This is a genomic window from Piscirickettsia litoralis (assembly GCF_001720395.1).
In the GTDB taxonomy this organism is placed as follows: Bacteria; Pseudomonadota; Gammaproteobacteria; order Piscirickettsiales; family Piscirickettsiaceae; genus Piscirickettsia; species Piscirickettsia litoralis.
In genome coordinates, this window is sequence record NZ_MDTU01000001.1 from 1433166 (window position 1) to 1525216 (window position 92051).

The following is a 92051-nucleotide window of genomic DNA, read 5'->3' on the forward strand; positions in this document are numbered from 1 at the left end:
TAATATCAAACTGAAAAAACGTTAGCATCATGCCACACTTTCTCCACCTAAAAGAAGGTGAATCTTGTGCCTCACTCTTCAATAAACCATAAATATGACAAAGGCGGCCAACAACTAAGATCACCGCGATTAATGCACACAGCCATAATGGCCCTTTACATAACACCACCGCCCATAATAACAACAAGCTCAGCGGTACGTATTCAGAAAAATTCGCATGGGCGCGGTGTGCTCGGATCAGTTCAGGCTGTGTCGGAATATAGCCTTCCTTATATTTCTGGCGTAGCCGAATAGTGTTCAAACTTAAGAAAGTAAAGATAACCGCAAATAACGCCGTTACTAAAGATATCATATAAATATTATTCATCACTGACTCACTTACTATCCATTGTGTTTTTTATCACAGCTAACAAACTGCGACTCCCTCTTTTGGGCTTATATTTTCACAAATAATCCTAAACTTTTCAAAAGGCAACTTAAAAAACATTGGATTTTCTATACAAAACTTGCTTAAATGAATGAATATTTATTCAATCAAGGTCAAATTATAAGCATGCATTATCTACTTGGTGAGTTTCTCGGCAGCCTATTCCTTATTTTGTTTGGCGGTGGTGTCGTCGCCGGTGTCGTACTAAAAGGCTCGAAAAGCTACATGGCAGGCTGGATGGTCATCGCCACTGGCTGGGCCTTCGCGGTTATGATTGGTGTCTTTGTTGCCAGTTCCACAGGCTCAACGCAAGCTGATATCAACCCTGCGGTCACCTTAGCTAAACTCTTTTTAGGTATATATTACTCACCCGTCCAAGTCATCGAACGCATGGCGGTGCAGTTTCTTGGCTGCTTTACTGGCGCGGTACTCGTCTGGCTCGCTTACTTACCTCACTGGCGCATTACTGACGATAAAGAAGCCAAGCTCAATGTCTTTAGCACCACACCCGCAATCGATCACAAAATAGGTAACTTACTCACAGAGATCATCGGCACCTTCGCCCTCATCTTTGGCATCGGTGCCATTGTCAACTTTGCCCATGGTCATACCTATGAAAGCTTAGTGCCCTATTTTGTCGGCATGCTCGTCTGGGGTATTGGCTTATCTCTAGGCGGCCCGACCGGTTATGCGATTAACCCGGCGCGTGACCTAGGTCCACGTATCGCGCACGCCTTACTGCCCATTGCAGGCAAAGGCTCTTCACGCTGGCAATACGCCTGGATTCCCGTCATCGGCCCCTGCATCGGAGCAAGCATCGGTGCTGTGTTCTGTCATTTGTTACTCTAAGGAGTAGGCAATGGGTTAGGAGTAACATTACGATCCAGCCCTAACTGCTGCCGCTTCTTCTGTATTTCGTGCGAAAATGCGATTTGCCCTTCTAGCTCTTTCGTTGGCCGCCCATCAGCGACAGCACCAGCAAGTTGCTTTTCCAACATACTTTGATACGTTTCAAAAAGCTCTGTGGGCATATTCAATAAAACCTCTGCCCACTCTCTCTGATTTTTAAATGGTGTTGCTGTGCTATACACATTATTAGGTGAGCCTAAACTTGAAACTTGAGCCATCGCACTCCTCCTCACATTGAACTGAACTAAGATGTACCGTATTCTAAAGCTTGACAGACTAATTTTGTTTTTGCTACTGTAACTAAACTGTATATTCTTTATAAAGATTAAAGGTCCTGCAACTGTGCATTTAACCACCTCACTATTACACTCTATTGTCAACACTGTCGTGGTGGTCGTCGTCTTACCTTTAAGAAGGTGCAGGCGCTAACTTAGCATTCAGTTAACAAGCCCCGCACCTTACGGTCCGGGGCTTTTTTTTTAAGTATGGAAGGTGTTATGAATTCAAATACCAAGCAGCTCGACTATCGCAAACCTATTAAGGTGGGCCATTACGCAACATTTCTCATCGGTCTGTGCACCCTTTTCCTCTTTTATAAATATCTCTTACAAATCTCGCCTTCGGTGATGACCTCAGAGCTGATGGCAAGCTTTCAGCTTGAAGGCGCAGGTTTAGGCAACCTAGCTGCCACCTTCTTTTATAGCTATTTTATTATGCAAATTTTTGCTGGTCCCATGCTTGATCGCTTCAATATCCGCTACTTAGCCTCAGGGGCCATTGCCATCAGCGCCATCGGCACCATCCTCTTTGCCAATGCACATGCCTTGTGGTTCGCCGAAATCGGCCGCAGCTTGATGGGTGTCGGCGCAGCCTTTGCCACAGTCACTTACCTTAAGGTTACTGCCGATTATTTCCCACCAGAACGTTTTGCCTTTATCAGCGGTTTACTGCCTACTGGGGTAATGATTGGTGCTGCGATCGGTGGCGGGCCATTAGCAAAACTTGTTGAGCTCACAGGCTGGCGCGACAGCTTACTCGCTTGTGCACTTATCGGCTTTTTAATCTCATCCTTTTTCTTTATTTTTATGCGTAATGCCTCACCTGCCATGAGCCAAACCGCCAAGGTCAAAGCGACAACATTAAAACTTAAAGATTATCTTAGTGTATTAACACAACCCAGTAACTGGTTTTTAACCCTGTACAGTGGCTTTGCCTTTGCACCGCTTGCGGTATTTTCAGGACTTTGGGGCCAACCCTTCTTGCAAACGGCCTACCAGCTCAGTTCTACCCATGCCGCTTCCCTTGCCACACTCGGTTTTATCGGCTTTGGCTTCGGTGGCCCGGCCTTTGGTTACCTCGCTGATAGAACCACCCGCCCCGAGTTCTGCATGGTGTTAGGAGGTCTCATCAGTTTGATCAGCCTCATTGGCATTATTTATATCACCCCACCGATGCTGCTTCTTAGTGCATTCATCTTTATCTTTGGTTTTGGTGTCGGCGCCTTTATGCTCGGTTTCGCATTCGCTAAAAACCTAAACTCATTATTTTTAGTCGGTACTGTCACTGCAATGATCAACACCGGTGATGCGCTGTGTGGTGCACTTTCAGAGCCTTTTATCGGTCACCTACTCGATTTAGGCTGGGATGGGCACAAGCTTCATGATGCTCCCGTATTTTCAACACAAGATTACAAACACGCTTTTCTAATTCTACCTGCTTACATCGTCCTTTCTTTAATTTTTTTATGGCTAGCACAACGCTTACAGAAAAATAAAAAATAACGTTTTCTATTCAACCTATTTATCACTCTATAGATCACAGCTGAATAAAATTAGCTTTATTCAGCTTTTGCTTAAGCCCTATTTCAAAACCCAAAGTTTGCCTAGACAAAACATGCAATCTTTAATCTCACTCTATTTAAAACAACCTCCGAATAAAAACACCAAATAACAATTATGCTTACGATTAATTTCAGTATTTTTATGATTTGTGATAAGGCAATCCACAAAAATCTCGAGTTGTCGCTTGACCTGAATGCCTTAATTAAGCTTGAATTATAGTAATTTAAAACGACAAGACAATCAAAAACATATGAAACAATTTACTGGCAAACTCTCACTTGTAGCAGGGTTATTCCTGATGCTTTCTTCACTTAGCGCAGCCAAAACTATCATCGGCGCTGTCGAACACACAAAAATCCCATTTATTGATGAAGGGATACGCACTCGTATCGATTCCGGTGCTAAAGTCGGAGCGATCAGTGGTTTTGATTTAAAGTCATTTAGCAAAGAGGGTAAGGATTATATCTCTTTTACTTTCGAAAGCCCGAAGCGCCATATCAGCCATCGCTTCACCTTACCTGTTGCTCGCTATATTCATATTAAAGAGCGCCGCAAACAAGGCTCGGAAAAAGATAGTTTAGCCAGACGCCCGGTGATTATTTTACCTGTTTGTTTAGGCTCCGAGGTCGAGAGAGTAGAGCTTAGCATTCTGGATCGTCGCAACTTTATGTATCCCATTTTATTAGGCCGTGATGCAATTACCAAGTTTAATCGTTTAATCGATCCTGCTGAAAAATTTGCTACAAAGCCGCACTGCTCAAAAAGTGAGCTTACACTATGAGAATCAGCACCCACCTTCACTTTAAGCTTCTCGTTGCTATTTTATTTGTTATCGGTATCGCCCTGACCTTCTACCAAGTTAAAACACTCAACACGCCACTAACCCCCAGCGCGGAAACATCCGTGTGGACCGTCGAGGCCAAAGTACAGTTTCAACCCGAAAACAATAAACCCATTAAGGCGGAACTCACCCTGCCCAGTACCTATCAAGATAATATGAAAATTCTCAATGAAAAATTTATTTCGCGCAACTATGGCTACGCCTCCAGTAAAAAAGACGGGCAACGTACAGTAACCTGGTCAATTCGGCGTGCTAAAGGCTTACAAGCCCTTTATTATCACTTTGTTGTGCATCAACAAAACCAACCAGGCAAAATCACAGCGCCCACACAAGCCACAGAACCTTATCCTTTTATCAGCAGCCAAAAAGTCGCAGCAGATGCCTTACTTGCGCCGATACGGCAAAAATCCGCAGATATTGCAAGCTTTACCCATGAGGCAATTCGTTTATTAAACCAAAAAGGGGATCATAATGCCGAGCTACTTCTTAAAGGTGCAGATTCACCCTTAAAGCGTGCTGTGGTAATAACACGCTTACTCTCTTTGGCGAAAATTCCGACGAAAGTCGTTTATGGTATTTACCTACTGCCTGGCACAACTCAGCCCATCCCTTGGATTGCAAGTTTTAATGGAGAAAAATGGCTGTATTTTAACCCGGTAACCGCCTCACAAGGCTTACCCGACAACATGATGCTCTGGTCGCAAGGAGAACAGCCTTTATTACAAATATCTGGCGCCAAGCAAGCAAAAGTGACTTTCACCGTATCAGAAAGCCACTTAAACGCACTCACTTTCTTGCAACCCGACCATGCTGAAAAAGCCACAAACTTTATTAACTTCACTTTATTGAGTTTACCCTTACAAACTCAGGATGTTTATAAAATATTAATGACCGTTCCAATCGGTGTATTAGTGATTTTATTATTACGCAGTTTCATTGGTGTGACGACATTAGGGACCTTTATGCCAGTACTTATTGCATTGGCTTTTCGTGAGACCCATGTCCTTTGGGGGGTTATCTTATTTGTTTTAGTGACTTCTATCGGACTACTTGCCCGAAGTTACCTTAATCAACTTCATTTATTATTAGTCCCAAGGCTTGCAGTGATTTTAACCCTTGTCGTCCTGATGATGGCAATGATCAGCATCTTTAGCTATCGACTTGGCTTTGAGCGCGGCTTATCGATTGCACTCTTTCCGATGGTCATATTAACCATGACGATTGAACGTATCTCTATCCTTTGGGATGAACGCGGCCCACAAGAAGCTTTAATTGCCGCAACCGGCAGCTTAATTACGGCCGTACTCGCCTTTATCGTTATGACCAATAGTTTAATCACCTATTGGGCCTTTGCTTTTCCAGGATTAACTTTAATTATTATTGCCTTTATGCTATTGATTGGCCGTTATACAGGTTATCGACTCTCTGAACTATTGCGCTTTAAAGCCTTTGCGAGCAAGTCATGATTAACTTGTGGAAGACCTATAGCGCACTCGAAAAAAAAGGTATTTTGGGTATCAATCAGCGTAATGCTGATTTTATTATTCGCTACAACCAGCGTAAATACTACCCTTTAGTCGATGATAAAATTATCACCAAAGAGCTAGCAATAAAAGATGGCATTGCTGTCCCTGAGCTCTATGCAACCATTAAAACCGATCATGACACCCATAACCTCACTAGCATCTTAGAAAATAAAACAGACTTTGTGATTAAACCGGCACATGGTGCCGGCGGCGATGGTATTTTAGTCATTACCAATCGTCATGACGAACGCTTTCGCAAAGTCAGTGGTGCTTTATTACAACTCGAAGATATTCGTCATCATATTTCTAATATTTTAAGTGGTGTTTATAGCTTAGGCGGACAACGTGATCAAGCAATGATTGAATACCGTGTGCAATTTGATCCACTGTTCGAGAAAATCAGTTATCAGGGTGTACCCGATATCCGTGTCATCGTATTAAAAGGCTATCCGGTGATGGCAATGGTCCGTCTACCCACACGGCTCTCCGATGGCAAGGCAAATCTTCATCAAGGTGCTATCGGTGTTGGTGTCGACTTAGTGACTGGAATGACTCTAGATGGAGTATGGATGAATGACCCCATTCATGAACATCCTGATACGGGTCATGCCGTCCCAGGCTTACAAATTCCGCATTGGGATCAGTTTTTTAAGCCTTTCTGCACGTTGCTATGAACTGACCCAACTTGGTTATTTAGGCGTGGATATTATCCTTGATAAAGATAAAGGCCCTTTAATGCTCGAACTTAATGCCCGACCAGGCCTAAATATACAAATCGCTAATGATGTCGGCTTATTGCATCGCTTACGTTTAATAGAAGAGCAAACCGAACACAAAGCAGCAGATCAGCGCATTGACTTTATCAAAGAGCAATTTAAAAAATAAGCAAATCAACAGGATTTACTGCTCATTCATCACTTCTGACATTAACCTGTATAACTACAAAAAAGACCGCCCATAAATGGGCGGTCTGTGGTCATTTTACCTTGCTCTATTTCTAACATTAAACATTTAACCCTGATAATAAGGCACCACCAACTCAGCAGGTTCAACGGCTGGGTAATTAAACTCGATAGTATAATTTTCTGACGCCGGTGGTGTATACAATAAGTCGTGCGTTGCAAAGGCCAATGCTAATGCATGACCTTTAGCCAACTCATAGGCCGCAGAGCGCAACGGAATCACTACTTTTTGTGCTTGCGAAGTTGCAGCATGATACAACGTCACCGGCCCATGACTAATCAAGGTTCCCCAGCCTTTGCATAAACCCGTGGTGCATTCATCATATAAATAGGCAATAAGCTGCATTTTCTCTGAACTAGGTTTTACCCAAGCCGTCACTTCTGCGGTTCCTGCAATTAATTTATCCTCGGTCACCGGTGCTGAAATATACGTTATCGCCCCATTAGTACTGACCAAAGGGAAATAAGCAGGTGTGGAAACAAAGGGTTGTAATAGTGAAGATAAAATAGGTACACCCGATGAAATCCCAGTAATTTTATCCGCGTTGATCTGATTAGTTGCTAAAATTTCATTCGGCGCTACAGATTGAAGAGAACCATAGCGATGATAAGCACTGTCTTTAATAATTTTTGATTCTAAGTGACGCGGTAATAAATAATAGTGAGTTTCTTGAATATCATTGCTATTGACTGGATTAATATGAATATATTGCTTACTCTGGCGCACCTGCATATTAATCTTAGGCTGGCCGACAAACTCATTATTCACACCTTTAAGGTAATGATCAAACCAACCATGCACATGATTCCAAACATAATTAGACTTATCAGCCCCAGCAATATCCACTAAACCTGAAAGCTCAGCCGTCGCATGAATACCTTGGTTTAAATCCATGTATTTATCATTTGTTTTTAGCTGATTAAAGAAAGTGAGTAAATAATTCGGCTTAAATAAACGATCTTCAAAATTATTGCTTAAATAAATCGGTGTTTGATACTGGTTAAGGGTTGCTAAATTTTCAGCCAAATCCGGCGAACGCTCTTTAGCCCAAGCAATGGTCTCGGCCATGTTTCTATGCTCAGTGATATTGTCATAGTTTTGTTGAATCTCTTCTGGTAAATGCCCGAGAACTTTTCCTGTTTGCAATAATAATTCTCCCCAAACTCGTGCAGGAGAGCCGTTACCGTCCAAAGAATCATAAAGGTCAGCCCAACCGCTCATCGCAGCAACGACTTTAACTTGAGTCGGAAAATGAGCGGCAGCAAGCAATGATAACCCCCCGCCATAGGAAATACCGGCCATGCCAACTCTTGATGCATCCGTTGGTGTATTTTTGGGCAACCAGTCGAGGATTGCCTTAATATCTGCCATATCATTTGGCCCACCACCATCGACTTTACCTGTCGAACTGCCCCACCCCCGCGCACTATACGTCAGAGCAACATAGCCCTCTTCAGCAAAATCCTTCGCTTGGACAATATATTCAAATTTATTCATATCCCAGCTGTTAGGCATAACAATCGCTGGGAAAAGCACAGGACTTTTTACCTCAGGATAATAGACCCTTGCTGAAATTTGAACTCCATCAATAGGATCAGTGATATAGACATCTTTAAATGTAACCGGGTAAGAACTCGCGGTAAATGCCATTAAAGGAGTAAAGAGAGCTAGAGTAACACTCAAAAAAAGCAGTATTTTTTTAATCATCTTGCATCCTTGCAACATCGTTAATTTGTAAGAAACTTGTAACAATCCATACTAATCACCTTCAATTAAAAACTCAACTGAATTAAAGTAGGGTGATAATATGAATCATTGATGATTAAGCCAGTATTGGATCAATAAAATTAAATGCAGCATGCAAAGCCACGAAGCTAAATCATCTTCATGGCCTAAGCGTGAATAATTTAAGGTAACTTAATAATTAAAACGTATTACGGCGCTGCTGACCATAACTGTTCGAATGTGTTTTTTGGTAGCCTTGCTCACAAATCGTCGAAATTGCATGCTTGTAAATCATCATTGGGCTTTTACGTTGATCTTCAATGGTAATAACAAAACGATCCGTTTGAATAATTTTACCTGTCATACGCTGACCGCCAATCAAAAAGATATTCACCTCTTCGCCTTTCTCAATAAGCTGTTCAATGAACTTGTCTTGGCAACTTACACTTTGTTTTTCGTTATCTTTTTTACTCATAATAGGTTTGCCCTTAGCTCCATAATCGTGGCTTTTCTGCCTCACTCTCTATCAATATACAACAGTATGCCTTCTTTTAATAATGAAAATAAAGCTAATTAACGTAACCAAAGACAAAATACAAACACAACTGGCAAAATACAAGGCACTCATCGACCCTAAAGTGACCATTAAAGTCACAACAATCGAAGCACCACCAAAACGAATACAGCCAAGTAAAGCCGCAGCAGAGCCAGCAACATGCCCAAAAGGAGTCATTGCCCCTGCCACCGAAGGGGAGACGGTCCAAGCAATTCCCGCACTAATTATTAACATCGGCACCATCACCGCCGCCAAGCTTAAGCCTGAATAATACAGCCAGGCCGTCATCATCAAACCACCCACTAACATGCACAAGGACCCAAGCCCCATCCAAAAGCGAATACTTAAATACTTCACGCCAAAACCACCGATAAAGCTAGTGACCATTAACGCTAAGGCATTTAAACCAAACCAATAACCAAATTCTGTTTTGGCAATCCCCAAACGATCAATTAATAAATAAGGTGAAAAAGAAAAAAACAAAAACAACACGCTAAAACTGCAGAGCGTCACTAAACTATGAAAGAAAAATTGCCGATGCAAAAAATAACGCTCGATACACCCGCAAACAAGCTTTAATATTCAATAACTCCGTTTGGCGCTTATGGCAAGTCTCTTGCAAGCCAATCATCATCTGCACACACAGCAAGACCCCACAGATTGCTAACACCCAAAAAGTCATTTGCCACGATAAATAACTACCAATAAAGGGGGCAAACACCGGCGCTAATGCCACCGCACTAGAAATGTAACTGATCACATGAGCACCGCCCTCTCCCTCATAGACATCACGAACAATGGCATTGACAGCAACCATACAGCAACAAGCCCCCATGCCTTGGATAAAGCGCGCCGCCACCAACCACTCGGCATTAGGTGATAAAGCAGTGAGAACAGATGCACTGATGTACAAAAAAAAGCCGGTATACACGACCTTCAAACGCCCAAAGGCATCACTTAGTGGCCCGACAATAATCTGCCCCACCCCCAGCGCTAAAATAAAAATACTTAAGCTCCACTGGATCCAATGCACCTTATCAGGCCACAATGCCTGCAAATCTGGAATCGAGGGAATATACATATCCATGGCAATAGCAGACATAAAATTCAATGGAAACAACATAATAACGGTAAGAAACGTGCTTTTTCCCACCATATTCACCCTCTCCACTGAATTGCGCTTATAACCGTAAAGTATAGCAATCGAATAAAATAAACTTGAATTATAATCAACATTAAATATAATAAATAAAGTTTATTATATTTTGGACTTGAGATGACACATTCAGCAACTCTAAAGGGCATAGTACTCACCTTATTTAGCGCCTTAAGTTATGCGAGCCTGGCGGCAGTTATTAAAAACCACCCAGAAGTTCCATTGAGTCTCTTTGTTTTTGCTCAGAGCCTGATTTGCTTGATCTTGATATTGCCGATTATTGGCAAACAAAACCGAACATCGGTAAAGAATCAATTTAAAACCAATTACCTTCATTTTCATATCATCCGCGCTTTATTTAGCCTGGGCATCAGCTATTGCTTATTTTTTCGCCTTAAAAACGATCCCCCTTGTCAATGGAGTCTTGCTATCTAATACCGCAGCCTTATTTACGCCATTTTTAGCCTTGATATTTTTCAGACAGAAAATCAACCACAAACTTTGGCCGGTGATCATTATTGGCTTTATTGGCGTTGCAATTATCTTAAACCCTAGTCAAGCAGGCTTTTTACATGGGGGCGCTCTCTTCGCTCTTGCCGCCGGAGCCTGTGTATCCTCTTCTATGCTCTTTATCCGTAGAACCGCTGATCAGGACTCAGGCCTCACCAGTGCCTTTTATTACTTTTTTCTCTCCAGCATTATTTCGGGCATTTTCCTTCTCATCAATCAGCCTGATTTGTCTATTCACTTTATCCCGGTGATTCTGACCACCGGTCTATTATTCTTTTTTACCCAGTTCCCCCTCACACTTGCCTTGCAACTTATTGATGCACAAGTCGTTTCAACGCTGTATTACAGTAATATCGTCTTTGCCGTTCTCATTGCTGTTATTTTCTTGCATGCAGCCACAAGCTTACTTATGCTAGGCGGCATAGTTTTGGTCTGCCTCTCAGGCATCGGCTGCATTTATATTCAAAATCAACACAAAAAGAGCAAATCAGGAGCGCTAACCTCTCATGCAACAACTCGACGAACTTGAATTTCTTATCTGTGATGTCAGTAACTGGTGGCGGCGTATTTACTCCTCCAGCAGTCAGGGTCTTGGCATCGGTCCAACAGAACGCCGCGCGCTCTATGCCATCTACCAAAATCCAGGTCTCACTCAAGTTCAGCTCGCCGAATTTCTCGATATCGAGCCTCAAGGCTTGACGCGTATTCTCGATCATTTTGTTGACTTAAACTGGCTTAGAAAAGAAATCGCACCGAAGGATCGTCGCGCTCGTTGCCTTTATTTAACCTCCGCATCAAACCCGATTATCGAGAAGATCCGCGCCATCGGTGATGAGTTTCGTCCACAATCTCTAGAGAATATTAGCAATAACGAGCTTGAGAACTTTATTAACACCATTAAAAAAATGAAAGAGAATCTTGCGACCATCAAGCTGAAAAAATCATCCTGAACTCACAAGCCTCAGCGCAGTCTTACTCTACAGGTGAGTCTGTAACGCAAGGGGCCTAACATGCTAAGTAAACACCATAGTTTAAGCGAAGAATTTGCACCATATAAAGACACCTGTACGCAACTCAAACAAAACGACCAAGAATTTCACCACCTTTGGCACGAGTTTCATCATATTGATAAACAAATTAACAAGACCGAATCAGTGATGACGGCCTCCCACCTCAAGCGCCGACGCTTAAAAGTCCAAGACGAGATCTACGCACGCCTTAGGACCTGCGCTTGAATTCCAATTGACCTAATATATTCACTCACAAGATCACTCCCCATCAATTAATTTATTCTCATGGGGAGTTTTTTATTTCAACAAAAACAATTATTCGGTAATATACCAGACAAAATTAAAATGAATATATACAAGGAAAAACGAGAAAACAAGCCAACTTATTGAAAGTAATATAAAAATATAGCTTGCCCACTCGATACCATCATGGTCATTAAAAAAAACACCCTTATTTCAATTTCTCTAGCATCAGGCACACTGTTATTAAGCGCCTGCACCTCCCTAAACACAAACAGTACTAACTCACAAAAGCTGCCTTACACCCTCACCGCCTATAATGCTCAGTACGCACAAAGCTTTAACCTAAATATAAGCTCAGCCAGCCAGCTCCCTAAAGGGCTTGCCGCCATAGAACTAAGGCTTGCAGCGCTCACAAATCAGCAAGGGCAACGTTATTACCAGTGCACGAGCACCCTCTATTTAGATAAAGCGATTCAATTCTGGTGGCCTCTAAAACGCGAAAAATCACGCTCAATCCCCTATCAACATGCGAGTCTTAAAGCATTTATCAGTAATGGCAGTTTAACCACCAATAAACATAACCAACTCGTACCACTTAACTTTAAAAGCGCCACCATCCTTTCTTTCAATCAAAATTATACGCCAGACCTTACCCAACTCACCCTGCTCACTCCGTGCAGTGCCTATTCAACAGGAAAAAAAGCAGTTACTGAGATTTGGCTAGAAAAACAAGGGGGGCTTGACTTGCACCTTTCTAAAAGCCCAACCCCTAATTTAACGGACTTTTACCAGTTTAAATTACTTCAAGCCATTAACAATTATGCAAAAGTCATTCAACATTTTTCTGCATAACGCTTGAGGCTTATCTTGTGCTATTTACTCACTTCTACACTAAACATATCCATTCTCATGCAGATACATTTACTGTTAGGAATGCATTTTAGGGCTGACACCTAATTTTATCTTGCAAACGGCTGCTTTATGAATAAAACAGCCATATAGCCAAAAAAAATCAGACAAGTTAAGAAGTAATTTCTGGATCAATATCAACAATTTCAATATCAAAGGTCACATTATGGCCACAAAGAGGATGATTAAAGTCGATAACAACCTCTTCACCTTCAATGCTACGCACTTGACCCGGTAAACTGCCTTGCCCCATTTGTTCAAAGGCAATAATACTACCTACTTCTAGGGACATATCATCACCAAAGCGATGTTTATCAAAACGCTGGATATTTTCTTCTCGCGGCTGGCCAAAACTTTCTTCAGGTTTTAAAGTAAATTTTTTCTTATCGCCAATACTCATACCAAGTAGTTTTTCTTGCAAGGCCGGCGTTAGGCTGCCGTCATTCATAATCGAACACATCGGCTTACCATTAACACGCGTGCTGTCTGCCGCTGAACCATCTTCTAACAATAACGAAAGATGAAAAACAACCGCGCTATCTTCTTTAACTACTTTCATTTCTTACTACTTCTTTTCACTTTTGCGTAATTGCTGCCAAATCAATAATACGGCACCAACACAAATGGCCGAGTCCGCAATATTAAAAGCCGGCCAATGATAACCTGCCACATGCACATCAATAAAATCAATCACATATCCAAAACGTAAGCGATCAATCACGTTACCTAAAGCACCGGCCAAAATCAAACTTAAACCTGCGGCAAATAAATGCTGATGACGTGGCATTTTCGCAAGCAATCTCACCACAACAACACAGACAATTAGAGCAATCGCCGTAAATAACCAACGTTGCCAACCACCTTGACCACTCAAGAAGCTAAAGGCCGCCCCCTGGTTATACAATAAGGTCCAGTTTAAAAACGACAATACATGATTAGGTTCAGCATAATGCAAAGAAGACTGCGCCCACCACTTGGAGCCTAAATCCAGCAACAAAGCAATCAGGCTGAGCCACAGGTAACGCAATTGCCCCTGTGTTTTACCCGGGTTCGAACTAGGCATACACCCGTTCCTCACCGGCACCTTCAACGTTTTCAATACAACGGCCACAAAGTGTCGGATGATACGCATTTTCACCGACATCATCACGATGATGCCAACAACGCTCACACTTCGTCGCTTCTGAAGGCTGAACCATAACAATCAGACCATTTAATTCAGTATCAACTCCAGTAGGTGCTTCAGCTAAGGGTTGTAAAGTCACTTGTGAGGTCATAAAGACAAAGCGCAACTCATCACCCAAGCTATTTAATTGCGCAAATAAATCGTCATTAACATATAGAGTCACCGCCGCATCTAAGGCTGAGCCGATCACATGCTCCGCACGCTTTTTCTCCAACTCTTTGTTAACAGTATTGCGAATATTCATCATCTGAGTCCAGAAATCCTGACTGGCAACCTTCGTAGCAGAGACTTCATCAAAGTCATACCAAGTCGCTAAATGCACAGACTCTTCACGCTTTCCGGGCAAATATCCCCAAAGCTCATCGGCTGTAAAGCTTAAGATCGGCGCGAGCCAACGCACTAAGCCTTCTAAAATATGGAACATGGCTGTTTGTGCTGAACGACGCGCTTTTGCGCTTGCTTTCATGGTGTACTGACGATCTTTAATGACATCCAAATAAAAACCGCCTAAATCCACGGCACAAAAATGATGGACCTTTTGACAGGTCAAATGGAATTGATAGCTATTATAAGCCTCTATCACCTCTTCTTGTAATAACGCTGCTTTATCCATCACCCAACGATCAATAGCCACTAGATTATCACTAGCAACTTTATCTTTACTTGGCTCAAAATCATGTAAATTCGCTAATAAAAAGCGGGCTGTATTACGCAAGCGACGGTACATATCGCTCGTACGTTTTAAAATTTCATCGGACACAACCATCTCTGTACTGTAATCGGTCGCTGCCGTCCATAAGCGCAACACATCCACCCCAAGTTTTTTAGCGACATCAAGCGGTGAAATGACATTCCCCAAGGATTTAGACATCTTGCGCCCTTGGCCATCAACGGTAAAGCCATGCGTTAATACCTCACGATAAGGCACTTCACCGCGTTCAGCTAAGGCGATTTTCAGTGACGATTGGAACCAGCCGCGGTGCTGATCAGAACCTTCTAAATATAAATCTGCTGGCGCTTTTAATTCTTCACGACGGCCCAAAACGGTGGCATGCGTCGCTCCTGAATCAAACCAAACATCCAAAGTATCGGTCACTTTATCATAATGCTCAGCATCAGCGCCGAGTAACTCTTCTGCTTTTAGCTCAAACCAAGCATCTATACCGCCTTTCTCAACTAATAAAGCCACTTGTTCGATTAGCTCTTCGGTACGTGGGTGCAATTCACCGCTGCCTTTGTGCACAAAGAAAGTAATCGGTGTACCCCAGGTGCGTTGACGGGAAATACACCAGTCCGGCGAGCCTTCAATCATCCCCTCGATACGCGCCTGCCCCCAACCCGGCAACCAAGTCACCTCTTTAATGGCTGAGAGTGCCTGCTCACGTAAACCTTCTTTATCCATACTGACGAACCATTGTTGGGTCGCACGGAAGATAATCGGGCTTTTATGGCGCCAACAATGCGGATAGCTATGCTCTATCGTCGTCGAATCAAGTAACTTACCTGCCTCTGCCAACGCTTTTAGAATCTCTGGATCCACCTTGCGAACATGCAAGCCTTCAAATAATGACGTTCCTGCGATAAAGCAGCCATTACCTCCGACTGGGTTTTCTAAAGGCAAATCATATTTTAAGCCGACTTGATAATCTTCAGGGCCGTGCGCAGGTGCTGTATGCACTTGCCCGGTTCCAGATTCTGTTGTCACATGATCACCTAAGATTACCGGCACAATGCGATCCTTAAAGAGTGGGTGTTGCGCCTCTAAGCGCTCACAATCTGCCCCTTTAAAGTGAGCAATGATAGTAGCATCGGCAATATTCCAACGTGATTTGACTTGTTCAACTAAATCACTCGCAGCAATTAGATACTCTTGACCGGTAAATAACACGCTGTACTCAATATCAGCACCCAGTGCGACCGCGCGATTGGCAGGCAAGGTCCAAGGCGTTGTCGTCCAAATAACGAATGATACCGAACGTGATTCATCAACCTTCTGCGCGGCCGGTACACAGTCCCAAAACGCTTTGTGGTCAACCACACTAAAGCGCACATCTATCGCTGGAGAAGTTTTATCTTCGTATTCCACTTCAGCTTCGGCCAGAGCCGAACCACAATCCACACACCAGTGCACCGGCTTATGGCCTTTGTGTAAGTGACCCCGTTTCACAATATGCCCTAAGGTACGGATAATATCCGCCTCAGTTTGGTAATCCATCGTCAAATATGGATGATCCCAATCGCCGAGCACCCCTAAACGCTTAAAGCTTTCACGCTGAATATCAATTTGAGACTTGGCATAGTCTCGGCATTTTTGACGAAAGGTCTTGGCATCCACTTTGACACCGACTTTACCCACTTTTTTCTCAACGCGTAGCTCAATCGGTAGACCATGGCAATCCCAACCCGGCACATACGGGGCGTCAAGATTACTCAAATTTTTAGACTTGACGATAATATCTTTTAAGGTTTTATTGACCGCATGACCGACGTGAATATCGCCATTGGCATAGGGAGGGCCATCATGCAAAATAAATTGCTCCTGACCGGCACGTGCATCCCTGATTTTCTGGTAAATCTTCTTGGTATACCAGGTTTGTAAAATTCCAGGTTCACGTTGTGGCAAATTGCCTCTCATCGGGAATTTTGTTTCAGGAAGATTCAATGTGCTTTTATACTTGCTCATGCCCTATTTAACCTTTATTTCAACAATCTAATCTAATCTAATCTAATCTAATCTAATCTAATCTAATCTAATCTAATTTCAGCCTGAAAAAAGGCTTTGGCCTTTTCAACATCGTTTAATATCTGAGCTTTTAATTCAGCAAACGACTCGAAACGCTGCTCACCGCGTAAGCGTGCTAAAAACTCAACGGTAATATGCTCACCATAAATTTCATGCTGAAAATCAAATAAATTCACCTCGAGCAACCAGCGTGTGCCGCCGACGGTCGGCCGCTGCCCCACATTCGCAACGCCGCATACGGTTTTGCCCTGCACTTGGCAAGAGACCACATACACCCCATGCAAAATACTCGGGCGTTTTAAGGCAATATTGGCCGTTGGAAAGCCGATCGTCCGCCCACGCTTATCGCCATGAATCACCCGGCCATTTAATTGATAAGCACGTCCGAGCAGTAATTTAGCCTGGTCAAAATCACTCTCATCAAGCGCCTGGCGAATGCCTGTACTGCTCACGCGCTTAGCATTTTGACTTAGAGTCACCACCGGGCTGGCGGTAAAGTTGTTTTCTGCGCCCCGCTTCGAAAGCAATGCAAAATCACCTTGACGCCCTTTACCAAAACGAAAATCATCACCAATCACCACATGCTTTACATTCAACTGGTCAAGCAAAATATTCTGGATAAATTCTTCTGCCGTAAGTTCAGCAAAGCTAGCATCAAAAGAAAGACACAACACCGCGTCAATCTTCTCATCGCTTAAAGCCAGTAATTTATCGCGTAAGGGAGTTAAGCGCCGTGGCGCTTCATTTTGTAAAAAAAATTCAGCAGGCTGCGGCTCGAATATAATCACCACCGCAGGCAACCCTAAACGCTCAGCATGCGCTTTTAATTGTGCCAAAACGGACTGGTGACCTAAATGCACCCCATCAAAATTTCCTATTGTCGCCACAACTCCAGATGGGAATTGGCACTGCCCCCGACGATCACGTAGCACTTTCATCACTATTTGCTATCTGCCTACACTACTTATCTATAATTTCATGCGTGTTATAAATGATGCGAGTATACCGCAGATCCTGATAAAACGTAAGTTGCGCCTCACTTGGCTAAGAACGAAAATGCTGCTTGCGAACCCCTAAGCAATACAAAACGAAAAAAATACAATCCAGCGACACCGAGAATCACTAAAATTAAGCCACCTAAACGCTGCCCCGCATGCCACTTTAGCCAAACTGCTGTGTCTGGCACACCAAAATAACAAAGCAGACTAATTAAACTGCTCGCGATAACGACTTTCCAGCACACCTGCCACCATAGCTTGGAAACACGATAAATGCCGTGCTTAACTAAACAGTAATACAAAAACACCATGTTAAAGATAGCGGAGAGTGATGTCGCCAGGGCAAGGCCTGCATGAGCGAGTGGGATAAATAAAGCGGCATTGAGCACTAGATTAAGTAACATTGCCCACACCGCAATACGCACTGGCGTTTTAATATTCTGCCGCGCATAAAATGCAGAAACCAACACTTTAATGGCAATAAAGGCAATCAGGCCAATGGCAAAGGCAATCAAGCTCTTCTGCGCCTGCAAGACATCTTGGGGACCAAAAGCACCGTATTGAAACAAGGTGGCAAGCAACGGCCCTGAGACAAAAGCAATGCCGATGGCCGCGGGAACCGCAAGTAATAGCACCAAGCGCAAGGACCAATCGATGACATGGGCAAAGTTTTTCTCATCACCGCGACTAAAATAAGTTGATAAGTGAGGCAAACAGACCGTTCCCAGTGCAACACCCAGCATGCCTAAAGGAAACTGCATCAGGCGATCCGAATAATAAAGCCATGCGATACTGCCTGTTTTTAAAAACGAGGCGAACACCGTATCCAATAATAAGCTGATCTGGGCCACAGACGCGCCAAAAATCGCGGGTCCCATCAGCTTTAAGACACGCTGCACCCCTGGAGAACTCCAACCCCAACGTGGCCACACCAGCATATTTTGACGCTTCAACGATGGAACCAAGAACAACAACTGAACAAAGCCTGCGGCCATCACGCCCCAAGCGACCGCATAAATACCCTGATCCGGACTGTAATAGACACCCAAGAAAGCCGCAATAATCAAGATAATATTGAGAATCACGGGAGTCACCGCCGGAATCGCGAAACGATGGTAGCTATTGAGCACCCCGGCTAAGCAAGCGGTTAGAGAAATAGGAAGTAAATAGGGAAAAGTTAATCGTAGTAAATCAGTCGCAAGCGCAAGCTGACCTTTACCCTCTTGCACAAAGCCAGGCGCAAACACCATCACCCAATACTTCGCAGCGACCATGCCAAATACAGTCACAGCACATAATACAACCGCTAACGTACCGATCACTCGAGATAAAAACAGCCTGACTTCTTCAACTGTTTGTTTTTCTTTATATTCTGAAAATATCGGCACAAAAGCTTGCGAGAATGCCCCTTCGGCAAACAAACGACGCATAAAGTTTGGAATCTTAAATGCGACCAAAAACGCCCCCATTTGAGCGCTCGCACCAAATAAATGCGCAAAGACCATATCGCGCACAAAACCTAAAATGCGTGAAAGCAAGGTCATAATACTGACAATAGAAATAGACTTAAGCAACGAACGACTCATAACGCCTTATAAAATCTAAACAAAAACGCATACCACTATACAAGATTCACTCATAATATAAAGTATGCTCTATAGATCTTGACAAACCAAGCCAAGATATGGACAATTGTGCACCTATCGGTTTATAGGTTTTTAAGTACATTTTAAAGGTTAGAAAATGGCAAACTCTGCACAAGCAAAAAAGCGTGCGCGTCAGGCTGAGAGCCGTCGCCAAAACAATGCGGGCCTACGCTCTATGGTACGCACTTACATCAAAAAAGTAGTCAGCGCGATTGAAGCTGGTGACAAAGAAGTTGCTCAAAATGCATTTGCAGCGGCTGTTCCTGTGATTGACCGCATGTCTGACAAGGGCATCATTCACAAAAATAAAGCTGCTCGTCACAAAAGCCGCCTTAGCGCACACATCAAAGCGATGTAAGAAGAAACCGGCGATTGTCGGTTTTTTTATACCCTAAATAAATCATCATACAATCCTCACTCCCCATTTAGCCCTGTGCTCTTAACAGCCTCACCTAAAAAACAGGCCTTCTATCTCATTCTTAACTTATCCAAAATTTTTATATTTTCTAATTTTAAAATAAAACAGTACACTTAGCTTTAACTTAATTTTAGTTTCAAGTAGTAGGCTATTATAGTATGCGAACTCTTTCTAGCTTTATTCTTGCCGGTGGTATGATCGGCGCTGGTGCCTTAATTGCCGTGGGCTTAACCTTCTTTCATAGTGATAACCGCTATGTCACCGTTAAAGGGCTCGCTGAAAAAACTGTCGAAGCCAACCAAGCGACCTGGCAGCTGCGCTTTTCTGTCAGTAGCAACTCTTTGCCCCAGCTTTATCAAAATATCGCTAAGGCCCAAAAAGAAATTAGTTCCTTTTTAAAGCATCAAGGCTTCAAGGCCCAACACATTCACTTTGACACGGTTGCAGTCACTGATAATGATGCCAATCAATACAGTAATCGAAAACCTGAATCTCGCTATAGTGCAAACGCCAGCGTCAGTTTACTCACCAACCAAGTCAGACGAGTCAGCCAAGCTGTGCAAACCACCGGTGAACTCGTCCAACAGGGTGTGATTATTACAAACTCCAACACCCGCTACCGCTATACTAAACTCAATCAAATCAAACCGACGATGCTGACACTTGCCACAGAAAATGCCCAAAAAGCCGCACAAACGTTTGCGAAAAACTCGCATAGCCACTTAAATGGCATCCGTCATGCTTCACAGGGTCTATTTTCGATCAGCTCCGCCGATGGCTCTTATGGGCAAAATGAAATCATGAAAACAGTAAGAGTTGTCGCCACAGTGCAATATTTCATTCACTAACTTGTTGGCAAATAATCATTTATTTTTATAAACTAATAAAAGCAGGCAACTTTGCAAATCAGGGAGATGCGCATGGATCGCCACAGTTTTTATACTCTTATGCAAGGCAGCAGCACCTCAGATTACGAACAATACCTCAACACCGATCATCTGCTTAAATGTCAAAAGCCTTATGACGAGCTTTGTAATAACGATGAGTTGCAATTTCAGATTACCCATCAAGTCCAAGAATTATGGATGAAGCTTATTGCCTATACGTTGCTTGAGATCGATGAACAATTAGAAAAAAAGCAAAGCCTTAAAGCACTCACCCTCTTTAATAGAGTCCATCGCATCCAGCAGAGCATGATCGACCATCTGGGCCTTTTAGAGACCATGTCACCCAAAGACTACCAGCTGATTCGATTAAATCTCGGCAACGGTAGTGGTCAGGAGTCTCCAGGCTTTCATGTCATCATAAAAATGGCGAAACCGCTTTGGCTATCTTTTCAAAAACATTATCTCACCCAAGAGAATACTTCAATCAATGATATTTATAATGATAAATATCAACACGATGAACCCTATATGCTCGCCGAACAACTTGCCGAATTTGACGAACTTTTCCAGCATTTTCGCTACCGTCATCTCCAGCTGATTCAACGCACCATCGGTTTTGGAGCGAAATCACTCAAAGGCCGGTCAGTAAGCTTATTAGAAAAAGGCCTAAGTATGCGCTTTTTCCCCGAGTTATGGGAGATTCGCAATCAAATGACGGATGATTGGGGAGGTCAATATGGCACAACACGACACGCTCTTTGCAAAGAGCACGAAGAGCCAAAATCACTTTAACCTCCCTCAAGGAATTTACCTACTCAACCACTCCGTAGGCTGTTTACCTAAAGTTAGCCAACATGCCGCCGGTGAATTTCTCCAAGGCTGGGCTGACTCTGCAAGCTTAGCCTGGCCCGACTGGCTGAACACACTGAATAAGTTTTGTGAAGCATTAGCCACATTACTTCACTCTAGACCTGAGCTGTTTTGCCCTCAAGTGAATCTCTCATCGGCACTCACTAAAATTATTTATTCATTGCCAAAAGATTCTAAAAAAAACACATTCGTTTATTCGGATTTGGACTTTCCATCCATGCAATACATTTTTCAAATCGCTAAAACGCAAGGCTTTAAAGTTAAAAAATAAAAAGCGCACAAGGCAAAATCTCGCTTTCCCAATGGCTAGAGGCCATTAATAATAAAACGCAAGCCGTTTTAATCACTCACGTTAACTACCAAAACAGCGAAATACAAGAAAAGATTCCAGACATTATTGCCGCAGCACGCAAGCACCATGCATACACAATCATTGATTGTGCGCAATCAATCGGAGTCATCCCCATTGATTTAAGCCATTGGCAAGCCGATATTGTGTTAGGCAGCTCCGTTAAATGGCTCTGCGGTGGGCCTGGAGCTGGCTTTTTATGGTGCCACCCAGAGATCTTACCCAAGCTAAAACCTCTAGATATCGGTTGGTTTTCAAGTGCTGATCCTGCAAATTTTTCCAACCAATTTAATTACCATCCAAACACCCAGCGCTTTTTAGGAGGAACCCCTTCCATTTTGCCCTTTGCAATCGCAGCAGCATCAATAAAGATGATAACAGAACTAAACATCAACGATATTTACCAGCACAACCAAGTTTTATTGGACCAATTAAAAACCAAGCTAGCCTCATTGCCCTGCACAATCAATCATCATGCCAAAGGAGGAACCGCCTGCTTAGATTTCAAGGAAAATAACGTCAATATTTTAAACCAGCTAAAAAGCCATAATATTTTTGCTGACTATCGACCACAAAGCGGCATACGTCTTTCTCCACATATTTACAACACAGAAAAACAAATATCAAAACTCATTGATAAATTTAGCTTTATTTTTTAAAAGCCAAACAATAACAAAACACCTAAAACATTTATGATCATTATTCATACAAGAAAAAGTGCGGACAATTTCTATGATGAATTATCCACTATAACCTAGTGAATGGCGATGGTATAACGTTAAGGTCATGTAAAAATATGTAATGGAGATACTGGTGCTACAGATTAAAAGTATATCGCTCTCACACCCTTGCTATGAAATCATCACCATGCTAAATGAAAAGGGCGATGAACTGACTCTACCCATTCATCAATTGCTCACCTCTGAGTGGTTCAAAAAACTCGACCAAGACAGCAGCCAAACCATTCTTGCGCTCTATGAAGAAAGTCGCCGAAAAGTGATTCACTAGCATAGTTCATGAAAAATTAAAATCGCAGACGATAGACCTGCATATAGGGTGTGCTCACACCGACGCCAACAATAAAAACAACAAAAATCAAGTAAAAAGCCGCAATTAAGCGGCTTCTTTTTTAGTATTAGAGTATAACAAATCAGGAGTCAGAGAACTTCCTCAGTCACTAATGCTGCTGTCGTATTATTTCGACGCTGCTGCACCGCGCCGTGGCTATGAATTTCAACGGCAACGTCCTTCTCATCACTCCCTTCCGGTTGCACCGAGTGAGCGCCAAGATTCATCATCGCGCCAAATGTCTGTGTTGCAGAAATAAAGCAAATGAAAGCAAATAATTCTGCAATCTCCGGCTCGGAAAAATGCTCGCTTAACTCAAGAAAATTGTCATCATTAATCGTCCGGTGATCATAAGCTACCTGACGCGCAAGCTCCACAGCCATCTTCACTTTAGGATCGTTATGCTCTTCACTGGGTAAGCCACGCGCCATACCCAACTCATAACCATGATCATGTGCGAGCACACGACGCACTTCCTCTTTTAGAGATTCGCTTAAGTGGCCTTCTTTAACAATTTCCTTTTGTAATCTTAGCCACTTCTCTTTGATTCGCGGATTATGCCCCAACAAGCGCTGCAAAGGGCTATTTCCTACTGCTGAAAAAGAAATACGGGCCATACCCACCTCCATCCATTACAAAAAAATCATCCTGAATCTACAGCCTACAAAGGCTTTAACCAAAGGTCAATAGTCAAAGCCTTCTCTTTTCTGTGGCCGCAATGCAGCAATTTTAACGATTATAATGGCTTAATTAAAATTATTGATAATTTTTTCAAGAATAGAAACCATCAAATCAGCTTCTTCTTTCCTCAACGTTAACGGTGGTGCTAAACGAATCGTATTTCCTGCCGTCACATTAAAGACCAAACCTTCTTCCATCGCCGCAACACGTAATGGAGCACAGGGCTTATGAATTTCAATACCAATCCATAGACCCTGACCACGCACATCAACAACTTTGTCATTGCCAGCAAATTTGCTGCGTAACTGGTCTTGTAGATATTGACCCACTTCAGCACCATTTTCGATCACTTTATCGCTGACCATCGTTTCAAGCACCGTAGACGCCACACGACACGCGAGAGGATTACCCCCATAAGTTGTCCCATGTGTACCCACCGTGAGCAAATCAGCGGCCTTACCTCGAGCCAAACAGGCACCGACTGGAAAACCATTTCCCAAGGCTTTTGCCAACGTCATTACATCCGGCACACTATTCGAATGCTGAAAGCCAAACATTTTACCCGTACGGCCCACACCACTTTGAATCTCATCTAAAATCATCAGCAAGTCATTATCATCACAAATGCGACGGATATTATCTAAAAAATCTGCCGGTGGCACATGAACGCCTCCTTCCCCTTGCACAGGCTCTGCCATAATTGCAACCACATTGGCATTGGCTTTGACGATTTTTTCCAGCGCATCGCTATCCCCAAACGGTGCATAAATAAAGCCAGGCATAAGCGGCTGAAAACCTTTTTGAATATTGATGTTCCCTGATGCCGTGATGCACGCCATCGTCCGACCATGAAAGCTTTTTTGCATCGTAATAATAACAGGCGAATCAATGCCTTTTTTCTGGCCAAACAGTCGGGCGATTTTCAGTGCAGCTTCATTCGCTTCTGCACCAGAATTAGAAAAAAAGACCTGATCCAAGCCTGAAAGCTCAGACAATTGACCGGCGAGCTGCTCTTGCTCTGGAATTTCAAAACCATTAGAGACATGCATAAGCTGCGCAGCTTGCTCTTGTAATACTTGGGTGACTTTAGGATGGCAATGCCCAAGGCTGCATACTGCAATTCCCGCCAAGCCATCTAAGTATTTTTTACCCTGATTATCCCACAGCCATACACCTTCACCTTTAGTAAAAGCGACAGGCTGACGATTATAGGTCGGCATTAAATGTGACATACTTCTTCTCTCCCTAAAAAATTAAAACCAAAACCAACAGAAACGATTGTAGATTGTCGATCCATGCTAGCCTGAATGAATTACTAAGGCAACGCTGCCTCGCAGCATAAGCATTTTTTTGCTCTGTCAAGACTGTTTTTTTATCTAAAAGACGATTAAAATCCTTTCCTAGATTTTTGGCAATACCTACTCTAGAATACTAGATATAGTAGAAAGAGAATTTAAAAACCCAATATATACTTAAAAATCACAACAACAATAAAAACACAAAAACCACTTTAATCAAGGGAGCCAGCATGCAAAGCCACCTCACAGACAGCCCCAATTTGCCTGATTTTCATGTCATTCGTCGTAATGGCAACATCGTCGGCTATAACCCGGATAAAATCAAAGTTGCTGTTACAAAAACATTTCTTGCTGTTGAAGGCGAAGAAGCCAGCGGCTCTAGCCGAATTCACGACATCGTAGAGCAACTCACAACGGTCATTACCGCAACATTTATTCGTCGCATGCCCAAAGGTGGCACTATTCATATCGAAGATATTCAAGATCAAGTCGAGCTGACTCTCATGCGGACAGGAGAGCATAAAGTTGCCCGTGCCTATGTGCTCTATCGTGAAGAACACCGAAAAGCACGCCAAGATGCTGAGGCCCTAAATGCACACCTGCCCAAAAGCACCCTCAATGTCACTTTAAAGGACGGCAGCCAAGCTCCCTTGGACCTTGCCCGCCTACATGTTCTAGTCAACGAAGCCTGTGCCAAGCTCGAACATGTTGATGCCAACTTAATTCTAAATGACATCGAGCAAAATCTATTCGACGGTGTACCCATCCATGAAGTCACCAATGCTCTAGTCATGAGCGCTCGCCCTTTAGTTGAACAAGAGCCGAATTACTCCTATGTCACAGCCCGCTTACTCATGGACCAGTTACGTACTGAGGCACTTTCCTTTACCAATGTTGCGGACAATGCCACTCATAGCCAAATGGCAGAGTTTTACCCACAATATTTCCAAGCCTATATCGAGCAAGGCATTGAGCACCATCTGCTCGATGAAAAATTACACAGCTTTGACCTTACACGCTTAGGCCAAGCGTTAAACCCTGAGCGTGACTTACAATTTACCTATTTAAGTTTACAAACGCTATACGATCGTTATTTCTTGCACGTTGATCAAACCCGTATTGAATTACCACAAGCCTTCTTTATGCGCGTTGCGATGGGACTGGCCCTCAACGAAGATGATCCAAATGCGCGTGCCATAGAATTTTATAATTTGCTTTCTTCATTCGATTACATGAGTTCGACACCCACTCTATTTAATTCAGGCACATTGCGCTCACAGTTATCCAGCTGCTATTTAACTTATGTTCCCGATGACCTTGAAAATATTTATGGGGCAATCAAAGATAATGCCCTGCTGTCAAAATGGGCCGGTGGCCTTGGCAATGACTGGACGCCAGTGCGTGCTATGGGCGCCCACATTAAAGGCACCAATGGTAAATCCCAAGGCGTTGTGCCCTTTTTGAAAGTTGTCAATGACACCGCTGTTGCCGTCAATCAAGGCGGTAAGCGTAAAGGGGCGGTCTGTGCTTATCTTGAAACATGGCACTTGGATATTGAAGAATTTGTCGAATTACGTAAAAACACCGGCGATGAGCGTCGTCGTACCCATGATATGAACAGTGCGAACTGGGTGCCTGACCTTTTCTTAAAGCGTGTCTCTGAAGATAAAGACTGGACGTTATTCTCTCCAGATGAAGTACCAGATCTGCATGATCTTTATGGCCATGCCTTTGAAACCGCCTATGAAGCCTATGAAGAAAAAGCCAAACGAGGTGAAATCCGTAGTAAAACCATTTCAGCAACTAATCTCTGGCGTAAAATGCTCGGCATGCTCTTTGAAACAGGCCATCCTTGGATTACCTTCAAAGATGCCTGTAACTTACGTTCACCACAGCAACATGCTGGTGTCGTCCATAGCTCTAACCTCTGCACAGAGATCACTTTAAATACCTCTGTCGATGAGATTGCAGTGTGCAACCTCGGCAGTGTAAACCTCGTCGCGCATCTAGACGAGAATGGCTTAAATCTCGAAAAGCTAAAACAAACAGTATCAACCGCAGTGCGCATGCTCGATAATGTCATCGACATTAACTACTATGCAGTACCGCAAGCACGCAACTCGAACCTAAAGCACCGCCCTGTCGGTCTTGGCATGATGGGCTTCCAAGATGCCTTGCACAAACTCGGTTACTCTTACAGCTCAGAGCAAGCTGTCGAGTTTGCTGATCGTTCTATGGAAGCGATGAGTTACTTTGCCATTGAAGCTTCTTGCACACTCGCTAAAGAGCGGGGTCATTATGAGTCCTATCAAGGGTCATTATGGGATCAAGGGATTTTGCCAATCGACTCGATTGCCCTATTACAAGAAGCACGTGGTGAGTATCTGCAACAAAATACTGAGACTTCCATGAATTGGGATCAATTGCGCGCTGAGTTAAAGCAATACGGCATGCGTAATTCGAATGTCCTAGCGATTGCACCCACCGCGACGATTTCAAATATCTGCGGTGTCTCTCAATCCATAGAACCGACTTACCAAAACTTATTTGTAAAATCGAATTTATCTGGTGAGTTTACCGTCGTTAACCCTTATCTTGTCCGCGAACTTAAAGCCCTTGAGCTTTGGGACGAGGTGATGGTCAACGACCTAAAATACTTCGATGGCAGCATCCAGCGCATTGCCCGTATTCCAACGGACCTTAAAGAGCGTTACCAAACTGCTTTTGAAGTCGAGCCGCGCTGGCTCATCGACGCGGCTTCTCGTCGTCAAAAATGGATCGATCAATCCCAATCATTAAACTTATACATTGCCGAGGCTTCGGGTAAAAAGCTTGATATCATGTATCGCATGGCCTGGTTGCGTGGCTTGAAAACCACCTATTACCTCCGCTCTTTAGGAGCAACGGATACTGAAAAATCAACCATTCACGATGCAAAACTGAATGCGGTACAGCAAGAAGAAGCTGCACCACTACCTCAAGTGTGTGCCATTGATGATCCAGAGTGTGAGGCTTGCCAATAGGCGCCTCACCTCTAAAAACGATGACCAGAAACTAAACACAGAGCAAAATCAAATTAAGGGGGCCTTATGTCTTTAATCAATTGGGACGACTTTAGTGACGATCATGTCACAGAAAAAAAGCCTGCTGCCGCGACATCTAAAGCTGTTAAAAACACAGAAACAGTACCTGCAACTTCTACTGCTCCTGTAATAGCAACAGTAGAACCAGCTGATCAACAACAAGATCAGAATTTAGGGTCGAAAGCCGAGCATGAAGAGCACGAAGAGCACGAAGCAAACACCGGCCTTGAAGCACTCGAAATGGGCGCTGCGCGTGTTACCGTCGACGCAAAACAAATGATTAACTGCCGTGCAGACTTGAACCAGCTTGTCCCTTTTAAGTACAAGTGGGCCTGGCAAAAATACCTCGATGCCTGTGCAAACCACTGGATGCCGAATGAAATCAATATGGCGGCGGATGTCGCTCTCTGGAAAGACCCTAATGGCCTGACAGATGATGAACGTACCATTTTTAAACGTAGTTTAGGTTTCTTTTCAACGGCTGACTCCTTAGTTGCGAATAATCTTGTTTTAGCGGTTTATCGCCACATTACCAACCCTGAGTGCCGCCAATACTTATTGCGCCAAGCTTTTGAAGAAGCGTTGCACACTCACGCCTATCAATACATCGTTGAAAGCTTAGGTCTCGATGAAGGTGAAATTTTCAACATGTACCGTGAAACACCCGTGGTTGCGAATAAATCTGCCTGGGTATTACGTCACACCAAAAATCTGGCCGATCCTGATTTTAAAACAGGCACAACAGAGGCTGATCAACAATTATTGAGTAACCTCATTGCTTTTTATGCGGTAACTGAAGGCATCTTCTTCTACGTTGGTTTTGTGCAGATGCTGTCGTTTGGTCGTCGCAATAAGCTCACTGGGGCCGCCGAGCAAATTCAGTATATTCTGCGCGATGAATCCATGCATTTGAATTTTGGTATCGACATGATTAACCAAATCAAGCTGGAAAACCCTCATCTTTGGACAACAGAGTTCCAGGAGAAAATGCAGGCACTTATCCTCGAAGGCGTCGAGCTGGAAATTCAATATGCGCGTGACACCATGCCACGTGGAGTGTTAGGCTTAAATGCTAATATGTTCGAAGATTACTTAAAATATATTGCCAATCGCCGTCTTGCCCAGTTAGGCTTAACAGAGCAGTTTGATGGTATCACCAATCCATTTCCTTGGATGAGTGAGATCATCGACCTGAAAAAAGAGAAAAATTTCTTTGAAACGCGTGTGACTGAATATAAAACCGGCGGCGCACTCAACTGGGATTAATAGTCACTAATTTTGTTCTCGATTAAAGCGGATGCCATGATAACCAAAATTCTTTGCATTCGCACGGGCGAGTTTCACTGAAACAAACCCGACAGGAGAAACATGACGTTTTCCTGTCGGGCTTATTCTAAGCCAACGCCATTTCCCCTCACCATCCTCAAAAAACTGCCACTCATCATCCTTCTTTGCCCCAACAGCGGCCTTCTTTGTAGTTGATGATGATTTCGTTTTTAAGTTTTGCAATGAAACTGGCTGTCGGATCACTTTGCCTTCACCAGTGAAGCCATTTTGACTCGCAGCGCCACGTGCAATTTCTTCACTGGCAAACCCCTCTTTAGCAATTTGCCGCTTACCATCGGCATTGACTTTGAGCCAGCGCCACTTGCTATCATCGGCCCGAAAAAAATACCACTGTTCACCCGTTGTTTTTTCGGGTGATGAACTCCCTGCTACTTGCTCTTTTTTTTCTTGCTCGGCGTAGCCTGCCTCTTCTTCTGCGTGCTTTTTTGCAGCCTCCTCTGTATCAAACCCAGACGGTGATACCGAACGTTTGCCTGCTGCATCAATGTGTAGCCAACGCCAACGGCCAGACTCATCTTGGAAAAAATCCCATTCTTCAGCTGATGACATGATTCACCCTTACCACCCTATCAGCATTTTTTGAAAACTCTCAACAATAACACCCTTTGTATATAGCGAATCACAAAAAGTCAGTATCGCCAAATAACTTATTGATAAAATTAATATTTTTTGTATTTTATTGCGTATAATAACCTAATAAATATTAATATGACTCATCTTTAAGAATAGCCGCTGTTGAATTATTTCATAGCCTTACTTGCTAAAATCTTCTATTTTCGCCAAAATAGTCTAGTTAAAAGTTAAAGCGTATGGCAACAATACATGACTCCATTTCAAAAACAATTTGGCAACTCTCTAGAAAAATCTCGGCAAGAGAAAATTGCAGCACGCAAATTAGCCGCTAAGAAGAAACAGCCGAAACCTAAAGCTGCATCCACCGCACAACTCGAAACTCTAGTCGGGCGCTTTAATAAAACCTCTTAATTTAAAAACAAGGAAGATTTGATGAAACTCAATCAAGAACAAATTCAAACGGCACTCACCGAATTACCAAGCTGGCGACAAGATGGCGATAAAATTACTCAAACCATCCGCTTCCCTAATTATCTAGATGGCATCCGTTTTATTTCCAAACTTGCAATACAAGCCGAAGCAGTTCAGCACCACCCAGACCTAACAATTAACTGGTGCAACATTAAAATCGACTTAAATACGCATGACGTTAATGGCATCAGCCAAAAAGACATCGATATGGCTAAATACATCGAATCGCTCTTGCCTGAATTTTTATAAACGCTAATAAAGGTGCTAGCTCTTGCCATTAATCTTTGCTTTTTTATGAGCGACTGCTATAAAACATAATAAATCATTTAAATAACAAAGCAGTGATTCCCGTAGTTAAAACCAAACATTATGGGGGTGCTTTTAAATATCTTGGGGCTAGCAGCATGACACGATCTGAGCTTATTGAACAAATTGCAAAGCGACAAAATCAATTTGACGACTTAAAAATAGAGCAAATTGTCAGACTGATCTTAGATCAAATGGCTCAGTCATTGATTAAAAATCAACGTATTGAAATACGAGGTTTTGGTAGTTTTTCTTTACACAAACGAGACCCTCGCAAAGCGCGCAACCCGAAAACAGGTGAATCTGTCATCACCGAATCAAAACATGCAATTCACTTTAAACCAGGAAAATCCATGCGTGAGCGAGTCGACCAATCAAAAAATATCTATCCAATTCAAGAAGATAAAGACGGTGATCATGATTAATTTAATTAAAACAATTAATTAACACCCGCGCGCAATAAGTCACTGTATAGTTTAAGTAACTCTTTGTAACGAGATAACCTTTTCTCATCAACGCTCTTAACATGCTTCGCCTGGTCAAGATAACGACCGCAGCGTTGAAATAATACTTTTGTGCGCTTACCGCCTTGCGACATAAAAGTAATTAATGCTTGTGCTGCATTTAAACTAATTGCAATATTATTAGGTAATTCCGTTGCCGCAAGCTCAAATAACTCCACAGCTTCTGCATACTGTTGGCTTTTAAACATCTCGACAGCCAAATGGTTCGCCTCATCCGGTGTGATTTCTGGGCCATAGTAAAACTCTCTAATTTTATCAATAACATCAATTTCATCACGATGCCGGCACAATAAAATCCTTATCATTAGTTCACCTTTATGGCCTAACTCACTATAAAAAAAATCACGCGCAACACTGACCTGATCCATCGGCTTCATGGAAGGGTGATTTTTATCATATAAATCAACGGCTTTCCTCAAGTGATCCTGTGCTTTGCCCTCTTCTTTCAAATGTTTAAAGATTGCACCCTTTAATAAATGCAAACGAATCATTAAGTCTTCACGCTCAGCATAGGTCTCCTCCATTCCCTCTAAAAGATGCAAAGCCTCTTTACAAGGCCGCATATCAAGCAAGCCATCTGCTGTTTTTTGATTCTGCTTTTGCAATTGATTCGCTAAGCGTAAAATATCATCCGGGTCTTTTTGAGGAGAGAACTTACTTAATCGCAGAACATTGCGCCTTGCCGTCTCAGCCACTTCTTCGTCTTCATTCTGCTCAGCAATATCAGCGAGTTTACGTTGCCTAGAGAGAGAATTGGGAGAAATTGCCACCGCCTTTTCTAAAACAGATTGCGCTAATTTCACTTCACCTTGCTTAGTTAATGCCTTAGCAAGCCAATCACGCGCAACTAAATGCTCCTTGTGCTCAGCAAGAATATACTTAAACTGTGTAATCGACTCTTCATATTTTTCGTTTAAATAAAAAATTTTGCCCAAACCAATTCGCGCCCACAAAACCTCTCGGTCTTCTAAGATTCCAGCAAAGGCCTTTTGAGCTTCTGGAAATTTATTTAAGCGAAATAGAGTTTCAGCCTGCACTCTCTCACACTCATGTACGACATCTTTAGACTCTGCCTCTGTGATTTTAGCCTGACATAAGCGCAACACTTGATTATGATCACCTGCATCCAGTGCATCATTAATCGCCGACATCTTCTCACGATGCTCCATAATCACGGTTAGCCGGTCGATAAATTCAGCAACATTAAACGGCTTAATCATGTAAGCATCAGGGAGGTGTTCTAAAGCTCCCATCACCATCCCAGGGTTAGCAACAGCAGTCACCATCATAAACACGGCCGAATGCTTTAAGTCACCGCCATCACGCAACTCCCCTAAGACATCCATACCATTAGGGCCATCTCCCATATTATAATCACACAAAATAATATCGTATTGTGTGACCTTCGCTTGAGCAATCGCCTCATAGCCATCGACAGCCTGATCAACTCTTGTCGCACCGACTTTTTGCAGCATTGACTTTAATACAGTACGCATTGACTTAAAGTCATCGACAACAAGTATTTTTTTATCCGCGAGGTCAATATTCGGCATCAATGACTACAATTTTCTAAAGACTCCTATATTGACCAATTATAGAATAAGAACGGCCTGGACAAACTACACTCTAACTAAAGATGAACGTTATCATGCTCTATCACACTAGGGTAATCAATGAAGGTAAACTTTAAAAACATAAAAAAATGCTCTGCTTAACTGCAAGCTTACTCTTGCTTGCCTGTACCTCTTCAGATCAGCAAAAAAGTTGGCAATTAGGTCAGAATATCAGCCAACAAGCACAAATTAGCAAAAATTTAAGATATGTTCTAACAACCCCACTCAATGCACCTGTAGAACTCTGGCAAATCGGCCGCTCTGCCAAAGGAAAATATGCCTGGAGCTTTCCTGAAAATTTACCTGCAGGCTATACCATCAGTGACCTGTCAACCCCTCAATCCTATGCGGTGATGGCGAGTGGCCCTTATGTTATTGTCTGGAGCACACGCACAGGAAAAAGTCGTGCTTTTTGGCAACTCCCTTTTAGCGTCTCAGAAATTAGAGCCTCACAAACAAATCTACTCAGCCTTATTCGCACTGATCAAGGTAAAGTTAAAATGGTTGACTTGCGCACAGGCCGCATTCACTTTTCCATCCCTATCGCCAAAACAGACAAAGCCACCTATCTCACTTTTTCCGAAAACTCACATTTTTTTTGCAGTAGGCACAAAGTCAGGACGAGTTCACCTATGGAACATGAAAACCAAAAAACTATTTCGAACACTCAAACTAGGAAAAAAATTTCGTTTTTAAAGTTTTCCAGTAATGGGAAAAAACTACTCACTTCAACTTATACCGGTTTATCACAAATTTGGTATACCCGCTCAGGAAAGCTCATTTCAACATTAAAGGCAAACGGCGATCTTTATAAAATACGCCAAGTCCCCACACCTGTCATCGCTGCGCGTTTTTCGGCAAAGAGTGGATTTCTAGCAACCGGCTCGCCAGGCGGCATCGTTAGGGTTTGGCGCGTCAAATCAGGTTACATCCACAGACACTGGCAAATCCCTTCCCCAAGTTTTTGGAATCGTAAACATCCAACTGTACTCGATCTTGCATTCACCTCAAAAGCAAGATCAGTGGTTACTGTCACCAGTGAAAATAAGACCGCACTTTGGAAACTGCGTTAAATTATTATGGCATACCCCTTGCAGTAGTTAACTAAAATAATAGCGGCATAGATCATGCCCGAACGGCGGCAAGGCAAATGAAAACACAGTCTGACAATGCAAATATCATTCTTAGCAAAGAAGGTGAAATACTCACAGAGACAGGTGAGCTCACCTCCACAGAAGAAAATAAACTACGTGCGGCAGAATATGCCCAACAAATTTTATCTGGCCACAGCTCAAGTAAGCTTGCAGAATTAAATTATTTAGAAGAGCTTTTCGAGCGCAAGGAAAATATTGCTAAACGTGCTGAAGAAAACCACCGCCATGCCAAGATTATTCTCAATGAAAAAATGAGTGACGCAAAGCAGCTCGAAGACAAAATTCAAAATACCGAACACTCTCACGGTAGAGAAATGGGTCATTTAAGTGAAGTGCAGAATAAACTAGCACACGAAGCAAATATAGCAATTAGTATCGCCGCACTAAAAAAAACGCGACGAGCAACGCGCTAAAGAAAATATCAATAACGCCACGCTTTCTTACCAAAATCTCATGGTAAACTTGCAAAATATAAAAAAGGCAAATGATGCCGAACTCGATAAAGCACAAAAGCTCGTTAAGAAAACAGAAAAAGAGGCCCTCATCCAGCGAGAAGCCTCTGAAAAAGCAAAACACAACGCCTTAACACTGCGTCAGCAGCTAGGTGTCGCCAAACGCTAGACTTGCTCTAAAGACGATGGTGATCCCACCAATACAGCCGGCTTGCGCCCCATCGCTTGCTTAATCAGTTCACGCTTAATAAAACCGGTTTGATTCGTTAATTTCAGCCCCATACTCCTAAGCCACACCAACGGTTCGGCTTGTGTAGAAAATAACTCTTTAAACCCTGTCATCGTTGCGCTCGTTAAAGCATTGTGCCCATAGCGCATACGCTCATATTTTTGCAATGTCATCATATGGCCAATATCGCGCTTTTTCTCGCGTACTTGAGTCAATACATCAATAAGAGCCATCGCATCTAAAAACCCTAAATTAATGCCCTGACCTGCCAACGGATGAATACGGTGGGCCGCATCACCAACAAGAGCCACACGCGGGCGGGCATAACCACAAGCATGCTCAGCACGTAGAGGAAATGAAAACCGCTTTGCAACATCGGTAATCTTACCCAAATGCCCAGCAACCGCCTGCTCAAGCTCCCGTTTAAACTCTGGCTCTGCTAAATTCAAAACACGCTCAACACAATTTTTATCTAATGACCAGACAATCGAGGAGTAATGAGGGTCATCCAGAGGCAAAAAGGCCAAAGGCCCTGTCAGTAAAAAGCGCTGCCATGCTGTTCTTTGATGAGTGCGCTCAGTGCGCACCGTCGTCACTAAAGCGCATTGCTGATAATCCCGAGAAGTCACCGGCCAACTGAGCTGATGACGAACCCAAGACTGCCCTCCATCGGCCCCAATAACCACTAGCGCCCTTAGTCGATCAGCCGATTGCAGATGCAATTCAGCATATTCTTCTTTAATGTCCAAGTTAACAGCCTGTGTATCACTGTATATTGCAATATCTAACTCTTGAACGCGTTCTAATAAAGCCTGAACAATCACTTCATTTTCGATAATATGACCTAAGTGGTCAGCCCTTACATCAGCGGCCTCAAAACGAATCCGCCCAGAACCTAGACTCTCCCAGACCTCCATCGCCTGATAAGCGCTGCAACGCTGTTCGCAAATACTCTGCCAGGCGCTCAGGTGTTCCAAGAACGCCTGGCTACACGGGGTAATTGCACTAACACGTGGCGAATACACCCCGCCAGTTTTTAATTGTATGGATAATGGCTTCAACTTTAATTGATTCTTTTCGATTAAGGCGACGTTAAAGCCTTGTTGGGCTGCAAAGGCCGCGGCAGCAAGCCCAGTCATGCCTCCCCCCATCACCACGATATCAAACGACTTCATTCAATTCTTCACCCCCTTTTTGCAACACCTTAGGACCTGCTGCCGTCAACAAACTCGGCAACCGACAGCCTAGAGTCTTTTGCACCCGGGCCTGACGCAACGGCCCCATCAGCTCCAAGCTTGATAGCCAAGCACGACGCACCTTGCCCACTGGGGCCAAAGGGTTTGCAAACCCAGCGAGTAAGTAATCAATATCACGAATGATATGCTGGTTTCTTTTTTGTTTTTTCTGACTATAGCGCTCTAGAACATTTGCAGAGCCAATAAATTCCTGCCGATCAATACTGTCTTGTAATACATCAAGCATACACGCGAGATCATATAACCCTAAATTTAAACCTTGACCGCTTAAAGGGTGCAAAGTATGTTCAGCATTCCCTAGCAAAATACAACCTTCTCGCCAAGAATTAACAGCAATCGTCTTTTTTAAAGGAAAGACAACACGTTTACCCACGGCCGTGCAAGCCCCTAATGAATAACCAACCATTTGGTATACATTCTCGATAAAGTCTGCTGTCGACAGCTCCAATAACGCCTTAATTTCTGCACAAGGCGCAGCCCAAAACAAGGCCATGCGCTGCTTAGTTAAGGGCAACAAACCTAAAGAGCCTGACTTAGTAAAGCGTTCAAAAGAGCGTGCTTGATGGGTTCGTTTTAATTGAATATTGGTCACTAGAGCTTGCTGTTGATAATCATGTTGCTCCACAGCGAAATTCGCTAATCGTCTTACAGTAGACCCTGTTCCATCCGCGCCGATCACAAGTCGTGCTTGAAGTTGGCTCTCGGAGGCTAAACCGTCTTTTTGTAAAGTCAGTGTGGATAATGGCTGATCGGAGTCTGCACTATCATTCATTTCACATAACCGAGTTCCTGCCAAGTGCTGAATACGGTCAGGGTAAACACGCAATTCAGCACTTAAGGCGCGCTGTATTAGATCAAGAGGAATCACATAACCAAAAGCGGCATAGCCTAATTTTTTTGCACCTAAACGTGTCTTTGACCAAGCACCCTGTTCAGACACTTCAATGTGCTCTATAGGCTGTGCGTGAAGCTGTAAATTTTGCCAAAGACCCAGATGCTTTAATAATCGACAGCTCGTCAAAGATAATGCAATCGAACGCTGGTCCAACGCGCTCAATTTTTCCTGGTCATTGGCAGGCAGTGCTTCAATTAGAGCAACGTCTAAATTAGTAAACTGGACCAGGGCTAAGGCTAAACTGCAACCCACAACGCCACCGCCCACAATTGCGACATCAACCTGTTTCATAGCGATTTACTTCACCTTACTCACCGTTAGTGCACAGCAGGACGATCAGAGCCTGTTAACTCGCTATGAATAAAAAGAGCTGCCATACGAACATACTCAGCAATTTCCGTATAAGCGGTTTCATTTTCTTCATTGTCTTCGATGGCTAAATCTAATTGAGCAATTTCTGTCAAATCTTTCAACGTTGCAGCCAACTCGCCTTCTTTATATTTAGCAATATTCACCCCAGATAAGTGCAACCCAGTTAAAAAACCCTGGGTCCAAGCACACAATAGGCTTGCGCGCTCTGCTAAATCTGCAGAGTCATCAGGTAACAATAGGGAAAACTCGAAATCACCTGCATACATTTGCTCCCAGCTCACCTTAAAAAGCTGTTCTAACTGTTTTACTGGTTCTTTTGCCATCACATTTGCAAATAAATCAGATTTAGAGTCTGACTCAATACTGGCCAATATGGCTTTTTCTAGCCAAAATTTACAGGTGAGTTTCTCTTGGCCGGCGAGCATTCCAACAAGTAAGCCGTGGACATCGGCCGCGCTCATCCCTTCAATGCCAAGGGTGTTTAAAGCATTTTCTATTTTTTCAAATTCAATTAACGTTTGGCTCATTTTAGCCTATCTCCACTCAAGTGACGCCAATATCCTACCATCAGCCCCCCAGCCTAGCCAATATTTAACAACGTTGACCTTGCAATCAACAGCTTCTACCCTAGAGGTATAGGGAGTAAAAAGGGTATGCCAATGGATGAGCTCAAACTTGCGGCCTTAACTCGCGATATCGGCAAAATGATCGAGCTCTGTGAGCAGCTCAAAAAAGAGAATCTTGCCCTAAAAACACAGAAAAATGCGCTCATTAAAGAACGCTCTCAGCTGCTGGACAAAAACCAAGTCGCCAAAACTCGTATCGAGTCCATGTTACTGCGTCTTGAAGAATTGGAAAAAGCCAATGTCAAAGCAAGCGCCTAAATACCCTGCTATTGTTAAAGCGATAAAAGTCTTGGATAAGTATTATCAAGTCAACTGTCCTCCCGACCAATACCGCGCGCTCGAAGAAGCGGCACTATTATTAGACGATAAAATGCGTCATATCCGTGACAGTGGTAAAGTCATCGGTGTTGAACGCATTGCGATCATGGCCGCCCTCAATCTTGCTCATGATTATCTACAAAATATGGACCATCGTGATAATTATATAGACGATGTTAATCAACAACTTGAGCTATTAGAAAACAAAGTTAAACAAGCACTTCGCTTTTCTGATGAAAAAGAGATATAATGGAATCAGTCCCACTGTCGTGTACGAGATGAGGTAAACATCTTGAGCCGATATCGCACATGCCGGGAGTTGAACGTAGTGCTGTGAGCCTGCTTGCCTTTGAGTAAGACGCCTGATGCCCTACAAGAGACACCCACCTAGTTTAACTGGGTTCAATGCTGCGCACCTCAACGGCACGATGGGGGACTTCTATTTTCAACAAGAATAAAACACAACACTCAATACCATGAGTACAAAACAACAACTACGCTATCATATGCGCAAAATGCGCCGATCACTCTCTGCTTCAAACCAACAATTAGCAGCAAATAATTTTATAACTCAGCTCACTAATTGCAATATTTTAGATGATGCTCAACACATTGCGCTTTACATGAGTGCCGACGGCGAGATCGACCTTACCCCCACTTCGCATGCACTTTGGGCACAAAAAAAGACTGTTACCTCCCTATAGTCCCCAAAACAGGCAAAGCCCTCACCTTTGGGTTGTACCAAGAAAATACCAGGTTACAAACTAACCGCTATGGCATTAGCGAGCCTATTACAGACAAAATAATAACACCCACAGAGCTTGATGCCGTTTTACTCCCTTTAGTTGCTTTTGACACTAATGGTAATCGCCTCGGCATGGGTGGCGGTTATTATGATACAAGTTTTGCCGACCTGGTGGGGCAAATCAAATTAATTGGCTGCGCTCACCGAGCACAACAGCTTGACGACCTCCCCACCGATAGCTGGGACATTCCTTTGCATGCTATTATTACAGATCAAAATTTTTATGTATTTTAGGTAATATTTTATGAATTATTGGCTAATGAAATCAGAGCCTGATGCTTTTGGCATCGATGACTTACAAGCACTACCCAAACAAACCGACAGCTGGGACGGCATCCGTAACTACCAAGCCCGTAATATGATGCGTGATGAGATGAAAGTAGATGATTTGATTTTCTTTTATCACTCCAATTGTAAGGTTCCAGGCATCGTTGGCATCATGAAAGTCGCAAGCAAACCGTATCCAGACCACACCCAATTTGACCCTGAATCTAAATATTATGACCCTAAAGCCACCACCGACAAACCACGCTGGATGATGGTCGATGTCAAATTTGTTGAAAAGTTTAGTAAGGCCATCTCACTAAACACTCTAAAACAAACTGCCGAACTCAGTGAAATGGCTGTTGTTAGAAAAGGCAATCGGCTCTCAATCACCCCTGTAACGCCTGAACAGTGGCAAACGATTCTATCTATGCGTTAAATTTCAATTCTGATGCACACCCACCCAACTAGTTCAATTATCACCTAAACTAAAACTAGGGATCCTTTAGCTTTAGAGCGGTTTGGTATGCGCACTTTCGTATCTAGTCTTAACAGCTTGACCGTCAAGCTGCTGGGTATTTCTAGCATTACTGTTCTTTTAATTGCCGGCGCTGGATTTTATGGCCTCAGCAGCTCATGGTCATCAATGAATGAGCTCGGTCGTATCATTGAGGTCGACCAAGCTCACGAGCATGCTGTTTTGAAAATTAGCATCAACTTCAAGGAGCAAGTCCAAGAATGGAAAAATGTCTTATTGCGTGGTTACGATAAAAATAAATTTAACAAATATCTCGGCAAGTTTGAAGACAAAGAAACACAAGTGAGAAAACAATCAGAAAAGTTGCTTAAAGGGCTTTCAGGGCCTCACCATAAAACGTCCCGCCAACTGTTAGCAACATTTATCAATGACCATAAAACACTCGCTGAAAAATATCGCCAAGGTCTTAGGCAATTTGAAGCCAGCGGCTATGACAGCAAAGCTGGGGACAAAGCTGTTTCTGGCATAGACAGAGCACCACTCAAGACTCTAACAACCGCAGCAGAAGCAATCTCTAAAAATTTGGCCACAACCACTCAAGTGGCACTTAAGAAAAAACAACAAACTGTCCTGTTTACCCTCATTTTAATCATCATCGCAATTGTTGCAGGTGCCGCGACCTATGCCATTTTAGTGCGCCGATTGATCATTCGCCGCGTGCAGTTTTTTGGTCAGAGACTTAGAGCACATTACCGAAGGTGACTTTACCCATCAATGCCAGCCTCTAGGAAGAGATGAGATCGGCCAAATTGGCACTGCCATCGAAACACTTAAAAGTAAAATTGGTACTTTAATCGCTGAAATTAATCACATGACTCAGCGAGTTAGCAATTCATCAACCACCATGTCTACCATGATGGGAGAAGCGCAATCACAACTCACAGAACAAGCAAGCGGAGCAGAGCAGATTCAAGCAGCAATGACAACAATGAATGAAACCATGAAAACCGTCGTCTCAAAAGCGGAAAATGTCGCTCAATCAGCCAGAAATGCCGACCAAAAATCTCATGAAGGGCAAAAGGTCGTCACAGAAACACGCGAAACCATTGGTAGTCTCGCCAAAGAGGTAGAAACAACCGCCCAAGTTATTACTTCACTCAATGAAGCCAGCAATAACGTCGGTAGTATTCTTGATGTCATCAAAGGCATCTCTGAACAAACCAATATGCTTGCTTTAAATGCAGCTATTGAAGCTGCACGTGCCGGTGAGCAGGGTCGCGGATTCGCTGTTGTTGCCGACGAAGTCCGGGGGCTTGCCCAACGTACCGGCGATTCTGCAGAACAAATTTATGACCTGATTGAGCAATTACGCTCCCATGCCAATAATGCCGTCGAAGCCATGGACAAGGGAAAAGAGCGTGCAGATGCGAGCGTACAACAGTCTGAAAAAATGTCAGAGTTACTCACTTCAATTATTACCATTGTCTCTGAAATCTCAACCACCAATGCCCAAATCGAATCGCTGATTAAAGAGCAAAGCACCTCCTTTGGTGCAGTAACGCAACAAGTCAGTAAAATTAATAGCCTCGCTCAAAACACAACAGCTAAAACAGGCGAAACAACAGTCCATAGCCAAGAACTCTCCGAACTTAGCGATGGTTTATCTAAATTACTCGAACAATTTAAACTTGAAGAATCTGCTTGATTTAGTTGATATCGATAAAATAACCAGAACCATAAAATAAGCCGCAATTACGGCTTATTTTATCTTATTTTTTCAACTCTCATCAGCTAGTGAGCGCTAGAAATACTGATGCCAATTATGGCGAACGTCCCCCATCGCGATTAAATAGGGGTTATGAAAATCTTCTTTTTGGTTATATTTTAAAGTTTTGAATTGAAAATCAACAATATCGCCACCAGCTTCTCGTAAGATCATATGAGCCGCAGCCATATCCCACTCAGAGCTTGGCACTAAGCGTAAACACAAATCCGCTCGACCAGCGGCGATTAAACACAGCTTTAAGGCACTGCCCACCTCTTCAATAGAATACTCTGGGAATTGGCGAGTAAACTCCCCCAAACGATCCAAATCGTGCCAACGCCCAGCCACCAAACGAATTTTCTCACCTTGCCGATACGGTCGACTGCGAATACGCTCAGGCAAATAACGATCTTGCTGCAAAAAGGCCCCTTCACCCTCACTCGCAAAGTAACACTCTCCCGTCACAGGTACATAAACAACCCCTAAAATAGGACGCCCCTCTTCAATCAAGGCGACATTAATTGTAAATTCATCATTACCACGAATAAACTCTCGCGTGCCATCCAAAGGATCAATCAGCCAATAACGCGACCAACTCTGACGTTCTACAAAAGAAACATTCGTTAATTCTTCAGAGATTATTGGGTAATCCGGTGTCAGCGCCGCCAAGCCTCCCATTAGCACTTCATGGGATTCTAAATCTGCAGAAATTAGCGGTGTGGAATCTGCTTTCACAGCAATTTCAAGAGAATCAATATTTTTATAAATATCAAGTACGCGGCGGCCTGCTTCCTTGACCAAAGCAATCACGCTATCGAGTAGGCTTTGTTCTTTCACTATTTCTCCAATAGATTGTCTTTAGATTAATTTATCGACTTGAAAAAATCTTTTGCCATATAAAGTGCTGCGAGGCTACGTGCTTCATGAAAATCATCACGCATCAACAAGTCCTCATATTTTTCAAAAGGCCATGATACAACTTCCAGCTCTTCAGGTTCATCCCCAACAAGCTTTTGTGGATAAAGGTTTTCAGCAACAAAAACTTGAATAGAATGACCAAAGTAGCCTGGTGCTAGAGTCATACTTTTTAGCTTCGTTAAGGTCTGCGCCCCATAGCCAACCTCTTCTTTGAGTTCTCGATTCGCTGCTTGTTCCGCAGTTTCTCCAGCATCCACCAAACCTTTAGGAAACGCTAAGGTATAGTCATCAACTCCGGCAGCATACTCACGCACTAACAAGAAGTGATCTTTATCTATAACAGGAACAATCAAAACAGCCCCATTATGGTGCTGAGCGCGAGGAATACGCTCATACTGGCGCAGTTCATCATTACTAAAACGAAGGTCAATCTGCTCTATCGAAAAAAAAACGACTGCGTGCAACAATCTCACGTTTTAAAATTTCAGGTTTTTTCTTCATCGCTATCCCTTCCATTAGAATATTTTGTCAATTATACCAGCCTTAACTCAGTTTGAAGAGCATTATTGATGGCGCAATGCATGACCCACTTCTGTTATACTCGTCTCATTTAAAACCCTGGAGAAATTGTCTATGACACAAGAGGTCACAGAAACCGTTCGTCTCGATAAGTGGCTTTGGGCGGCACGCTTTTTTAAAACGCGCGCACTGGCAAAAACAGCGATAGAGGGAGGGAAAGTCCACTGCAACGGTCAACGCATCAAGCCTAGCCATAAAGCCATCGTCGGCGCAATCTTAGTCATTCGCCAAGGTTTTGCCGAAAAAACCGTTATTATTCAAGCACTATCCAGCCAAAGACGTGGCGCAAAGGAGGCCGTCTTGCTCTATCAAGAAACTCAAGAAAGCCAAAAATTACGTGAAAAACAACTTGCAGAGCGCAAAGCACTTGGCCAAATTGCCCATGAAGGTCGCCCTGACAAAAAACAGCGAAGGCAGCTAATTGACTTTAATAGAAAAAATTTATAAGTCGTACGCTATTGAACTCTAGTCTGCTTTATGGTCCAACTCTTGTACAGTTTACACGCTTAAGCCTGCCATAAGGTAAAGGGCAAATAATTTACTGAGAGGCACTTCTTGTGGTAGATTTTTCGTTTTTATAATTTTTATGCTCTGGTATTTTAAAAATGTAGAGTGAAGTGGTTTCATCAAAAATGCTATCGATAACTGAGTTTTTTACTCAAAATTTTAAAACAAAATTTATTAGTCAATCCGGTGCTATCACTCCCTGGACTGATTTACTAAGTCATGCCTTTGCCTTATCCAAGCACTTGCCTACAACAACCACACATATAGCCAACCTTGCAACATCAACTTCAGACTTTTGGTTAGTACTGCTTGCGGCAGCCTACAGTAAAAAACAATCGTCCTCCCAGCAAACACAGCTCCAAGTACCTTAACACAGCTATCTAAACATTTTTCGGATCTCTATCCACTCACTGATGAACAACTAGCACGATTAAAGATAGAGAAAATTTTCGCGGCTCACTCAGATAACAAAATACCACCGCTGCTGATCAATCCTGATGGCATCGCTGTACACCTCTCGACATCTGGCAGCAGCGGCACGCCCACGCTACATGCAATGAGCTGGCGGCGCTTACTCACTCTCGCCCAAACAACCGCACAGCATTTCAAACACTGGCAGGGCAGCACTATTTTGGCCACAGTCCCCTCTCAGCATATGTATGGGCTGGAGCACCGCCTCTTTTGGGCGCTTCCTCTACAAGCCAATGTCCATGACCAGATGGCTCAGCTCCCCAGTGACATCCTAAAACGTTTAAGCCAATTAGGCACAGACTCTATACTCATTACCACCCCTTTTCACCTTAACGCTTGCGTTCAATCTGGCTTAAACTTTCCAAACATTCGTGGCGTCCTCTCCGCCACCGCCCCACTTAGCCAAAATCTGGCCAAACACGTCGAAGCATTATTTAAAGCGCCTGTTTATGAAATTTATGGCAGTACCGAAACCGGTGCCATCGCCACTCGACAAGCCGCCTATGAACAAGATTGGCAATTATTTTCAGGCCGAAGCATCATCAAAAAAGCACAACGATTTTACCTATCACAAACTCAAAGTGATGGCAGTCCCAATATTCTCACAGAGTTGCATGACACCATTGAGAATATCACCGATAATCGCTTTACTCTTGGGCCACGTAGTAACGATTTAATTAAAGTCGCAGGCAAACGCGCATCTCTTGCAGAACTCCATCATACCGTCAAAGAAATCTCTGGAATAAAAGACGCTGCTTTTTATTTACCCGAGCAAGAAAGTCATACAAAACTATATCAACGTCTAATCCTTTTTGTCTGCTTTGATGAAAAATTAGTCACAACCACAATGATCAAACAAAAAATCAAACAATATTTTGACCCTATCTTTGTCCCCAAAGAAATCTATAAACTAGAAGAGTTACCACGCAATGAAGTCAGCAAACTGACATTATCCTCTTTAAAAGAACTGTTAGAGCGTTGCCGTCATGAGATTTAATAAAAATCATGCGTGCTTTCAAGGTCACTTCGATCACCAGCCTATCGTTCCAGGTGCATATTTGCTGAGCTTAGCCATAGACTACATTTATCAAACCCATCCAACCATCACATCCTTACAAGTGATACAGGCTAAATTTCCACAGAGTTTAACGCCTGAGACTCACTATGAATGGCAGCTCACAGAACAAAAGCCGGGAATTTATATCATTCGAGCAAAAAACGACTCACAATTATTTTTACAAGCTCGCCTCAAAGGAGAGCTTCGATGAGCGCCTGGTTATCTCAGGCTGATCGCGGCAGTCTGATTGGCTTGCGCATCATGCTCAAGCTGATCTCTCTGCCTGGGGGTCGTCCTGTTGCTAAACTCATCATTTGGCTAATCAGCAGCTATTTTTTTGCTTTTCGATTCGCGGTCGTAAGGCCTCAAAGCAATTTTTACAGAAAATAAAATCGCCTCAAAAGGCCCGTTTTTACCACACGTTAAAGCATTATCATCATTATGGCATGACCATCATCGACCGTGCTTTTATGCTAACAGCCCCTAAAGAGCACTTAAACTTTTCCATTCATGGCCTAGAACATTTAAAACAACAAAAAACGGGTTATATTTTACTCGGTTCACACTTAGGCAGCTTTGAAGCGATGCGCTCACTCGCTATTTATCAAGCACAGACCACAGAAATTAAAGCACTAATGAATGTTGAACTTTCTTCTCATTTTAATTTATTAGCTAGCGAACTTAACCCAGAACTTGCAGATTTAATCATTCCAAGTGATGGCTTAAATGGTTTATTACAGGCCCAAAGTACTTTAGCAAGAGGCGGCTGCGTCGGTATTTTAGGCGATCGCAGCTATCCGAAAGAGCGAGTTCATCCATGCTCTTTTTTGGATGCATCACTTCAAATGCCATTAACGCCCTACTATCTCGCCAGCTTGGCTCAAGTGCCTATCCTCACGTTTTTCGCTCTTTATCAAGGCAAAAACCATTATGATATTTACATTGAGCCACTAATTCACCATATTCCAAATGACCGTAAAACACGCTTGACGATTATGCAAGCCGCAGCCACTCAATTTACAACACGTTTAGAAAAATATGCCAAAAAATTCCCTTACAATTGGTTTAATTTTTACAATATTTGGCAAAAAAACTAAATTAATGAGTTAAATTAATATGATTTATTTTTTCAAAAAATTTTAAAATTATTACTCCATTTTATTTAACCTTAAGCGTAACGCTATTTTTAATCTTAGGTCCGGCTGATGCAAGCGCTCAACAACCATCACAGACAAGCCAACTGCTTACAACCATTAGCCAACAGCTTTCTTCGCAGCCTAAACCACTAACGCTTTACTATTATGCCAAGCGTACGTTTTCATTCTCACACACCCCCGTTAATAGCCAAGGTCGAGTGACAATTCACTCTTCTGGCATCATCGAGCAGCAATTTATAGATCAAAAACAACAAAGTAGAAAAATAATCATCAAAAATGATCAGCTCTACTTTTATAGCAATAGTCAGTTAAGTCAAACCCTAACCATTAAAGACTATCCCTTACTCGAACAACTCGTCACCTCCCTTAGAAGCTTAACGAGTAATAGCAGCCAATCACTAAGCAATCACTACCTTATTAATCTAATTGGTACAAACCAGCATTGGTCGCTTATACTCATTCCCAAAAAAATTGAGCAAACAACAATTACACAAATTAAAATTACCGGTAACAGCAGCCAATTAAAAACCTTTGCTCTTAGCCAAAACAGTGGTGCAAAATGGAGCATGCGATTTACTCATGCTCCAATACCAACACAGGGTCAGAACTAACCTATGCCAACCATAAAGCTTCAACATTACAGCATCGTTTCAGCACTCGGTCTTGGTAAACAAGCTCAGCTTGGCGCATTACAGCAACAACAATCAGGACTCACTCCTTGCGACTATCCAGAAGCGACTATCAATAGTTATATCGGCAAAGTGACAGGCTTAGAATACGCTTTTGCCCCAGAAGCTCTTAAAGAGTATCAGTGCCGCAATCAACAAATTGTCCAACTTGCCCTAGAGACCGATGGCTTTATCGGTGCAGTAAATCAGGCAAAATCTCGTTATGGCACATCTCGTATTGCCACGCTCATCGGCACGACTAGCTCTGGCCTCGAAGAGGTTGAAAAAGCCTATCGCGCATCACATAACGGTCTGTGGCCTCAAGATTTTAATTATCGACGAACCTCTTATAATGGTGCAACCAGTGAATTTATCAGCCGCTACTTAGGACTCACCGGACTTCATTACACCATAGGCAATGCGTGCACCTCTAGCCTCAGTGTTTTTAACCAGGCAGCGCGCTTAATACGAGCGGGCATCGTCGATGCGGCTGTCGTTGGTGGCGTTGAAAGCCTATGCTTAACCACATTACAAGGCTTTAACTCATTAGAATTACTCAGCCCTGAACCCTGCCGCCCCTGTGATCAACACCGCAATGGCCTTAATATCGGTGAAGGCGCTGGGTTTATTTTACTCGAAAAGGCGAGCATAGCGACTGGAGACATCATTCTTGCCAGCAGCGGTGAAAGCAGCGACGCTCATCATATTTCCACCCCCTCAGCCGATGCAATCGGTGCAGTTTATTCCATGCAACAGGCGCTCAAACAAGCGAAGCTGCAAACTCAAGATATCGGCTATATCAACAGTCACGGCACCGCCAGCCTTGTCAACGACAAAGCAGAAGATCAGGCAATCTGCCAACTTTTTGGCAACAAAACACCTTATAGTTCAACCAAAGGCTGGACCGGTCACACCCTGGGGGCTGCCGGTGCAATCGAGACTATCTTTACCGCCTTAGCGCTAGAGCAACAAACCTTGTGGGGCACATTGAATTTACAAGAACAAGACAAAGCAATACAAGGTAACGTCATCAAGGAAAATACCCAAGCCAGCCTTAATCATGCCCTGGTACACTCCATAGGCTTTGGGGGCAATAACTCCAGTCTGATATTAAGCCGGGTGCGCTAACATGAAAATTTATATTGAAAAAATAGGCTTAATTCTTCCTGGCCTGCATCATTGGTCAGCATTTAAAAACTTCTGCCAAACTCAAGATCAGCGAGTAGCACTTAAGCAATGCGAGCCAGCTTTGCAGGTTGAAGGCGTCAACAAACGTGCTTTACAGCGCGTTCCTTATATTTGTCGCTTAGCACTCGCAGCACTATCACAAGCGATTGATATTAACACGACACAAGCCAAACAGCCGGTTGGAATCTTCGCCTCCAGTATTGGTGATAGCGCAACATTAGATCATATCTGCAACTCACTACTAGAATCTCCGCCCTATGTCTCACCATTAAAATTCAGCCATTCATTACTGAATACGGCCGCTGGCGTCTGGAGCATTCAAACCAATAATCATAGTCAAACAATCAGCCTATCGGCCTGTGAGTATAGCGCCGCTTGTGCGCTCTTAGAAACCGTATTACAAACACATATAGAAAATAAAAATACAATCGCTTGCTGCTATGATATTAATACCCATTTTCCAGATAATCCATTTATTAATATTCAAGACAGCGCTGCCATTGCTTGGCATGCAACTCCAATAAAAACAACTAACACACTCACAACGCTTAATATTCAAGTCATAGATCAGCAGGCTATTAACCAACAAGACAACTGGCAAAGCAAAGACAGCAGATTAAATACACTGTATTTAGAAAATCCTGCAGCAAAACTACTCCCTTTGCTCGAAGCCATCGCCTGCGAGCGCGAACACACAATTCAATTACAGCTATCGGCCGAGACGGCACTGAATATTGAGGTAAAGCCATGTTAATAGCAACTGGCCAAATTGCTGATTATTTACCGCATACCAGCCCTATGCTCTTACTTGAAAGTGCCAAACTACATGATAATACTAGGCTAAGTGCCTATAGCAATACCCACTTAAACTCGCCTCACCCTTTACATAATGACCACGGTCATTTAAGCATTTATACTGGAATAGAGTATGCAGCCCAAGCCGCCGCACTGCATATCGGCTTAACCATTACAAATACCCCCCCCCAATAAACCCCAATCCGGTGTTCTCGTCCAGGCCAAAAACTTAACCGCTTATCAGCGTTATCTTGATAGCAATTCATCAACGTTAACCATTCAGGTTGAACAACAAATTATTTTAAACTCTACTTTTTGCTACACCTTCTCTATTAAAGCGGCTAACCAACCCTGTTTAACAGGTGAAATTATGATACAACAAGGATAATAAAATACCATGAAAAAACGTGCATTAATTACCGGAGCGAGTGGTGTACTCGGCACAGCAATTACTCAGCGTTTAGCCAAAGATTTTGAAGTACTCGTCCATAGCCATAAAAATATTGCCAAAGGCAATCAGCTAGTTAAAGCAATCATTGATCAAGGTGGCAGTGCCCATATGCTAAACTTCGACTTAAATGATGGCAAACAAGTGCAAACCGCACTAAAACCTTACCAAGAAGAAAACAGCGCGATTCAAGTGCTGATCAATAATGCCGGCACCCATCAAGACACTCCGTTTGCCGGTATGAATAAAGACCAATGGCAGCACGTGATTAATACCCATTTAAATGGCTTTTACCATGTTACTCGAGAAATCATCATGCCAATGATGCGCACGCGCTGGGGCCGTGTTATTAATATTTCATCAGCCGCATCTGCGGGTAATCGTGGCCAAGTTAACTATTCTGCGGCTAAAGCTGGCTTAGAGGGCGCAACGCGTTCTCTCGCTTTGGAAGTCGCCTCACGGGGCATTACCGTCAATGCGGTCTCCCCTGGCATCATCGACAGCCAAATGATAGAAAATGCATTTCCTAAAGAGGAAATCAAACGCCTAGTTCCCATGAAACGCGCCGGGCAACCCGAAGAGGTCGCCGCCCTCGTTGGTTTTTTATGTTCTGAGGAAGCTAGCTACATTTCAGGCCAAACCATTGGCATCAACGGTGCCTTGCTTACAAGTTAATCCTATGGAAATTATTGCGATCATCCCAGCACTCAATGAAGAAAAAACGCTACAGGCCGTCATTGAAGGTACACTCGAATATATCCAAAATATTATTGTTATTAGCGATGGCTCAACCGATCGCACTCAAGCAATAATCAATCAATATCCAGTGCAATGTATTCAAAATCCAACACGCTTAGGTAAAGGCGCAAGCCTATTGAAGGCCTTTGCCCTAGCAAAAGAACAACAAGCCGATGCAGTACTCACTCTCGATGCTGATGGTCAGCACCTCCCTCAATTTCTCCCTGATTTTATTAATGCAGCAACCCATTACCCTGAATCATTGCTTATCGGCGTCCGCCAAAATAAAACCGCTCATGCACCGAAATTACGCCACATGGCCAACTGCATTGCTGATTTTTGGATTTCATGGGCAGCAGGGTCACGCTTAAAAGACACCCAATGCGGCTATCGACTTTATCCGATCAAAAGCCTGCCCAAAACCTCAGAACAGTGCTCCTTAAGTGATGGTTTTAGTGATGAAAGCCGGTTATTAATCAATAGCCTCTGGCAAGGCTACTCTTGCTTGGGCGTGCCAATTTCAACGATTTATAAAGAAGACGCTCGCCCGAGCTATTTTCACCCCAGTAAAGATGTGATGAGAATCATCCGCATTGTCGCGACTAAACTTTTACAAAAAAAATTTAACCTTCCTGGACTTTATCAGGTAATTTTTGGCCCACCCATGACCATTTTAAATAATAACTTACTAAAACAAGCAAAAGAAGAGCGCTATAATGATTGAGTTTATTAATGTCAGTAAGCACTATAAAGGGCAAGCAGCTCCGGCTATAGACACTTTAAATTTAACCATAGCACAAGGTGATTTTTTTGGTTTGCTCGGCCCCAATGGCAGCGGTAAAACCACGCTATTTTCCATGCTTGCAGGTTTATTAAAACCCTCTAAAGGCCAAATTCGTATCAATCAATGCCCTGCAACCCAACAAAAAAAAGTCATCGGCTTTGTCCCGCAACATATTGCCCTGTATCCACATTTAACCGTCAAAGAAAATATCCAATACTTCGCAAGCCTGTATGGTTTAACGGGTAAGACGCTAACGAGCCAAGTCAATCAAGTCATTCAATTTACTAAACTTGAAAAATATACTGACCTTTCCCTATCCAAATGCTCAGGAGGTATTCAACGTCGCGCCAATATTGCAGCAGGCATCGTCCATCAACCACAGTTACTCCTACTCGATGAGCCGACCGCTCATATTGACCCTTATTCACGTAACATTATTTTCGACGCATTACTTTCCTTGCACCAACAAGGCACAACTCTCATTTATACCAGTCACTATCTAGAAGAAGTTGCCAAACTATGCAACCCTATCGCCATACTCGATACGGGTAAAGTCTTGGCACACGGTAGCTGCCAAGAAGTAATCAAACAAAGCCACGCTGATAATTTAGGCGATGCCTTCTTAGAACTCACCGGAAAACAGCAATCATGTTAATTTTTACCCATTTTCAAAAAAGAACTTAAATTACTCTGGCGAGACCGACTCGGCATGCTCACCTTATTTGCTATGCCAGCCATTTTTTTGCTGGTCATCTCTATCATTCAATTTCATACTCTCGAGCAAAACGGCCCGTCTTTAACGCTTTACCTCATCAACCAAGATTCAGGAAAACTCAGCAAACAATTTATTACAACAATAAAAAAACAGCCGAGCATTGATATAAAAACACTAAACCCCAAAGAAACAAGATTAATTCAGCGTGCCAAAAAACAGGTTGCTTCTCATGCAAATCGAGTTTTAATTGAGATCTCCGCCGATGCCAGTGAGAAATTTAGCCAAATCATTAAACAACAGAGCATCGGTCAATCAAGTGCCCAAAAAAGCCACACCCATTATCACAATCACCACCAGCCCCACAGCACCGCATGTATTCATAGAGTCACTGCATGAGCAAATCAATAAGGCATTAACCGAACTTCAACTTCAAACCGCACAGAGTGTCATGAGCGAGGTCTTAGGCACTCCAATCAAGCCACCTGCAAACCTCACTGGTTTCATCCATTTTAATCATCCAAACGCACATCAAGATAATAACTCAACGATTATCCACAATGTCAGCGCTTGGGCCGTTTTTGGCATGTTTTTTATTATTATCCCTGCGGCAGGCACCTTACTACGAGAACGTGATTGCGGCGTATTAGATCGCATCTTTATCGCTCCAGCACATAAAGCTGGCTTTTTACTGGGCAAAATGTTGAGTTACCTCGTGATTAATCTCTGCCAGCTACTATTAATGTTTGTTATCGCTTATTTTATCTTTCCGTTGTTACACTTGCCGGCATTAGAGTTAACAAGCCTAGCCCTATTACTCAGCTTAACCAGCGGCTTGGTTATCTCTATCACCGCCGCCTGCACTGCCATTCTTTTAGGCAGCTGGCTAAGAAGTTATGAACAAGTCTCAAGCATCGGTAGTTTATTTGTCATTGTCGCCGCCGCCATCGGTGGCATTATGGTGCCAACTTATCTGATGCCAGAGAACTTACAGCTCATCAGTCACTACTCCCCACTCTATTGGGCACAACAACTCCTTTGGCAATCCTTAAATCATAACTTCCCCAGCCTGCTGCTCATTGGCAACTCATTGTTATTTGCTGTTGTTTGCTTTTTAGTGGGTAGTTATAAACTCTCAAAAATCTCTGAGCGCTAAATGCTATACCTTAGAATCTTCCTTGTTATCGCTTATCCACTGATTATTTTCTTAGCAATTAAATCAGGCATCAGTTCAATTACAGTACTTTTCTTAATCAGTTTTTTACTTTTTCATAGCTATAAACAACTCCTCAAAAAAAATTACCTTAACTTGATTATATTATTTGCGCTGTTGATTGCTCTGTGTTTTGCCTTTTTTTATGCTCACGCCATCACTTTAAAGCTCACTCCTGCTTTTATTAACTTTGCCATCGCTGCTATTTTTTTAGCAAGCTTAAAGAAAGAATCCCCTTTGATTGCCCAATACGCTAAGCTTGAACGCTCGCCTTTGCCTTCCCAGGTTCAAGCTTACTGCCGGCAGATGACGCTTGCTTGGGGCGTGTTTCTAACCGCTCAAGGCATGATTTGTATTTTACTCAGTGTCTATACCAGTAATTTTATTTGGCTACTTTACACTGCGATTATTAACTATATTATTACTGGGCTTTTTTTCATTCTTGAGTATTATTACCGCAGCTACCGATTTCCTGAGCGCGCTCATGGCTTAATTAATAGCATTAAAAATACAATCATTCACTCCCCAAAAGTGATAAAAAACAACCTCAAGCCCTAGCGCATTCTAAATGCTCATAATACTTGAAAAAACAGCAACTTTTGATTTACACTGCCCTAACATTAAATGAACAAAAGGATTTGATACATCAACACACGCCCATTATATACGCTTTTGGCAAGTTAACGCATGAACAGTGTAACACCCGCTATTAAGCTTAATTTAAGCAAAGCTCGCTATTCTTCCGAGTCAAGCTGCCGGATTTTAGTTATAATGATCAAAAATTTAATCATAACTAATTTTTGGCGAATAAGGCGCTCATGTGAGGGGCACCAAGTCAAAAATATAAGTTTTTATAAAATAGGATAAAAAGCATGAAAAAACTCAAGTTACTCTTAATCGCAACTTTAGTCGCTGTTGTCGCAGGATGTTCAACTACACTGTATAATGTCAACAATCACCCTGTCCCCAACAGTATCACCTCCCCTCAAATGAAAAAAGCAATCTTAACGGCTGGTGGGCAGATCGGCTGGAAGATGACAGAAGTCAAACCAGGACTGATTAAAGCAACCTATGCTCAAGGCAAACACCTTGCTGTAGTCAATATCAAATATAGCACTCAATCCTTCAGCATTACCCGTGCCAACAGTGCGGGCTTCGAATACGACGCTAAAAACAGCACTATTCGCCGCCACTATAACTGGTGGATCAGCAACCTTGAGAAGAAAATCATCGCTCAAGTTAACTTAGCTGCCCATTAATCATATAATTAATAATTCGCACAGAAGTCATATTTACTTCTGTGCCTTATTGTCCCTGGTTATTAAATATAAAAAGGTAAACACGTGGAACAGACCCCTTTTCAATTAGAAATTGCTCAACTCATGGTTGAAGTCTTGCACCTAGACATGGCCGCAGAGCAAATTTCCCCAGAAGAGCCTCTTTTCAGTGACGATGGCCTTGCCCTAGATTCTATCGATGGTTTAGAACTTGCCACTGTTTTAGAAAAAAAATACAGCTGTGGCTTACGCTCAGATGATAAGAGCAATGATCAAGCATTTACTTCTCTTGCCACGCTCGCCGCCTTCGTTGAAAAAAATAAAACGAAATAATATGAACTCGGCTAGCGAACAAGATTATTCTTATGTCGCCGATACCAAGATCGGTGTGTGGTTTTTAAAGACAAGAACCTGGCGAGACCAAGTATTACGTGCTGCAATTAAACAATTAGAAGGTTTAATCCCAGAAAAACAGCCTCGCTATCACACAATATTAGATATCGGCTGTGGCCATGGCTTAAGTTTCAGGCTGTTACAACGTCGCTTCCACCCTAAAAAAATCATCGGCTTAGATATAGAAACCACCGATATGGGCCCACAAGCACGCCATGCTGCCAAAACATGTGCCTGTACGACTGAGATTCTTCATAATCATGCCGCTAAAATCAATCTGGCAGATCACTCTGTTGACCTTATCTTTTGTCACCAGGCATTTCACCATATTGTGGAGCAAGAACAAGCGCTAAATGAGTTCTATCGCCTCTTAAAGCCAGGCGGATTACTCCTATTCGCTGAGTCTACGCGTAGCTATATCCACTCTTGGAGCATTCGGTTATTTTTTCGCCACCCCATGCATGTTCAACGTGATGCTGCTGAATATATCCATATGATCAAAAAAGCCGGCTTTAAGCTTGATCAAAACCACACCTCAACCCCCGACCTCTGGTGGGCGCGTTCAGACTATGGCTTAATTCATAAGTTATTTGGCTATAAAAAGCCACTAAAAGAGCCTAAACTCCTTAATTTAGTCGCTATAAAACCATGACAAACTCTGATACCAATGCTAACACCAACTATGATGTCATCGTTATCGGCGGAGGGCCAGCAGGTACAACAACAGCTTCATTACTCGCGCAGCAAGGCTGGGATGTTGCCTTATTTGAAAAAACAGAGCACCCGCGTTTTCATATTGGTGAATCGCTACTTCCCATGTCCATGCCCTTGCTCAAAAAGTTAGGCGTTTATGATCAAATTGAAAGTATCGGCCAACGCAAGCTAGGGGCCAGTTTTTTTTCAGAAACGCATGATCAGCATAAATCCTATTTATTTAAAAACTCGCTCACTAAAGACACCCCTCATGCTTTTCAAGTTAAACGGGCGAGCTTTGATGCCACTTTATTCCATGCTTGCAAAAAACACGGTGTTAGCTGTTTTGAAAACACGCAAGTCACTCACTGTGAGCTCAACGCTGAAAAGCCCACGATCACAGTCCTTCATAAAATAAAAAGTAAAGATAATACAGTTATAACAAAAGAAAAAATCTATCAAAGTCGCTTTATTATTGATGCCAGTGGTCGCGATACTTTTATGGCCAGTAAATATAAAATTAAGCAAGCCAATCCAAAACATCGCAGCGCCGCTATCTTTGCTCACTTTTCAAGCGCTACAGAATTTCCTGAATTATCCTCGGGAAATATCGGCGTTTATTGGTTTAAGCATGGTTGGTGCTGGCTCATCCCTTTTAGCGATGGCACTGTCAGCGTCGGTGCTGTTTGTAGCCCTGAGTATTTGAAAACTCGTCGAGGTAACTTAGATCAATTTTTACGTGATACCATTAAATTATGCCCTAAACTCACGACACACCTAAACACTGCAACACTAATCAATCAAGCTCAAGCCACAGGAAATTACTCTTATTTGTCCAGTAAAATCTATGGCAAAAACTACTTAGCCGTCGGAGATGCCTTTGGCTTTGTTGACCCGGTATTTTCCAGCGGCGTGCATATCGCATTGCGATCTGCATTTAAAGCCGCCGAAACTATCGATATTTGCTTAAAATCTCCAAAGCAACAAGAACAGGCGTTAAAAAGCTATAGTAAATTTGTCCAACGCGGCATCAAAGGCTTTGCCTGGATGATTTATCACATGCTCTCCCCAAGCTTCCAACATTTATTTATGAACTCTAAAAATACATTTCGTGTTGAAGAAGCCATTATTTCCATCCTATCCGGTGATGTTTTCGATAACACACAAGTCCGATCACGACTCTTCTTATTTCAGTGCTTCTATCATATCCACAAGCTATTTCATACACTCAAACGCTAATATTGCCCTTTTAAGCCTCAGCAGTTGCCTGATAATTTAAAACAGTGCTAGGGTATGATTAAGATCACTGCCAAAGGGCTATATTTTACAATGACAACTCGAGATCTTGTCGGTTACGGCTCAAAGCCCATTCAGCCAAAATGGCCTGACCAGGCACAAATTGCCATTAATTTTGTTGTAAACTATGAAGAAGGGGCTGAAAGCAATGTTATTCACGGCGATGCTCAGTCAGAAAGTTACCTCACCGATTTACCAGGAATAACTCCTCTTTCTAATCAACGTCATTTGTCCAGTGAGTCTATGTTTGAATATGGCTCACGCTGTGGCATTTGGCGGTTATTAAAACTATTTGATGATAAAAATATTCCAATCACTTTTTTTGCTACAGGCTTAGCCCTTGAGCTTAACCCACTTCTTTGTGACTACTTAAAAAACAGCTCTCATGAAATCGCCGGCCATGGCTATCGTTGGATTAGCTACCAAAATTTTACTAAAGCTGAGGAAAAAATTCATTTTCAAAAAACACTGACTATTATCAAAGAGAAAACCAATAAAGCCGTTTCTGGCTGGTATACTGGTCGTCGCAGCCCATTTACTCGTGAATTAATTATAGAGCATGGTTTAAAATATGACTCTGAAAGCTATAGCGATGATTTGCCCTATTGGCTAAAAAACAAGGGCAATAATACATCACATTTAATCATTCCCTATACACTCGATTGCAATGATGGCCGTTATGCCATGCAACCTGGCTGGAACTCAGGAGAAGACTTTCTGAACCACCTTAAAAATACCTTTGATTGTTTATATCAAGAAGGTAAAACATCACCCAAAATGATGAGTGTTGGCTTACACCCAAGGTTATCTGGCCGACCCGGTCGCAGTGAAATTATTAAAAAATTCATAGATTATATCTTACGCCATAAAAACATTTGGCTTTGTACAAGAGAAGAAATAGCCCATCACTGGTACAACAACCATCCTTCTAATTAAATTAATATATTAAACCAGGAGAAATACATGGATAATTACGTAATCTCAACCATGACCGAAGCTGAAGTGCAAATTGCTATTGATTGGGCAAGAAAAGAAGGTTGGAATCCAGGTCTTAATGATGCAAAATGTTTTTACCTATCCGATTCACATGGTTTTTTCAAAGGTGAGCTCGATGGTGAAATCATCGCTGTCGGTAGTGCGGTGATTTACGACTCTCATTTTGCTTTTTGTGGTTTATACATAGTAAAAGAAGAGTTTCGCGGTAAAAATTATGGCTTTCCCCTTACCAAGGCGCGCTTAGATTATGTTGGTGATCGACTTGTTGGCCTTGATGGCGTGTTAGAAAAAATATCAACTTACGAAAAAATTGGCTACAAAAATGTTTACTGTAATGCTCGATTTGAACTTTTAGAGCCGATTAAACAAGAAATTCCAGAAAATTCAAATATTATAAATATTGCTAAAGTTCCATTACAACAATTACTTGATTACGATCGAGAATGCTTCCCTGCGTATCGAGAACAGTTTTTAAAATTTTGGATCAATCAAGCCGGTGCATTTTCCTATGCTTATATGGATAATAATCAACTACAAGGCTATATCGTCATGCGGCCTTGTTATCAAGGATATAAAATAGGTCCACTATTTGCAGATGATTTTGATCAAGCCGAAGCTTTATTTTTAGCCGCCTGCTCACAAGCTGAAAGTTTCCCTATTTATTTAGATATTCCCTTACCCAATGACGCTGCCAAAAAACTCGTTGATAAATATAAAATGAAACAAGTCTTTGCTACCAATCGTATGTATAAAAATGGCCAGCCTGATATTAATTTAAATAAAGTATTTGGAATCACAACGTTTGAGTTGGGGTGATAATGAAATGCAAGAAATAATTGAATTAGACTGCAATCAAGCTAGAGAGTTTTTCTTAAAGTCTAAAAGCTATTCCAAAATAGAACTCCCACCTTACTTTGACTTTTTCTATTGCTCTAAATAAAATTAATGATATGCTTTCCTCTAAAAGCATTAACAATCTAGCAGACTGTTACGCTTCCGAAATCAAGCCCCGCCATGTAAATACCAATCACAATATACTAATTAATAAAGATGGAAAATATACTTGGCGCTCCCTTTGCTTAATCCATCCATTACTTTATATTGACTTAGTCAGAGAGATTACGAAAGAAACCAACTGGTCACTCATACAGTCAAAATTCGACGACTTTAAAAGCAACCCAAAAATTACTTGTATGAGTTTACCTCAAGTTGAAATATTTGAGCCATATGGTATTGGCTCACGTATTGCATTTTGGCTAGAGCATGTTGAAAAAGAGTCAATTCGATCATCACTAGATTTTCAATTTATTCTTCATACTGACATTGCAAACTGCTACCCATCTATATACACACATTCAATTGCTTGGGCATTGCACGGTAAGGAGTTTGCAAAAAAACACAGAAGCTGTAAGAAGCTTCTTGGTAATAAAATTGATAAAAAAATAAGACAATTAAACTTTGATCAAACTAATGGAATTCCTCAAGGCTCAGTCCTGATGGACTTTATCGCTGAGATAGTTCTTGGTTGCCTTGATAGAATACTATCCAATAAATTAGATGATAGTGGAATTGGTAAGTATAAAATAATCAGGTACAGAGATGACTATCGAATTTTTTCAAATGACAGAGAAGAGCTTGCAAAAAATTTCTAATATATTGACACAAGCTATTGCAGATTTCGGATTCCAGCTCAACCCTACTAAAACAATACAGTCTAGCGATATTATATGCAGCTCGATTAAAAGTGATAAATTAAATTATATTCGATATAATCATTGTAAGCCATTAGAAGGAGACCTAGATAACCAACTATTATTTATAAAAATGTTTAGTAATGACTTTCCCAGTTCAGGTAAGGTAAAGGCCTTATTAAGTAATATCCTTACACAGATTGAAGAAAACAATGCACTATATAATGATCCCATTTTAACAATAAGTATTATTACTGATATTATCTCTAGATGTCCATCAAACTACCCAGTAGGTACAGCTATTTTAAGCCACCTCCTAAATGACTTTAATAACATAAGCAAACAAAAAGAAATAGCAAAAAAATATATAAAAAACTCACTAGCTCATCACTAAATACCAGCTATTTAGAAATATGGGTACAAAGAATCACGTATCACCTAAATGAAGATTTAGGCTTAAAAGAAAAACTTTGTAAAAGAATTAATAACGACAATAAAATAGAGCTGTGGAATTCAGACTGGCTAAATCATAAAGATCTAAAGAATGCTATTACAAATACAAGCATACATGATGCTGATAAGCTAAACCAATGTGGGCCGAGAGTCTCATCATCTGAAGTCAACCCCTTCTCCATTTATTAACCTTCTGAGAGGCTCGATAAAAAGCCCCTCAAAAGCTAATTACTCAACCACCTCACCCTGCGCCTGCAAATCCGCATGGTAGGAAGAACGCACCATCGGGCCACTAGCCGCATTGGTAAAGCCGATGCTTTCAGCAAATTCCTTATATTCAGCAAACTCGCTTGGGGTAACATAACGAGAAACTGGCATATGAAAACGTGAGGGTTGTAAATACTGGCCAACAGTTAGCATTTCTACGTCATGATCACGTAAATCTTGAATCACCTGCAGGACTTCTTCTTTGGTCTCACCAAGGCCGACCATAATGCCTGATTTCGTTGCGACATTTGGGTTACGTGCCTTGTATTTTTTAAGCAAGTCTAGCGACCATTGATAATCAGAACCTGGGCGTGCTTGGCGATATAAACGCGGCGCGGTTTCCAAGTTATGATTAAAGACATCGGGCGCTTCTGTGGTTAATACATCAATTGCTACGTCCATGCGACCACGAAAATCTGGGACTAGAATCTCAACACGGGTATTCGGGCACAATGTACGCACTTCACGCACACACTCGGCAAAATGATTTGAACCGCCATCACGCAAATCATCACGATCGACTGAAGTGATGACGACATATTTTAACTGCATCTCTTTAACTGATTCTGCTAAGTGCTTAGGCTCAGAGGCATCGAGTGCATCCGGACGACCGTGGGCCACATCACAAAAACTGCAACGACGGGTACATTTATCACCCATAATCATAAAGGTCGCGGTGCCATGGCCAAAGCATTCGGGCAAATTAGGGCAAGCGGCTTCTTCACAGACACTGTGCAATTTACGATCACGCAGGCGTTGTTTTAACTCGGCGACTTTGTTATTTGATGGGAGTTTAACGCGTATCCAATCAGGTTTGGGTAAGCGCTCTGTGGTCGGCTCAATTTTCACTGGAATACGGGCAAGTTTTTCCTCGCCACGTTGCTTACGATACGGGTCTTTTTTTGTTTTTACTTCACTCATTTATCCCATCCAACTTTATGCTCAGTCGCTGTATAGCCTAAGCGTGATGATAATTGTTCAATCAAAGCATTGGCAGCAATATCAATAGAATCTGGTCCACCCAGATGACTGACTTGTGTGACTTGTAAACCTTCATAACCACATGGGTTGATGCGATCAAAGGGCTCTAAGTCCATACTCACGTTCAAACTGAGGCCATGATAGCAACAACCACGGCGAAACCGCAAACCCAGCGCTGAAATCTTTGCGCCCTCAACATAAACGCCAGGAGCCTTGTCACGCAAATGACTGTCGATTCCCCATGATTTGAGAATGTTTTGCACCGAAGACTCGATCAGGCAAACTAAACCGCGTACCCCTATTTTTAGGCGGCTGATATTCAATAAACAGTAGATAACAAGCTGACCTGGGCCATGATAGGTCACCTGACCACCTCGGTCCGTCTGAACAATCGGGATATCACCTGGATTTAAAACATGTTCGCTCTTACCGGCTTGGCCTTGAGTAAACACGCGCGGATGTTCAACCACCCATAGCTCATCTAAGCACGCATCCGTGCGGTTATGGGTAAACTCTTTCATCTTCTGCCAGCTTTCCTCATAGGCAACCTGCCCCAGCCAGCGTATATTCAACGGCGTATTCATCACTGCCCTCACGCTTTAGAGGGCTTTATTATGCCAGAGCTTTCTCCTGCTGATAATAGCTAATCATCTGTCGCCATAGCGGACCAGGCTTGCCATCTGCAATAAGCTGTTGATTTACCTGAACGATGGGTTGAACCTCTTTTGTTGAGCTCGTCAACCAAACTTCATCGGCGCTGAGCAAATCGTCCACACTAATCACAGTTTCTTGAAATTTTAAACCCTGATTTTTTAGCGAGATCTAACACACATTGACGAGTAATGCCGCCTAGGATATTATCTTTCGGTGGTGTTAAGATCACCTTATTCTTAACGATAAAGACATTCGATGAAGTCGCCTCAACAACATTACCCCCTCGTAGCAAAATAGCCTCAGCCGCATTATTATCCCGGGCATATTGATTGGCCATCGCATTGGCTAGCAAATTGACTGACTTAATATCACAGCGCTGCCACCGCTCATCCTCGCAAGTCACGACATTCGCTCCTGGATAGTTCGCATCGCCGTAATCGGGAGGGGTTAACGGCATGCTATAGGCAAACACCGTCGATTCACTCTGGTCTGGAAAGGCATGATTACGCACCGGCGCATAGCCCCGAGTAACTTGTAAATAAACCGCCTGATCATCGCCCAAGCGTTCGCTATTGCTTTCAATGAGCTGATTGAGTATCTCTAGCCATTCGGCTCTGGACAGTGGGTTTTCGATGCGAGTTTGATCCAGGCTATTTTCTAAACGAATTAAGTGCTCTTCACCTTTAAACAAACGCCTGTTATAAACGGGAATCACTTCATAAACGCCATCGCCAAATAAAAAGCCGCGATCCAGCGGCGAGACTTTAACCTCATCGAGCAACATAAACTGATTATTATAATAAGCCTGCATGATTGACCTCTTATCCAAATAATTGATGGAAAAACAGGCTGACCTGCCCTGAAATTTTCGTCCACATACCGCCTTCTTTCGCATTATCTAAGGCGACGAGTGGCCGTTCTAAAATTGTTTTTCCTTTAAAACTGATTACTAAACGACCATAACTCTGCCCTTCGATCACAGGTGCTTTTAGATAATTGGCAATTTTCAAAGAGGCTTTTAAGTCTTTTGCTTCGCCATAAGGAACGGTGAGATAAAGGTTTTCTTTTAAGCCTAATTTCACTTGTTCTGTGGCACTTAGCCATACTTTAGGTGTGGCAATCACTTGATCTTTTTTATAGAGCAAGCGGTCTTCAAAAAAGCGAAAACCATAAGTGAGTAATTTTTGGCTTTCATTCACACGCGCGCGTTCATTTTTACTGCCCATCACCACAGCGATTAAACGCATACCGTCGCGCTTGGCCGAAGAAATTAAGCAATAGCCAGCATCTTTGGTATAACCGGTTTTAACTCCATCAGCCCCCTCAAAATGCCAAAGTAAACGATTACGGTTAGGTTGCTTAATTCCCGACCAAGAAAACCATTTTTGCGAATATAGCTGATATTCTTTAGGATAATTTTCAATTAAATCCCGAACTAAAATTCCTAGATCTCGCGCGGTTGTTTTACCTTCTATATGGGGCAATCCTGTCGTATTAGTAAAATTCGTTTGTAGCATACCCAAACGTTTAGCAACACGGTTCATCAAAACGACAAAAGCATCTTCACTGCCTGCCACATATTCAGCAAGGGCCACCGTGGCATCATTACCCGATTGCACAACCATGCCTTGTAATAAATCTTTGACGCTGACGCTATCACCCGCTTTCACAAACATCCGCGAACCACCTGTCTTCCAAGCTTTGCGGCTAATCCTCACTTTATCCGTCGTTTTAATTTTGCCATCGCGCAACGCTTCGGCAACAACATAATAAGACATCACTTTGGTTAAGCTTGCCGGAGAGAGACGTTCATCCGGATTGCCACTAGCAAGCACTTGACCACTATTGTAGTCCATCAAAATCCAAGACTTAGCCTGAACATTAATCGGTGGCACCATGTTTCTTGGCAAAGATAAATACATCTTGCTTGGATAGTTTAGTTTCTGCGCCGGTGCTTTTTCTGCCTTGCTAGCTTCTGTATTTGCTGCGGATGCTGCAAATCCTGGCCCTGCGAAAACTAGGCTTCCTGCCATACAAAACAGCCATAATGTTTTTCTCATCTGTATCCCTCCAAAGCATTTATCACTAAGTCATCACTATCATTGTATCCCGATAGCCATTACGACTTAATTTAATCTGTAATCGCAATGTCGCCTTTAAGCTCATCAATGGCCCCACTCTTATAATATTAAACCCATTTTTACGTTTAAGATAAATTCTATACTCTCCAGTCAATGACCTTAAGCTTTCTATCGTACTAATCGCATCTTCATACTGCTTAAACGCCGCGACTTGTAAATAGCGGGTAAAGCCTGGACTTTCAGATTTTGACATAATTTTAGGCTGAGCATGAGGCGTTCTAGTATTTAGCTCTGTTTTGGTTTTTTTTCATCGTTTGATGTTGATACGGCATTTTTTTAGCGTTAGGCAATACCGTCGGTGTTAACGTCTCAACCGGAGCCATCGCCCAAGCATGACTATACGTCAGCACCAATACATAAAAAACTGCTGAACAAAACTCTATTAATTTTTTCACAACCCACCTTTAATACTAAAACGCCCTAAATTTAAAATACCTGCTTAAGAACGCTTCTTCTGGCTTTCTTTAAGTGCTAAACGACGATAATGCACAATTTCCTGACTTAAGTCATACACGGCCATCGCATATTTTTGGCTATGGTTATAACGGGTAATGGCATAAAAATCCTGAAAAGCCAGCCAATACTCAGAACCATTTTTACCATCAAGCTCAATGAGTGCCGCTTTTAAGCTAGAGTCCACTTTATCTTGTGGATAAATACCGAATTTGCGCAATTGAGCAATAGTATATTTTGGCTTAATACCCATTTTAATGATTTGCTGGAATTTACGACCAGAGACGTTTGCTTTAACTGCAATGGGTCGATTACCCTGCCAGCCATGCTTCTTAAAATAATTAGCAATACTGCCAATGACATCGGCATCATTATTAAATAAGTTTTTATGCCCATCCCCAGAAAAATCCACAGCATAATGCCGATAACTGCTTGGCATAAATTGTGGTAAACCTAAAGCACCAGCATAAGAGCCCTGTATTTTTAGTGGGTTCATTTTTTGATCACGCATTAATAGTAAAAATTGTGTTAATTCACGCTTAAAAACTTACTGCGCCTTTTGTAATCAAAAGCTAAGGTTGTCAGCACGTTAAAAGTTGGAAAGCCACCGACATTTTTTCCATATGAACTTTCAACACCAATAATGGCTAAAATAATTTGCGGGGGCACCCCATAAATTTGCTCTGCTCGCTTTAACCAATAGCTATTATTCTGCCAAAATTTAGCACCGGCTTTAGCGCGTTTATTAGAAACTAACCAACCGCGGTACTGCTGCCATGTCCATACTTTTTCTGCTGGGCGCTTTAATATTTTTAATGCACGATCATTAATCTTGACACCTGAAAACCAGTTTTCGACCTGTTGCTTTTTAAAGCCATGCTGCTTTACTAGGTTATTAATATATGCCTGAACATCAGCCCGTTTAATAAATGCAGTCTCCCCTGAAGCGGCATAATTTATCGCTAAAAAGCAATTCAAAAATATAAAAAGCCCGAGCCAATAACATCGTTTCATCTTAATCATTCCCCATCCACAGTTACACTACTGCTTTCTTATGTGTTTGAATAGACATTAAAATACCAAATCCTGCCATTAAGGTCACCATTGATGAGCCACCATAACTAATTAACGGCAATGGCACACCAACAACAGGTAATAAACCAGAAACCATACCAATATTCACAAACACATAAGTAAAAAAGGTTAAAACCAAACTTCCGGCAAGTAGCCGTGAAAACTGATCTTCAGCATTTAAAGCAATAAAACTACCACGAACAATAATGAGAAAATATAAGGTTAATACGACTATCGCACCGATAAAACCAGCTTCTTCGCCAAGCACTGAAAAAATAAAGTCCGTCGTCCGCTCAGGTAAAAATTCTAAATTAGATTGCGTCCCTTGTAATAAGCCTTTACCCGCAAATCCACCTGAACCAATCGCAATTTTCGATTGAATAATATGATAGCCACTGCCCAATGGATCACTTTCAGGGTTTAACAACGTTAAGATGCGTTTTTTTTGATAAGCATGTAAAAATTGCCAAATAATCGGTGCACACACAGCCAGACTACCCAGCATAAATAACAGCCAACGCCAACTGATTCCTGCTAAAAAGATCACAAAAAAGCCACTGGCACCAATTAATAACGCTGTACCTAAATCAGGTTGTTTAATAATTAAAGAAAAAGGCACAGCAACAATCGCCAAAGCAATTAAAATAAAACCCAAAGGCAGTGGCGGCTCACGCTCACTTAAAAAAGCCGCCAAAGCAACGGGTAAGGCTATTTTCATAAATTCTGCCGGCTGAAACTGAAAAACACCTAAATCTAACCAACGCTGTGCACCATTACTAACATGACCGAATAATAACACCGCAGCAAGCAAGACCACGCCAAAGCAATAAAGCCAACTTGCCGAGCGCTGATAATAACGTGGCGAAATTTGCGCAAGAATTAACATTGCCGCAAAAGCTGCTGTCAAACGCATCCCTTGATGTTTCAATGCCGTCACACTCTGGCCACTAGCACTATATAACAAAGCACAACCGCAGACAGCCAGTAGAATTAATAAAATCAATAAAGTGCTATCCAAATGTATTCTTTGCATCAATGGCTTTGAATTAATTCCTGCTGAGTTATCGCCATAAAAAAAGCGGTATAACCTTGCAATCATGCTTGCTCCTCAAGCAGGTAATAGTCCATAACTTTCCTGGCAATCTTTGCAGCACCATTAGAATGCTCTAATAAAACCACAACAACGATTTCTGGATTTTTAATCGGCGCATAAGCAATAAACCAAGTATGGTGCCTAAGGTTTTTCTTTTTATCCATCAGTTTTTGCGACTCTTCACGATCCTCACCAAATGAAAATACCTGCGCGGTTCCAGTTTTTCCGGCAAGTCGATATTCAAGCCCTCGGCTCAAATAGTGCGCAGTTCCTGTCGGCATTGTCACTACACTTTCCATCGCGCGCTCAACATAATTCCAGTGACGCTCCTGATCTAATTTTACCTTAGGCAATAATGCTAGCGCAGGCTTGGTATTTTTCTTTGCATCAACAACAGCACCTAGAACATGAGGGCGATAGGACTGCCCTCGATTGGCTAATAACATAGTCGATGTCGCAAGCTGCATCGGCGTCGCTTGCACATAGCCTTGACCAATCCCAGCGATCACCGTTTCCCCTGGAAACCACACTTGTCCTAGAGCCTGTTGCTTCCAAGCACTATTTGGGTAAACCGGCGTGACCTCTCCAGGTAAATCTATTCCTGATTTTTTACCAAAACCAAAAGCAGACATGAACTCATGCATTTTATTAATGCCCAATTGATGGGCAAGTTGATAAAAATAAGTATCTACCGATTCTGCCACGGCTTTATTTAAATTAACCCGACCATGCCCTTCTTTTTTCCAATCACGAAACTTACGTGTGCTGCCTTTTAACTGAAAGTAACCAGGATCATGGAATATCGTATTTTTGGTAATCGCCTGACTTTCTAAACCGAGTAAGGCCATAAAAGGTTTTACAGTAGATGCTGGAGGGTATTTACCTCGTAATGCGCGATTAAATAAAGGATGATCGGGTGAGCGCTGTAGCGCATGATAGTCTTTGCGAGAAATGCCATCAGCAAATAAATTTGCGTTATAACTGGGTACACTGACCATGGCGATTACACCACCTGTTTTAGGGTCAAGAGCCACCATCGCTCCTTTTTTTCCTTTAAATGCTTTATAAGCCGCTTGCTGGAGTTTCGCATCAATCGTTAAATATAAGTTTTTCCCAGGAATCGACTCAATATGCTTAACAACACGAACCTGGCGACCATGAACATTCACTTCGACTTCTTCATAACCGACTTTGCCGTGCAACAATGTCTCATATTGCGCTTCAACTCCTGTTTTCCCCAGCGTATAAGTCCCGCGATAATTGACCTTATCGACTTTTTTTAAGTCCTGTTCGCTAATGCGACTGACATAACCGAGTACCGGCGCAAATTCAGGCCCTAAGGTGTAATGGCGTTTAAGCCGGGCAGTGACCTGCACCCCTGGAAAACGATGTTGATTTACAGAAAACTTCGCCATTTGCTCATGGCTTAGATCATCCAATAAAGGAATGCTATCGAAAGAATGACGCAAACGACGTTGGTTGTAAAAGCTTTTGATATCTTCTTTACGGATCGGTAATAGCTGGCCTAAGCGCGCAATCGTTTGTTTAATATTTTTATTACGCTCTGGAATAATATCCAAACTATATACAGGAATATTTTCGGCAAGTAAGACACCATTACGGTCATAAATTAAGCCGCGTTTAGGCACTAAAGGCACTGCACGAATGTAGTTATTACGTGATAATGTCGAATAACGCGAATGATCGATCAGCTGCAAATAAGCCAAGCGTCCAGCAAGTAGTAATAACAAGCTACTAACAATTAACAAAGCCTGAAAAATGCGTTGTTTGAAATAGCCTTCAGCTTTATGACTGTCCTCTAGCCACTGCCCCCCATGCGCACTCCCTATGCACAGACGAACCTTTTGTTCCGTCATCAATCAAGCACGATGGTAAGGGTGATTATTCAGTACCGTCCATGCTCGATAAAGTTGCTCCGCAACGACAATACGCACGAGTGGATGAGGTAAGGTCAGCGCGGATAAAGACCAACGCAACTCTGCTTTTGCTAAGCATTCTGGTGCAAGACCTTCCGGCCCGCCAATCAATAAACTAACATCACGACCACCACCTTGCCAGTTTTCCAACTGGCCCGATAATTGCTCAGTACACCAGGCTTTCCCTTTTACATCCAATGCAACAACCAGGGTTCCCTTAGGAATCGCCTCGATCATTGCAGCACCTTCTTGGCGCAAGGCGCGACTCACATCAAATCGTTTACCTCGCTTTGCCGCTTCAATTTCAACTAGCTGCAAAGCACAGCCTACCGGTAAACGCCGTGCATATTCATCAAAACCCGCTTTCACCCAGGCAGGCATTTTTTTACCAATCGCAATTAAATTAATTTTCATAATAAATTTAATCTGCTCAATAATAAGTATAACTAAGCCGCAGGCATTGACCAGAATTTTTCAAGATTATAAAACTCACGGGTCTCTGGCAGCATCACATGCAAAATCACATCGGCCATATCCACCAATATCCACTCAGCCCCCGCTTCACCTTCAATGCCTAAAACTTCAAAACCTTGTGCTTTAACATCGCTAATGACCGCATTCGCAAGAGCTTTTAAATGACGACTGGATGTTCCAGAAGCGACCATCATATGATCGGTAATGCTGGTCATTTCAGCTACATCTAAAACAACGATATTTTTCGCTTTAGCTTCTTCAAGCGCATGATTAATCACTTGAGTTAACTTTTCTGTCTTTGCATTCACGTTTTCTTCTCTCTATAACAATTCGATTGTAGAATCATTTTTTCCACAGCACTTGGAACCAAATAACGAATACTTTCATTTTTTTGTAGGCGCTCACGCAGATCCGTCGATGATATAGCCAACATGGTCAATGGACTCATATAAACCAATCCAGCATCCTGGGCTTTAAGCTGCTCAAGAGAGCTGGCCTGCCGACCTTTCACATATTCCATCACAGCACTTTTTTCATCGATATCAAAGCCAGGCCGACCTACAACAATGAGGTGGGTCAATTCAAGTAAGCGCTGAAAACGATGCCATTTATGAAAGCTTAATAACGAATCGGAGCCCATTACAAAATAAAAGCGCTGATTTACCTGCGCTTTTTTCAAGCCTTCTAAGGTATCTACCGCATAAGAAGGCCCTTCGCGGTCAATTTCAGCGCGCTCTACCGTAAACGGCGTATCTTCGAGGGCGGATTCTAACATGGCAAGGCGCACTTGAACAGACACATCGCGCTCCGCCTCTTTATGCACCGGCTGATAACAGGGCATAAAGGAAAATTTATCAAAAAACCCGGTCTGATGAAGCTCATAAGCAATCCGCAAATGGCCAATATGAATCGGATCAAACGTACCCCCGAAAAGAGCGATTTCTTGCACACTTTCATTGTTTTTCATACCATTCACTTCCTTTTAGTCCCATCAGCACGCAAGTGACCCTTGTTAATGCTTGCCAAGGAGCGCCTGGGTTAACGCCTTTAATCATAAGTTCTACTTTCTGACACTCTAAAATCAAACGCTCAAGTGTACTCACCGATAAACCCCGCGCCGCCTGTTGCAATAGACGCATGCGCCGTGGCCACACATTGTCACGACGTAATTCAGCTTCACTTGCGCCAGATTTCACCTTTAGCAATAAGCGGATATCCCGCAGCAGTCCCCACAGCACTAAAACTTCACTTTCACCTTGCAATTCCAAACCGGCTAGAGCACGTAAGACCGTTTCAGATTGACGTGCGAGAATGTCATCCATCAACTGGAAAACCTGAAAGCGCGCTCCTTGCGCAACATGCTCGGCAATCATCGCCTCATCAAGCGGTTTGCCTTCATAAAGCAAAGCCAGCTTATCTAACTCTTGTGCTGCAGCCAATAAATTCCCTTCGGTTTGCATATATAAATAATCAAGCGCACCCGTAGTCAATGATAGCTTTAGTGTACGCGCGCGCTGACTGAGCCATTGTTGTAAATTACGCCCTTGCAATGGCCAAAAAGGCACTTCAACACATTGCTTACTAAGAGCCAAAAATATCTTGTGCTTTTGTAGCCGGCTCTCTAATTTTTGTGAACTAATCATTAATAAATTATCAGGGCTATTTTGTGAGAGAAACTGCTGAATATAGCCTAGAATTTGCACAGTCGGCTTTTGTTCTAACAAACGTAACTCTAAAATACGCTGCTCAGAAAACAACGAACCGCTCGATGCTGCCAACAAGAAACTCTGCCAGTCAAACCCGGGCAAATCCGCATAAAAAACCCGACGCTCACAAGCGACACCTTGGTCGCGCACTTGCTCTCGCACAAGGTTGGCCGCTTCTTGCACCAACAACATCTCATCGCCATGAAACCAATAACAGTTTGAAGAAAGTTTTCCTTGCTTTAATTTAGCATAAAACTCGTTGGCAGAGAGTTTCAAGAACTTAGCGCTCCCAAACGCCACAGTAGTTGATTCGCAAGTTGACTACGCAACCCTTCGATCAAGTCAGGGTTATACTGTTGCGTATTATTTTGTGTCGCTAAGGCCGAGGCTGTTAAGTTGCCATTTTTAACCAAGTATTTGCCTTTTTTATCCAAAATAGAGAAATACAGAGTTTCTACCACCTGATACTGCTGTGTCGAACTGCTTGAATTAAAACCTGTCATAATATAACGGTTATTGGTTTCTTTTAATAATCGCACTCTATAATCACTGTCCTTTTCAGAAACAAAGCGGATTCCTTGAGCCTGCCAATTCGAACGGACGATTTGGGTCAATTGCGGCATACCGGTTGATGCCAAAGACACGGTTCCAGAAACCGGCGCCTTGCCACGCAGCTGAAAACCACAGGCAGTCAATAAAAACGCTAGAGATAATATAATAACGGGCAAGAAAAAAGCTCGAATACGCATGGCGTGCCATCCTAAAGTAACAGCCGTAAAACTCATTTCATACCAAGCATGCAATAAAGTCTGTACGGCTAGGGCTTGTTTATTAATTCGCGACAATATTAACAAGGCGGTTAGGCACAACAATCACCTTACGCACTGTTTTATCGGCAATAAAGTTTTGCACCTTTTCACTTGCAGTCGCCGCAGCCTCTATAGCCGCGCGGTCTGCGCTTGTTGCCACTTTAATTTTATCGCGTAACTTACCATTCACTTGCACGATTAGCTCTATCGATTGCGTCACCAATGCTGCCGGATCAACCTCAGGCCAGGGTGCGGTCAACACACTCTCACCAAAACCTAATTCACGCCATAACGCTTGGGTCACATGCGGGATAATCGGTGATAATAAGCGCAGCATCATGCTCATCAGCTCATGAGCAAACTCGGCACTCAATCTGTCATTTTCAGGCAAACGCTGCCAAATATTGGCAAGCTTCATCCCTGCGGCAACCACAGTATTAAACTGATAACGCTCAAAATCATACAAAGCCTGCTTTAACACCTCATGGGCATCGCGGCGCAACTCCAAGAGTTCATCACTGGCACCGCTATAATTCCTTTTATGCTCACTGGAATAATCTTGATTCTGGGCAACTAAATTCTCTTTATGTTCATGAGCAAAGTTCCAAATCCGACGAATAAAGCGATAGGCTCCTTCTACACCGGCATCAGACCATTCTAATGATTGCTCAGGAGGCGCAGCGAACATGGTAAATAGGCGTACCGTATCAGCACCATAGCGTTCGATTAGTTCTTGAGGGTCAACAGTATTGCCCTTAGATTTTGACATCTTCGCACCATCTTTTAACACCATACCTTGAGTTAATAGCGCTTTAAACGGCTCATCCGAACTGACTAAACCTTCATCACGCATGACCTTATGGAAGAAGCGCGCGTAAAGCAGGTGTAAGATAGCGTGCTCAACCCCACCGATATATTGATCCACCGGCGCCCAATATGACGCTCGCTCATCAAGCATCGCCTGAGCATTATCAAAAGAGGCGAACCGAGCATAATACCAAGAGGACTCCATAAAAGTATCAAAGGTATCTGTCTCACGTTCTGCTGGCCCCTGACATTTCGGACAGGCCGTATTGACAAATTCAGGCATACGTTTTAGCGGCGAACCATCTCCTTTAACGATCACATCCTCTGGCAAACGTACCGGTAGATCGGCCTCCGGCACCGGCACCACACCGCATGATGCGCAATTGATCATCGGTATCGGCGCACCCCAATAGCGCTGACGTGAAATGCCCCAATCACGTAAACGATAATTGACCGTCACGCGCCCTGCCTGATGAATTTCTAAATACTCACTAATTGCTTTAAAAGAATCATCAAAATTTAAGCCATCGCTAAAGGGCTGAGAGTTAATAAGTGTGCCTTTTTCTGTAATTGCCGCTTGGGCTAAATCACCCTCAGCTTCGATCACTTGCTTAATCGCTAAGTCATATTTATTGGCAAACTCATAATCGCGCTGATCATGAGCAGGAACGGCCATCACCGCACCGGTGCCATACCCCATCAAGACAAAATTCGCCACCCACACGGGTACTTTCTCACCTGAAATTGGGTGAATCGCAAAGAAGCCGGTAGCCATGCCTTTCTTTTCCATGGTCGCAATGTCCGCTTCTGCAACGGACGCAGTATTACACTCTTGTAAAAAATTTGCGAGTTCTGGATTATTCTTAGCAGCCTGCTGTGCTAAAGGGTGACCGGCGGCAACCGAAATAAAGCTGACTCCCATCAATGTATCAGGACGTGTAGTAAAAACAGTCAGTGCAGAGGAGTCATCCTCCTTGTGTGCCAACTTAAAATCAATCTCTACACCTTCTGAACGACCGATCCAGTTGCTTTGCATCGTCCGCACCTGTTCAGGCCATTCGGTCAGCTGATCCAAATCTTTTAATAATTCATCAGCGTAATCAGTAATTTTAATAAACCATTGTGGAATCTCACGGCGCTCAACCAGCGCGCCAGAACGCCAGCCACGACCATCAACCACTTGCTCATTGGCAAGCACGGTCTTATCGACAGGATCCCAGTTTACCACTGAGTTTTTCTTATAAACCAAGCCCTTTTTGTACATTTGCAAGAATAGCCACTGCTCCCAGCGATAATAATTCGGATCACAGGTGGCAATTTCACGTGACCAATCATAGCCAAAGCCTAAGGATTTTAGCTGATCCCGCATATAGTTAATATTTTCATAGGTCCAGCGTGCCGGTGGCACATCATGCTTCATGGCGGCGTTTTCTGCAGGAAGGCCAAACGCATCCCAGCCCATCGGCTGCATAACATTCTTGCCTTTCATGCGTTGATAACGGCTGACCACATCACCGAGGGTATAATTACGCACATGCCCCATATGCAGTTTACCGCTCGGATAGGGGAACATGCATAGGCAATAGAATTTTTCCTTGTTTAGATCTTCTTTGGCGAGAAAACTTTGTGTCTTATCCCAAAAGTGCTGCACGGAAGCTTCTACACTTTTAGCATCATATTTGTACTCTTGCATAATACCCAACTAATTCGATTATTTAATGTTTAACTTTTAATTTTTTACTTGAAACTGCAATGCGTACTAGCAAAAATAATAATCACTTACAATCATTAATTTGCCAACACGAGACGCTGCGCCTGATTCATCATCTGCTGCTGTGTGCCTGTCATCTGTTGCAATTGCCCTTCTAACCAATTCGCCCACAAGGGTGCACGACCAACTGGAGGACGGTGACGGTTTAATAACTCATTGATTTCTTTGGCCTCGGTGTAATTTGGCAGTTGAGCTATATTCGCCTCTGGCAAAATATTAATCTTGCGTGTTGTGATCTGGTAACGCTCAGCCTGTTGAACCGGCGGTTGTAATGCGCTGACAAAGGCAAGGACTAATAAGAGAGCACAGCCTCCAGCAACCAGCATAATGATTGATTTATTTAAAAATTTCGCCTTAGGTGGCGCAACACGGACAAAACTCATAAGCACTCAGTCACAATAGAAATAACTTCAAGACAGTATAACAAAAAATAGCTTACAAAAATAATTTCAATTTTTCGTTATAAATCAATATATAATCCAGTTAGCAATCAAAAAGTAGACACTAAGACCGACAAGTTAATAAGCAACGCACACCAAAGACTCAACCAAAGAAATCTTGGCAAAAAGACATAGGCAATACCACACCCAACACAGCAACCAAAACTCGCGCTTATTCAGTAAAAATAGCGACAAACTTGTGTTTTATAGCATAAATGAGATGAATAATGGCCGGGTGCTAATGAACAGCCCCAGTAAAATCAACCTCAACTCCCTTGTCACTAGGCGTGCCAGCATAATGCCGGCCCTGCCCAAAAGGACTCACTATCATTATTCTCGCGCTCAAAAATATCATGCTGCTGATAGCTGATATTTTCTAGCTCTTGCCACACTTCAGACCAATTACGCTCTTTGACACTCGTTTGAGCGTAAAGCGTCGAAAAAATCGACCCTGTGAATAAGAGTCAAAAAAAGAGCGATGCATCCTTTCATTTTCAAGCGACCTCTCCCTCAAGTCATAAACAAAGCAACATCAATCAAGATGCTGCAGAACTCTCCTCAGTTTCAGAGCTTTTCTTAATTTGCTCTTCATCAATAGTAAATTGGTTAACCAAGCCCATCAATTGCGCTGCATCGCCTGCGAGTGTTTGAGCAGAATCAAAGGCTTCATGCGTGCTATTTTTTAGATTTTCGACTTCGCCCAGCGTTTTTTCCATATAACCTGTGACTGATTTTGTTGCTTCGGTTTGCTCTGAAACCGCACGTGCAATATCATCGGTCGCTTTGGTCACCTCTCCTGCCGAATCTTGAATTTTATCGAGCATTTCACCGGCTTTCGTCACCTCATCGACGCCGGCCTGCACTTTCGTCACACCTTCATTCATTTTTTCTACAGCATTTTGAACTTCGTCCTGAATCGCTTTAATCACCGGCGCCACCTCATTGGTCGCCTCAGCGGTGCGAATCGCAAGTTTACGCACCTCATCGGCCACAACAGCAAAACCTCGACCTTGCTCACCGGCACGCGCGGCCTCAATTGCCGCATTTAATGCTAACAAGTTCGTCTGGCTTGCGATGGTATTAATCGTTTCAATAACCCCGTTAATATCTTCACCGAGCTTACCCAAGGTCTCAATACTGGATGCGCTGGCATGCACTGAAGTACTAATATCACGCATACTTTCGATATTGTGTTTTACAATATCACCACCGGCTTTTGCTGTCGTTGCCGAGTCTGAAGCTTTTTCTGCTGCTTCTGCGGCCAAGCTCGCAACATGAGAAATTGATTTTTCTATACCTGCAACCGAATCCCCGACCGCACTAATCTGTTTCGTTTGTGTGTCCATATGATCAGCAAGACTGCCGTTGATATCTGAAATTTGCTGGGCGCCTCCTGCAATTGATTTAGAAGTAAAAGAAACATGGCCGATGATATCGTGAATTTTCGTCGCGAATTGATTAAAACCATCCCCTAACTCTGAAATTTCATCTTGAGATTTACCCGTATCAACACGCTGCGTTAAGTCTCCTCCTCCAGCTGCGATATCATTAATTGCATCAGAAATACGTGTCACTGGCTTTAACACCATAAGCTTTAATAAGAAAGCAAGTACACCAATCAAGATAATATTCAACACAATAATCTGAATAATCGTACTGGTTAACAGACTAGCAAGCTCTCCTCGAATAAAGCTGTCATTCGTATAAATATAAATCTGGCCTAATTTATTTTCATTACCATCACTTTCGTAAATAATCGGTCGTTTGATAACAGTATTTCGAGAAGTAACAGGGAAAGTCTTCGTTAATGCCTTTAATTTGCCATTTTCACGATAAAAACCAAACACAGGATCATCCGGTGTGGATACAGAAATCGCAGAAATAGACCGCGATAACATTTCTGATTTTAAAAGTGCCGAAAGTTGATCTTGATCTGCATTCCATAAAGGCTCTGCAGCACTGCGGGCGAGGCGATTGGATGTTAAGCTTGCCTCTTGCTCAAGCTGACTTTCAAGCAAGTTCTTAGTCTGGTTATAATTATACCAACCTGAGATAACCAAGATCACAGTGAGGATAACAATCAATGCACTATAGATTTTTATCTGTAGGCCCTTGGCGATATTTCCCATCGTAATACAACTTAATCTATGAAAATTCCTCTTAGCTGAAAGTATAGTCAAGTTTGTACGAACTTTTTTAGGATGAGCTAAACAGCCCCTAACACATCAGCTAGAAGCCCGGCAGCGGTCGCCCACCAATAAGGTGAACATGCAAATGGTCAACTTCTTGTCCTCCACCTTTGCCGGTATTAATGATGGTTCGAAAGCCATCACTCAAGCCCACTTTTTCAGCAATAGCCGACAAATTCATCATCATCTGTGCTATTACATCTTGATCAGCAGAGTTTAATTTTGCCAAAGAAACAATATGCTTTTTCGGTACAACAAGCACATGCACAGGCGCTTTAGGTTGAATATCCTTAAAAACAACCATACAGTCATCTTCATAAATGATATCAGCAGGTAATTCTTTATTGATAATTTTACAAAAAATGCAATCAGACATAATTTTTTCCTTTTCATCTATTTATTTATTTATTAATCTATTTATTAGTGAATTAGTTATCAACTATTAATTGCGCCGAAGAGAATAAAACGACCAAAATAAAACCCCAGCCCCCACGGCAACAAACGCCCAAGCGTATTGATCTAGCCATTCGAGCACATGCCGCCAATGAGGCACCTCCAAAAACATACCTCCCAGCAATAACAAGACAAGCCCCGTCACCAAGCCAGCGCTCGAACGTTTGGCATGCTTAAGCTGCCAAATATGTTCTTCCTTAGACTCTGCCACTCTTTTCAGCTCAATATGTTGCTCACGCTGATCGGCCAACCACTGGTGTGCGAGTGCTGGAAATTCAGGCAACTGCTCTGACCAGTTTGGAACATTCGCGATCAGCCGTTTAGCAAAGCCTTTCACGCCTACCTGCTCTTTCATCCACTGCTCTAAAAATGGCTTCGCTGTACTCCATAAATCCAGCTCTGGATAAAGTTGACGGCCCAGCCCTTCGATATTCAGTAAGGTTTTTTGTAAAAGCAATAATTGCGGTTGAACCTGCATATCGAATCGTCGTGCCGTTTGAAATAAACGCAATAAAGTCTGCCCAAAGGAAATGTCTTTTAATGGTCGCTCAAAAATCGGCTCACACACCGTGCGAATCGCCGACTCAAATTCATCCACTCGTGTTTGCGCAGGCACCCAACCCGACTCAACGTGCAATTCGGCGACACGGCGATAATCACGCTTAAAAAACGCCAGGAAATTACCAGCCAAATAATGCTGATCGTCTCGACCCAACGTCCCAACAATACCACAGTCTATGGCGATATAGCCCGGGTCCTCAGGCTTGCTGCAATCGACAAAAATATTCCCTGGATGCATATCGGCATGAAAAAAACAATCACGAAAAACCTGAGTAAAAAAGACCTCAACACCACGCTCAGCCAATCGCTTTAAGTTCACTTTGTTGGTCTTTAGTGCCTCAATATCCGCAACCGGCACGCCAAAAATACGTTCCATAACAATGACATTTGAATGAGTATACTCCCAAAAAATCTCCGGCACTTTTAGGACATGTTCCCCCATTAAAATTGCGTCGTAACTGAGAGGTATTAGCCGCCTCTCGCATCAAGTCCAGCTCATCCATTAAATTCCGTTCAAGCTCAGCCACAACTTCAACCGGCCGCAAACGCCGACTCGCCAACCAATAACGCTCCAATAAACGTGCAAGCATATACATTAAATCGATATCTTTACGCAGCACCCGCTTTAAATTAGGCCTGAGAACCTTAACAACGACCTCTTGCCCAGACGGTAAGCGCGCAGCATGAACTTGGGCAATAGAAGCGGAGGCCATCGGCTCATCGGCGAATTCCGCAAACACCTCTGATAATGGCCGTCGATAACTTTTTTCCAGTATCACTCTCGCTTGCGCAGCAGGAAAAGGCGGCACTTGATCCTGTAGCCGTGCTAACTCTAAAGCAATGTCATCGGGCAACAAATCCCGACGTGTTGATAAGATCTGGCCAAATTTAATAAAGACTGGCCCTAAAGACTCTAAACACAGACGCAGACGCTCGGCACGTGTGCGAGTTTCTCTTCTCCAGCTCCAAGGGTTTAAGTACATTAAAAACTGCAATGGCCTTAAAAAGGGAATCGCTAATACAAGCTCTTCAACACGATAACGTACCAATGCCCAGCCAATTCGCCAAAAACGCATCCAGACACGCAACTTCATCGCTGATCTCCATCACCCTTCGTACTCAATAGGTCCAAGCGTATTTTCAGGCGTTCTGCATCAAGACGCAGGGCTTGCAAAGATTCAACCCAATCACTCATTTCCTCATGACTGACCAACAAGCGCTGCTCATAAAGAACAAACTCAGAGGTGTTTTTCTTAAAACTCTCACCCGCTGAACTCAGCCACTCTCTACTCGCCCGCAAGCTTTGGCCTGCAACACCGGCCCAGAGTGGCCCGATATAACGAGAAATCTCGCCTTCCCAGTCAAATTCAAACATAGCCACATAACGCTGAACTTCCTGCAAAGTTGCAACATCACCATGTAACTTCACTTGCCTGGACAAAATCACCGTCTGTGGGTCTTCTGCTTTTGCAAGTGCCAACAAACCGGCGATATCACCACTAATCGTAACATCCACCGATTGTGATGAATCTGATAACTCTAGTGATAGCAATAAACCATCGGCTAATAGATACACATAAATCGGCCGCTCAAGCTCTTTAATGTCTAAGGCCAGCACTCGACCACTTAAGCTCGACCAAGACTCCATCAACCAACGATCGGTTTTTAACGCCCGATTCAGCGCCTTATTTAATAAAGGCAATAAAGGTTTTAATAGCGCACGATAGACCATTAGATTTTACAGCCTTCATGCAAAGCAACAATGCCTGCAGACAGGTTAGTATAACGACAACGCTCAAAACCTGCACCTTCTATCATGCCTTTCAAAGTCTCCTGATCCGGATGCATACGAATCGATTCGGCCAGGTATTTATAGCTAGCCGCATCTTTTGCAAACCATTGGCCTAAACGTGGCAGTACATGAAACGAGTACTGATCATAGAGCTTACTTAATAGTGGATAAGCTGGCTTTGAAAACTCAAGTATCAATAAACGTCCGCCTGGTTTTAAGACGCGATACATCGAGCGCAAAGCTGCCTCTTTATCGGTTACATTACGTAAGCCAAAAGCGATAGTAATGCAATCAAAATAGTGATCATCAAAAGGCAGTTCTTCCGCATTGGCCTGCACATAATCAACATTAAAAACACCACAGTCTTCAAGCTTTGCACGCCCAACAGCGAGCATTGCCTCATTAATATCAGCCAAAACAACATGACCGCTCGCACCGACGCGCCCCGCAAAAACACGGGTCAAATCCCCCGTTCCCCCCGCCAAATCCAATACTTTATTACCAATTTTAACGCGGCTAGCCATAATAGTGTAACGCTTCCATAACCGGTGCACACCAACCGACATCAGGTCATTCATCAGATCGTACTTAGGGGCAACAGAGCGAAACACCTCTCTGACACGACCGACTTTCTCATTAACATCAACAGACTCATAGCCAAAATGTGTTTGCTCTTCTTGCATGTTGCTGCCCTCTTTAAATTAGCTTAAATTTTTTAAATAATTACTATGTCTTGCAACTTTTATTCTTGTTGATTTAGGCTTAACGGATAAAGCTGTTGCCAATCAATCACAGCTATCAAGCCATCATTAAACGACAAGGTCAAGCCCTCTAATTCATCACAACTTAATGCATCAATGGCGATGCTATCTGCAGGAATCTGATGAGCCGCTAGTGAATATAGCGTTTTGGAGGAAAATAAAGCAGGTTCTTGTCCTTCAAAACGCACTTTTAATGTTTTTTCTCTGCGATGCCAACGAACCGTATCAATCACACAAGCACTCATAAATTCATCTTTTTCTCTACAAATAAAAAACGGTGCCACAGCACCGTTCTTAGACCTGCTTATTAGCCGCTATTTTACAGGATATAACGACTCAAGTCTTCATTATGTGTTAGCTCAGAAAGCGCATCAACCACATAACCTTCATCGATCTTCAGTGTCTCGCCTTGGCAATCTGAGGCACGGTATGAAATATCATCCAATAAACGCTCAAGCACCGTATGCAAGCGACGTGCGCCAATATTTTCCATCTGCTCATTGGCTTGAAAGGCAATCTCAGCAATTTTCTTCACACCTGCATCAGTAAAGTCTAAGGTCACGCCTTCTGTTGTCATTAAGGCTTTATATTGCTTAACTAAAGAGGCATCCGGCTCAGTTAAAATGCTGACGAAATCCTCAGGCGTTAATGAATCAAGCTCAACGCGGATTGGAAAACGACCTTGTAACTCTGGAATCAAGTCCGATGGTTTTGCCAGGTGGAAAGCACCTGAGGCCACAAATAAGATATGATCGGTTTTGATCATGCCATATTTCGTTGAAACCGTAGAGCCTTCAACCAAAGGCAGTAAATCACGCTGCACACCTTCACGTGAGACATCGCCACCACTGCCGCCACCGGCATCAGAGCGCTTGGTGATCTTATCGATTTCATCAATAAAGACGATACCGTTTTGCTCAACACTTTCTACCGCTTGCAGCTTAATCTCTTCTTCATTAACCAGCTTCGCCGCTTCTTCTTCACGCAAGCGTTTTAGAGCGTCGGCCACTTTCATCTTACGTTCTTTTTTATTGCCAGAGCCTCCCATATTTTGGAACATACTCTGCAATTGATTGGTCATCTCTTCCATACCTGGAGGCGCCATGATTTCAACGCCCACCGGCGCGCTCGTCACCTCGATGCTGATTTCTTTATCATCAAGTTGACCTTCACGCAGTTTTTTACGAAAGACCTGACGTGCGGCTGAATCATCATGGTTAGTCGGTTCTGGTTCGTTGGCAAAACCGGTCTTAGATCCAGCTCCACGCGCTGGTGGCAGCAATACATCTAACACACGTTCTTCTGCCGCAGACTCTGCGCGGTCTTTAACTTTTTCCATGGCATCTTCACGTGTTTGCTTGATCGCCATTTCCATCAGGTCACGAATAATCGATTCAACATCACGGCCGACATAACCGACTTCAGTAAACTTAGTCGCTTCAACTTTGATAAACGGTGCCTTGGCCAAACGCGCTAAACGGCGAGCGATTTCTGTTTTACCCACCCCCGTCGGTCCGATCATCAAAATATTTTTCGGTGTAACCTCAACACGCATCGCTTCATCCAGCTGCATACGACGCCAGCGGTTACGCATGGCAATGGCAACAGCACGCTTAGCATCCGCTTGGCCAATAATATGTTTATCAAGTTCATGAACAATTTCTTTGGGTGTCATTGTTGACATAAGGCCTACCTCACTCGGCTGTATTATCTAATTCTTCAATGGTTAAATTCTGATTGGTATAAATACAGATCTCACCGGCGATATTTAAACTTTTTTCAACAATGTCACGTGCACCTAAATCGGTATTGTCAAGCAGCGCACGCGCACTGGCACGTGCATAAGAAGAACCAGAACCAATCGACGTCATACCATTTTCAGGCTCTAATACATCACCGTTTCCTGAAATAGTTAAGGTTGTTGTTTTATCAGCAACAATCATCATTGCTTCCAAACGGCGCAACATACGATCTGTACGCCAGTCTTTGGCCAAGTCAACCGCAGCACGAACAAGATGACCGTGATGGATTTCAAGCTTGCCTTCAAAGCGCTCTAGCAAAGTAAAGGCATCCGCTGTTGAACCAGCAAAACCAGCAATGACTTTGTCTTGATAAAGGCGACGCACTTTACAAATGTTTGATTTCGCAACCGTATCGCCAAGCGTGGCTTGACCATCACCACCCATTACTACTTTATCACCACGGCGCACACATAAAATGGTCGTGCCCTTATACTGTTCAGTCACTTAGACTACCTCGTTTATCGAAATTGATAGATTACAATCAGTTTTAGCTATTTTGTTTTAGCTTGAGCAAACCGGGCTGTATGCTGGCATCTTGCAACACTCGACGCACCTTTTCTGCGTCTCTCTTGCTTGCAAAAGGTCCGAGCATCACGCGATTCCACTGCTGGCCTGACTGAAGCTTTACTGTAGATAGATAGGGATGGAGCTTAAGCTTTTCAAGACGCTGCATTAATTGAGTGGCATCTTTACTGTTTCTAAACGAGGCGATTTGAAGAACATACTGATTCTTCTGACTGTTTCCAGATGCTGCGGCCTTAGGATCGGCGACATCTTGTTTTGGCGGACTCCAGACTTCTTGCTTCGGCAAAATAGTATAAAATTCAAACTTAGGAACCACAGCTTTAGCTTTCACAGCTTGCTCTTTGTCTTGAGAATCCGTTGTTATCGTCTTCTCAGCTGAACTTGCGGCGACTTGAGCTTGTGCCTTAGCATCCGAATTAGGATCACCTTGACTTTGGGTCGATTTCTCAGACTTTACCGGCACAGATTGCAAGTTTACACTCACTTCCTGGTGATTACTCTCTGCGACAACTGACTGTGCTTTATTAGCCGTATTATTTAAAGCTGAAGTTGCTGCATCGGGCTTTAAAAAGTAAAAATAACTAAAACCGCCGAGCAAACAACCTGCAAGCACTCCGCAAATGATCCAGCCTAAAGTTGATAAGCCTTTTGCCTGCTCAGCAGAAGAAGAAGGGGTCGCGTGTGCTTTTTGCTTAATTCGCTTGGGTTTTACCTGAGTCTTCGGTTCAGCTTGTTTTGCTTTAATTTTATTAATCTTATTTTTGTTATTGGTAAATTCCGGGTGCAAACGAGATGACTTGCGACTTGCGATAATCTTATTCTTACGTTTTAGCGGCGTTCGTTTTTTGTCAGTATACTGCTCAAGTTCGGCGCGATGCCGTGCCTGGCGCTCTCTTTGCAGCTCTTCGCGCGTTTTTTTCTTTTTGACGCACAGCCTGATCGAGACGACGCCGACGTTCTGCTTGCTCACGGCGTCGCTCTTCTAAATAGCTTTGGCTGTTCTTTCGACGATCTTTTGCCATCTCACATTGCTTGAGGTGCAGAGATACCTAACAACTCGAGTCCGTTAGCTAATACTTGCTTTACGGCAAGCACTAAACAAAGTCGAGCCTGACAAAGCACTGCATCTTCGACTAAAAATTGATGTGCGTTGTAATAAGTATGAAGCCCATTCGCCAAATCTCGCAAGTAATTTGCAAGCACATGTGGTTCATGATTCAGCGCCGCATTTTGCAAAAGCTCAGGGTACATGGCTAAACGTTTTAATAAATCAATCTCTTGAGTTTCAACCAAGCGCTCTAACGACGCTAAGCCCAGCTCAGTATTTAACTCAACATTTTTATCAGCCATCTGACGCAACACACTACAAATCCGCGCATGCGCATATTGAATATAATACACCGGGTTGTCATTTGATTTAGACTTCGCCAAATCTAAATCAAAGTCCAGTGGCTGCTCAAACTTGCGCATTACATAGAAAAAGCGCGCCGCATCATTACCGACTTCATCGCGCAACTCACGCAAAGTCACAAAAGAGCCGCTCCGTGTCGACATTTGCACCTGTTCGCCGCCGCGATACAGGCTGACAAACTGGCCCAACAACACATGATAATCATCAGGCTTAGCACCGAGTGCCTGCATCGCCGCTCGCATCCTGGCAACATAGCCGTGATGGTCGGCACCGAATAAATCAATCACCAAGTTATGACCGCGATCAAGCTTGTCCATATGATAAGCAATATCAGGGGTAAAATAAGTCTGCTGGCCATTATTGCGTACTAAAACGCGATCCTTGTCATCAGCAAACTCGGTGGATTTAAACCAAATCGCCCCTTCTTTCTCATAGGTATAACCACCTTCTTTTAATCGATTCAGTGCTTTTTCAACCGCACCATCATCCACCAAACTTTTTTCAGAGAACCAACAATCAAAATTAACACCAAACTCAGCAAGATCTTCTTTAATATCACCGAGCACACTCTCTAAAGCCGCCTTAAAGACCCATTTATAATCATCACCGAGTCGAGCTTTTGCTTGCTGAATAAGCCCATCAATATGCTGCTCTTTGTTTTCTTCACTATTTTCACAAACAACGTCATAAATATCAGCAATATTGCGCATAAATAAATTTTGATGATCACTATGCAACTGTTTAGCGATGTCAAAAATATAGTCACCACGATAGCCATTTAACGGAAATTCGAATTTTTCACCGCCTAACTCTAAATAGCGCAACCAAGTGGATGTGGCCAAAATATCCATCTGGCGACCACCGTCATTGACATAATATTCGCGATGAACCTTCGCCCCCACCGCTTCAAGCAGATTACCAACAACCGCACCCATTGCCGCCCAGCGCCCGTGGCCAACATGCAAAGGCCCCGTTGGATTGGCCGAGACAAACTCTAAAATCACTTTCTTATCAGCCATCGCCTCACTGCGACCATAGGCTTCTTTTTGAGCGAATATTTGGGTGACCACATCACTTTGTGCCTTGGCATTTAAAAAGAAATTAATAAACCCGGGGCCCGCGATTTCTACTTTGCTCACATGCTCTGAGGCAGGCAAGCTTGCGACAATCTTTTCAGCCAATTGGCGTGGCGCACACCCGGCAACACGGGCGAGCATTAATGCAACATTGGTCGCCCAATCTCCATGGCTCTTATCTTTAGTACGATCAATATGCAACTGAACGGATAAATCTTCTGGAAGGACATCTTTGGCTTGCAGCGCTTTCACCGCCTCGCCCACTAAATGGCTAATATGCTGTTTCATGAATTCTGTTTAACTCTAATTAAAAAAGTTGCAAACTTAAACGACTAAAAACACCTTATTCTAACGACATCAATGACTAGAGAACAAGAGGGTTTTATTAATAAAAGAATGTGTTAGTGCGATTCAAACCAAGCATCAAGCACATCACGCGCCTGATCCACACCTGTTTTTTTCAAAGAAGAAAATAACTGTACAGATATATCTTCATGATCTGAAAGCTTTTTTTTCACAGATAACAAAGTTTGACTGGCCGCACCGCGCTTCAATTTATCTGATTTAGTCAGTAAAATATGCATAGGTAACCCCGAGGAAACCGCCCAGGAAATCATCATTTCGTCATAAGGCTTAAACGGGTGACGAATGTCCATCATCAAGACGATCCCCTTTAAACACTCACGAACTTCGAGATAACGCGATAAGGTTTCTTGCCATTTTTGCTTCATCGCAATGGGTACTTTAGCAAAACCATAGCCAGGAAGGTCCACTAAACGACAGTGTTCATTGACAGTAAAAAGATTAATCAGCTGAGTACGCCCCGGCGTGTTACTGGTGCGCGCAAGCTTACTCAATCCAGTAATTACATTGATTGCGCTTGATTTACCTGCATTAGACCGGCCCGCAAAGGCGATCTCTACCCCAGTATCTTCAGGAAGCTGCTCAAGTTTCGCAGCCCCTAATAAATAGTGCGTTGATTGATAATTCATGGAACACCGTACTCATGATTGACAAATGCGCCAGTCTAACACAATCATTTTTCTTTGCCGAGAGGCCCGAAAACAATCCGCCAGGTTTAAACGTCCCTAACATCCTTATGCAGGCTTTTGCGACGCTCTTTTGATTCTTGTGCTTCTACAGAAAGACTGCTCGTCGGCCGATAAAGCAAGCGCTGCACGCCAATCGCTTCATCCGTTTCCTCACAAAAACCATAGCTCTTATCTTCGATTCTGGCTTCTGCACGCTGTATGTGATTAAAGTAATTCGTTTTACGACTAACAATCCGCAACTGCAATTGGCGCTGCTCTTCGGCCGCAGCGGCATCAGCTTCATCAGCAGGATTATTTTCCAGCTCGGTTAAAGCAGCTTTAGCCACTTCAATCTCTTCGAATGTTTTTTCTTTCTCTTCTTCTAATAGATGAGCGAAAAACTCGAGCTGTTGATCGTTCATATAGTCAGATGCTGGCATTTTTAACAGCTCTTCTTTTGTAATCACGACGCCTCTCCTTCTATCGTGTTGCAAGTTATCGTTCTTAGCACACCAATAGTAATCACTCTTAGCCACTAGTGCAATTCTTTCCTGATTGCGTTACTCTAACCTGCGCTAGCAAATACTCTTAAACAATAGCATTAGACCATGAAAATGAGAACTTATCACAGCCACATTTTAAAAATTCCTGAACAAGAACAGGCTTGGCGCCGCCTTAGACAGCCTGATATGGCACTGGATATTGAAATCGGTTGCGGTGTGGGCATGCACCCACTGATGTATGCAAAAAGCCACCCTGAACGCTTTTTAATCGCCATCGAGAAAACACGGGAAAAGTTTGGAAAGTTTTCAAACAAAAACAATACATTCGGCCCCTATCAGAACTTATTACCCATTCATGGCAATACCACCTACTGGCTACCACAGCACATCGGCCCTGAAGAGGTTGACCAATACTTTATCCTCTACCCCTGTCCTTACCCCAAAGCCGCCCAAGCCAATAAGCGCTGGTTCAACATGCCTTTTATGGCCTATTTAATCGACACACTTAAACCCGGCGGCAAGATCACTATGGCGACCAATGAGAAGTTTTATTTCGATGAAGCCTTTGAACAGGCTAAAAACACCTGGAAACTAGCAATACTCAGTGCAGAAACCCTCGCTCAAAACTTCCCCGCCCGCACTCATTTTGAGAAAAAATACTTAGAGCGTGGTGAAAGCTGTTATCAGCTCGTCATCCAAAAGCAAGCGCTGAAAGCCTAAAGGCCGCTAGCGCTTGAAACCTCCTGTTTTATAGTAAAAATGATCACCCAATTCAAATCAAACAACAGTGTCTAGCCTCACTTAAACTTGCCTGTAGCCAAGCATTTTGTTTAATAAAAATTCTGTTACAATGGCTTTTGCAGTTGGATTCGAGTGAATGAGGTTTTAAGTGAAACAAGAAGTTGTATTAACGGGTATCACCACATCAGGCGCGCCCCATTTAGGAAATTATGTCGGTGCAATTCGTCCAGCAATAGCGCGCAGCCGCTCAGCGAACGTAACATCGCTTTACTTTCTAGCCGATTATCATTCACTGATCAAGGCCCAAGACCCCAAGCTTACCCACCAATCCAGTTTTGAAATTGCAACAGCCTGGCTCGCTTGCGGTTTAGATCCAGAACAAGCAATTTTATACAGGCAATCTGATATTCCAGAAATCACCGAACTCACCTGGATACTCACCTGCTTAACAGCAAAAGGCTTGATGAACCGCGCCCATGCCTACAAGGCTGCCGTCGATGAAAACCAGGCTCAAAACAACGACCCTGACTTCGGTATTACCATGGGACTCTACAGTTACCCGATCTTGATGAGTGCGGATATTCTCGCTTTTAATGCCAATAAAGTCCCTGTCGGTAAAGATCAGGTTCAGCACCTAGAAATGGCCCGCGATGTCGCTCAGCGCTTTAACCACCACTACGGCGAACTTTTTACCTTACCTGAGGTAGAAGTTGCAGAAACCCCACTGCTTTCGGGGCTGGATGGTCGCAAGATGAGTAAAAGTTATGGCAATACAATTCCATTGTTTGTCCCTGAGAAAAAGCTCAGAAAGCTCATCATGAAGATTAAAACAAATTCACTCGAACCCGGCGAGGCTAAAAGCACGGAAGACAGTACTATTTTCCAAATTTATCAAGCCTTCGCAACTGATGATGAAATCGCACAAATGCGCGCAGCCTTTGCTGAAGGTATCGGTTGGGGTGATGCTAAACAAAAGCTCTTCGAGCTTGTTAACGCTGAAATCGGCGAGATGCGCGAACGCTATGAGGATCTAAGCACACGCCCTGCCCAAATCGAGGAAATCATTCAAGCCGGTGCTGCAAAAGCACGTACCATCAGCCAACCACTGCTTGAAAAAGTGCGCGCAGCGGTCGGCTTACATGCATTTGGTAGCCAAAAATGACCCGCTTGTGCTCACGACTCGGGCTATACCGCTTACTTGCACTCGTCAGTGCTGGGACACTCGCTTATAGCCTTTACTTGCAATACATCGTCGGCGAAACACCCTGCACGCTATGCTTACTCCAACGCTTTGCCCTGATACCGACCTTAGTCTTTTTGATCGTCCTCGCACTAAAAGCCTGGCAAGGGCTAAGCTTGCGTATTTTGCAGACTCTCGCTTTACTCTGCGCATTAACGGGGGCAGGGCTTGCCGGACGACAGATCTGGCTACAGCACTCTCCAGATGGCATGAGCATGCAATGCCTGCCTAATTTGGGCTATATGCTGCAACATTATCCGTTATTAAAAACGATAGAAATGGCCCTACATGGCTCTAGCGACTGCGCCTTAGTCACCTCGACGATATTTAACATCAGTTTAGCCACCTGGTCAGGGCTCTTTTTTTCTCTACTCAGCCTATTTATTTTTATCAGTTTTTTTATGAAAAAAAATAAGGCTAACAATTAAAATTCAGTCAATAAGCCCGCTAGTTAAAGCCGGCGGCCCCGGAAAAACCTAGATGACGCCAAGCTTCATAGACAACCACCGCAACGCAGTTTGATAAGTTCATACTGCGACTCTCTGCCTGCATCGGCAAACGAAATAATAGCTCTTCAGGCCAGTGATTCAACAGATCTTGAGGCAAACCGCGAGTCTCAGGGCCAAACACCAAAGCATCGCCCGCTTGATAGTCAACCCGATCATAAGACTGCTGACCATGCGTCTCGCATAAAAAAACACGATTGCACTCGGAATTTCTTAAAAAGGCGTGAAAATTCTCGTGTACTTGCATCTCTTTCCATTCGTAATAATCCAAGCCTGCACGCTTCAAGCGCTTATCATCGACATCAAATCCTAACGGCTTAATCAGATGCAGTTTAAAACCAACATTTGCACATAACCGAATAATATTGCCTGTGTTTGGCGGGATTTCAGGCTCATAGAGCACCACGTGCAACATTGAACACTCCAACAGATTATCTTTTCAAAAAACCCCGATTATATAAGGCGGGCTGTACAGGTTCAAGTCAGATCGCTTTCGGTTATTTCAAGCGCTTATTTTTCTTTTTAAAGGCGAGCTTTTGCATGCTCTCAACTTGGTCATGCTCATCGACAATCTCGCGCCCTAGCAGCTCTTCAATAATGTCCTCTAGTGTCACAATGCCTTGCACACTACCATATTCATCAACGACCAACATAATCTGCAAGCGCTGATTAAGCATATCGTTAAACACTTTGGCAATAGAAAACTTATCCAAGGTCGCAACCAACTCGCGCGAGTAATAAGACAGCTGGTTTTGATAATTATTTCTCGCCGCTGCCAATAATAAATCTTCACGCATGACAAAACCAACCATACTGTCTTGGTCCTCTGCATGAATTAAGATTCTCGAAAAAGGGGCTTGGTCATACTTATGAAAAAAAGTCTCAACGGTCATCTCGCTAGACAGCGAAAAGACCACTGTTCGCGGCGTCATAATCTTTCGTACTGGCTGATCTTCAAGTAACAAGAGATTTTTAAAAACTAAATTTTCATCACTACTAATAAAGCCTTTTTCTTTGTTTAGTTCTGTCATCGCTAGCAATTCATCTTTGCCAAAGCCCGTTAACTCATTCTTCTGAGTTAAGCCGGCCATCATTTTCTCAGAAATAAAAATAACCGGCATCATCAACCAGGTTAAATATTTCAACATATAGGCCGTTACTCCAGACAATTTGTCCCAATAATTCGCCCCTATCGTCTTAGGAATAATTTCAGATAAAAACAAGATCAATACCGTCAAAACAGCCGAAGAAAGCGCTAAGTAATGGTCGCCATACATCTTGGTCACCTGAGCGCCCACACCGACTGCCCCAACGGTATGCCCAACAGTGTTTAACGTTAAAATTGCCGTCAACGGCTTATTTAAATCAGCCTTTAATTGATCGAGCATATATCCTGACTTTTTCTCCTGCTTTTTCAACAGGGTAATATGGGGCAAGGTCACACTCAACAGCACCGCTTCCAACACTGAGCAGATAAATGAGATAAGCAGTGAAAGCAATAAGAAAATAATGAGTAAAACCATACTAATTCAACAATCACATACCGTTATAAATTAACTTAAAGTTTAGCAGTAGATTACTCTCCACTCGAGCATTAAATTCAAGAGTCAACCTAGGAGGCGAGAGGCTTACTCTGGCTCTTTTTGGTAATCCAGATACCAAAAATATAGCCCGACAAGACTAATTCCCAATAAAAGCAGCCCAATATAAGAAGCTATAACTATACTTAAAAAAGGAATACTATTAACAAAAACATTGTCAATACTGCTTACCGAAACAGCTAACACGCTTGGTAATGCTAAAATGAATATTTCTTTAAATTTAAAAAATGATAGTATGGCCATCATGCCAGCAATAGAAATCCCAGAGAGGAACTCAATCAAAACTTTATAATAGGATAAACCATACAGAGTAGACAGTATTCTAAGATAGTAAACCTCAGCAACGATTGACAACAAAACAACTATTGAAAAAAAGACCAGAACAAGAAACATTTTCCGGCTCACCTTCCCCCCATCAATAAAGCTACCCTCTTTTAAGCTAACAATGAACTTAAAACCTAGCAGCAGAGAAAAAATAATAAGTGCAATTCTTTCTATAAGATTACCAAAGAAAATACCTGGTTCCACAGATAAAATAGCCATACCAAACAAACCTAAAGCACATGGCAACAACGTAAAAATAAAGAGAGTATTCTTCACACCTTTACTGATTAAAAAAATTAAGCCTAAACTTAACCATCCCCATGCAGGGGACACAGAAGAACTCGATATAAAAAGCAGAAATAATATGCTCACTATTAGTAGCGCGAAACCTACAAAGCGATCATCGATAAACCACTTGATCACTGAAACTATCTACCTACTCTAAACTGACTCATTTGTATTTTTTCCTGGCAAAGAGTCATTTTTGCTATAATCCATATACCAAAAATATAACCCCGCCACATTAACCACCATTAAAGCGACAGTAACCCAAGAAGCTATTTGAATAGAGGGAAATAAAAAAACACCTGAATAAATATTATGAGTTGCACTAATAAATCCAGCAAAATAAGCTGGCAATACGATTATAAAAACTGGCCTATAAAGCTGAATAGAACACAACAGAACCATAAAACCAATAGAGAATCCAGGCAAAAAAACTAGAGCCTCTTGCAAATACGTGATTTTTTTTATATTTGAGAAGATGCCAATATGAAAAAGCATCACAACAAGAGAAGCAAATGTTAAAAATAGAAATAGAAGAAAGCAAAAATTCATAGCGCTTAACTTAAAATTTTTCCTTAACCATTTTATACACTTTCTTTCCACGAAAAATTTTAACAGAAAAGCTATTGCAAAAAAAATACAAACTGCACTCTCAATCCAATTTAACACCCCTCCCCAGAATACCTCAGCCACAAGCCCAACTGCCACCCCTGGAAATGCCCAACGATAGGCACTAGGGCACTTTTCACCAAACATCAAGAACAATACCAATGTCATCCAAATCCATCCCTGTGATGACGAAGCTCCTCCTTGGTCAATTAATAATAATGTGGCAAATATAAATAATAGCGCTCCAACAAACCAATCATTGATAAGCTGTTTGATCATTGAAACCATCTATCTGCTTTAAGCTGATTCATTTGTACTTTTTCCTGGCAAAGAGTCATTTTTGCTATAATCCATATACCAGAAATATAACCCCGCTATATTAACAATCATGATTGCTATAGAGAGCCAAGAAGCTATTTGAATAGAAGTGGAAAAGAAAAATCCATTTGATATATTACTCAAAGAGTTTATAAAGCCTGATATAGATACAGGCAGTGCAATTAGAAAAACAGGTCGGTACAAATATAAAGCACACAACACAAGCATCAACCCCACAGACAAGCCAAGTAAGAAAATAAGTAATTCTTGGAGGTAAGGCAGTCTATCTAAATATGCAACAGTATAGATCTCAACCAGCACAGCTACAAAAGAAAGAAACATCAAAAATGAAAACAATAAACAACAAAAAGTAATCCCATCTAATTTAAAA

General features: G+C 42.8%; 108 protein-coding genes, 1 other RNA gene and 3 pseudogenes (1 of these 112 only partly in view). 58 read left to right on the top strand and 54 right to left on the bottom strand.

What is annotated here, in order from left to right; translation table 11 throughout:
• Window positions 1–367: the 5' portion of an MAPEG family protein gene (locus BGC07_RS06935; protein WP_077216798.1), read on the bottom strand. 32 nt of this gene lie to the left of the window's left edge; 367 of the gene's 399 nt are visible here — the first part of the coding sequence; its start codon is at window positions 365–367; its stop codon lies off the left edge, out of view.
• Window positions 368–553: 186 nt separating this feature from the next.
• Between BGC07_RS06935 and BGC07_RS06940 the strand changes: the two genes are divergently transcribed.
• Complete coding sequence (locus BGC07_RS06940; RefSeq protein WP_069313821.1) at window positions 554–1276, top strand: MIP/aquaporin family protein; 723 nt, start codon at window positions 554–556, stop codon at window positions 1274–1276.
• Here BGC07_RS06940 and BGC07_RS06945 read toward each other — a convergent pair.
• The gene (locus BGC07_RS06945) at window positions 1273–1554 is read right to left on the bottom strand and encodes a hypothetical protein (RefSeq protein ID WP_069312506.1); all 282 of its coding nucleotides are present in this window, start codon (window positions 1552–1554) and stop codon (window positions 1273–1275) included. The two genes, BGC07_RS06940 and BGC07_RS06945, sit on opposite strands and share 4 nt — an antisense overlap.
• Window positions 1555–1833: 279 nt before the next feature.
• Between BGC07_RS06945 and BGC07_RS06950 the strand changes: the two genes are divergently transcribed.
• From BGC07_RS06950 to BGC07_RS23170, 5 genes are all read left to right on the top strand, one after another.
• Window positions 1834–3117: an MFS transporter gene (locus tag BGC07_RS06950; RefSeq protein WP_069312507.1), complete on the top strand. Its 1284-nt coding sequence runs from the start codon at window positions 1834–1836 to the stop codon at window positions 3115–3117.
• Between the two features lie 310 nt (window positions 3118–3427).
• Window positions 3428–3958: an ATP-dependent zinc protease family protein gene (locus BGC07_RS06955; RefSeq protein ID WP_069313822.1), complete on the top strand. Its 531-nt coding sequence runs from the start codon at window positions 3428–3430 to the stop codon at window positions 3956–3958.
• On the top strand, window positions 3955–5484 hold the full coding sequence (locus tag BGC07_RS06960) for an inactive transglutaminase family protein (RefSeq protein ID WP_069312508.1): 1530 nt from the start codon (window positions 3955–3957) through the stop codon (window positions 5482–5484). Before BGC07_RS06955 ends, BGC07_RS06960 begins: the two co-directional genes overlap by 4 nt.
• Window positions 5481–6218, top strand: a complete 738-nt coding sequence (locus tag BGC07_RS06965; protein ID WP_268801627.1) for an alpha-L-glutamate ligase-like protein — start codon at window positions 5481–5483, stop codon at window positions 6216–6218. Before BGC07_RS06960 ends, BGC07_RS06965 begins: the two co-directional genes overlap by 4 nt.
• Before the next feature lie 25 nt (window positions 6219–6243).
• Window positions 6244–6429 carry a sugar-transfer associated ATP-grasp domain-containing protein gene (locus tag BGC07_RS23170; protein ID WP_268801628.1) on the top strand — a complete coding sequence of 62 codons (186 nt, stop codon included), beginning with the start codon at window positions 6244–6246 and terminating at the stop codon, window positions 6427–6429.
• Between the two features lie 126 nt (window positions 6430–6555).
• Here BGC07_RS23170 and BGC07_RS06970 read toward each other — a convergent pair whose 3' ends face one another.
• The 4 genes from BGC07_RS06970 to BGC07_RS06985 form a co-directional block, all read right to left on the bottom strand.
• Window positions 6556–8214 carry a CocE/NonD family hydrolase gene (locus BGC07_RS06970; protein WP_069312509.1) on the bottom strand — a complete coding sequence of 553 codons (1659 nt, stop codon included), beginning with the start codon at window positions 8212–8214 and terminating at the stop codon, window positions 6556–6558.
• Window positions 8215–8431: 217 nt separating this feature from the next.
• Window positions 8432–8707 (bottom strand): RNA chaperone Hfq, encoded by a 276-nt coding sequence (gene hfq / locus BGC07_RS06975; protein ID WP_069312510.1) that lies wholly within the window; start codon window positions 8705–8707, stop codon window positions 8432–8434.
• A gap of 51 nt (window positions 8708–8758) precedes the next feature.
• Window positions 8759–9280, bottom strand: a complete 522-nt coding sequence (locus tag BGC07_RS06980) for an MFS transporter (RefSeq protein WP_069312511.1) — start codon at window positions 9278–9280, stop codon at window positions 8759–8761.
• A 25-nt stretch (window positions 9281–9305) separates the two neighbouring features.
• Window positions 9306–9944 carry an MFS transporter gene (locus BGC07_RS06985; protein WP_069312512.1) on the bottom strand — a complete coding sequence of 213 codons (639 nt, stop codon included), beginning with the start codon at window positions 9942–9944 and terminating at the stop codon, window positions 9306–9308.
• 120 nt (window positions 9945–10064) lie between these two features.
• Between BGC07_RS06985 and BGC07_RS06990 the strand changes: the two genes are divergently transcribed.
• The 5 genes from BGC07_RS06990 to BGC07_RS07010 all read left to right on the top strand — a co-directional run bounded on the left by BGC07_RS06990 (window position 10065) and on the right by BGC07_RS07010 (window position 12559).
• The gene (locus tag BGC07_RS06990; protein WP_069312513.1) at window positions 10065–10379 is read left to right on the top strand and encodes an EamA family transporter; all 315 of its coding nucleotides are present in this window, start codon (window positions 10065–10067) and stop codon (window positions 10377–10379) included.
• A complete protein-coding gene (locus BGC07_RS06995) occupies window positions 10369–10983 on the top strand; it encodes a DMT family transporter (RefSeq protein WP_069312514.1) in 615 nt (204 codons plus the stop codon). Before BGC07_RS06990 ends, BGC07_RS06995 begins: the two co-directional genes overlap by 11 nt.
• The gene (locus BGC07_RS07000) at window positions 10961–11404 is read left to right on the top strand and encodes a MarR family winged helix-turn-helix transcriptional regulator (protein WP_069312515.1); all 444 of its coding nucleotides are present in this window, start codon (window positions 10961–10963) and stop codon (window positions 11402–11404) included. Before BGC07_RS06995 ends, BGC07_RS07000 begins: the two co-directional genes overlap by 23 nt.
• A 60-nt stretch (window positions 11405–11464) precedes the next feature.
• A complete protein-coding gene (locus tag BGC07_RS07005) occupies window positions 11465–11689 on the top strand; it encodes a hypothetical protein (protein WP_069312516.1) in 225 nt (74 codons plus the stop codon).
• A gap of 204 nt (window positions 11690–11893) precedes the next feature.
• Complete coding sequence (locus BGC07_RS07010) at window positions 11894–12559, top strand: hypothetical protein (RefSeq protein WP_069312517.1); 666 nt, start codon at window positions 11894–11896, stop codon at window positions 12557–12559.
• 169 nt (window positions 12560–12728) lie between these two features.
• Here BGC07_RS07010 and fkpB read toward each other — a convergent pair whose 3' ends face one another.
• The 5 genes from fkpB to murJ all read right to left on the bottom strand — a co-directional run bounded on the left by fkpB (window position 12729) and on the right by murJ (window position 19129).
• The gene (gene fkpB, locus BGC07_RS07015) at window positions 12729–13175 is read right to left on the bottom strand and encodes an FKBP-type peptidyl-prolyl cis-trans isomerase (protein ID WP_069312518.1); all 447 of its coding nucleotides are present in this window, start codon (window positions 13173–13175) and stop codon (window positions 12729–12731) included.
• Between the two features lie 6 nt (window positions 13176–13181).
• A complete protein-coding gene (gene lspA, locus BGC07_RS07020; RefSeq protein ID WP_069312519.1) occupies window positions 13182–13679 on the bottom strand; it encodes a signal peptidase II in 498 nt (165 codons plus the stop codon).
• Window positions 13672–16485: an isoleucine--tRNA ligase gene (gene ileS, locus BGC07_RS07025; protein ID WP_069312520.1), complete on the bottom strand. Its 2814-nt coding sequence runs from the start codon at window positions 16483–16485 to the stop codon at window positions 13672–13674. The genes lspA and ileS overlap by 8 nt, the downstream gene beginning before the upstream one ends.
• Window positions 16486–16547: 62 nt before the next feature.
• Window positions 16548–17483, bottom strand: coding sequence for a bifunctional riboflavin kinase/FAD synthetase (gene ribF / locus BGC07_RS07030; protein WP_069312521.1), 936 nt, complete (start codon window positions 17481–17483; stop codon window positions 16548–16550).
• Between the two features lie 98 nt (window positions 17484–17581).
• The gene (gene murJ / locus BGC07_RS07035) at window positions 17582–19129 is read right to left on the bottom strand and encodes a murein biosynthesis integral membrane protein MurJ (RefSeq protein WP_069312522.1); all 1548 of its coding nucleotides are present in this window, start codon (window positions 19127–19129) and stop codon (window positions 17582–17584) included.
• 157 nt (window positions 19130–19286) lie between these two features.
• Here murJ and rpsT point away from each other — a divergent pair, with 157 nt between their 5' ends.
• The 6 genes from rpsT to BGC07_RS07060 all read left to right on the top strand — a co-directional run bounded on the left by rpsT (window position 19287) and on the right by BGC07_RS07060 (window position 22721).
• Entirely contained in the window at window positions 19287–19547 is a 261-nt protein-coding gene (gene rpsT / locus BGC07_RS07040; RefSeq protein ID WP_069312523.1) for a 30S ribosomal protein S20, read from the top strand.
• A 218-nt stretch (window positions 19548–19765) separates the two neighbouring features.
• Window positions 19766–20455 carry an SIMPL domain-containing protein gene (locus BGC07_RS07045; protein ID WP_069312524.1) on the top strand — a complete coding sequence of 230 codons (690 nt, stop codon included), beginning with the start codon at window positions 19766–19768 and terminating at the stop codon, window positions 20453–20455.
• A gap of 72 nt (window positions 20456–20527) precedes the next feature.
• Window positions 20528–21286: a tryptophan 2,3-dioxygenase family protein gene (locus BGC07_RS07050; protein WP_069312525.1), complete on the top strand. Its 759-nt coding sequence runs from the start codon at window positions 20528–20530 to the stop codon at window positions 21284–21286.
• The gene (locus BGC07_RS19365) at window positions 21231–21635 is read left to right on the top strand and encodes a hypothetical protein (RefSeq protein ID WP_077216800.1); all 405 of its coding nucleotides are present in this window, start codon (window positions 21231–21233) and stop codon (window positions 21633–21635) included. The genes BGC07_RS07050 and BGC07_RS19365 overlap by 56 nt, the downstream gene beginning before the upstream one ends.
• Before the next feature lie 17 nt (window positions 21636–21652).
• Entirely contained in the window at window positions 21653–22372 is a 720-nt protein-coding gene (locus tag BGC07_RS19370) for an aminotransferase class V-fold PLP-dependent enzyme (RefSeq protein ID WP_268801702.1), read from the top strand.
• 154 nt (window positions 22373–22526) lie between these two features.
• Window positions 22527–22721, top strand: a complete 195-nt coding sequence (locus BGC07_RS07060; protein WP_069312526.1) for a hypothetical protein — start codon at window positions 22527–22529, stop codon at window positions 22719–22721.
• A gap of 149 nt (window positions 22722–22870) precedes the next feature.
• On the opposite strand, the gene BGC07_RS07065 is transcribed toward BGC07_RS07060, so the two are convergent.
• Window positions 22871–23398, bottom strand: a complete 528-nt coding sequence (locus BGC07_RS07065; protein ID WP_235603009.1) for a carboxymuconolactone decarboxylase family protein — start codon at window positions 23396–23398, stop codon at window positions 22871–22873.
• A gap of 129 nt (window positions 23399–23527) precedes the next feature.
• Window positions 23528–24694: an aspartate aminotransferase family protein gene (locus tag BGC07_RS07070; RefSeq protein WP_069312528.1), complete on the bottom strand. Its 1167-nt coding sequence runs from the start codon at window positions 24692–24694 to the stop codon at window positions 23528–23530.
• 236 nt (window positions 24695–24930) lie between these two features.
• On the opposite strand from BGC07_RS07070, the gene BGC07_RS07075 reads away from it, so the two are divergent.
• Window positions 24931–27783 carry a ribonucleoside-diphosphate reductase subunit alpha gene (locus BGC07_RS07075; RefSeq protein ID WP_268801703.1) on the top strand — a complete coding sequence of 951 codons (2853 nt, stop codon included), beginning with the start codon at window positions 24931–24933 and terminating at the stop codon, window positions 27781–27783.
• Window positions 27784–27849: 66 nt separating this feature from the next.
• Window positions 27850–29109: a ribonucleotide-diphosphate reductase subunit beta gene (locus BGC07_RS07080; protein ID WP_069312530.1), complete on the top strand. Its 1260-nt coding sequence runs from the start codon at window positions 27850–27852 to the stop codon at window positions 29107–29109.
• 6 nt (window positions 29110–29115) lie between these two features.
• Here the strand turns inward: BGC07_RS07080 and BGC07_RS07085 are convergent, their stop codons facing one another.
• A complete protein-coding gene (locus BGC07_RS07085; RefSeq protein WP_069312531.1) occupies window positions 29116–29739 on the bottom strand; it encodes a hypothetical protein in 624 nt (207 codons plus the stop codon).
• 273 nt (window positions 29740–30012) lie between these two features.
• Between BGC07_RS07085 and BGC07_RS21210 the strand changes: the two genes are divergently transcribed.
• The 3 genes from BGC07_RS21210 to BGC07_RS07095 all read left to right on the top strand — a co-directional run bounded on the left by BGC07_RS21210 (window position 30013) and on the right by BGC07_RS07095 (window position 30965).
• Complete coding sequence (locus BGC07_RS21210; RefSeq protein WP_201258126.1) at window positions 30013–30174, top strand: hypothetical protein; 162 nt, start codon at window positions 30013–30015, stop codon at window positions 30172–30174.
• Between the two features lie 21 nt (window positions 30175–30195).
• The gene (locus BGC07_RS07090) at window positions 30196–30483 is read left to right on the top strand and encodes a 4a-hydroxytetrahydrobiopterin dehydratase (RefSeq protein WP_069312532.1); all 288 of its coding nucleotides are present in this window, start codon (window positions 30196–30198) and stop codon (window positions 30481–30483) included.
• A 155-nt stretch (window positions 30484–30638) separates the two neighbouring features.
• The gene (locus BGC07_RS07095; RefSeq protein WP_069312533.1) at window positions 30639–30965 is read left to right on the top strand and encodes an integration host factor subunit beta; all 327 of its coding nucleotides are present in this window, start codon (window positions 30639–30641) and stop codon (window positions 30963–30965) included.
• Window positions 30966–30979: 14 nt separating this feature from the next.
• Here the strand turns inward: BGC07_RS07095 and BGC07_RS07100 are convergent, their stop codons facing one another.
• Window positions 30980–32617: a tetratricopeptide repeat-containing response regulator gene (locus BGC07_RS07100; protein WP_069312534.1), complete on the bottom strand. Its 1638-nt coding sequence runs from the start codon at window positions 32615–32617 to the stop codon at window positions 30980–30982.
• 149 nt (window positions 32618–32766) lie between these two features.
• Here BGC07_RS07100 and BGC07_RS07105 point away from each other — a divergent pair, with 149 nt between their 5' ends.
• From BGC07_RS07105 to BGC07_RS22030, 3 genes are all read left to right on the top strand, one after another.
• The gene (locus BGC07_RS07105) at window positions 32767–33750 is read left to right on the top strand and encodes a WD40 repeat domain-containing protein (protein ID WP_235603010.1); all 984 of its coding nucleotides are present in this window, start codon (window positions 32767–32769) and stop codon (window positions 33748–33750) included.
• Window positions 33751–33827: 77 nt separating this feature from the next.
• Window positions 33828–34244: a hypothetical protein gene (locus tag BGC07_RS07110; protein WP_235603011.1), complete on the top strand. Its 417-nt coding sequence runs from the start codon at window positions 33828–33830 to the stop codon at window positions 34242–34244.
• Between the two features lie 49 nt (window positions 34245–34293).
• Window positions 34294–34452, top strand: a complete 159-nt coding sequence (locus BGC07_RS22030; protein ID WP_235603012.1) for a hypothetical protein — start codon at window positions 34294–34296, stop codon at window positions 34450–34452.
• Here the strand turns inward: BGC07_RS22030 and BGC07_RS07115 are convergent.
• Genes BGC07_RS07115 through BGC07_RS07125 form a run of 3 tightly spaced genes read right to left on the bottom strand, consistent with a single transcriptional unit; the run spans window position 34449 to window position 37562 of the window.
• A complete protein-coding gene (locus tag BGC07_RS07115; protein WP_069312535.1) occupies window positions 34449–35687 on the bottom strand; it encodes a UbiH/UbiF/VisC/COQ6 family ubiquinone biosynthesis hydroxylase in 1239 nt (412 codons plus the stop codon). The two genes, BGC07_RS22030 and BGC07_RS07115, sit on opposite strands and share 4 nt — an antisense overlap.
• Window positions 35674–36954 carry an FAD-dependent monooxygenase gene (locus BGC07_RS07120; RefSeq protein ID WP_069312536.1) on the bottom strand — a complete coding sequence of 427 codons (1281 nt, stop codon included), beginning with the start codon at window positions 36952–36954 and terminating at the stop codon, window positions 35674–35676. The genes BGC07_RS07115 and BGC07_RS07120 overlap by 14 nt, the downstream gene beginning before the upstream one ends.
• A 26-nt stretch (window positions 36955–36980) precedes the next feature.
• The gene (locus BGC07_RS07125) at window positions 36981–37562 is read right to left on the bottom strand and encodes a UPF0149 family protein (protein WP_069312537.1); all 582 of its coding nucleotides are present in this window, start codon (window positions 37560–37562) and stop codon (window positions 36981–36983) included.
• A gap of 132 nt (window positions 37563–37694) precedes the next feature.
• Here BGC07_RS07125 and BGC07_RS07130 point away from each other — a divergent pair, with 132 nt between their 5' ends.
• The 7 genes and pseudogenes from BGC07_RS07130 to BGC07_RS22040 all read left to right on the top strand — a co-directional run bounded on the left by BGC07_RS07130 (window position 37695) and on the right by BGC07_RS22040 (window position 41231).
• Window positions 37695–37919, top strand: coding sequence for a TIGR02449 family protein (locus BGC07_RS07130; RefSeq protein WP_069312538.1), 225 nt, complete (start codon window positions 37695–37697; stop codon window positions 37917–37919).
• The gene (locus BGC07_RS07135; RefSeq protein ID WP_069312539.1) at window positions 37900–38229 is read left to right on the top strand and encodes a cell division protein ZapA; all 330 of its coding nucleotides are present in this window, start codon (window positions 37900–37902) and stop codon (window positions 38227–38229) included. The genes BGC07_RS07130 and BGC07_RS07135 overlap by 20 nt, the downstream gene beginning before the upstream one ends.
• An 8-nt stretch (window positions 38230–38237) precedes the next feature.
• Window positions 38238–38418: non-coding RNA, 6S RNA (ssrS, locus tag BGC07_RS07140), on the top strand.
• 76 nt (window positions 38419–38494) lie between these two features.
• Window positions 38495–39018 (top strand): annotated as a pseudogene (locus BGC07_RS07145) (5-formyltetrahydrofolate cyclo-ligase).
• Between the two features lie 10 nt (window positions 39019–39028).
• Window positions 39029–39487, top strand: coding sequence for an EVE domain-containing protein (locus BGC07_RS07150; RefSeq protein ID WP_069312540.1), 459 nt, complete (start codon window positions 39029–39031; stop codon window positions 39485–39487).
• Between the two features lie 87 nt (window positions 39488–39574).
• The gene (locus BGC07_RS22035) at window positions 39575–40288 is read left to right on the top strand and encodes a hypothetical protein (protein WP_235603013.1); all 714 of its coding nucleotides are present in this window, start codon (window positions 39575–39577) and stop codon (window positions 40286–40288) included.
• Window positions 40254–41231: a methyl-accepting chemotaxis protein gene (locus tag BGC07_RS22040; protein ID WP_235603014.1), complete on the top strand. Its 978-nt coding sequence runs from the start codon at window positions 40254–40256 to the stop codon at window positions 41229–41231. The genes BGC07_RS22035 and BGC07_RS22040 overlap by 35 nt, the downstream gene beginning before the upstream one ends.
• Before the next feature lie 96 nt (window positions 41232–41327).
• On the opposite strand, the gene cysQ is transcribed toward BGC07_RS22040, so the two are convergent.
• Together cysQ and nudE are read right to left on the bottom strand one after the other, a co-directional pair.
• Window positions 41328–42128 (bottom strand): 3'(2'),5'-bisphosphate nucleotidase CysQ, encoded by an 801-nt coding sequence (cysQ, locus tag BGC07_RS07160; RefSeq protein WP_077216802.1) that lies wholly within the window; start codon window positions 42126–42128, stop codon window positions 41328–41330.
• A gap of 26 nt (window positions 42129–42154) precedes the next feature.
• Window positions 42155–42673, bottom strand: a complete 519-nt coding sequence (nudE, locus tag BGC07_RS07165) for an ADP compounds hydrolase NudE (RefSeq protein ID WP_235603015.1) — start codon at window positions 42671–42673, stop codon at window positions 42155–42157.
• Between the two features lie 169 nt (window positions 42674–42842).
• Here nudE and BGC07_RS07170 point away from each other — a divergent pair, with 169 nt between their 5' ends.
• The 23 genes from BGC07_RS07170 (at window position 42843) to BGC07_RS07285 (ending at window position 59266) form a co-directional block, all read left to right on the top strand.
• Window positions 42843–43235 (top strand): RNA-binding S4 domain-containing protein, encoded by a 393-nt coding sequence (locus tag BGC07_RS07170; RefSeq protein ID WP_069312542.1) that lies wholly within the window; start codon window positions 42843–42845, stop codon window positions 43233–43235.
• Between the two features lie 185 nt (window positions 43236–43420).
• The gene (locus BGC07_RS07175) at window positions 43421–43666 is read left to right on the top strand and encodes a hypothetical protein (protein WP_069312543.1); all 246 of its coding nucleotides are present in this window, start codon (window positions 43421–43423) and stop codon (window positions 43664–43666) included.
• A gap of 101 nt (window positions 43667–43767) precedes the next feature.
• Window positions 43768–44763, top strand: coding sequence for an AMP-binding protein (locus tag BGC07_RS07180; RefSeq protein WP_394332132.1), 996 nt, complete (start codon window positions 43768–43770; stop codon window positions 44761–44763).
• A complete protein-coding gene (locus BGC07_RS07185; protein WP_069312545.1) occupies window positions 44753–45034 on the top strand; it encodes a hypothetical protein in 282 nt (93 codons plus the stop codon). Before BGC07_RS07180 ends, BGC07_RS07185 begins: the two co-directional genes overlap by 11 nt.
• Before the next feature lie 103 nt (window positions 45035–45137).
• Window positions 45138–45920, top strand: coding sequence for an LpxL/LpxP family acyltransferase (locus BGC07_RS07195; protein ID WP_139121646.1), 783 nt, complete (start codon window positions 45138–45140; stop codon window positions 45918–45920).
• Window positions 45921–46177: 257 nt separating this feature from the next.
• Window positions 46178–46591 (top strand): hypothetical protein, encoded by a 414-nt coding sequence (locus BGC07_RS07200; protein WP_069312548.1) that lies wholly within the window; start codon window positions 46178–46180, stop codon window positions 46589–46591.
• 3 nt (window positions 46592–46594) lie between these two features.
• The gene (locus BGC07_RS07205; protein WP_069312549.1) at window positions 46595–47776 is read left to right on the top strand and encodes a beta-ketoacyl-ACP synthase; all 1182 of its coding nucleotides are present in this window, start codon (window positions 46595–46597) and stop codon (window positions 47774–47776) included.
• 1 nt (window position 47777) lies between these two features.
• Window positions 47778–48590: a beta-ketoacyl synthase chain length factor gene (locus BGC07_RS07210; RefSeq protein ID WP_069312550.1), complete on the top strand. Its 813-nt coding sequence runs from the start codon at window positions 47778–47780 to the stop codon at window positions 48588–48590.
• Window positions 48584–48826: a hotdog family protein gene (locus tag BGC07_RS07215; protein WP_069312551.1), complete on the top strand. Its 243-nt coding sequence runs from the start codon at window positions 48584–48586 to the stop codon at window positions 48824–48826. The genes BGC07_RS07210 and BGC07_RS07215 overlap by 7 nt, the downstream gene beginning before the upstream one ends.
• 202 nt (window positions 48827–49028) lie before the next feature.
• Window positions 49029–49754, top strand: a complete 726-nt coding sequence (fabG, locus tag BGC07_RS07220) for a 3-oxoacyl-ACP reductase FabG (protein WP_069312552.1) — start codon at window positions 49029–49031, stop codon at window positions 49752–49754.
• Window positions 49735–50541, top strand: a complete 807-nt coding sequence (locus BGC07_RS07225) for a glycosyltransferase family 2 protein (RefSeq protein WP_069312553.1) — start codon at window positions 49735–49737, stop codon at window positions 50539–50541. Before fabG ends, BGC07_RS07225 begins: the two co-directional genes overlap by 20 nt.
• The gene (locus BGC07_RS07230; protein ID WP_069312554.1) at window positions 50534–51256 is read left to right on the top strand and encodes an ABC transporter ATP-binding protein; all 723 of its coding nucleotides are present in this window, start codon (window positions 50534–50536) and stop codon (window positions 51254–51256) included. Before BGC07_RS07225 ends, BGC07_RS07230 begins: the two co-directional genes overlap by 8 nt.
• A 54-nt stretch (window positions 51257–51310) precedes the next feature.
• Window positions 51311–51712, top strand: coding sequence for a hypothetical protein (locus BGC07_RS20580; protein ID WP_069312555.1), 402 nt, complete (start codon window positions 51311–51313; stop codon window positions 51710–51712).
• Window positions 51633–52469, top strand: coding sequence for an ABC transporter permease (locus BGC07_RS07240; RefSeq protein WP_158006887.1), 837 nt, complete (start codon window positions 51633–51635; stop codon window positions 52467–52469). The genes BGC07_RS20580 and BGC07_RS07240 overlap by 80 nt, the downstream gene beginning before the upstream one ends.
• Window positions 52470–53084: a COG4648 family protein gene (locus BGC07_RS07245; RefSeq protein WP_069312557.1), complete on the top strand. Its 615-nt coding sequence runs from the start codon at window positions 52470–52472 to the stop codon at window positions 53082–53084. It begins immediately after the preceding gene.
• A 314-nt stretch (window positions 53085–53398) separates the two neighbouring features.
• Window positions 53399–53785: a hypothetical protein gene (locus BGC07_RS07250; protein WP_069312558.1), complete on the top strand. Its 387-nt coding sequence runs from the start codon at window positions 53399–53401 to the stop codon at window positions 53783–53785.
• 84 nt (window positions 53786–53869) lie between these two features.
• A complete protein-coding gene (locus BGC07_RS07255) occupies window positions 53870–54136 on the top strand; it encodes a phosphopantetheine-binding protein (RefSeq protein WP_201258127.1) in 267 nt (88 codons plus the stop codon).
• A gap of 1 nt (window position 54137) precedes the next feature.
• Window positions 54138–54848, top strand: coding sequence for a class I SAM-dependent methyltransferase (locus BGC07_RS07260; RefSeq protein ID WP_069312559.1), 711 nt, complete (start codon window positions 54138–54140; stop codon window positions 54846–54848).
• On the top strand, window positions 54845–56128 hold the full coding sequence (locus BGC07_RS07265) for an NAD(P)/FAD-dependent oxidoreductase (protein ID WP_069312560.1): 1284 nt from the start codon (window positions 54845–54847) through the stop codon (window positions 56126–56128). Before BGC07_RS07260 ends, BGC07_RS07265 begins: the two co-directional genes overlap by 4 nt.
• A gap of 90 nt (window positions 56129–56218) precedes the next feature.
• Window positions 56219–57121, top strand: a complete 903-nt coding sequence (locus tag BGC07_RS07270; RefSeq protein ID WP_069313824.1) for a polysaccharide deacetylase family protein — start codon at window positions 56219–56221, stop codon at window positions 57119–57121.
• Between the two features lie 27 nt (window positions 57122–57148).
• A complete protein-coding gene (locus tag BGC07_RS07275; protein WP_069312561.1) occupies window positions 57149–57997 on the top strand; it encodes a GNAT family N-acetyltransferase in 849 nt (282 codons plus the stop codon).
• A gap of 98 nt (window positions 57998–58095) precedes the next feature.
• The gene (locus BGC07_RS07280) at window positions 58096–58833 is read left to right on the top strand and encodes an RNA-directed DNA polymerase (protein WP_069312562.1); all 738 of its coding nucleotides are present in this window, start codon (window positions 58096–58098) and stop codon (window positions 58831–58833) included.
• Window positions 58781–59266: a hypothetical protein gene (locus tag BGC07_RS07285; protein WP_069312563.1), complete on the top strand. Its 486-nt coding sequence runs from the start codon at window positions 58781–58783 to the stop codon at window positions 59264–59266. The genes BGC07_RS07280 and BGC07_RS07285 overlap by 53 nt, the downstream gene beginning before the upstream one ends.
• 287 nt (window positions 59267–59553) lie before the next feature.
• Here the strand turns inward: BGC07_RS07285 and lipA are convergent, their stop codons facing one another.
• The 29 genes and pseudogenes from lipA to BGC07_RS07420 all read right to left on the bottom strand — a co-directional run bounded on the left by lipA (window position 59554) and on the right by BGC07_RS07420 (window position 86000).
• Entirely contained in the window at window positions 59554–60513 is a 960-nt protein-coding gene (gene lipA / locus BGC07_RS07290; RefSeq protein WP_069312564.1) for a lipoyl synthase, read from the bottom strand.
• Window positions 60510–61157, bottom strand: a complete 648-nt coding sequence (lipB, locus tag BGC07_RS07295; protein ID WP_069312565.1) for a lipoyl(octanoyl) transferase LipB — start codon at window positions 61155–61157, stop codon at window positions 60510–60512. The genes lipA and lipB overlap by 4 nt, the downstream gene beginning before the upstream one ends.
• 28 nt (window positions 61158–61185) lie before the next feature.
• Window positions 61186–61347 (bottom strand): hypothetical protein, encoded by a 162-nt coding sequence (locus tag BGC07_RS22045; RefSeq protein WP_235603016.1) that lies wholly within the window; start codon window positions 61345–61347, stop codon window positions 61186–61188.
• A 1-nt stretch (window position 61348) separates the two neighbouring features.
• Window positions 61349–62038 (bottom strand): aminotransferase class IV, encoded by a 690-nt coding sequence (locus tag BGC07_RS07300; RefSeq protein ID WP_235603017.1) that lies wholly within the window; start codon window positions 62036–62038, stop codon window positions 61349–61351.
• A gap of 10 nt (window positions 62039–62048) precedes the next feature.
• Window positions 62049–63287 carry a D-alanyl-D-alanine carboxypeptidase family protein gene (locus BGC07_RS07305; protein WP_069312566.1) on the bottom strand — a complete coding sequence of 413 codons (1239 nt, stop codon included), beginning with the start codon at window positions 63285–63287 and terminating at the stop codon, window positions 62049–62051.
• A gap of 25 nt (window positions 63288–63312) precedes the next feature.
• On the bottom strand, window positions 63313–63561 hold the full coding sequence (locus BGC07_RS22050) for an SPOR domain-containing protein (RefSeq protein ID WP_235603018.1): 249 nt from the start codon (window positions 63559–63561) through the stop codon (window positions 63313–63315).
• A 25-nt stretch (window positions 63562–63586) separates the two neighbouring features.
• Window positions 63587–63763: a hypothetical protein gene (locus BGC07_RS22055; protein ID WP_235603019.1), complete on the bottom strand. Its 177-nt coding sequence runs from the start codon at window positions 63761–63763 to the stop codon at window positions 63587–63589.
• Between the two features lie 44 nt (window positions 63764–63807).
• A pseudogene (gene mltB / locus BGC07_RS07315) lies at window positions 63808–64844 on the bottom strand (lytic murein transglycosylase B).
• 13 nt (window positions 64845–64857) lie between these two features.
• On the bottom strand, window positions 64858–65994 hold the full coding sequence (gene rodA / locus BGC07_RS07320; protein WP_069312567.1) for a rod shape-determining protein RodA: 1137 nt from the start codon (window positions 65992–65994) through the stop codon (window positions 64858–64860).
• Complete coding sequence (gene mrdA, locus BGC07_RS07325) at window positions 65991–67865, bottom strand: penicillin-binding protein 2 (RefSeq protein WP_077216958.1); 1875 nt, start codon at window positions 67863–67865, stop codon at window positions 65991–65993. Before mrdA ends, rodA begins: the two co-directional genes overlap by 4 nt.
• Before the next feature lie 3 nt (window positions 67866–67868).
• Window positions 67869–68339, bottom strand: coding sequence for a 23S rRNA (pseudouridine(1915)-N(3))-methyltransferase RlmH (rlmH, locus tag BGC07_RS07330; protein ID WP_069312568.1), 471 nt, complete (start codon window positions 68337–68339; stop codon window positions 67869–67871).
• Window positions 68340–68371: 32 nt separating this feature from the next.
• A complete protein-coding gene (rsfS, locus tag BGC07_RS07335) occupies window positions 68372–68707 on the bottom strand; it encodes a ribosome silencing factor (protein WP_069312569.1) in 336 nt (111 codons plus the stop codon).
• Entirely contained in the window at window positions 68704–69366 is a 663-nt protein-coding gene (gene nadD, locus BGC07_RS07340; RefSeq protein WP_069312570.1) for a nicotinate-nucleotide adenylyltransferase, read from the bottom strand. Before nadD ends, rsfS begins: the two co-directional genes overlap by 4 nt.
• A complete protein-coding gene (holA, locus tag BGC07_RS07345; protein WP_077216805.1) occupies window positions 69353–70381 on the bottom strand; it encodes a DNA polymerase III subunit delta in 1029 nt (342 codons plus the stop codon). Before holA ends, nadD begins: the two co-directional genes overlap by 14 nt.
• On the bottom strand, window positions 70378–70950 hold the full coding sequence (locus tag BGC07_RS07350; RefSeq protein ID WP_235603020.1) for an LPS-assembly lipoprotein LptE: 573 nt from the start codon (window positions 70948–70950) through the stop codon (window positions 70378–70380). The genes holA and BGC07_RS07350 overlap by 4 nt, the downstream gene beginning before the upstream one ends.
• Window positions 70937–73414, bottom strand: coding sequence for a leucine--tRNA ligase (gene leuS, locus BGC07_RS07355; protein WP_069312572.1), 2478 nt, complete (start codon window positions 73412–73414; stop codon window positions 70937–70939). The genes BGC07_RS07350 and leuS overlap by 14 nt, the downstream gene beginning before the upstream one ends.
• Before the next feature lie 95 nt (window positions 73415–73509).
• Window positions 73510–73875 carry a hypothetical protein gene (locus tag BGC07_RS07360; protein ID WP_069312573.1) on the bottom strand — a complete coding sequence of 122 codons (366 nt, stop codon included), beginning with the start codon at window positions 73873–73875 and terminating at the stop codon, window positions 73510–73512.
• Between the two features lie 593 nt (window positions 73876–74468).
• Window positions 74469–76061, bottom strand: a complete 1593-nt coding sequence (locus BGC07_RS07365) for a methyl-accepting chemotaxis protein (protein ID WP_069312574.1) — start codon at window positions 76059–76061, stop codon at window positions 74469–74471.
• Window positions 76062–76161: 100 nt separating this feature from the next.
• Entirely contained in the window at window positions 76162–76497 is a 336-nt protein-coding gene (locus BGC07_RS07370; protein ID WP_069312575.1) for a histidine triad nucleotide-binding protein, read from the bottom strand.
• Between the two features lie 66 nt (window positions 76498–76563).
• Window positions 76564–78229 (bottom strand): annotated as a pseudogene (gene ubiB, locus BGC07_RS07375) (ubiquinone biosynthesis regulatory protein kinase UbiB).
• Entirely contained in the window at window positions 78226–78867 is a 642-nt protein-coding gene (locus BGC07_RS07380) for a ubiquinone biosynthesis accessory factor UbiJ (protein ID WP_069312576.1), read from the bottom strand. The pseudogene ubiB and the gene BGC07_RS07380 overlap by 4 nt, the downstream one beginning before the upstream one ends.
• The gene (ubiE, locus tag BGC07_RS07385; RefSeq protein ID WP_069312577.1) at window positions 78867–79610 is read right to left on the bottom strand and encodes a bifunctional demethylmenaquinone methyltransferase/2-methoxy-6-polyprenyl-1,4-benzoquinol methylase UbiE; all 744 of its coding nucleotides are present in this window, start codon (window positions 79608–79610) and stop codon (window positions 78867–78869) included. Before ubiE ends, BGC07_RS07380 begins: the two co-directional genes overlap by 1 nt.
• Before the next feature lie 59 nt (window positions 79611–79669).
• Entirely contained in the window at window positions 79670–79972 is a 303-nt protein-coding gene (locus BGC07_RS07390; protein WP_077216806.1) for a hypothetical protein, read from the bottom strand.
• A gap of 35 nt (window positions 79973–80007) precedes the next feature.
• Window positions 80008–81372, bottom strand: a complete 1365-nt coding sequence (gene hslU, locus BGC07_RS07395) for an ATP-dependent protease ATPase subunit HslU (protein WP_069312578.1) — start codon at window positions 81370–81372, stop codon at window positions 80008–80010.
• 10 nt (window positions 81373–81382) lie between these two features.
• Window positions 81383–81934, bottom strand: a complete 552-nt coding sequence (hslV, locus tag BGC07_RS07400) for an ATP-dependent protease subunit HslV (protein ID WP_077216807.1) — start codon at window positions 81932–81934, stop codon at window positions 81383–81385.
• A gap of 43 nt (window positions 81935–81977) precedes the next feature.
• A complete protein-coding gene (locus BGC07_RS07405; protein WP_235603021.1) occupies window positions 81978–82985 on the bottom strand; it encodes an SPOR domain-containing protein in 1008 nt (335 codons plus the stop codon).
• 53 nt (window positions 82986–83038) lie between these two features.
• Complete coding sequence (gene argS / locus BGC07_RS07410; protein WP_069312579.1) at window positions 83039–84790, bottom strand: arginine--tRNA ligase; 1752 nt, start codon at window positions 84788–84790, stop codon at window positions 83039–83041.
• A 113-nt stretch (window positions 84791–84903) separates the two neighbouring features.
• Window positions 84904–85494, bottom strand: coding sequence for a ribosome biogenesis GTP-binding protein YihA/YsxC (gene yihA, locus BGC07_RS07415; RefSeq protein ID WP_069312580.1), 591 nt, complete (start codon window positions 85492–85494; stop codon window positions 84904–84906).
• Window positions 85495–85580: 86 nt separating this feature from the next.
• Complete coding sequence (locus BGC07_RS07420) at window positions 85581–86000, bottom strand: TraR/DksA family transcriptional regulator (RefSeq protein ID WP_077216808.1); 420 nt, start codon at window positions 85998–86000, stop codon at window positions 85581–85583.
• 141 nt (window positions 86001–86141) lie between these two features.
• Between BGC07_RS07420 and BGC07_RS07425 the strand changes: the two genes are divergently transcribed.
• From BGC07_RS07425 to BGC07_RS07435, 3 genes are all read left to right on the top strand, one after another.
• Window positions 86142–86756: a class I SAM-dependent methyltransferase gene (locus BGC07_RS07425; RefSeq protein ID WP_069312581.1), complete on the top strand. Its 615-nt coding sequence runs from the start codon at window positions 86142–86144 to the stop codon at window positions 86754–86756.
• A 169-nt stretch (window positions 86757–86925) separates the two neighbouring features.
• The gene (trpS, locus tag BGC07_RS07430; RefSeq protein ID WP_069312582.1) at window positions 86926–87939 is read left to right on the top strand and encodes a tryptophan--tRNA ligase; all 1014 of its coding nucleotides are present in this window, start codon (window positions 86926–86928) and stop codon (window positions 87937–87939) included.
• Window positions 87936–88445, top strand: a complete 510-nt coding sequence (locus tag BGC07_RS07435; protein ID WP_069312583.1) for a disulfide bond formation protein B — start codon at window positions 87936–87938, stop codon at window positions 88443–88445. The genes trpS and BGC07_RS07435 overlap by 4 nt, the downstream gene beginning before the upstream one ends.
• A 19-nt stretch (window positions 88446–88464) precedes the next feature.
• On the opposite strand, the gene trmL is transcribed toward BGC07_RS07435, so the two are convergent.
• The 5 genes from trmL to BGC07_RS07460 form a co-directional block, all read right to left on the bottom strand.
• On the bottom strand, window positions 88465–88938 hold the full coding sequence (gene trmL, locus BGC07_RS07440; protein ID WP_069312584.1) for a tRNA (uridine(34)/cytosine(34)/5-carboxymethylaminomethyluridine(34)-2'-O)-methyltransferase TrmL: 474 nt from the start codon (window positions 88936–88938) through the stop codon (window positions 88465–88467).
• 82 nt (window positions 88939–89020) lie between these two features.
• Window positions 89021–90046 carry a CNNM domain-containing protein gene (locus tag BGC07_RS07445; RefSeq protein WP_069312585.1) on the bottom strand — a complete coding sequence of 342 codons (1026 nt, stop codon included), beginning with the start codon at window positions 90044–90046 and terminating at the stop codon, window positions 89021–89023.
• Window positions 90047–90151: 105 nt separating this feature from the next.
• Window positions 90152–90781 (bottom strand): hypothetical protein, encoded by a 630-nt coding sequence (locus BGC07_RS07450; RefSeq protein ID WP_139121649.1) that lies wholly within the window; start codon window positions 90779–90781, stop codon window positions 90152–90154.
• A 108-nt stretch (window positions 90782–90889) separates the two neighbouring features.
• Window positions 90890–91621 carry a hypothetical protein gene (locus tag BGC07_RS07455; RefSeq protein ID WP_139121650.1) on the bottom strand — a complete coding sequence of 244 codons (732 nt, stop codon included), beginning with the start codon at window positions 91619–91621 and terminating at the stop codon, window positions 90890–90892.
• Between the two features lie 18 nt (window positions 91622–91639).
• On the bottom strand, window positions 91640–92051 hold a 412-nt coding region (locus BGC07_RS07460; RefSeq protein WP_158006888.1), incomplete at its 5' end, for a hypothetical protein.

Coding starts and splice junctions, on each gene's coding strand:
- BGC07_RS06940 (WP_069313821.1), top strand. CDS start 554: ATGCATTATCTACTTGGTGAGTTTCTCGGCAGCCTATTCCTTATTTTG.
- BGC07_RS06945 (WP_069312506.1), bottom strand. CDS start 1,554: ATGGCTCAAGTTTCAAGTTTAGGCTCACCTAATAATGTGTATAGCACA.
- BGC07_RS06950 (WP_069312507.1), top strand. CDS start 1,834: ATGAATTCAAATACCAAGCAGCTCGACTATCGCAAACCTATTAAGGTG.
- BGC07_RS06955 (WP_069313822.1), top strand. CDS start 3,428: ATGAAACAATTTACTGGCAAACTCTCACTTGTAGCAGGGTTATTCCTG.
- BGC07_RS06960 (WP_069312508.1), top strand. CDS start 3,955: ATGAGAATCAGCACCCACCTTCACTTTAAGCTTCTCGTTGCTATTTTA.
- BGC07_RS06965 (WP_268801627.1), top strand. CDS start 5,481: ATGATTAACTTGTGGAAGACCTATAGCGCACTCGAAAAAAAAGGTATT.
- BGC07_RS06970 (WP_069312509.1), bottom strand. CDS start 8,214: ATGATTAAAAAAATACTGCTTTTTTTGAGTGTTACTCTAGCTCTCTTT.
- hfq (WP_069312510.1), bottom strand. CDS start 8,707: ATGAGTAAAAAAGATAACGAAAAACAAAGTGTAAGTTGCCAAGACAAG.
- BGC07_RS06985 (WP_069312512.1), bottom strand. CDS start 9,944: ATGGTGGGAAAAAGCACGTTTCTTACCGTTATTATGTTGTTTCCATTG.
- BGC07_RS06990 (WP_069312513.1), top strand. CDS start 10,065: ATGACACATTCAGCAACTCTAAAGGGCATAGTACTCACCTTATTTAGC.
- BGC07_RS07000 (WP_069312515.1), top strand. CDS start 10,961: ATGCAACAACTCGACGAACTTGAATTTCTTATCTGTGATGTCAGTAAC.
- BGC07_RS07005 (WP_069312516.1), top strand. CDS start 11,465: ATGCTAAGTAAACACCATAGTTTAAGCGAAGAATTTGCACCATATAAA.
- BGC07_RS07010 (WP_069312517.1), top strand. CDS start 11,894: ATGGTCATTAAAAAAAACACCCTTATTTCAATTTCTCTAGCATCAGGC.
- fkpB (WP_069312518.1), bottom strand. CDS start 13,175: ATGAAAGTAGTTAAAGAAGATAGCGCGGTTGTTTTTCATCTTTCGTTA.
- lspA (WP_069312519.1), bottom strand. CDS start 13,679: ATGCCTAGTTCGAACCCGGGTAAAACACAGGGGCAATTGCGTTACCTG.
- ileS (WP_069312520.1), bottom strand. CDS start 16,485: ATGAGCAAGTATAAAAGCACATTGAATCTTCCTGAAACAAAATTCCCG.
- ribF (WP_069312521.1), bottom strand. CDS start 17,483: ATGAAAGTGCTACGTGATCGTCGGGGGCAGTGCCAATTCCCATCTGGA.
- murJ (WP_069312522.1), bottom strand. CDS start 19,129: ATGAGTCGTTCGTTGCTTAAGTCTATTTCTATTGTCAGTATTATGACC.
- rpsT (WP_069312523.1), top strand. CDS start 19,287: ATGGCAAACTCTGCACAAGCAAAAAAGCGTGCGCGTCAGGCTGAGAGC.
- BGC07_RS07045 (WP_069312524.1), top strand. CDS start 19,766: ATGCGAACTCTTTCTAGCTTTATTCTTGCCGGTGGTATGATCGGCGCT.
- BGC07_RS07050 (WP_069312525.1), top strand. CDS start 20,528: ATGGATCGCCACAGTTTTTATACTCTTATGCAAGGCAGCAGCACCTCA.
- BGC07_RS19365 (WP_077216800.1), top strand. CDS start 21,231: ATGGCACAACACGACACGCTCTTTGCAAAGAGCACGAAGAGCCAAAAT.
- BGC07_RS07065 (WP_235603009.1), bottom strand. CDS start 23,398: ATGGCCCGTATTTCTTTTTCAGCAGTAGGAAATAGCCCTTTGCAGCGC.
- BGC07_RS07070 (WP_069312528.1), bottom strand. CDS start 24,694: ATGTCACATTTAATGCCGACCTATAATCGTCAGCCTGTCGCTTTTACT.
- BGC07_RS07080 (WP_069312530.1), top strand. CDS start 27,850: ATGTCTTTAATCAATTGGGACGACTTTAGTGACGATCATGTCACAGAA.
- BGC07_RS07085 (WP_069312531.1), bottom strand. CDS start 29,739: ATGTCATCAGCTGAAGAATGGGATTTTTTCCAAGATGAGTCTGGCCGT.
- BGC07_RS21210 (WP_201258126.1), top strand. CDS start 30,013: ATGACTCCATTTCAAAAACAATTTGGCAACTCTCTAGAAAAATCTCGG.
- BGC07_RS07090 (WP_069312532.1), top strand. CDS start 30,196: ATGAAACTCAATCAAGAACAAATTCAAACGGCACTCACCGAATTACCA.
- BGC07_RS07095 (WP_069312533.1), top strand. CDS start 30,639: ATGACACGATCTGAGCTTATTGAACAAATTGCAAAGCGACAAAATCAA.
- BGC07_RS07100 (WP_069312534.1), bottom strand. CDS start 32,617: ATGCCGAATATTGACCTCGCGGATAAAAAAATACTTGTTGTCGATGAC.
- BGC07_RS07105 (WP_235603010.1), top strand. CDS start 32,767: ATGCTCTGCTTAACTGCAAGCTTACTCTTGCTTGCCTGTACCTCTTCA.
- BGC07_RS07110 (WP_235603011.1), top strand. CDS start 33,828: ATGAAAACACAGTCTGACAATGCAAATATCATTCTTAGCAAAGAAGGT.
- BGC07_RS07115 (WP_069312535.1), bottom strand. CDS start 35,687: ATGAAGTCGTTTGATATCGTGGTGATGGGGGGAGGCATGACTGGGCTT.
- BGC07_RS07120 (WP_069312536.1), bottom strand. CDS start 36,954: ATGAAACAGGTTGATGTCGCAATTGTGGGCGGTGGCGTTGTGGGTTGC.
- BGC07_RS07125 (WP_069312537.1), bottom strand. CDS start 37,562: ATGAGCCAAACGTTAATTGAATTTGAAAAAATAGAAAATGCTTTAAAC.
- BGC07_RS07130 (WP_069312538.1), top strand. CDS start 37,695: ATGGATGAGCTCAAACTTGCGGCCTTAACTCGCGATATCGGCAAAATG.
- BGC07_RS07135 (WP_069312539.1), top strand. CDS start 37,900: ATGTCAAAGCAAGCGCCTAAATACCCTGCTATTGTTAAAGCGATAAAA.
- BGC07_RS07150 (WP_069312540.1), top strand. CDS start 39,029: ATGAATTATTGGCTAATGAAATCAGAGCCTGATGCTTTTGGCATCGAT.
- BGC07_RS22035 (WP_235603013.1), top strand. CDS start 39,575: ATGCGCACTTTCGTATCTAGTCTTAACAGCTTGACCGTCAAGCTGCTG.
- BGC07_RS07170 (WP_069312542.1), top strand. CDS start 42,843: ATGACACAAGAGGTCACAGAAACCGTTCGTCTCGATAAGTGGCTTTGG.
- BGC07_RS07175 (WP_069312543.1), top strand. CDS start 43,421: ATGCTATCGATAACTGAGTTTTTTACTCAAAATTTTAAAACAAAATTT.
- BGC07_RS07185 (WP_069312545.1), top strand. CDS start 44,753: ATGAGATTTAATAAAAATCATGCGTGCTTTCAAGGTCACTTCGATCAC.
- BGC07_RS07205 (WP_069312549.1), top strand. CDS start 46,595: ATGCCAACCATAAAGCTTCAACATTACAGCATCGTTTCAGCACTCGGT.
- BGC07_RS07210 (WP_069312550.1), top strand. CDS start 47,778: ATGAAAATTTATATTGAAAAAATAGGCTTAATTCTTCCTGGCCTGCAT.
- BGC07_RS07215 (WP_069312551.1), top strand. CDS start 48,584: ATGTTAATAGCAACTGGCCAAATTGCTGATTATTTACCGCATACCAGC.
- fabG (WP_069312552.1), top strand. CDS start 49,029: ATGAAAAAACGTGCATTAATTACCGGAGCGAGTGGTGTACTCGGCACA.
- BGC07_RS07230 (WP_069312554.1), top strand. CDS start 50,534: ATGATTGAGTTTATTAATGTCAGTAAGCACTATAAAGGGCAAGCAGCT.
- BGC07_RS20580 (WP_069312555.1), top strand. CDS start 51,311: ATGCTCACCTTATTTGCTATGCCAGCCATTTTTTTGCTGGTCATCTCT.
- BGC07_RS07245 (WP_069312557.1), top strand. CDS start 52,470: ATGCTATACCTTAGAATCTTCCTTGTTATCGCTTATCCACTGATTATT.
- BGC07_RS07250 (WP_069312558.1), top strand. CDS start 53,399: ATGAAAAAACTCAAGTTACTCTTAATCGCAACTTTAGTCGCTGTTGTC.
- BGC07_RS07260 (WP_069312559.1), top strand. CDS start 54,138: ATGAACTCGGCTAGCGAACAAGATTATTCTTATGTCGCCGATACCAAG.
- BGC07_RS07265 (WP_069312560.1), top strand. CDS start 54,845: ATGACAAACTCTGATACCAATGCTAACACCAACTATGATGTCATCGTT.
- BGC07_RS07270 (WP_069313824.1), top strand. CDS start 56,219: ATGACAACTCGAGATCTTGTCGGTTACGGCTCAAAGCCCATTCAGCCA.
- BGC07_RS07275 (WP_069312561.1), top strand. CDS start 57,149: ATGGATAATTACGTAATCTCAACCATGACCGAAGCTGAAGTGCAAATT.
- BGC07_RS07285 (WP_069312563.1), top strand. CDS start 58,781: ATGACTATCGAATTTTTTCAAATGACAGAGAAGAGCTTGCAAAAAATT.
- lipA (WP_069312564.1), bottom strand. CDS start 60,513: ATGAGTGAAGTAAAAACAAAAAAAGACCCGTATCGTAAGCAACGTGGC.
- lipB (WP_069312565.1), bottom strand. CDS start 61,157: ATGAATACGCCGTTGAATATACGCTGGCTGGGGCAGGTTGCCTATGAG.
- BGC07_RS07300 (WP_235603017.1), bottom strand. CDS start 62,038: ATGCAGGCTTATTATAATAATCAGTTTATGTTGCTCGATGAGGTTAAA.
- BGC07_RS07305 (WP_069312566.1), bottom strand. CDS start 63,287: ATGAGAAAAACATTATGGCTGTTTTGTATGGCAGGAAGCCTAGTTTTC.
- BGC07_RS22050 (WP_235603018.1), bottom strand. CDS start 63,561: ATGTCAAAATCTGAAAGTCCAGGCTTTACCCGCTATTTACAAGTCGCG.
- rodA (WP_069312567.1), bottom strand. CDS start 65,994: ATGATTGCAAGGTTATACCGCTTTTTTTATGGCGATAACTCAGCAGGA.
- mrdA (WP_077216958.1), bottom strand. CDS start 67,865: ATGACGGAACAAAAGGTTCGTCTGTGCATAGGGAGTGCGCATGGGGGG.
- rlmH (WP_069312568.1), bottom strand. CDS start 68,339: ATGAAAATTAATTTAATTGCGATTGGTAAAAAAATGCCTGCCTGGGTG.
- nadD (WP_069312570.1), bottom strand. CDS start 69,366: ATGAAAAACAATGAAAGTGTGCAAGAAATCGCTCTTTTCGGGGGTACG.
- leuS (WP_069312572.1), bottom strand. CDS start 73,414: ATGCAAGAGTACAAATATGATGCTAAAAGTGTAGAAGCTTCCGTGCAG.
- BGC07_RS07360 (WP_069312573.1), bottom strand. CDS start 73,875: ATGAGTTTTGTCCGTGTTGCGCCACCTAAGGCGAAATTTTTAAATAAA.
- BGC07_RS07365 (WP_069312574.1), bottom strand. CDS start 76,061: ATGGGAAATATCGCCAAGGGCCTACAGATAAAAATCTATAGTGCATTG.
- BGC07_RS07370 (WP_069312575.1), bottom strand. CDS start 76,497: ATGTCTGATTGCATTTTTTGTAAAATTATCAATAAAGAATTACCTGCT.
- BGC07_RS07380 (WP_069312576.1), bottom strand. CDS start 78,867: ATGGTCTATCGTGCGCTATTAAAACCTTTATTGCCTTTATTAAATAAG.
- ubiE (WP_069312577.1), bottom strand. CDS start 79,610: ATGCAAGAAGAGCAAACACATTTTGGCTATGAGTCTGTTGATGTTAAT.
- hslU (WP_069312578.1), bottom strand. CDS start 81,372: ATGTCAACAATGACACCCAAAGAAATTGTTCATGAACTTGATAAACAT.
- argS (WP_069312579.1), bottom strand. CDS start 84,790: ATGAAACAGCATATTAGCCATTTAGTGGGCGAGGCGGTGAAAGCGCTG.
- yihA (WP_069312580.1), bottom strand. CDS start 85,494: ATGAATTATCAATCAACGCACTATTTATTAGGGGCTGCGAAACTTGAG.
- BGC07_RS07425 (WP_069312581.1), top strand. CDS start 86,142: ATGAAAATGAGAACTTATCACAGCCACATTTTAAAAATTCCTGAACAA.
- BGC07_RS07435 (WP_069312583.1), top strand. CDS start 87,936: ATGACCCGCTTGTGCTCACGACTCGGGCTATACCGCTTACTTGCACTC.
- trmL (WP_069312584.1), bottom strand. CDS start 88,938: ATGTTGCACGTGGTGCTCTATGAGCCTGAAATCCCGCCAAACACAGGC.
- BGC07_RS07445 (WP_069312585.1), bottom strand. CDS start 90,046: ATGGTTTTACTCATTATTTTCTTATTGCTTTCACTGCTTATCTCATTT.
- BGC07_RS07455 (WP_139121650.1), bottom strand. CDS start 91,621: ATGATCAAACAGCTTATCAATGATTGGTTTGTTGGAGCGCTATTATTT.